Origin of the sequence: Brevibacillus parabrevis (genome assembly GCF_003710905.1) — a bacterium.
Taxonomy (GTDB): Bacteria; Bacillota; Bacilli; order Brevibacillales; family Brevibacillaceae; genus Brevibacillus; species Brevibacillus parabrevis.
In genome coordinates, this window is sequence record NZ_RHHV01000013.1 from 1 (window position 1) to 115,343 (window position 115,343).

General features: G+C 51.4%; 102 protein-coding genes and 4 CRISPR repeat arrays (1 of these 106 running past the window's edge). Of the genes, 27 read left to right on the forward strand and 75 right to left on the reverse strand.

Translation table 11 applies throughout. The features are described 5' to 3' along the window. Positions 1-15: 15 nt before the first annotated feature. A CRISPR array of direct repeats spans positions 16-645; the repeat unit is 37 nt; unit sequence GTTTCAGTCCCCTCGTTCCTCGGGTCCTCAATGTAAC. Positions 646-990: 345 nt separating this feature from the next. From EDM60_RS19665 to cas1, 10 genes are all read right to left on the reverse strand, one after another. Then, the gene (locus EDM60_RS19665) at positions 991-1,500 is read right to left on the reverse strand and encodes a type I-A CRISPR-associated protein Cas5 (protein WP_141254171.1); all 510 of its coding nucleotides are present in this window, start codon (positions 1,498-1,500) and stop codon (positions 991-993) included. Between the two features lie 184 nt (positions 1,501-1,684). Then, positions 1,685-2,629 (reverse strand): DevR family CRISPR-associated autoregulator, encoded by a 945-nt coding sequence (locus EDM60_RS19670; RefSeq protein ID WP_122965502.1) that lies wholly within the window; start codon positions 2,627-2,629, stop codon positions 1,685-1,687. Further along, positions 2,626-4,374, reverse strand: a complete 1,749-nt coding sequence (locus tag EDM60_RS19675) for a hypothetical protein (protein WP_122965503.1) — start codon at positions 4,372-4,374, stop codon at positions 2,626-2,628. Before EDM60_RS19675 ends, EDM60_RS19670 begins: the two co-directional genes overlap by 4 nt. Beyond that, positions 4,358-6,808: a CRISPR-associated helicase Cas3' gene (gene cas3 / locus EDM60_RS19680; RefSeq protein ID WP_122965504.1), complete on the reverse strand. Its 2,451-nt coding sequence runs from the start codon at positions 6,806-6,808 to the stop codon at positions 4,358-4,360. Before cas3 ends, EDM60_RS19675 begins: the two co-directional genes overlap by 17 nt. A 642-nt stretch (positions 6,809-7,450) precedes the next feature. Next, positions 7,451-8,422: a CRISPR system precrRNA processing endoribonuclease RAMP protein Cas6 gene (gene cas6 / locus EDM60_RS19685; protein ID WP_122965505.1), complete on the reverse strand. Its 972-nt coding sequence runs from the start codon at positions 8,420-8,422 to the stop codon at positions 7,451-7,453. Positions 8,423-8,522: 100 nt separating this feature from the next. Then, entirely contained in the window at positions 8,523-11,807 is a 3,285-nt protein-coding gene (locus tag EDM60_RS19690; RefSeq protein ID WP_122965506.1) for a UvrD-helicase domain-containing protein, read from the reverse strand. Continuing rightward, positions 11,795-14,551 (reverse strand): PD-(D/E)XK nuclease family protein, encoded by a 2,757-nt coding sequence (locus tag EDM60_RS19695; RefSeq protein WP_167470347.1) that lies wholly within the window; start codon positions 14,549-14,551, stop codon positions 11,795-11,797. Before EDM60_RS19695 ends, EDM60_RS19690 begins: the two co-directional genes overlap by 13 nt. Continuing rightward, entirely contained in the window at positions 14,538-15,164 is a 627-nt protein-coding gene (gene cas4 / locus EDM60_RS19700) for a CRISPR-associated protein Cas4 (RefSeq protein WP_122965508.1), read from the reverse strand. Before cas4 ends, EDM60_RS19695 begins: the two co-directional genes overlap by 14 nt. Then, positions 15,142-15,396: a CRISPR-associated endonuclease Cas2 gene (gene cas2 / locus EDM60_RS19705; RefSeq protein ID WP_122965509.1), complete on the reverse strand. Its 255-nt coding sequence runs from the start codon at positions 15,394-15,396 to the stop codon at positions 15,142-15,144. The genes cas4 and cas2 overlap by 23 nt, the downstream gene beginning before the upstream one ends. A gap of 2 nt (positions 15,397-15,398) precedes the next feature. After that, positions 15,399-16,409: a CRISPR-associated endonuclease Cas1 gene (gene cas1 / locus EDM60_RS19710; protein ID WP_208715229.1), complete on the reverse strand. Its 1,011-nt coding sequence runs from the start codon at positions 16,407-16,409 to the stop codon at positions 15,399-15,401. Between the two features lie 540 nt (positions 16,410-16,949). Next, positions 16,950-17,502: direct repeats of the CRISPR family, unit length 37 nt. 718 nt (positions 17,503-18,220) lie between these two features. Further along, positions 18,221-19,221: a CRISPR direct-repeat array (repeat unit 37 nt; unit sequence GTTTCAGTCCCCTAACTTCTCGGGTCTTCAATGTAAC). Between the two features lie 505 nt (positions 19,222-19,726). Between cas1 and EDM60_RS19715 the strand changes: the two genes are divergently transcribed. Then, positions 19,727-20,194 (forward strand): hypothetical protein, encoded by a 468-nt coding sequence (locus tag EDM60_RS19715; protein WP_122965511.1) that lies wholly within the window; start codon positions 19,727-19,729, stop codon positions 20,192-20,194. A gap of 98 nt (positions 20,195-20,292) precedes the next feature. On the opposite strand, the gene EDM60_RS19720 is transcribed toward EDM60_RS19715, so the two are convergent. The 4 genes from EDM60_RS19720 to EDM60_RS19735 form a co-directional block, all read right to left on the reverse strand. After that, positions 20,293-20,724: a hypothetical protein gene (locus EDM60_RS19720; protein ID WP_122965512.1), complete on the reverse strand. Its 432-nt coding sequence runs from the start codon at positions 20,722-20,724 to the stop codon at positions 20,293-20,295. Positions 20,725-20,833: 109 nt separating this feature from the next. Then, positions 20,834-21,022: a helix-turn-helix domain-containing protein gene (locus tag EDM60_RS19725; protein WP_122965513.1), complete on the reverse strand. Its 189-nt coding sequence runs from the start codon at positions 21,020-21,022 to the stop codon at positions 20,834-20,836. Positions 21,023-21,026: 4 nt separating this feature from the next. Beyond that, a complete protein-coding gene (locus EDM60_RS19730; protein ID WP_122965514.1) occupies positions 21,027-21,554 on the reverse strand; it encodes a sigma-70 family RNA polymerase sigma factor in 528 nt (175 codons plus the stop codon). 1,078 nt (positions 21,555-22,632) lie between these two features. Next, positions 22,633-23,040: direct repeats of the CRISPR family, unit length 37 nt; unit sequence GTTTCAGTCCCCTAACTTTTCGGGTCTTCAATGTAAC. 450 nt (positions 23,041-23,490) lie between these two features. Further along, a complete protein-coding gene (locus EDM60_RS19735; RefSeq protein WP_122965515.1) occupies positions 23,491-24,258 on the reverse strand; it encodes a hypothetical protein in 768 nt (255 codons plus the stop codon). 275 nt (positions 24,259-24,533) lie between these two features. Here EDM60_RS19735 and EDM60_RS19740 point away from each other — a divergent pair, with 275 nt between their 5' ends. Continuing rightward, positions 24,534-25,109, forward strand: a complete 576-nt coding sequence (locus tag EDM60_RS19740; RefSeq protein ID WP_122965516.1) for a C39 family peptidase — start codon at positions 24,534-24,536, stop codon at positions 25,107-25,109. 238 nt (positions 25,110-25,347) lie between these two features. On the opposite strand, the gene EDM60_RS19745 is transcribed toward EDM60_RS19740, so the two are convergent. The 4 genes from EDM60_RS19745 to EDM60_RS19760 form a co-directional block, all read right to left on the reverse strand. Continuing rightward, on the reverse strand, positions 25,348-25,992 hold the full coding sequence (locus EDM60_RS19745; protein ID WP_122965517.1) for a hypothetical protein: 645 nt from the start codon (positions 25,990-25,992) through the stop codon (positions 25,348-25,350). Positions 25,993-26,348: 356 nt separating this feature from the next. Next, complete coding sequence (locus tag EDM60_RS19750) at positions 26,349-26,558, reverse strand: hypothetical protein (RefSeq protein WP_122965518.1); 210 nt, start codon at positions 26,556-26,558, stop codon at positions 26,349-26,351. A 269-nt stretch (positions 26,559-26,827) separates the two neighbouring features. Then, positions 26,828-28,312: a 23S rRNA (uracil(1939)-C(5))-methyltransferase RlmD gene (rlmD, locus tag EDM60_RS19755; RefSeq protein ID WP_122965619.1), complete on the reverse strand. Its 1,485-nt coding sequence runs from the start codon at positions 28,310-28,312 to the stop codon at positions 26,828-26,830. A gap of 122 nt (positions 28,313-28,434) precedes the next feature. Continuing rightward, a complete protein-coding gene (locus EDM60_RS19760; protein WP_122965519.1) occupies positions 28,435-29,325 on the reverse strand; it encodes a diacylglycerol kinase in 891 nt (296 codons plus the stop codon). Between the two features lie 141 nt (positions 29,326-29,466). On the opposite strand from EDM60_RS19760, the gene EDM60_RS19765 reads away from it, so the two are divergent. Then, positions 29,467-30,438 (forward strand): ROK family glucokinase, encoded by a 972-nt coding sequence (locus tag EDM60_RS19765; RefSeq protein ID WP_122965520.1) that lies wholly within the window; start codon positions 29,467-29,469, stop codon positions 30,436-30,438. Between the two features lie 99 nt (positions 30,439-30,537). Here EDM60_RS19765 and EDM60_RS19770 read toward each other — a convergent pair whose 3' ends face one another. The 5 genes from EDM60_RS19770 to EDM60_RS19790 all read right to left on the reverse strand — a co-directional run bounded on the left by EDM60_RS19770 (position 30,538) and on the right by EDM60_RS19790 (position 34,443). Next, positions 30,538-31,473 carry a DMT family transporter gene (locus EDM60_RS19770; protein WP_233454104.1) on the reverse strand — a complete coding sequence of 312 codons (936 nt, stop codon included), beginning with the start codon at positions 31,471-31,473 and terminating at the stop codon, positions 30,538-30,540. Positions 31,474-31,517: 44 nt separating this feature from the next. Beyond that, complete coding sequence (locus EDM60_RS19775; RefSeq protein WP_122965521.1) at positions 31,518-32,702, reverse strand: ABC transporter permease; 1,185 nt, start codon at positions 32,700-32,702, stop codon at positions 31,518-31,520. Beyond that, positions 32,702-33,430, reverse strand: a complete 729-nt coding sequence (locus EDM60_RS19780) for an ABC transporter ATP-binding protein (protein ID WP_122965522.1) — start codon at positions 33,428-33,430, stop codon at positions 32,702-32,704. Before EDM60_RS19780 ends, EDM60_RS19775 begins: the two co-directional genes overlap by 1 nt. 34 nt (positions 33,431-33,464) lie before the next feature. Further along, positions 33,465-33,965: a hypothetical protein gene (locus EDM60_RS19785; protein WP_122965523.1), complete on the reverse strand. Its 501-nt coding sequence runs from the start codon at positions 33,963-33,965 to the stop codon at positions 33,465-33,467. 130 nt (positions 33,966-34,095) lie between these two features. Next, complete coding sequence (locus tag EDM60_RS19790) at positions 34,096-34,443, reverse strand: hypothetical protein (protein ID WP_122965524.1); 348 nt, start codon at positions 34,441-34,443, stop codon at positions 34,096-34,098. Positions 34,444-34,583: 140 nt separating this feature from the next. Between EDM60_RS19790 and EDM60_RS19795 the strand changes: the two genes are divergently transcribed. After that, positions 34,584-36,335 carry an RNA polymerase sigma factor gene (locus EDM60_RS19795; protein WP_122965525.1) on the forward strand — a complete coding sequence of 584 codons (1,752 nt, stop codon included), beginning with the start codon at positions 34,584-34,586 and terminating at the stop codon, positions 36,333-36,335. A gap of 114 nt (positions 36,336-36,449) precedes the next feature. Here the strand turns inward: EDM60_RS19795 and EDM60_RS19800 are convergent, their stop codons facing one another. The 4 genes from EDM60_RS19800 to gatC form a co-directional block, all read right to left on the reverse strand. Further along, positions 36,450-38,099, reverse strand: coding sequence for a YcdB/YcdC domain-containing protein (locus EDM60_RS19800; protein ID WP_122965526.1), 1,650 nt, complete (start codon positions 38,097-38,099; stop codon positions 36,450-36,452). 128 nt (positions 38,100-38,227) lie between these two features. Next, positions 38,228-39,664 carry an Asp-tRNA(Asn)/Glu-tRNA(Gln) amidotransferase subunit GatB gene (gatB, locus tag EDM60_RS19805; protein WP_122965527.1) on the reverse strand — a complete coding sequence of 479 codons (1,437 nt, stop codon included), beginning with the start codon at positions 39,662-39,664 and terminating at the stop codon, positions 38,228-38,230. Between the two features lie 5 nt (positions 39,665-39,669). Beyond that, positions 39,670-41,142 carry an Asp-tRNA(Asn)/Glu-tRNA(Gln) amidotransferase subunit GatA gene (gatA, locus tag EDM60_RS19810; protein WP_122965528.1) on the reverse strand — a complete coding sequence of 491 codons (1,473 nt, stop codon included), beginning with the start codon at positions 41,140-41,142 and terminating at the stop codon, positions 39,670-39,672. A gap of 33 nt (positions 41,143-41,175) precedes the next feature. Beyond that, positions 41,176-41,466 carry an Asp-tRNA(Asn)/Glu-tRNA(Gln) amidotransferase subunit GatC gene (gatC, locus tag EDM60_RS19815; RefSeq protein ID WP_122965529.1) on the reverse strand — a complete coding sequence of 97 codons (291 nt, stop codon included), beginning with the start codon at positions 41,464-41,466 and terminating at the stop codon, positions 41,176-41,178. A gap of 262 nt (positions 41,467-41,728) precedes the next feature. Between gatC and EDM60_RS19820 the strand changes: the two genes are divergently transcribed. Genes EDM60_RS19820 through EDM60_RS19830 form a run of 3 tightly spaced genes read left to right on the forward strand, consistent with a single transcriptional unit; the run spans position 41,729 to position 43,340 of the window. After that, positions 41,729-42,313, forward strand: a complete 585-nt coding sequence (locus tag EDM60_RS19820; RefSeq protein ID WP_167470348.1) for a matrixin family metalloprotease — start codon at positions 41,729-41,731, stop codon at positions 42,311-42,313. A gap of 32 nt (positions 42,314-42,345) precedes the next feature. Then, complete coding sequence (locus tag EDM60_RS19825; protein WP_122965531.1) at positions 42,346-43,002, forward strand: hypothetical protein; 657 nt, start codon at positions 42,346-42,348, stop codon at positions 43,000-43,002. Between the two features lie 35 nt (positions 43,003-43,037). Then, positions 43,038-43,340 carry a hypothetical protein gene (locus EDM60_RS19830; RefSeq protein ID WP_122965532.1) on the forward strand — a complete coding sequence of 101 codons (303 nt, stop codon included), beginning with the start codon at positions 43,038-43,040 and terminating at the stop codon, positions 43,338-43,340. 161 nt (positions 43,341-43,501) lie between these two features. Here the strand turns inward: EDM60_RS19830 and asd are convergent, their stop codons facing one another. Beyond that, positions 43,502-44,353 carry an archaetidylserine decarboxylase gene (gene asd, locus EDM60_RS19835; protein ID WP_122965533.1) on the reverse strand — a complete coding sequence of 284 codons (852 nt, stop codon included), beginning with the start codon at positions 44,351-44,353 and terminating at the stop codon, positions 43,502-43,504. A gap of 174 nt (positions 44,354-44,527) precedes the next feature. Between asd and EDM60_RS19840 the strand changes: the two genes are divergently transcribed. Then, entirely contained in the window at positions 44,528-45,451 is a 924-nt protein-coding gene (locus EDM60_RS19840) for a sensor domain-containing diguanylate cyclase (RefSeq protein WP_122965534.1), read from the forward strand. A 100-nt stretch (positions 45,452-45,551) separates the two neighbouring features. Here the strand turns inward: EDM60_RS19840 and EDM60_RS19845 are convergent, their stop codons facing one another. The 7 genes from EDM60_RS19845 to EDM60_RS19875 all read right to left on the reverse strand — a co-directional run bounded on the left by EDM60_RS19845 (position 45,552) and on the right by EDM60_RS19875 (position 55,810). After that, positions 45,552-46,496 carry an MraY family glycosyltransferase gene (locus tag EDM60_RS19845; protein WP_229049814.1) on the reverse strand — a complete coding sequence of 315 codons (945 nt, stop codon included), beginning with the start codon at positions 46,494-46,496 and terminating at the stop codon, positions 45,552-45,554. A gap of 151 nt (positions 46,497-46,647) precedes the next feature. Next, a complete protein-coding gene (gene pruA, locus EDM60_RS19850) occupies positions 46,648-48,195 on the reverse strand; it encodes an L-glutamate gamma-semialdehyde dehydrogenase (RefSeq protein WP_122965535.1) in 1,548 nt (515 codons plus the stop codon). A 274-nt stretch (positions 48,196-48,469) separates the two neighbouring features. Then, positions 48,470-49,537: a CamS family sex pheromone protein gene (locus tag EDM60_RS19855; protein ID WP_122965536.1), complete on the reverse strand. Its 1,068-nt coding sequence runs from the start codon at positions 49,535-49,537 to the stop codon at positions 48,470-48,472. Positions 49,538-49,569: 32 nt separating this feature from the next. Continuing rightward, entirely contained in the window at positions 49,570-50,424 is an 855-nt protein-coding gene (locus EDM60_RS19860) for a WD40/YVTN/BNR-like repeat-containing protein (RefSeq protein WP_233454105.1), read from the reverse strand. An 82-nt stretch (positions 50,425-50,506) separates the two neighbouring features. Continuing rightward, positions 50,507-52,525: an NAD-dependent DNA ligase LigA gene (gene ligA / locus EDM60_RS19865; RefSeq protein ID WP_122965537.1), complete on the reverse strand. Its 2,019-nt coding sequence runs from the start codon at positions 52,523-52,525 to the stop codon at positions 50,507-50,509. A gap of 41 nt (positions 52,526-52,566) precedes the next feature. Further along, the gene (pcrA, locus tag EDM60_RS19870) at positions 52,567-54,909 is read right to left on the reverse strand and encodes a DNA helicase PcrA (RefSeq protein ID WP_122965538.1); all 2,343 of its coding nucleotides are present in this window, start codon (positions 54,907-54,909) and stop codon (positions 52,567-52,569) included. A gap of 100 nt (positions 54,910-55,009) precedes the next feature. Further along, on the reverse strand, positions 55,010-55,810 hold the full coding sequence (locus tag EDM60_RS19875; protein WP_122965539.1) for a VanW family protein: 801 nt from the start codon (positions 55,808-55,810) through the stop codon (positions 55,010-55,012). A 162-nt stretch (positions 55,811-55,972) separates the two neighbouring features. Here EDM60_RS19875 and EDM60_RS19880 point away from each other — a divergent pair, with 162 nt between their 5' ends. After that, entirely contained in the window at positions 55,973-57,070 is a 1,098-nt protein-coding gene (locus EDM60_RS19880; RefSeq protein WP_233454112.1) for a DUF418 domain-containing protein, read from the forward strand. Positions 57,071-57,187: 117 nt separating this feature from the next. On the opposite strand, the gene EDM60_RS19885 is transcribed toward EDM60_RS19880, so the two are convergent. The 5 genes from EDM60_RS19885 to EDM60_RS19905 form a co-directional block, all read right to left on the reverse strand. Further along, positions 57,188-58,426 (reverse strand): PqqD family protein, encoded by a 1,239-nt coding sequence (locus EDM60_RS19885; RefSeq protein WP_122965541.1) that lies wholly within the window; start codon positions 58,424-58,426, stop codon positions 57,188-57,190. 27 nt (positions 58,427-58,453) lie between these two features. Continuing rightward, positions 58,454-59,617 carry a HesA/MoeB/ThiF family protein gene (locus EDM60_RS19890; protein ID WP_122965542.1) on the reverse strand — a complete coding sequence of 388 codons (1,164 nt, stop codon included), beginning with the start codon at positions 59,615-59,617 and terminating at the stop codon, positions 58,454-58,456. Between the two features lie 407 nt (positions 59,618-60,024). Next, positions 60,025-60,717, reverse strand: coding sequence for a heptaprenylglyceryl phosphate synthase (pcrB, locus tag EDM60_RS19895; RefSeq protein WP_122965543.1), 693 nt, complete (start codon positions 60,715-60,717; stop codon positions 60,025-60,027). 17 nt (positions 60,718-60,734) lie between these two features. Continuing rightward, a complete protein-coding gene (locus EDM60_RS19900; protein WP_063229546.1) occupies positions 60,735-61,025 on the reverse strand; it encodes a YerC/YecD family TrpR-related protein in 291 nt (96 codons plus the stop codon). A gap of 118 nt (positions 61,026-61,143) precedes the next feature. Further along, entirely contained in the window at positions 61,144-62,208 is a 1,065-nt protein-coding gene (locus EDM60_RS19905) for a DUF3048 domain-containing protein (RefSeq protein ID WP_122965544.1), read from the reverse strand. Positions 62,209-62,381: 173 nt separating this feature from the next. Between EDM60_RS19905 and EDM60_RS19910 the strand changes: the two genes are divergently transcribed. Together EDM60_RS19910 and EDM60_RS19915 are read left to right on the forward strand one after the other, a co-directional pair. Continuing rightward, on the forward strand, positions 62,382-63,083 hold the full coding sequence (locus tag EDM60_RS19910) for a response regulator transcription factor (protein ID WP_122965622.1): 702 nt from the start codon (positions 62,382-62,384) through the stop codon (positions 63,081-63,083). Further along, the gene (locus EDM60_RS19915) at positions 63,080-64,483 is read left to right on the forward strand and encodes a sensor histidine kinase (protein WP_122965545.1); all 1,404 of its coding nucleotides are present in this window, start codon (positions 63,080-63,082) and stop codon (positions 64,481-64,483) included. Before EDM60_RS19910 ends, EDM60_RS19915 begins: the two co-directional genes overlap by 4 nt. Positions 64,484-64,555: 72 nt before the next feature. On the opposite strand, the gene EDM60_RS19920 is transcribed toward EDM60_RS19915, so the two are convergent. Further along, positions 64,556-65,344, reverse strand: coding sequence for a GNAT family N-acetyltransferase (locus EDM60_RS19920; protein WP_122965546.1), 789 nt, complete (start codon positions 65,342-65,344; stop codon positions 64,556-64,558). Between the two features lie 102 nt (positions 65,345-65,446). On the opposite strand from EDM60_RS19920, the gene EDM60_RS19925 reads away from it, so the two are divergent. After that, positions 65,447-66,946 (forward strand): IMP dehydrogenase, encoded by a 1,500-nt coding sequence (locus tag EDM60_RS19925; RefSeq protein WP_063229548.1) that lies wholly within the window; start codon positions 65,447-65,449, stop codon positions 66,944-66,946. Between the two features lie 61 nt (positions 66,947-67,007). Here the strand turns inward: EDM60_RS19925 and EDM60_RS19930 are convergent, their stop codons facing one another. Next, a complete protein-coding gene (locus tag EDM60_RS19930; RefSeq protein WP_122965547.1) occupies positions 67,008-67,982 on the reverse strand; it encodes an aldo/keto reductase in 975 nt (324 codons plus the stop codon). A 208-nt stretch (positions 67,983-68,190) separates the two neighbouring features. Between EDM60_RS19930 and EDM60_RS19935 the strand changes: the two genes are divergently transcribed. Then, a complete protein-coding gene (locus EDM60_RS19935) occupies positions 68,191-68,649 on the forward strand; it encodes a MerR family transcriptional regulator (protein ID WP_122965548.1) in 459 nt (152 codons plus the stop codon). A gap of 7 nt (positions 68,650-68,656) precedes the next feature. Next, positions 68,657-69,832: an MFS transporter gene (locus tag EDM60_RS19940; protein ID WP_122965549.1), complete on the forward strand. Its 1,176-nt coding sequence runs from the start codon at positions 68,657-68,659 to the stop codon at positions 69,830-69,832. Between the two features lie 80 nt (positions 69,833-69,912). Here EDM60_RS19940 and EDM60_RS19945 read toward each other — a convergent pair whose 3' ends face one another. The 5 genes from EDM60_RS19945 to EDM60_RS19965 are packed head-to-tail and all read right to left on the reverse strand — an operon-like array spanning position 69,913 to position 74,926. Then, positions 69,913-71,049 (reverse strand): M20 family metallopeptidase, encoded by a 1,137-nt coding sequence (locus tag EDM60_RS19945; protein ID WP_122965550.1) that lies wholly within the window; start codon positions 71,047-71,049, stop codon positions 69,913-69,915. Between the two features lie 12 nt (positions 71,050-71,061). Continuing rightward, positions 71,062-71,862, reverse strand: a complete 801-nt coding sequence (locus tag EDM60_RS19950) for an ABC transporter permease (protein ID WP_122965551.1) — start codon at positions 71,860-71,862, stop codon at positions 71,062-71,064. After that, positions 71,859-72,701, reverse strand: a complete 843-nt coding sequence (locus EDM60_RS19955) for an ABC transporter permease (RefSeq protein ID WP_122965552.1) — start codon at positions 72,699-72,701, stop codon at positions 71,859-71,861. Before EDM60_RS19955 ends, EDM60_RS19950 begins: the two co-directional genes overlap by 4 nt. Before the next feature lie 3 nt (positions 72,702-72,704). Then, positions 72,705-73,799, reverse strand: coding sequence for an ABC transporter ATP-binding protein (locus EDM60_RS19960; RefSeq protein WP_122965623.1), 1,095 nt, complete (start codon positions 73,797-73,799; stop codon positions 72,705-72,707). 8 nt (positions 73,800-73,807) lie between these two features. Continuing rightward, positions 73,808-74,926: an ABC transporter substrate-binding protein gene (locus EDM60_RS19965; protein WP_122965624.1), complete on the reverse strand. Its 1,119-nt coding sequence runs from the start codon at positions 74,924-74,926 to the stop codon at positions 73,808-73,810. Between the two features lie 190 nt (positions 74,927-75,116). Between EDM60_RS19965 and EDM60_RS19970 the strand changes: the two genes are divergently transcribed. Further along, the gene (locus tag EDM60_RS19970; protein WP_122965553.1) at positions 75,117-75,878 is read left to right on the forward strand and encodes an IclR family transcriptional regulator; all 762 of its coding nucleotides are present in this window, start codon (positions 75,117-75,119) and stop codon (positions 75,876-75,878) included. A gap of 118 nt (positions 75,879-75,996) precedes the next feature. On the opposite strand, the gene EDM60_RS19975 is transcribed toward EDM60_RS19970, so the two are convergent. From EDM60_RS19975 to EDM60_RS20015, 9 genes are all read right to left on the reverse strand, one after another. Continuing rightward, a complete protein-coding gene (locus tag EDM60_RS19975) occupies positions 75,997-76,317 on the reverse strand; it encodes an AzlD domain-containing protein (RefSeq protein WP_229049812.1) in 321 nt (106 codons plus the stop codon). Further along, entirely contained in the window at positions 76,307-76,984 is a 678-nt protein-coding gene (locus EDM60_RS29230) for an AzlC family ABC transporter permease (RefSeq protein WP_233454106.1), read from the reverse strand. Before EDM60_RS29230 ends, EDM60_RS19975 begins: the two co-directional genes overlap by 11 nt. 52 nt (positions 76,985-77,036) lie before the next feature. Further along, positions 77,037-78,497 carry a MocR-like pyridoxine biosynthesis transcription factor PdxR gene (gene pdxR, locus EDM60_RS19985; protein ID WP_122965554.1) on the reverse strand — a complete coding sequence of 487 codons (1,461 nt, stop codon included), beginning with the start codon at positions 78,495-78,497 and terminating at the stop codon, positions 77,037-77,039. Between the two features lie 179 nt (positions 78,498-78,676). After that, on the reverse strand, positions 78,677-79,384 hold the full coding sequence (locus tag EDM60_RS19990) for an ABC transporter ATP-binding protein (RefSeq protein WP_063229556.1): 708 nt from the start codon (positions 79,382-79,384) through the stop codon (positions 78,677-78,679). A 14-nt stretch (positions 79,385-79,398) separates the two neighbouring features. Next, positions 79,399-80,175, reverse strand: a complete 777-nt coding sequence (locus tag EDM60_RS19995) for an ABC transporter ATP-binding protein (protein ID WP_122965555.1) — start codon at positions 80,173-80,175, stop codon at positions 79,399-79,401. A 21-nt stretch (positions 80,176-80,196) separates the two neighbouring features. Further along, positions 80,197-81,480 (reverse strand): branched-chain amino acid ABC transporter permease, encoded by a 1,284-nt coding sequence (locus tag EDM60_RS20000; RefSeq protein WP_063229622.1) that lies wholly within the window; start codon positions 81,478-81,480, stop codon positions 80,197-80,199. A 9-nt stretch (positions 81,481-81,489) separates the two neighbouring features. Further along, a complete protein-coding gene (locus EDM60_RS20005) occupies positions 81,490-82,452 on the reverse strand; it encodes a branched-chain amino acid ABC transporter permease (protein WP_167470349.1) in 963 nt (320 codons plus the stop codon). Positions 82,453-82,597: 145 nt separating this feature from the next. Then, on the reverse strand, positions 82,598-83,848 hold the full coding sequence (locus EDM60_RS20010; protein WP_122965557.1) for a branched-chain amino acid ABC transporter substrate-binding protein: 1,251 nt from the start codon (positions 83,846-83,848) through the stop codon (positions 82,598-82,600). A 317-nt stretch (positions 83,849-84,165) separates the two neighbouring features. After that, complete coding sequence (locus EDM60_RS20015; RefSeq protein WP_122965558.1) at positions 84,166-85,920, reverse strand: adenine deaminase C-terminal domain-containing protein; 1,755 nt, start codon at positions 85,918-85,920, stop codon at positions 84,166-84,168. Between the two features lie 192 nt (positions 85,921-86,112). Between EDM60_RS20015 and EDM60_RS20020 the strand changes: the two genes are divergently transcribed. The 4 genes from EDM60_RS20020 (at position 86,113) to EDM60_RS20030 (ending at position 88,623) form a co-directional block, all read left to right on the forward strand. Continuing rightward, entirely contained in the window at positions 86,113-86,652 is a 540-nt protein-coding gene (locus EDM60_RS20020) for a YgaP family membrane protein (protein WP_122965559.1), read from the forward strand. 19 nt (positions 86,653-86,671) lie between these two features. Beyond that, positions 86,672-86,806, forward strand: a complete 135-nt coding sequence (locus EDM60_RS29485) for an EYxxD motif small membrane protein (RefSeq protein WP_255679199.1) — start codon at positions 86,672-86,674, stop codon at positions 86,804-86,806. 123 nt (positions 86,807-86,929) lie between these two features. After that, complete coding sequence (locus EDM60_RS20025) at positions 86,930-87,373, forward strand: MarR family winged helix-turn-helix transcriptional regulator (RefSeq protein WP_122965560.1); 444 nt, start codon at positions 86,930-86,932, stop codon at positions 87,371-87,373. An 11-nt stretch (positions 87,374-87,384) separates the two neighbouring features. Then, a complete protein-coding gene (locus EDM60_RS20030) occupies positions 87,385-88,623 on the forward strand; it encodes an MFS transporter (RefSeq protein ID WP_122965561.1) in 1,239 nt (412 codons plus the stop codon). Between the two features lie 123 nt (positions 88,624-88,746). On the opposite strand, the gene purD is transcribed toward EDM60_RS20030, so the two are convergent. The 3 genes from purD to EDM60_RS20045 all read right to left on the reverse strand — a co-directional run bounded on the left by purD (position 88,747) and on the right by EDM60_RS20045 (position 92,182). After that, a complete protein-coding gene (purD, locus tag EDM60_RS20035) occupies positions 88,747-90,024 on the reverse strand; it encodes a phosphoribosylamine--glycine ligase (protein WP_122965562.1) in 1,278 nt (425 codons plus the stop codon). 37 nt (positions 90,025-90,061) lie between these two features. Beyond that, positions 90,062-91,612: a bifunctional phosphoribosylaminoimidazolecarboxamide formyltransferase/IMP cyclohydrolase gene (purH, locus tag EDM60_RS20040; RefSeq protein ID WP_122965563.1), complete on the reverse strand. Its 1,551-nt coding sequence runs from the start codon at positions 91,610-91,612 to the stop codon at positions 90,062-90,064. Positions 91,613-91,807: 195 nt separating this feature from the next. Next, on the reverse strand, positions 91,808-92,182 hold the full coding sequence (locus EDM60_RS20045) for a hypothetical protein (protein ID WP_063229564.1): 375 nt from the start codon (positions 92,180-92,182) through the stop codon (positions 91,808-91,810). 150 nt (positions 92,183-92,332) lie between these two features. On the opposite strand from EDM60_RS20045, the gene EDM60_RS20050 reads away from it, so the two are divergent. Then, complete coding sequence (locus EDM60_RS20050) at positions 92,333-94,510, forward strand: EAL domain-containing protein (protein ID WP_167470350.1); 2,178 nt, start codon at positions 92,333-92,335, stop codon at positions 94,508-94,510. Positions 94,511-94,610: 100 nt separating this feature from the next. On the opposite strand, the gene purN is transcribed toward EDM60_RS20050, so the two are convergent. From purN to purC, 7 genes are read right to left on the reverse strand one after another with little or no spacing between them, the layout of a single operon-like run. After that, complete coding sequence (gene purN / locus EDM60_RS20055; protein ID WP_122965565.1) at positions 94,611-95,222, reverse strand: phosphoribosylglycinamide formyltransferase; 612 nt, start codon at positions 95,220-95,222, stop codon at positions 94,611-94,613. Then, the gene (gene purM, locus EDM60_RS20060; protein ID WP_122965566.1) at positions 95,216-96,256 is read right to left on the reverse strand and encodes a phosphoribosylformylglycinamidine cyclo-ligase; all 1,041 of its coding nucleotides are present in this window, start codon (positions 96,254-96,256) and stop codon (positions 95,216-95,218) included. Before purM ends, purN begins: the two co-directional genes overlap by 7 nt. A gap of 31 nt (positions 96,257-96,287) precedes the next feature. Further along, positions 96,288-97,706 (reverse strand): amidophosphoribosyltransferase, encoded by a 1,419-nt coding sequence (purF, locus tag EDM60_RS20065; RefSeq protein WP_122965567.1) that lies wholly within the window; start codon positions 97,704-97,706, stop codon positions 96,288-96,290. After that, on the reverse strand, positions 97,691-99,934 hold the full coding sequence (gene purL, locus EDM60_RS20070; protein WP_122965568.1) for a phosphoribosylformylglycinamidine synthase subunit PurL: 2,244 nt from the start codon (positions 99,932-99,934) through the stop codon (positions 97,691-97,693). The genes purF and purL overlap by 16 nt, the downstream gene beginning before the upstream one ends. Continuing rightward, on the reverse strand, positions 99,915-100,607 hold the full coding sequence (gene purQ / locus EDM60_RS20075; protein ID WP_122965569.1) for a phosphoribosylformylglycinamidine synthase subunit PurQ: 693 nt from the start codon (positions 100,605-100,607) through the stop codon (positions 99,915-99,917). Before purQ ends, purL begins: the two co-directional genes overlap by 20 nt. 4 nt (positions 100,608-100,611) lie before the next feature. Continuing rightward, entirely contained in the window at positions 100,612-100,860 is a 249-nt protein-coding gene (gene purS, locus EDM60_RS20080; protein WP_122965570.1) for a phosphoribosylformylglycinamidine synthase subunit PurS, read from the reverse strand. Continuing rightward, entirely contained in the window at positions 100,853-101,572 is a 720-nt protein-coding gene (purC, locus tag EDM60_RS20085) for a phosphoribosylaminoimidazolesuccinocarboxamide synthase (protein WP_122965571.1), read from the reverse strand. The genes purS and purC overlap by 8 nt, the downstream gene beginning before the upstream one ends. 265 nt (positions 101,573-101,837) lie before the next feature. Between purC and EDM60_RS20090 the strand changes: the two genes are divergently transcribed. The 6 genes from EDM60_RS20090 (at position 101,838) to EDM60_RS20115 (ending at position 108,421) form a co-directional block, all read left to right on the forward strand. Continuing rightward, complete coding sequence (locus EDM60_RS20090) at positions 101,838-103,553, forward strand: methyl-accepting chemotaxis protein (protein WP_122965572.1); 1,716 nt, start codon at positions 101,838-101,840, stop codon at positions 103,551-103,553. A gap of 103 nt (positions 103,554-103,656) precedes the next feature. Further along, positions 103,657-104,856: an iron-containing alcohol dehydrogenase gene (locus tag EDM60_RS20095; protein ID WP_122965573.1), complete on the forward strand. Its 1,200-nt coding sequence runs from the start codon at positions 103,657-103,659 to the stop codon at positions 104,854-104,856. A gap of 88 nt (positions 104,857-104,944) precedes the next feature. Next, positions 104,945-106,060 carry an aminopeptidase gene (locus EDM60_RS20100; RefSeq protein WP_122965574.1) on the forward strand — a complete coding sequence of 372 codons (1,116 nt, stop codon included), beginning with the start codon at positions 104,945-104,947 and terminating at the stop codon, positions 106,058-106,060. Between the two features lie 202 nt (positions 106,061-106,262). Then, the gene (locus tag EDM60_RS20105; RefSeq protein ID WP_122965575.1) at positions 106,263-106,721 is read left to right on the forward strand and encodes an AraC family transcriptional regulator; all 459 of its coding nucleotides are present in this window, start codon (positions 106,263-106,265) and stop codon (positions 106,719-106,721) included. A 165-nt stretch (positions 106,722-106,886) separates the two neighbouring features. Continuing rightward, positions 106,887-107,834 carry a helix-turn-helix transcriptional regulator gene (locus tag EDM60_RS20110; RefSeq protein WP_122965576.1) on the forward strand — a complete coding sequence of 316 codons (948 nt, stop codon included), beginning with the start codon at positions 106,887-106,889 and terminating at the stop codon, positions 107,832-107,834. A 65-nt stretch (positions 107,835-107,899) separates the two neighbouring features. Further along, on the forward strand, positions 107,900-108,421 hold the full coding sequence (locus tag EDM60_RS20115; RefSeq protein ID WP_122965577.1) for a DinB family protein: 522 nt from the start codon (positions 107,900-107,902) through the stop codon (positions 108,419-108,421). Here the strand turns inward: EDM60_RS20115 and EDM60_RS20120 are convergent. Further along, a complete protein-coding gene (locus EDM60_RS20120; protein WP_122965578.1) occupies positions 108,418-109,209 on the reverse strand; it encodes a DUF169 domain-containing protein in 792 nt (263 codons plus the stop codon). The two genes, EDM60_RS20115 and EDM60_RS20120, sit on opposite strands and share 4 nt — an antisense overlap. Positions 109,210-109,427: 218 nt before the next feature. Here EDM60_RS20120 and EDM60_RS20125 point away from each other — a divergent pair, with 218 nt between their 5' ends. Then, positions 109,428-110,021: a hypothetical protein gene (locus tag EDM60_RS20125; RefSeq protein ID WP_122965579.1), complete on the forward strand. Its 594-nt coding sequence runs from the start codon at positions 109,428-109,430 to the stop codon at positions 110,019-110,021. A 133-nt stretch (positions 110,022-110,154) separates the two neighbouring features. On the opposite strand, the gene EDM60_RS20130 is transcribed toward EDM60_RS20125, so the two are convergent. From EDM60_RS20130 to EDM60_RS20165, 8 genes are all read right to left on the reverse strand, one after another. Then, the gene (locus tag EDM60_RS20130; RefSeq protein WP_122965580.1) at positions 110,155-111,468 is read right to left on the reverse strand and encodes a VWA domain-containing protein; all 1,314 of its coding nucleotides are present in this window, start codon (positions 111,466-111,468) and stop codon (positions 110,155-110,157) included. Between the two features lie 70 nt (positions 111,469-111,538). Then, a complete protein-coding gene (locus tag EDM60_RS20135; RefSeq protein WP_122965581.1) occupies positions 111,539-112,210 on the reverse strand; it encodes a Tad domain-containing protein in 672 nt (223 codons plus the stop codon). After that, positions 112,211-112,702, reverse strand: coding sequence for a TadE/TadG family type IV pilus assembly protein (locus tag EDM60_RS20140; protein WP_233454107.1), 492 nt, complete (start codon positions 112,700-112,702; stop codon positions 112,211-112,213). Beyond that, a complete protein-coding gene (locus tag EDM60_RS20145; RefSeq protein ID WP_233454108.1) occupies positions 112,666-112,890 on the reverse strand; it encodes a hypothetical protein in 225 nt (74 codons plus the stop codon). The genes EDM60_RS20140 and EDM60_RS20145 overlap by 37 nt, the downstream gene beginning before the upstream one ends. A 39-nt stretch (positions 112,891-112,929) precedes the next feature. Next, positions 112,930-113,130 carry a hypothetical protein gene (locus EDM60_RS20150; protein WP_122965583.1) on the reverse strand — a complete coding sequence of 67 codons (201 nt, stop codon included), beginning with the start codon at positions 113,128-113,130 and terminating at the stop codon, positions 112,930-112,932. Beyond that, positions 113,127-113,846, reverse strand: a complete 720-nt coding sequence (locus EDM60_RS20155) for a hypothetical protein (protein WP_122965584.1) — start codon at positions 113,844-113,846, stop codon at positions 113,127-113,129. The genes EDM60_RS20150 and EDM60_RS20155 overlap by 4 nt, the downstream gene beginning before the upstream one ends. A 54-nt stretch (positions 113,847-113,900) precedes the next feature. Further along, positions 113,901-114,800, reverse strand: coding sequence for a hypothetical protein (locus EDM60_RS20160; protein ID WP_233454109.1), 900 nt, complete (start codon positions 114,798-114,800; stop codon positions 113,901-113,903). Between the two features lie 50 nt (positions 114,801-114,850). After that, positions 114,851-115,343: the final stretch of a VWA domain-containing protein gene (locus tag EDM60_RS20165; RefSeq protein ID WP_122965586.1), read on the reverse strand. 917 nt of this gene lie beyond the right edge of the window; the window shows 493 of its 1,410 coding nt (coding positions 918-1,410); the start codon falls outside the window, past its right edge; the stop codon is at positions 114,851-114,853.

The window sequence follows — 115,343 nt, forward strand, 5'->3', positions numbered from 1 at the left end:
TTGATAACAACGGGAGTTTCAGTCCCCTCGTTCCTCGGGTCCTCAATGTAACCCCCATTACGTTCAAAACGTGTCTAAGGGGCTTTTTAGGTTTCAGTCCCCTCGTTCCTCGGGTCCTCAATGTAACATTTCGATTTGTTTTTTTCTTTGTTTACGTGATGAAGTTTCAGTCCCCTCGTTCCTCGGGTCCTCAATGTAACGTGTTCTCAAGCGCGTTTTCCATAGCGCGTTCAAACCTGTTTCAGTCCCCTCGTTCCTCGGGTCCTCAATGTAACCAAGACCTGTTTTACGTCACTGATATTTTGGACGTTAGTTTCAGTCCCCTCGTTCCTCGGGTCCTCAATGTAACCTCCTGCGTCGCCTTGAGGTTCTCCTCCACCTTGCCCTGGTTTCAGTCCCCTCGTTCCTCGGGTCCTCAATGTAACGTTCCAGGCTTCGGTAATTCTGCTGGTGGTTTTACGGTTTCAGTCCCCTCGTTCCTCGGGTCCTCAATGTAACGCCGTTCGCACTGATTCCTGCTGCCATTTATGGGCTGTTTCAGTCCCCTCGTTCCTCGGGTCCTCAATGTAACCAGTAGAACATTTTTCGAGCATGCTGGCTTGAAACATGTTTCAGTCCCCTCGTTCCTCGGGTCCTCAATGTAACCGACCTCGATCGGCACAACTAAACTCAGTAATACCAAGGCTTTACACGCGTTCACAGCCCTAAGCATTCCTCACTTTTTTCGAGGATTGCATTTCTGCCAAAAAACACGCTCGATCCTCGAAAATCCCTTTTTTCGTCTGTATTGCTTTTCCGCTACCCCTAATACCTAGCCTTAGTATTCACTTTCTTCTGCATAACAATGTACTCTCATGTCAATAATAAATCATTTTCCCCATTTTTATAAGACCCTTCCATCTTTTCCTGACAACAACACCACAACCAATCTCTTCACCTAAAAGGGGAGGGGCAGCCTTCTGTCTTCTGCCCCTGCTCCAACCAAACCACTTAACTCTCTTCACGCGTATACCAAGTAAAATCCCTGCTTGCCCGCTTTTGGTGATACGGAATAAACACTGTTTTCATAACTCGGTCTCGTCCCATCTTTGCACTCGTACCATCAAAAGAACTGATGCTTTCAAAGGTTGCCTTGGGTCCCATGTCATCGAGGTATTGCATCACCACGCATTCACTGAATGCGGTTGGTTCTCCAAGCAAGGCACTGAAAGTTTGCCCCAATTTCTCGCATACTTCTTGACCCACCGCTTGCAGAAAGCTTCCTCGTTTCCCCAAATAATGCAAATGGAGCAGCAACTCCTTCAACAAAGACACTTGCTGTTCGGCAAGCTCCCTTGTTTGGATCGCGATGGCAAGCTCTCCCTCAAAGAAAACATACTCGCGAAACCCTACGGAAGAGATGAACGCAGGTCCTGCCTTTTTGTCTTTTGGCTCCGTTTGAATTTTGACGAAACTGTTATTCACAATGGCCTGTTTGGGTGGCTCAAACCGGATATCCAAATCGCGAATCCAGGAAAAGATTTCTCTCCCCTCGATTCCTTTGCGAAAAGCGGCATCAAGCAATGCCATTTTTACACTGTACATGGTTGGTACGAGATTCGTTTTTCCACCCGAGCTTGTCGAAGATGACGTCCTCAAGGAAAACAGAGCGTTGGGCGAGTACGTAGTCACAAGCCACATACATTTACCCTACCTGTTCGATCAAATCGACCATGATTTTTGTAAATTCAGCTTGAGACGAATACTCATAGGTGGTAATCGCCTCTGGGTACAGTCGGTTCAACTGTTCCTGTATGCTCAACAGTTCCTCGGAAAAGTTTTTCTTCAGAGGGCTGACCGTCGGGGCTGGCACAGTAGATGCAGAGACAGAGACAACACCTGTAAAGTTCAAAATGTGCGGAAATTGCGTATTTCTATGTGCACCAAGCGGCTTGATAAAAGTGAGCAAAACGCTTTCCAGCAACGCCTTTACTCTCTCCTTGCGCGCTTCGACCGGAATTTGATGCTCGCGCTCCACATCGTTAAACCCGACCCGGGATAGTTCCGCATTCATGACAACGGCATACTCGCCGGAGCTGGCTGGTCTGTAGAAAATGTTTTGTCCGAGATTGGCGCCAGATTCTCCCCCCGATCCCTGCCCACGATTCGGATCGAATTTTACATGAAAATAAGATTCGGTCCTTGTTTTGTCCGGGAGGCCGATCATCCAGCCAAACTCCACCGTAGATTTCCGTGGAGTAGAGCGCCCGCCCTGGGTAATCAATACGCCTTCGAGATCATCCACGGCGCAATGCTGGAGAACTTTTTTTACCGTTTCTCCGATGGCATTTTTGTCTCCAAGAGTTTGAATAAAGTCACTATCTGCGTTGATCCGGTTTGCATTAAACTTCTGGCAGCCTGCACATAACGGCAAGCCTTTTTCCACCGCAATCCCGTGCAAATGCTCGGCTTGCATGTGTTTCAACATATCGCCGGAAATCGCATTGACAACGGTTGGCTCTCCCTCTCCATCCACGATATGAACCATGCGTGTCTGAAGCTGATTGCCCTCGGCTCCCTCATTGTTCAAAGCATGCATATCGAGAGTCAGCAATCCCGAGATTGACAAAGACTGAAACGGTACGCTCATATTTCTTCCTCCTCACTTGTATATGCCAAGTCTACTTCTTGATCTTCTGTATCTGTATCTGCATCTGTTCCCTTGCCATCCTTGCACGAGGCAAAGGCGATCAACAGCATCGCCATCGCTTCCGTTTCCTTTTGACTCGGAAAACGGTCCATCAGTTCGGCAAACTCTTGTAAATCTTGCATAGAGACCCGTTTGCGCCGACGTCCTGGCGCTTCCCTTAACTGCTCCTCACGTCTCGCGTTTTCATAGTTGAATTGGGAAATAAAATCGCTAATGACCGTCAGCAGCTCCTCGCGAAATTTGGCTTTTCTTTTGATTTCCTGAAACAGCCCGTATTTGACTTCAAAAATTTGTCTGCCCTTCGCTTTTACATACTGCTCGCTGACCGTCGCTTGTCTGATCGCCTTGGCGATGTTTTGAAAGCCGGAGTTATTGATAATATCTACTACAGGCAGCCGAGGTTGGCTCAACGTAAACAACTCCTCCAAATGATTTTTCACAAAAGACCTCATCGGTTTTTTAGCTTCCCTGCGCTTCATGCTCCAGCAACCATAGCTGCCCAGAAATCGGAGAAACGACAGCCAATCATCGCCGGAAAGAAAATCGCGGTACAAATGGAGCAACTCGGCTTCTTCCGTCTTATCCTCATCCAGTAAAAACAACACGTCGCGATGCTCCTTGATGAGCGTTTCCCACCGTGCGATATCCGCTTCATCCCGCACTTTAAACCAATGCGGCAAGCCGATGCTCGCAATATTGGAAATGGGTTTGGCTGAACCTAATGATTTGAAATAAGCGGTCTGAACAGCGGAAAAGATATCCCTGGGCGTCTCGCCGACTTGCATCCGAAAACTCCAAAATGCATCTGTTGAAACATCTACTTTACTCACGAGGAACAAAACCAAGTCAAAAACAGCCAATATGTCTGCCTTCCGCGATGTGCGCACATAGCTGAACTTATGCTCTTCCAACTCGTTCAGATGACGGTAGCTCGCTTTTGCCGGAACCACCACGTTCATTTTGATGTCGTCACCAATCGAGTTTCCAGATAGGACAACATCTGAACCGATAAAACGCAACCATTCCTCAAACCAGTCGACAAACGAAGACGGCAACGGACCACGTGTTGCACCATCTGCTTTTAGGCGATTGATTCCTTTCCCTACGCTCGGATTAAACACTTGCACAGCAGCGACTTTAGGATTGAATTTAGTTGCAGCCTCACTGGTGAGTTGCCCATTTGCAAGAGCTTTCAATTTCGCAATTACCGCCTGTGCCAGCTCTTCCGGTTTCGCGTAGACAATCTCCTCCAGCAATTTGTTCCGGGCACTGATGCCTTGCAGCACATTGACTTTTTGGTAGACATAAAAACGGGGCGATACATTCGGAAGCTCCTCCCGCTCTTCCCCTCCCTTTTTCCGTTTGCGCTCCTCCCGGTAAGCATCTGCGATCGCCTTGTTCGCCACATAATCATAGGGAACGATACCATCAGGAGCATTTTCCCCAGGCTTTGTCACGATAAAAGAGTAGAGCGGCTCCCGTTGCAGGATGGAGACTCTTTCTGCATTCAGCTCGATCGGCTCTGCCAACTCGACACAAAATCGGCTGCTCTGCTCCGTAACGGTTACCAGCGAGCCATCTCCTCCTTGCAAGGCCCGAAGCATTTTCGTCAAACCGACAGCAGCAAGCGTGTCTGCATAGGTCCCTGTTCGCTTTCCCACGAAAAACTCACGATAACCAGTCATCTGTTTCCTCCTTCCCGTCATTCTTCCGGTTTTTTAGCTGTTGAGATGCCCGATCCGCGAGCCGCAATCTGCGTGATAAATACCAGTACATCGCCAGCACATCGTTGTTGCGCAGCCAACTCACAAGCTCGTCCATGCGATGCTGAATCGTTTGCGGCTTTAAAAACGGCTCATAAGGCAAATCTTGCAGACTTTTCAGCACATGCTCTCTGGCTCCCTTGCAAAAGACAATCGTGTCAGACTCCTTGCTGTAAGCGTTGTGATGGCGCATGATCGCAAGCAGGAGCGGAACCGCAACTTTCCTGTCAAATGTCTTTCCACACCATTCCTGCAAAGCAACCGCCCCTTCCACAGCATGATGTGGCGGCCTGTATTTCCCTATCCGATAAGCAGCCAGCTCTTCCGGATTCGTGGCATCAAAATCGGTGTGAGCGAGCAATTCCAGCTCTGCTTTTTGTTTGTACTCCGTCTGCCAGCGACGCATTTTTCGCTGGACTTCCACTCCCAGCTTCCCCACATCGTGCAAGGCTGTCACCAGATCAGCTATTTCCTCCACTTGGACTGGATTCATCCGAAACCTTTTGGAAAGAAAGTTCGTTGCCTGTAAATATTTCGCTCTCTCCTCTCTGTTGATTTTGCGAACGTCTTGTACGTGCTCCAAATACGTTTCTCTCTGGTAGCTAAAACGCTGGGAAGATACCTTTTGTTCATTCTCCGAAAATTCCGACACCCACTCCCCTGCTTCTTCGCAGTTCAACGGCTCTTTTTGAAGCTGCAATCCCACAACCGGATCGTACTTCGCGAGCTTGGGCGATAAAAGCACCGTCATATGAGCGAGGACTTCTTTGGGAGATCGAATCGGCTTCCATACCACACGCGCTGAAATATCCTGATCGTCTGGAAACTGGGGAACAAAAATCAGTTGGTTGTTTTCCCATTTTTCCGCTGTCCACTCCAAGCCGCTCAGAAAAAAGTAAAGCCCTCTGCGCCCGATGGAGACCATTTCCGGCTTCCGATGCAAATCCACCTCTTCAGGCGAGTGATGAATAATGATCGAAACATTATCGATGGCCCGGATCAGCTCGCCCATCTCTGCATCTCCGCGTATCAAAGCCCTGGTAACTTGATCTTCCCGCAAAAACAGATCATGCATGACCAACGCGATTCGTTTCTGGTCAATTGCGCCGTGCACCGTTTCGATCAGCTGCTTTTCCAATTCATGCGTGATGATTGTTCCCGGTTCAAGCTCCTTCAGCGCCCGCTCCGTTCCAAGCATGATTTGGTAATCGTCGTTTTCTTCCTTTTTACGCTGCGAGGAGACATATGGCAGAAAATGTTCTACGCCTCCTTCCCTTAGCGAGTACACCTCCACAGTCCCTTCCTGATTGGCAAAACGTGCACATCTCCCCACCCGCTGCAAAAGCGCATTGGCTGGACACAAATCTGTCAGCAAAAGTGTGGCAGAAATATCTAGCCCGGCTTCTACGACTTGGGTCGCGATCAGGATCGCTTCCTTTTCCGAATCCCGGGAAAAAGCTTGCGTCACCCAAGACTCCACCTCTTCCCGGTGTTTGGGGAACATGCGCGAATGCAATACGCGGACCTCGATTGACCGCCCCTGATTTTCCAGGATGTCCGCCAGCTCGAAGTACAAGCTCTGCGCCCGTTTGACTTCATTGACAATGACCAATGTTCGTCCGCCCTGGTGTCTGTCTGCAATATCCTGGCCGCTCATTCGCTTGTCGCGCCAGTACAGGCTGCGCTTTCTCGTGGACAGCTTGTTCAACTCTGCTGATTGCAATTCCACGCTCATGCCATCGAGATGTGTCACCAGTGCCGACACCACCGGCTCTGGAGAAGTAGCTGTCATCAGCAAAAAGCGCGTATACGGGTGCAGCCGTTTCATCATATCCAGGAATGTCGGCAGCGCTTCCGTGTAGGACAGCAAATGAAATTCATCAATGACCACATACGCACCGATCAAAGCTCCGGCAGGAATGTTGGCCGCTGCCTTTGACGTTCCGAAAGGCAAGCCGATGTAGGCGCTCAGCAATTGATCAATGGTCGTGAAAATGACATCGCCTTGGAACAGCGGATCGTTTGGTTGGTTGCCCATTTGGAGTGTTGTTTTAATATCCAAGACTGATTTGAGGTCGGGTCTTTCAAGTTTTTGCTTTGTTGATTCGTACAAGGAGGAAGCTAATGTGCGCAGTGGCAAGCAATAGATGACTCTGTCCGCAAATTCCAGTTTTTTCTTACGTGCATACAAAAAAGGGAACAGGGCTGCCCATGTCTTGCCTGCTCCGGTGGGGGCAGTTAGGACAAGATTGCGGCCTTCTAATAGGAGGTTTGCGACTTGTAGTTGGTATGGATGAGGTTCAACTGCCACCTCATCTGGTTTGGTTTTGAGAAGTTCGGAAAAAAAGTTTTTCATGAACTCACTCCTTTTGATTATGAAACAACGTTGTCCCCTTTTGTCGGGTCATACGTTTCAAACACTCTCAACATTGTTAAGAATAATAAATTTCAGTCCCCGTGTTTTATTTGGGTCATTTTCTATTTTTTAACGCATATATTCCAGAGAGGTGATCTCGCTCATCACCTCTCTGGGAAGCGTTATTTACGTTTCAATAACGTCTTCTTTGTCTTCTCTGGTCTGATCACGATTAGAACAAACCAAAAACGAAAATTAACCATTTTTTCGCCTCCTCATTCACAGACATACTCAATTCCTATGTGATGAGGAGATATTTTTAGAACAAAATTTTTACTAATTCACTCAAATTGTATTTAAGAATAAGGGATTGCGATTGTACTTCATCAATAAATTCAAAATTATATATTTGGTTATTTTAAATAAAAAATAGGTATGGTTAAAAATGGGATCCCAATTCAAAAGGCTGCTCTGCCTTTTGGATATATTATACATAAAATCCAATTTAACTAAAAGACGCTTGCCTCTTTTACTTCTGCAACATTCGTTTTTCTCCACTTTAAAAGGATTTTTACGTTCGTATCAATGTTCTTATTATATGCTGACTACATTACTGCAACCCTATCATGGTAAAATCCACATCTACCTTAATACTCTCACCCGCCCCAAATCAAACGCAGTATTCTTCCCAACATGGGTATGCTCGGCTGCCTTCAACCACGGTAGAAACTCCGCAATCTCCCCTTCATACACAGCCCATCCCACTACTCCGCCCATCTTCATCTTGACATCCTGTCTCACAGAATACCGATCATAATCAAGCCACTTTACCCGCTTTTCCACAAGTCTCACTCTCTCCGCACGCTCCACCAGTTCACGAATCGGCCACTCTGGCTGAACATCATGATGAAATTGCAGCAAACCTGTCATACGGCGTAAAAAAGTGCGAAACAACACAGAGAACTGCACATCAGTCGTATATTGGCCTTTCCACTTCAACCGCAAAGGCGTTTCAAAAAAAATCATCACTTTCTCCACGCCACCAGCTCCGTCTATCCGAGCACGCTCCCGCTCTATAATCTCTTTACCTGTCAGGACAACTGGTTGGTGCACAATCCCGCTCTCAAGATTCATGTACATGCTTCGATGCTTCCCGTTGTACTCGTCCCTGTTTTCCACATGAATGAGCCGAAACGGTTTTCTGCCTTTGCCGATCCCTTCCCGCCCCAGCTCTTTAAAAGCCGTCACGAACAAAGGAGCGTAATCAATCGCCTTGCCAAACAGCCGCAAATCGAACGTGAGCAAGTCGCCTGCTTCATAGTGCGTCTGCTTATCCTGCGGCACCTCGAACAAATATGGACGAGGGACTTGATCGTATTTCCCCATAAACCCGTCCTCTTGATCCGGTCTGGTTTCGAAAATGTACGGATAGGCGCAGTAAGATAAGGCTGTACAGGAGCTGCAAGCTTGCTCAGGATGCATACAGGACAAGCGTTTGAACACGTGACCAAAAGCTCCGCGAAAAGTCGACGCCTTCCAGGCCGGCAGCTCCAGCCCCTGCTCCCCTGCCTCCAAAGTAAAACGATATTGCGCAATTCTCAGTTCTTCAAACAACGGTTAGCCTCCTTGCCAGTCCCCTTGATCGGGTCTTATCTGGATAAATTCGGGATTGCTTCTAACTTTCCTCCATGCATCAACGGCAAAAAACGCCTCCTCACAAGGAAAAAAGGCGCTTCTCGCTTTCAGGGACAATGGCTGCTTTCGTCCAGATTTCGTGCATTTTTTCGAATAACACTCCTCTTGCTCGCAAATCGCAAGGGACTTCCATGTAACTGCCAGTAGCAGTCATGTACAGACCCGCACGGTCCACTCGCCACCCCAGCAACTGTTCTACCGCATGCGCATACAGTTGAAGCTGAGGTGTGTATGTTTCGACAATTCGTTTGGCCTGTGCCGCATTTTTGTACTTGTGCGTTTTGAAATCCACGATGGTAGCCTTGCCGTCTGGCCTTACCCATACCTTGTCCATGACTCCATTCAGCAACAAGGAGCCTTTGTCCTGATCGTCTCCGAACAATCGGATTGCAAACGGCATTTCACTGTGAAGAGTCTTCGCCCGACGACATTCCTTATGCAGTTCACTCTTCATGTAGGTCGCTACATCATTTTTCACGTGCTCCCAGGCGGTTTCATGCGCCTCCCGACTCGTCAGTCCTATCGAAGCCAGTGCCATTTTCAAAAGATGCTCGCAAGCATAATCCAGGTCATGGTCCCCTTGCAAATGCTCCAATATCCGATGCAAGACATGGCCCCATTCGTATGCCTGCAAACGGTTGCTTTCGTGACGCCAATAGGAGACAGACTCGTTCCTCTTCTGCTTTTTCTGTTCATCTGCCAACAGCTCGACCCATTCTGACACGCTCCATATTCGTTGCGAAAAGCGGTTTTTCCGTGCGGTTACATGCTTCTCACTTGTTGGAGAATCGAGCTTTTCCATCGCAGTGACTTTCTGCGTCGCACGCAAGAATGGCTCATGCGACATCCCCACCCTTACTTGCAAACTCCAGTCCGGTCTTCGTATCACCTGATCGCTTGCCCCTTTCCGCAACTCGGGAACAAGAAACGGGAGCCAATCAAACCAATTGGAGCACTCTTCAATGGAAGGCTTATCCGTAAAAGAGGCGGCAGCCCCAGAGAAAATCAGCTGTTCCTGCGCACGTGTCATGGCAACGTACAGCAATCTCTTTTGTTCGTCAATCACGGCTTTGCGCTCGTCTTCGCAAGCACGAATATAGCCGAGTGTAGGGAGCCACTCTTTGACGTCCTGATGATAATGCTGATTGGCCAAGCCCCAATCGCGACTGAAATGCAGCCTCCCGATTCCTTTTGTGTACCGATGGGAAAGGTCAGGGACAAACACAATCGGAAACTCTAACCCTTTCGCTGCATGAATGGTCATGATTTTGACTTTGCCGTGCGCATTCTCTTTTTGTTGGGTATCCTCCTTATCGTCCCCTTCACGAAGCCGCTGCCACCAGAGTAGCAAATCCGAGAGATGAAACTCCCCTCGCTTCTCCAGCTCATCTGCCAAAGTGATTACTGGGGCAAAATCCGGAAAGCCCAATTGCTCCGCCAGTCCTTCCTCATACAAGAGCATATGGAGCCAATCAGCCAGTCCTGCTACTTTATGAAGGCTTCTTGCTCTCAGCAATATTCTTTTTGCCTCCCGCAAACACTTTCGGTCTTCTGCTGAACAACTGATGTCTTCATTTTCCATGAAGTTCAAAAAGCCTTGCCTCAGTCCAGCTTGCTCTGCCACCCTCCACAAGCCATGCTCAGACAAGCCAACAAGCGGCCCGCGCAGAAAACCGAGCAATGCAATGTCATCCTCCACATTTTCCACCAAGCGAACCAGGTGATAAAGATCGTGGACAGCCTGTCGCTTCCAGTACCCATTTCCTGCATGCACGACATATGGGATCTCCAGTTCCTCCAAAGCTTGCTGATATTTGGCTAGATGAGTCCGCGTCTGTAACAGGATGGCAACATCTCCCCATAATGCAGGACCTAATTCATTGATACGCTGAGCCACTAACCGTGCTTCTGCTTCCCGAGGATCACAGTCCTCCTCCAATGCAGGGATCAATACTTCCACAACTGGTTGATTGGATGAACGGGACTCAGACAACCCTGAGACGATCTCACCGTCCCCGAACAATTGTCTGGTCATTTCTGCAAAAAACGCCACCAAGGAAGGAGCAGAACGAAAATTCTCCCGCATGGAAATGTACGCATCACTGTCTCCCAGCTGTTTGCGCATCTGTTCAAATCCGCTTACATCTGCCCCGCGAAATCGGTAAATGGATTGCCTTGCATCTCCGACCATGAACAAAGATGCTGTACTGTCGCTTCCTGCTTCAAGCTGCTCCAGAATCTGCTGTTGAATCGGGCTGGTATCCTGGTATTCATCAACCAAGACATGCGTATACATCATGCCATATTTTTCGCGCAGTTCTTTATGATCGTGAAGCAACATATACGCTTTTCTCTGCAAATCGGCAAAGTCGCACCAGCCATAAATTTCTTTCAGCATGCGATAAGCTTGATCTGTCCTCTCCATCCAGGCAAACAAGCTTTCACGGAAGCGTGCCGTTTGATCCGTCAAAAGCTCTCTCCAAAGCTGATCCTTTTTCCATACAGACAGTTTCCCAAAACAATCTTTGACTTCCTTAGAAACATTTCTTGTCACTTCACCGAACAAACTGTGCAGGCATTTTTCCGCCTGCAAGCACACCGTTTCCTCTTTTGACGCTCTTGAATGAGGGCGCTGCCAGCCTAATCGGGTATAGACCTGCCAGGCCGCCAAGATTTTTTCCATTCGTGCCAGCGTTCCTGATGCTTTAACTGCACTTCCCTCGGAAATGGTATGGAGTTGCCTCATGATCGTTTGTATTTCCTCCTGGCACTTTCTTACCTCATCGGCCAATCGCGCTTCTGTTTTTGCCTGAAGCGCATCCAGGCTATACGAAGTCTCCCGCCAATGTTCATAAAAAGCGAGAAACAAATCCAGTGCCGTTTTTGGGCCACATTGTTCCACCCAATGGATCAGCTCATCGGAATTGCCGCTGTATAATTCCCGTTCGATCGTTTCACGCAAAAATGAATGGGATGTAGACTCATCCAGCATGGCAAACGCCGGGTCTACATCTGCCAGCAGCGGGTTATCCCTGACAATCCTGCCGCAAAAGCGATGAAAAGTAAGGACCGTTACGTCTGTCTTTCCCAGCTTGCGATCTATTCGCTCTTTCATCTCGTTAGCCGCTTGATCTGAAAACGTCAGGGCCAGTATCCGTTCCGGCGCGATACCAATGTGGTCAATCAGGTGTTGTACGCGTGCAGTCAATACCCGCGTCTTTCCAGCCCCCGCGCCCGCCGAGACAAGAATCCGGGAACCTTTTGCTTCAACCGCCAGTCGCTGTGACTCCGTCAGCTTCTCCATGTCTTCCCTTCATCCCTTCGACAAACGCTTTGAAATGAACATTGTTTGCACTGCAAAATAGAACGCGGGCGCGGCAAGACATCTCCCGAAGCCATCGCTTCCCTCAACTGGAAAAGCTGCTCCACGATACTTGTTTTATAAGCTTCAAATTCCGCTTTCGATGAAAAGACCATGTGCCCACCGCTCCCCTGATCTTTTAAAACAGAAAATCTTCCCTCCACTGATTGAGCCTTTTCAGGATCAATGCTCTCAAAGGCAATCAAGTACAATGCCATTTGCAGATCAGAGCCGCACTCCATCTCCCGGCTGGTTGGACTTTTCGATAGCTTGTAATCAATAATTTTGAATCTATCGCAAGCAAGTTCAATCCTGTCAATAATCCCCGAAAGGCGCAATTCTTTTTGATTTTTGCGAATCAGCAAAGGTTCTCCTGTTGAACGGGGGTCCATTTTTTCCAAATGCACTCGTCCAAATCCCCACTCGGCAAGTTGAACGATTCCCTCTCTGCTTAACAGTTGATCGCCTTCTTTCAAAAGGAACGATTCCAATTCTTTTTTGAGGCTGCTGCACTGCCCTTCCCATTTTGGACCATGGAGACAATACTTTCGTTCATACCTTTGCAGTTCCTCGTCCAAATAAACAGCCGCCTGTTGGATAAGCTCATCGACAGCATTAAGCTGTTCCCCAACCAGCAGTCTAAGAACATGATGGATGATGCTCCCGATATCTGTTGGCAGCAATCTTTCATGACGTACTACTTCTTCTCTTACTGCTAACACACGACTGGCAAAGTAAGCAAATGGACATTTGGCGTAATCATCTATTCCTGTCACACTGATCGGTACACGCTCGTCAAAAAAACGTGGGGCGACCGTGCTTTTTGTTTTGAAACTGTTTTTCTTCGTAATCTTGTTGAATTTTGGCTTATCACTTTTGCCCTCGACGTACTGCCAATCTGCTTCTCCAAAACGTTCTTTCAAATAATCGGCTGGAACTGTCAGACGCCCACGCTCTCCTCGCAAAGGCATGGACAGGATGACCTCCCGTTGACCAGACATCACCGCTAGGTCATACAGCCGATCATTTTCTTGACGTTGCTCACTAGCGGAGGGTAGCTTCACATTCGTGATTGATCGGTCCTGCTCAACTAATTGCCAAATCCAGTGTGGAGTATATGACTGTGGCCAAATGCCATCAGCCAACCCGGCAATATATGTACAAGCAAATTTTGCCCCAGAGATTTGATCCGCCAGAAGGACATGAACTCCTTCCCCCTTCGTATCACAAGGCAGCTGATGAAAGGCCATTCGTTGACGCAGCCATTTCATCACTCGTTCCAGACTGATCAATCTTCCCTGTTCCTCACCGGGAACACTCAGGGCAATTTCCCGACGTGTTCGGAAAATACTCCGAATTGTTTCGTACTCCATACTCTGGATGGCGCTTCGTTTTCCTTTTCTCATCCACTTTTCGTCTTGATCGATCCGCTCTAACATGCTAGTGAGATGATTCTCCCACGTTTCATCATCTGCTAAAGCTCGAAGACGCCGTCTTAACCAGAAAAGAAATTTGACCCACTTTTGAGCATAGCTTTCAGACGCTTGAACAAGCTGGCTCTCTCCGGCTTCTGTCAAATAGTGATTGCGGAGCCGACTTCGTGCTGCTTGCCCCTTGAACAAAGCAAGCCATCGGGAAAACTCCGCAGCAACGCCCGATTCTTTGATGACAGCCCGTCCCCAGGCGACTTCTGCATCCGACATGCCTGCCATCTTGGAACATAAACTGGTACAAATCAGCAGGTGCGTGCGTTTCCAGTCGGTTCTCTTCAGCTCCATTACTGCCAAAAGCCGCTTCGTCACTGACAAATTCAACAAAGAGCTGCTTCCCGCTTCTTTTACCTGCACACCTTTCGCTCGCAGTTCGCGCTTCGCCACTGTAAGGTAACCATCATTTGGGCAAACAACAGCGATTTCCTCTGCCAAAAAGCCTTCGTTAAGCTGCTGAATAATATCTTCGCTTATTTTTTGCATTTCATCATAGACATTCATTCCCACTAAACACCTAAAAGACTTGCTCGTGTTGCTTGCTATATGTGGTGAGGTGAAAATGACTTCCGCGGGCAGTCTGGAGATGGATTCCAACATGCCTGCAATTTCAGGCAACTCGGGAAAATCCCCTTCTACAATGACAAGCTCCGTCGACAAATCAGCTACTGTATATGGCTCTTTCAAGTATTCACTTGCCATGTCCATCAGTTGTCCGGCTTCCTTGTAAGACACGGAACGATTTTCCACGAGTGTAACGTAAGCTTCATAGACAAGACCGAGTTCTGCCAGAACAGGCAGGGCGACGCTTCTCAAGATAGAGCGCCAGTTCTCTTGGGGACGTTTTTCCAAATCCTCCATCCACAAGGCAACAGACTTAACCATTCCTGCATGACGCAAGCTATTCTTTAGCAGAGGAATTTTCCCCTCTTCTTCAAGCCGCAGCATGACTGTCTCTACCAGATCCTCCCGCATTGGCTGGTCGATTCGAACGTACGAATGCCCATTTTGTTGCATAATACGATCCACCAGCTGATGCAGCGTCAGCCACTGGATTCCGATATACCCGCCTGTCGCCTGTAGCAGTTCTTGTTTTCTTTGCTGGATGAATACAGAGTGGCTTCCGATAAAAACGACGCTTTTCCGTTCCCGCACAGCTTTTTCCAGTACAGCAATGCTATTTTGCTCAGTAAATGTCATTGCAATATCTCCGGTACTCACAATCATGACAGCGTGCCCGCGAGGTTGGTTCGGGGAACGCCTCACTCTCCAGCATGCGGCGAATGACGGTCAGGCTGTCCTGGACATGTTTGCGCATAGCATCATTTATTTTCACAGGATGTACCGTTTTCGTAGGAATTTGATAAATAATCGCTTCCTGAACAGGGACTTGAAAATGCTCCTCCAGCAACATGGCATACGCGGTTGCCTGATACTTGGCATTTGTAAAAATACGATTTTCCGTGTATTTAAATTCCACAGGAATATAGTGGGTCATCCCTTTTTTCTGATAAGCAATCGTCAAATCGAGCTTGCCATACAAGCCGAGAGATTCACTCTTCAATTGCAGGTGAAACAATCGCTCTCCTTCTGTCAGCCCATACGAGCGATACCCTCTTCGCTTTTCGAGACGATCCAACTCAATGTGCTCGGCTACACCGTGATTCATTTTGTAGGACACTGGTCGGGGAACTGGCATCACATAAAAATAATAAGGAATGCGCGCGCAATACAAGTGTTGCTTCAAATCAGTGACATTCAACTCCAACCCGTCATGGGAAGTGCGGCTCTCAGAGAAAGTGGACGTTTTCAATTTCTTTCACCTGCTTTATATCTTTTTCGCACATCGGGTACATCTGAATGTTTCCCACGTCTACGCCAAGAATCTTTTTCAAAAGTAAAAACAATTCTTGCATCCGGTTGAGCGAAAGCTCCCCCTTGAAAGCACTGTACTGCACGCGGTATAAGCCATAGTCTTTGCAGGCATTGGCTACTCTGTTCCGGACTTTATCATCTTGCACGTCGTAGATCACAAGTAGATGCATCGCTACCAACTCCAGACAAACGGCCTGTACTCTCGCTCGCCTCTGAAATAAGTAGCCAGATGGTAAGCTTGCCTCTGAATGATCGTCTTTAGTTGATATTTCTTCCCTTCATACCTGTCCTTGCTCTCCAAACGCTCCCGAATTTCTTGCGCAATTACCCGTCGGCTTTCCACATGCAGAGCCTCTTCCTCCATTTTGGGCGCAAATCCTTTGGTAAACATGGAGAGCACCGTTCTATCAACGACGGGTTGGCGAAATTCCTCCATAAAGTCAAGAACAAAGGAAGGTCTGCCAGACCGATCAACATGAAGAAAACCTGCACACTCCTCCAGTCCTGCCAAGAGAACGGCCTTCGAGATTTCGTTTTTCAAACAACCATATCCATAGTTCAAGGCAAGATTCACGGGATCACTCGCTCCCCGATGTTCCCTCCCCTGAAAGCCAAGATCAGGATGTACTAAGCACTTCACAACTTCCCAATAAGCAAATGCAGCACGTCCCTCTACGGACATTAGCGTTCCGCGAACCTCATCAACACTTGCTCCCTTTATTTCCTCCAATTCATCCAGCTTGTGCTCCAAATTGGAGATGGCTGTTTGAAACATCGCTTGCAAATTCTCATTTTTGTCTCTCCGATTTTTCGCCCAATATTTAACGAGACTGGCTTGAGCCCGTATTTTTGCCCGAACAAAATGCTTGCTGACTTTCACACCACGCTCATCATTGTACGCCTGTATTTGTGCCCTTCTTGTAGCCACCGTCGCTTGCAAGAAAGGAGAGACTACTTTGGCAAAAGGTTCCCCTCTGTTGGACAAAAAATGTATATGTATACCGTTTTCAATGCACTTTTCAACCACATCCGACGAAATCGAAACACCTTTGGAAGAGATCACAACATCATCCACTTGAAAAAAGGGAATCTCCTGCACAACTTTCTTTTCCCTGTCCCGAATCACTAGCCGTTCACTGGTCTTACGCAAGGCGTATCCGTATTCATCAATTACTACCTGCACAAACATCCACCCCCATTTAGCATTTAGTAGGATAGATTCAGTCTCGTCCGAAAATTGATGGAGTAAACGGCATCTGAGAAAAACAAAAACTCTCTGCATGAGTAAAGGCAGAGAGTTTAATGTTGGGAGAGTGCTGATAGTTATGAGATGCTGATTTTTTGAGAAGCGATTCATGCATATCGGTTTATACAGATTGCTCAGGTATTGGGGAAGGCGCGATCAAAAGATAAGGGAGTGGTTTTACGGTTTATTGGCGTGCAATTTAGACAATTCCCTCGTTGATCAGCGTAAAGGTCGGGCAAAAACTAAATGTACTTGAGGCAACCGCTCGACTTCGAGTCGGGGTCTCTAGGGTTTCGGGTTTTTCATGCAATCGGAAAAAAGAACTGGTTGGACATATGATCGAGCAGTGCTTCAGTCTCCTCGGCACTTGGCACTCGGCTGCTGCTACGCTTATCAGTCTATCGGTTTTAGTTTTCTTGTTTTTTGGGTCTGTAATGTAACGATACTGCCCACTGCTGCGGCGGATCGAGGAACACGGTTTCAGTCCCCTTGCTTTTCGGGTCTGTAATGTAACCAGTAAATCTAAAATATTTGATAATAAACGATTCAAGTTTCAGTCCCCTTGCTTTTCGGGTCTGTAATGTAACTTCTTACTCGCCATAGTAGCCGAATACCTCCCTAGCTGTTTCAGTCCCCTTGCTTTTCGGGTCTGTAATGTAACAGAACTCCAGTGTTCCCTAGAGTCCTCATCCTCACCGGTTTCAGTCCCCTTGCTTTTCGGGTCTGTAATGTAACCCGTGTACACCGCGCTGAGTTGGACCTCAACTACATGTTTCAGTCCCCTTGCTTTTCGGGTCTGTAATGTAACAATTCCGGCGCGGAGTTTCATCGGTGTCGGCAAGAAAAGTTTCAGTCCCCTTGCTTTTCGGGTCTGTAATGTAACGAGACAGTTCCCCAGTTTGCAGTTGCAATCGGAAAGGTTTCAGTCCCCTTGCTTTTCGGGTCTGTAATGTAACGGCATTTCTCTGATATTGTTAAACTAACCACAGGGGGTTTCAGTCCCCTTGCTTTTCGGGTCTGTAATGTAACCGACCTCGGTTAACGCAAACGAATCAACTTCTACCAAGGGTTGTCTTAATCTCAACACTAACAAGAGATCGTTCTTTTTTCGAGGATTGATTTCCTGTTAAAAAATCCAGCCTATCCTCGAAAGTCTACATTTGAGTACCCCATATCGTCTATTTTCCCCCGCCAGAGGATAACCATTCTCTCTCCTGTCTATAATAAAACATTGCTCTACTTTCAGCTATAGGTTTATGAGGTTCGCTAAGTCGAATTGTCGTCTGTCCAGTAGTAAACGATAGTTTAGTTTGTAAAGTAACTCTGGAGCAAAGCCAGTTACAGTTTCTCTATATTACCTTTAGATACAAGATACATTCGCATTTCCCTAATATTGCTTCTCCACGATGGCGGGATTACCCTCTTTCCAATTTTCGAAATGATTTATACATAAAAAATCAGCTCACAAAACCTTCGGACAAGTACAACGTGAAGCTTGTATCCAAAACCGAAATTCCACGCCGTTTAGAAGCAATTCGTTATTTTGTTTATCTGATGAAAGATCAAAAAATTTAAAATTCTAGAGATGCTCAGTATCTTTCGTTCCATGAAGTCAGCTCATTGTAATGGATACCTGTTTCCCCTCGAACTGATTTGATATTCCCTTCTTTGCAATCCATCTATCTCCTGTTCTTCGGAGCTTGGATCTAACTTGAAACCGTCATCGTAGCGGGTTTGATGATCGCGCTGTTTCAGTCCCCTAGCTTCTCGGGTCTTCAATGTAACGCGCAACCAGGAACTGATCAAAGCAATGCAGGCAAAGGTTTCAGTCCCCTAACTTCTCGGATCTTCAATGTAACGATGAGTAAAGGCATCGATTGCATGATTAAAACAAAGTTTCAGTCCCCTAACTTCTCGGGTCTTCAATGTAACTACCCAAGGCCACGCACCTTGCCATTCTAATGTCTCCGGTTTCAGTCCCCTAACTTCTCGGGTCTTCAATGTAACGAGGAAATGCGGTATTTGTGTGTAAGGACGAGCTGTTTCAGTCCCCTAACTTCTCGGGTCTTCAATGTAACAGTGGTAATTACCATAAACGATTCCAAAGAGTTACCCTGGTTTCAGTCCCCTAACTTCTCGGGTCTTCAATGTAACAAAGTTCCAGCTCCACCAAAAGTGGAGAAAGAAGTGAGTTTCAGTCCCCTAACTTCTCGGGTCTTCAATGTAACTGTCAAAGTCAACTTCTCCACTCATATTCACTTCTACGTTTCAGTCCCCTAACTTCTCGGGTCTTCAATGTAACCTAGATTAGATATTCTCTCCTTTCCTATTGACAACCAGCGTTTCAGTCCCCTAACTTCTCGGGTCTTCAATGTAACGACGAAATCGACTTCTCTTCGCTCCGCTCGATCTTCGAGTTTCAGTCCCCTAACTTCTCGGGTCTTCAATGTAACGGCGTTTCGATCAGCGACTTGCTGAAAGCGGCCCCTGGTTTCAGTCCCCTAACTTCTCGGGTCTTCAATGTAACTAATTATCGTCGTTTGATTGATGCAGGCTTTACACCAAGTTTCAGTCCCCTAACTTCTCGGGTCTTCAATGTAACACAACGGCAATTTACGATTTGTTTGGCGCTTCCTGAGTTTCAGTCCCCTAACTTCTCGGGTCTTCAATGTAACCTTCTTTATTTTCTTTTAACGGTTCGTCGTTCACGCCGTTTCAGTCCCCTAACTTCTCGGGTCTTCAATGTAACCGACTTTGACTAACATGCTTAACCCCAGTCACGACAAGGCTTTCCTCCTACTCAATGCCAACAAGAAGTTGCTCTTTTTTCGAGGATTCATTTTCTGTCAAAAATCGCAGCCTATCCTCGAAAATCAGCTTATTCTCATCTTGTTTATTTTTCCCCGCCAAAGAGTAAGCATTCGCTCTCATGCCTATAATAAAACATTATCCTCCATCTCATCTACCCATTTCTTTGTACGGTCTGGACCAACAAGACTTTTTCATTCACTAACATAAAATTACTCAAACATCTAATATTATCCAACCCTTTCCATAGATCAATTCGATTTATTGTTCAAGTTTTGCCTCTTACATTTGGAGCAAGCCCTTTTGTTGATTTTAGGAAGAAAGTGGTATTTGCAAAACAACTGTAAAATGATACCATTAAGTGGTACTGCAATTAATTTCATTCATTTCCCCCTAAAAAAACCCTGGATTTTCTACGGAGATGCTCTATAAAGGAGATGTAAGCCGTGAAAAAAATTTATATCATTATTTTCTCTCTTCTAGCCATTTTTGCGCTCAGTAACCTCATTTATTTTCCTGGCTTCAAAGTCTGGGCATTTGATGACCTCACCTTATTTGATAAGCAAAAGATAACCTCGCTGACCATTACTAATAATGAAGATAAGGAAAAAGTAGAAATTTCTGACCCAGCGGAAATTCAAAAAGTGCTCAGCGATTTTTCAAAAATGGAGCTACGCAAAATGAAAAGTGAATCTGATGCAAATGATGCTGATACGAACCGTGTAAAAGAAACGAATCATACGTATACCATTGATGTGAAAGAAAACAACAAGGATGTAGGTACAATATATCTCGCTGATACTCGTTACATGAAGTTTTACAGTAAATCTTCAGACGAAATCCCTGTTTATAAAATTGAAAACAATCCTGACTTAGCAATCCACGAAGTGTTCAACTCAGCAAAAAATAAATAATTTGTCACCATACAACTGTTGTTTCTGCAAAAACAGATCGCGTGCAAAGAAAAAAGGAGATATTCGGCTAGCGAACCGAACATCTCCTTTCGTATTCATTACAGGTCTTCCCAACGATCGCCAAGCACTCGAAGAGCTTCTCCCTTACCTGTTATCAGTCGCATGTTTTTATAGTCCATAAAAGGATACTCGATCTTGACCTTGCTGTATCCATTTCGTTTCATGAAACGACGAGTATCATGCATATCTTTGATCGCTTTACGAATATTTCTCTCCAAATCACTTCGCAAATCAGTAGATAAGGATGTAACCAAGCCAATAACCCCTACCACGATGCCCCCGATTCGAGAAAGCTTAAACACAAGCCCTGCCAAAGCAGCGGTAATCGAAATGGTTGCCTCCAATTTGTTATCATCCATTTCAATAATGCCATACTCAAGAATATCCTCCATAGCTTTCGCAAGTTCATCCAGCTCATCTGTTGAAACAATAATTGTATCCGCATATTGTTTTAGTTGTGTACGTGCCATCTTTATCTTCCTCCAAAATTTATTCCAAGTAACTTCCCGCGCGGTTATTAACTTGTTACTAATAAAAGAGAATCTAAAATGAAAAATACAACCTGATTCCGAAAAAAAATTATGCTCTGTTATACGATTTGACTGCTTTAATCAAACGGAAAACAATTTCTTGTCGCATGTCTTCGCGAACAGATGCGTTTGTGAAGCGTAATGATTTGCGAATCTTTGGCTCAAATCTATCTATGATCTCCTGCATTGCAATATTGTCATTGTTTTGTACTCGTTTTACCAGCGTTAACAGACTCATGTATTTAGCTCCTCTCCAGTTGTTTTCTTAGCTTCAATAGTGCTCGTTTCTTTGTTTTGGAAATAGCTTGCTGAGACACTCCAAAAAGACACGCAACTTCCGATTCTTTGATATTCTCAAGAAAAAGAAGGTTAAGTATCGTTTGTTCCTTTTCAGTGAGCTTATGGATAGCATCAAGCAACCTCTTATCCGTTAATACTTCTTTCCAGCACTGTTTTTCCTCTACGATAAGTTCATTTGTGGTGTAAGTTAACCCGTCGACCAACTTTTCAAAATCGTCTACTGGATGATATATCCCGTCTTGTTTCCTCTTGTGCAAAGAAAGCTCGATGGCTGTATAGTGAATGATTGATGAAATATACTTGATCAATCGAATCTCCTTAAGAAATTCTTCAAATCTCCTTTTTAATTCTTCCGTGCATTGTGTATCTTCTGGATAAGTACACAGACATTGGTATAGTTGTTGATTATCTGCCTGAACTAAAAATGCCTTCATCAGCTTTTGGTTCGCTATGTCAGTAAGTTCGCTCATACACTTTCACCCTCATCAAACAAGATACGTTCATTTTTTCAAAAAAATAAACGTACCAGCTTAACACTGGCACGTCTCGAATCACTCACTAATATGATATTGTTACTACAAGCTGCATTCTCAGTAGCTTATTTTCAGACCATTTTGTACAGCTTTCATCGGTTGTCCTCCTTTTTTAACACATGTTTCATCAGCAAAGAACTCCATTGCTGCGTGCTATGAGTTAATATTTTCCTCGGTGAAAAACTGTGGCACTCACTCTCTGCTGCCGAAATTTCTTATGGCCGAGGGCTTAGTTCTTTAGTTATTGATTTCCATTTTATCAAATTATTAAATCCAAATATTTTAATTTCCTATAATGTAAACTTTTGTAATTTAATGTATTGAGAGAGCATTCGAATCTCATGTCTTTTGTTCAATATTGTTTTCTACGTTTGTAAATAGTGTTATCGAGCAAATTAACCACCTTTACTCCACATTCTGAAGGAGTTTTACTTTTGTTTGGATTGCGTTTTTAATGTTTAATCAGTAAATTTACTTTATATCACATGCATAGGAGTGAGGAATGTGATCCATTATCGCCTCACCGCTCCCTCCATGCTTAGCCTGTAACAGCCCAAACATTTCCCTGGGGGCTTTTACAGGCTAAGCTCATCTGCCGGGGGAGCGTGATTTTATATGTTAAAGCCGTACCAATCCAATCGAAATCGAGCTTATTACCGACACCATCGTAAACGAGTTATTAATCGTAGGTTGAGTATCATCAAGCATTATGAGTGGAAAGTAAAAAATGATGATTACGGTCGATTAGCCAAAGGTAAAATTCACTGTTCATGCTGGATGTGTTGTGAAAAAAGTAATCAACTTGGACCCAAAAAATCCGAGAAAGCACATAGCACTTGGCAAATACAACAGCTACACGATTTTGAGATCAAATAGCTCTAAAAATGAAGCATCCTCCAATAGCAGAGGATGCTTCTTGCTGTTTACTGGATGTTATTCGTTGTCGGCAGCTTTGAGGCAGCTTGCTACTACCTCAAGAACAAGGTCGTTCAAAAACTACACATGTTGACTGAGCTTTTCAGGCTCCTAACTTTTCGGGTCTTCAATGTAACCAGGTTGAGTCGTTTTGCGACTCCCACGTTCTTGCCTGTTTCAGTCCCCTAACTTTTCGGGTCTTCAATGTAACCACTGAGAATCAAAAAGCCCACCCCGTCTTCTTGACAGTTTCAGTCCCCTAACTTTTCGGGTCTTCAATGTAACTCTTACTTACTATAAAAAAATAGTCGGTGTCACAAACAGTTTCAGTCCCCTAACTTTTCGGGTCTTCAATGTAACCTCGCCGCACGCGCATTCCCATACGTTATTGGATTTAGTTTCAGTCCCCTAACTTTTCGGGTCTTCAATGTAACCATCGCCGGAGCAGCGCTTGGCTCCGTTGTTGCGCCTGTTTCAGTCCCCTAACTTTTCGGGTCTTCAATGTAACCCGACTTTGACTAACATGCTCAACCCCAGTCACACCAAGGCTTTTTTCATACTCAGTGCCAACAAGAAACCACTCTTTTTTCGAGGATTCATTTTCTGTCAAAAACCACAGCCTATCCTCGAAAATCTGACTTTAACTATCTCTGTCTGTCTATTTTTCCCCGCTAAAGGATAGCCATTCACTCTCATGCCTATAATAAAACATTCCTCCCATTTGATCTATACATTTCTTGGTACTGCCCAATACTAAAAGAGCTATCTAATCGAGAACTAAAGATTGCAATCGCAAAAACAAACAATATCCTCCTGCAACCTGGAAAGCCGGACATTTCAGGACCACTCGCTATCTGGTCCGTTGCAATACAACTGATTATTAAAAGACACGGAAGATCCATTCCGTGTCTTTCTTGTTAACATTCTTTTTTCAATGCCACGGTTGAGAATCAGTGTCTCATGACCTTGATACGTCACCGGACAGCGGTGGAAATCCGGCCCTGCTCCACAACCATAAAGGTGTGTGAACGTCAATCGGAGCCAGCCCGCTACCACGCAGTGCCTTTTCCCATGCTTCCGCAACAAGGTTCCTGTCCTCAGCCGTTCCATCCAGGACGTCCGACGGGCACAGCCCCAATTTTACCGTGGCTTTCATGATGTGCGTGTCGGGAGCAATTGTAATCAGCTCGCGGGATTTCCACTTTACCCCTGTATACGTCTCCATTACGTACAACCAATAATTGAAAATTTTCGGACCGGACAAATACGGAAATTCGCGTTTACGCGTTACTTGCATCATGTCTTTCAAGCTGGCGATGTCAAATTGAACGGATTCTAACATTCCGGCAACGTCACCTTTTAAGGAAGATTGAGTAATTCCGGTTGAGACGCTCTTCCAGATTTCCGGGTGTCGATTAGGCTGCAAGGCTACGCGCTCCTGGAGCAGTGCTTGACGCAGTTCCTCTATGCTACTTTTGGATACTGCATGCGGATTGAATATCCATCTAATCCTTTCATCTTGGTACGCCTGTGCGATTGATTGCCATAGGGTGTATGAGTTTCTTTGGTAGTTTAAGGCCATGCCTAGTGTTAATACGTTGGGCAGATCGTTCTCAGGGACAATGCCGAGGAGCGCATCTTCTGGCATTGTTTCGCCGCCGAGGAGGCCTTGGGAGTGCATTTGGATTAGTAGCTTTACGTTAGCTAGAAAGGATTCGTTTGCCATATTTGCCTCCGTGGAAGGTTCTCACTGATTCATTTTATTTTACTATAGTGGCCTATTTCGGACACGTATCATTACTACGTACACCCACTCAACCTGTGACATGTTTACCAATCACTACTTTAATTTTTTCTGTATTTAATCATGAAGAGTATAAAATAACAAAAAATTCAGCCATAATTAAAATCGGTTGAATATAATTGCATTTTTTGTAATTTGAAGATATTATTATATTAAAAGTAAATTTATTACATAAAAGATAATTAGGAGGAGATTCCATGGCAGTTTCATTGAGATTCAAAAATTTTTTAGCTCTATTTTTGGCCGCTGTTCTTTTGCTTTTACCAAACACTGCTGCATTTGCTGGAAAAAAAGATTACCCAGATCCTCAAATTAAAATCAAACCTGTTTCTCAAGAAAAATCGCAGTGGTGCTGGAGTGCCGTCTCAGTGATGCTTTTGGAGCTCTATGGAAAAAAAATGTCCCAATCAGAATACGCAAAGTTTGTAAATGGAAGCACAGATAACGTTACCATTTTTAAAAGCCAATTCATTGACAAGCTAAATGAAAAAGGTATTTATGGAGACTACAAAGCAACAGCCGCTACTTGGAATGAAATTAAATCATCAATCGACAAAGGCCGACCAGTTGTAGTATTTAAAAAGAAGCAAAAAGGAAATGGACACGTTCTTATCATCAATGGCTATTTCAATAAACCTGGTGATAATACAAACTATGTAATTATGGTCGATCCAAACGGGGGAACTGAAGATTGGTACACGTACGAAGAAGTTGCTAACAATTCGTATAATGTGTGGGAAGCAAGTTGGATTAACGTAAGAAATAAAAAGTAATACATTTTTAAGCAAAGGAGTGAGCGTAATTCATTCCCTTGCTTTTTATTTAAAATTATTTTCTAGCTATTTTCGCTCCTTGTATTAAATCGAAAAAGAAGCGGTACTTTGCCCGCTTCTTTTTCATCCATGCTAATAGTTTTTCCCCACCAACACAGCCGCACTCTCCACATTCGGGAGTGTCGACCCACTTTGTTAATCCGAGCCAATCCCCAAAACCTTTGAAAATCTTCCATCATCAATCATTCAAAGGGCGTAAAAATATTCCCTCTGTGGTACAAATCCTGTGGAGTAGCTGCGTGTATTTTTCATCTTTGGAATACACGGGTAGAGAAAAATCAAAATTTGACCATACACAAATCTTCATATTTTCAAAAATAAACACGGTTGAAACTTTCTCTCTGAGTCCCAGCTCGACTAATATTTCAAAATCATGCAGGTTCGCTAATTTCATACTGTTGCTTCCAGATGCTTTTAGCTGTGAATGAATTTCTTTCGCCCTTATTTTTTGGGTATCACTGTTTATCGTATCTACTACTATCTCCTCGTTTACGCTAGGCAATGCTGTTTCGATCCAAACAGAATTGTACACCCAAAGCTTACGGAGTACCTGCTTAAATTTCTCTTCTTCTCTTAAATATAAAGAAAGCAGGTTTGGATCATCCACAGTCTTGTCGAAAAAAATGTTCACCTTTTCAAAAGCCGATTGATCTTTTATTTGCAATGGGAATCTATCCAGATAAAAGCTATTTTCAGGGAAGCGATCAGCTACAAGATGGCTATGTTCCAGGAGAAAAGTTTCACACATATTATCTGGTTCCAGATCCATAGAAGGAGACCATTTGCTTCCCCATAAACCCTCAACTATCTTAGCAATTTCCACCAAACACCCTCCTTTTTCTTAATCACGAAGGATTTTACCTGTATCATCTAATGTTGCCTTGCGTTTCCCTTTACTATCTCTATGTTTCCATGCACTTCCACCATGCGGTTTATTGCCCCTATCTTTTTGAATTGAATACTCCAACCGTTTTTTTCATTCTCTCTCGTATTTCCATCAACTCTCTTATCAAACTGGCCTAAATCAACACCGTCCCCAGCATCATTTAACAGCCTTTTAGGGATATTAGATAGTCGATTATTCCTTTTGCATACAAATAGTCAAAAGCCTCTACAATTTCGTCAGCCATTGCACTAAATGAAGCTTCAAATGCTGCAACTATTCTATTGAACTTTGGTTCAATATCCTCCCAATAATATTGACAATAGCTCGCCGGCCAGATAGCAGAAGATCGTTGCATCGCGAATAAAGTTTTGATCACCTAAAGCAACTACAAAGTCCAAAATAACGAACGCACCTAGGACGCTAAGCAACACAGGCAAACCACCAAATAAGAATGTACCTGTTGTACTTCCACCTGCAAACGTTACCTTGTAAAATCCCTCCATGTACACCTTCCCCCCCTGCCTCATCAGGCAATAAAAATAGCCCCGAACAGATCGAGGCGCTCAAATTCTTGGTAAAAAAATCCCCCCGGAAATCTCCGGAGGGCTGTTGACGGAACGATCATTTAATTAACCTTTGTGATTTCAAGCTTCACTGCAATATAAAGCGATAATGCAAGCTGTACTAATACCAAATCTGCATTTCGCAAGGTTATCGAATCCCCTGTATTTAGGTTCAATTGAGCAACTATCCTTCGTTTGATTTGATTTCATCAGAAGAATGGATGATTTAATATCGCCCCGAACGTGGTTTCAGCATATCCAAAACCCTTATATACCAACAAAGCCACCGACTCCACATGCCCCGTATGCGGAAACATATCCACCGGCTGCACTTCCCGCACCTCGTACTTCTCCGCCAACACCTTCAAATCCCGTGCCAGCGTGGACGGGTTGCACGACACGTACACCACGCGCTCTGGTTGCATCTCCAAAATCGTCGTCAAAAGCGCCTCGTCGCAGCCCTTGCGTGGCGGGTCGACGACAATTACATCGGCCCGTATTCCTTGCTCTTTCCACGCGGGAATCACGACCTCCGCGGGGCCTGCCTCGAACGTTGCGTTTTCCACACCGTTCAGCTTGGCGTTGCGGTTGGCGTCCTCGATCGCTTCTGGGACGATTTCCACGCCGTAGACATGCTTGGACTTTTGCGCCAAAAAGAGCGAGATCGTTCCGATGCCGCAGTAAGCGTCGATGACCGTTTCGGTTCCTGTCGCTCCGGCGTACTCCAGCGTTTTATTGTACAGCACTTCCGTCTGGGCGGGGTTGACCTGGTAGAACGAGCGCGCCGAGATGGCGAATTTGATCGCTCCGATGTAATCGTAGATGACATCGCTACCCCAGAGCGTTACCGTCTTTTTGCCGAAAATGACGTTGGTCTTGTCCGGGTTGATGTTTTGCACGATGCTCGTTACGCCTGCCACTTCGGTGCGGATCGCTTCCACGAGCTTGTCACGCTGTGGAATCGTCTCCTCGGTCGTCACGAGCACGACCATGACTTCTCCCGTCTTGACCCCGACTTTGACGACCACATGGCGGAGCAAGCCTGAGCCGCGCACTTCGTCGTATGGCTTGATGCCAAGGTCAGTTGCGGCCTTCTTCACCGTTGCGACCGCCTCGTCGTTTTTTTGGTGCTGGATGAGGCATTCGTGCATGTCGATGATGGAGTGGGACTTTTCGGCGTAAAATCCGCCGACCAAGGCGCCGTTTTCCTCACCGATTGGCACTTGGGCCTTGTTGCGGTAACGCCACGGCTCGCTCATGCCGAGTGTCGGATGAACGGTGATTGCTCCGTCTCCCTCCACCTGGAAGCCGCCGATGCGCCGCAGGTTGTCCCGCACGATTTGCTGCTTGTGACGCAGTTGCTCCTCGTATGCCAAGTGCTGCAACGAACAGCCGCCGCAACGGTCGTACAGCGGACAGGGCGGCTGTGAGCGGAATGTGCTCGCTATTGACACTTTGGTCAGTTTGGCGAAGCCGAAGTTCTTTTTGACATGGTCGACGCGCGCATGGACGCGCTCTCCTGCGAGTGCGCCGTCGACGAACAGCGTATATCCTTCAATCCGGCCGACGCCAGCGCCTTCGTGGTTCAGTCCGGTTATCTCCACTTCCACAGTTTGTCCGACACGAACCGGAACGTCCAGCTCTACCTTGGCAGTTTGCTGCGGTCCGCGCCGTCTTTTTGTTGTTTTCGCCACTTTTCTTTTGCTCCTTTTGTCTCGCGCTCTGTCTGCCTCGCCTGTTTTCCGTAGCAAACAGGCAGGGATGCACAGCGAAAGCGGCATCCCTACGGCTTGTTGCTATTCATTTTACTATCTTCCTACGGGACGAACAACTCGATATGACCTGGCAAAGCTTCCACGACACAAGGCAACTGCCCGCCCAGCTCGCCATCCAGGTTGAGCTGGACCACTTCGCCGGATGGCGAGGTCGCTTTGATGTAGTCTGCCTGGAAATACAAAATGTTTGGGTCCCGCAAATGCTCGCCGCGAACCGCCTGTGTAGCGAGGCGAATAAACTCGGCGATGTTCATCTTTTTGACGACGATGACATCCAGCTTGCCGTCTGACAAATCCGCTTCCGGGGCAAGCTTGTCGAAGCCGCCTACCGAGTGGCTGTTGGCAATAAGGAACACCATGATCTCTTCATCCAAAAGCACTTCCTTGCGGCTCTCCAAGCGGACGCGGATCGGGTGCAGGGACGGCAGCTTCTCCAAGCCTTTGACGTAGTACGCCATCTGTCCCATGAGCGTCTTCAGCTTGCTCGGGACTTCGTACGTCAGGTTGGTGAGCGAGCCGCCTCCTGCGATGTTCATGAAGTAGCGATTGTTGATTCGCCCCAGGTCGATGCGCTTTTTCTTGCCCTTGGCGATGATTTCCGTAGCGCGTGTGATCGACTTGGGGATGCCTACCGCTCGGGCAAAATCGTTGCTGGTGCCGCAGGGGATAATTCCAAGGGTTGGGCGAGCTTTTTGCTCTGCCATCCCGTTCACGACTTCGTATATGGTTCCGTCTCCACCAGCAGCCAGGATGACGTCAAAGCCGCGGGCTACCGCTCGGGCAGCCTCTTCGGTCGCGTCATCTTCCCCTCTGGTTGCATGACAGGATGTCTCGTATCCGGCCGACTCCATCAAATCGAGAATATCCGGCAATCGCCGACGCACGATCTCCCGGCCGGAGCTTGGATTATAGATTAATCTGGCTCGTTTCAAGGCAGATCCCTTCTTCCTTCCCTCGCTCGCGGGTGTACTTCCTTCCATCATATCCTGTATAGCCATTTTTGGGAATCGCTATGCGGAATGTAGCGTGATAAGATAGAAAAAGATGGGAAAAAGGAGAGTGGGGGGAAGGTTGTGAAACAAATCATCGTTGGTGTTGATGTGGGCGGAACAGCCATCAAAATGGCGTTGATTACACCGAACGGCGAGCTGGTAGCCAAAATCCAGGAACCGACACCTGTTGCAGAAGGCGAAGACGGCGTTTTGCAAAAAATCGCAGGGATGACCCGCGTCCTTTTGCACGAGCACGGCTATAGCCTGGAACAGGCGAGCGGAATCGGGGTCGGCATCCCCGGACCGATCGACGCGAAAAACGGCATCGTGATGCAGGCGGTCAACTTGCACTGGACCAAGCCGGTTTTGCTGAAACAAAAGCTGGAAGCACTTACAGGGCGTCCCGTCGAAGTTGACAACGATGCCAACGCGGCAGCACTGGGCGAAATGTGGCAAGGGGCCGGGCAAGGCGCACAAGACCTCGTGCTGATTACGATTGGAACGGGCGTCGGCGGCGGTGTCATTTTGAACGGAAATGTAATTCACGGCATGAACGGGGTCGGCGGCGAGATTGGACACATTACGATGGCCCCTACTGGCGGAGCACCTTGCAATTGCGGGAAAACAGGCTGCCTGGAAACGTTCACTTCTGCCACGGCCATTATTCGCGAAGGGCATCTGGCCGCAACGAACGGAACAAGCCCGCGCCTCGCCCGCGTACTTGCCGAGACAGGCAAGATCGGGGCAAAAGACGTATTCGACGCAGCTATAGCAGGCGACGCAGCCTCACTCGCCATCGCCGATCAGGTGGCGCTCTATCTGGGGCTTGCGCTGTCCCACCTGGCTATCGTGCTGAACCCGGTCAAGTTTGTGATTGGGGGCGGCGTAGCGGCAGCAGGAGACTTCCTCTTTTCGCGCATCCGCGATTCGTTTACCCGATTTGTTCCCTTCACCTACGTCGTAGAATCCACACAAATTTTGCCTGCCACTCTTGGCAACGACGCTGGCGTGTACGGCGCTGGCTGGCTGATCCGCTCCCGGATGGAAGCCTAGTTTGTTTGTTACCTTTCCCTAAAAAAGAACAGCGCTCCTGTCCGCAGCGTATGTGCCGCGCAGGAGCGCTGTTTTATTTTTGGAGGCAGGCAAGCGGCTTTACGTATTCACGCCTTCCTGGACCTGCTGAACCTGACTGGACTTCGCATCATTCCCCGCCACGATCAGGGCCGCTCCCGCCAGCACAGCACCTCCGCCGAGCAGTTGCAGCATGCTGAACGCCTCGCCGAACAACAGAGCCGAAAAGAAAAAGGTCACGACCGGCTCAAATGTGCTGAGCACGGAAGCTTTTGTCGAACTGATCAGTTGAAGGCCGCGGAAGAAAAAGCTGATCGCCATCACCGTAGAAAAAACGACGATGCCGCCCAAAGCCCACCAGCCAGTTGGCGCAAAAGCCAGATCGACGCCGCCATCCTTTTGCGCGATCAAAAAGGTCGACACGGCTGCAAACAACGAGATGTACCCCGAGGTCACATATGGCGACAATCCTTTGACGATCCGATTGCCCACGATGATGTACACCGAGTAGAACAGCGCTGCCGCAAGCGCGAGCAAGACGCCGAGCATTTTAACCCCGCCAAACGATAGCCCAAGCACCAGTCCAAGCCCCACCAGAGACAGCAGCATGGCAAAAACGGTCTTGCGCGTCAGCGGCTCTTTATCCACAAAATAACTCAATACAGCTACAAACACGGGGAACGTATAAAGCAACAGCGCTGCCATCGAGGTCGGGATGTGCTGAACCGCCGAGAAAAAACTGAGCGATTGCAGCGTATACAACACCCCGCCCAAACAAAACAGGGCAAGCACCTGGCGCCGATTCAGCCGCAGCGACTCTTTACGCAAGGCAAGCAAGCCAAAAAACAGCCCTGCGGCGAACAAAAAGCGCAAAAACAAAAGCGTGGAAACCGAAACTCCGGCTCCGTAGGCGTAGACGGCAAAAATGGACATCACGCCAAACCCCGCAGCCGAGGCCAAAATATACAGCACTCCCAGATACAGCGGCTTCACAACCATTTCACCAGCTTTCTTCAAATGGCAGCGACACATGAAAAAAACAGACAGTCAGTATCCTCCGATCAGTTTTTTAATCCCGCTCCCTCTCTGCGAAACAGCCGTGATGCGAAAGCAATCGTAATCGCTACGTACACAAGCGAAGAACCGATGCCAAGCAGGGCATGCAGCGGATCGACCTTGCCGTAAAACACTTCCTTGCAAAGCGCCACGCCGTTGAAGACGGGCAACACGTAATAATGCTCGGCGATGTCCACCGGACTTTGCGGCATCAGCATGTACGACGGCACCATCGCCAGAAAGATCACGGCGCTCATATACGTCTGCCCTTCTTTGAACGACTTGGCAATCGTGCTGAGCATCAGCTCCAGTCCGGCAAAAGTCGCCGCCATAAGCAAAATCACCACGATCAGCACCAACAGAGTGGCTGGCGACAAAAACGCGAAGGAAAAGGCAGCATTGTCTCCCCCACCGAGCGGCCCCATGCTGAACACGAGCGATACGGAAATGAGTGAAGCAATCGCGCTCAACATGCTCATCATCATTACAGCCACAAGCTTTGCCGTGAGAATATGGTTGGCCGCGATTGGCGCAGTCAGGAGCGATTCCATTGTCCCGCGCTCTTTTTCGCCCGCAACGAGGTCGTTAGCCGCAGCGATCCCTCCCGAAGCGAGAGAAACCACGAGCATTAACGGGATAAAGCCTGCCAGCATCCCGCCCGACTTTCTTTCTTCTGTCGCGACGTTCTGGAAATCAGCGGCGATCGGCTGAATCGCTGCTTCGGACATGCCTGCTTGCTGCAAACGCTTCGCCACGATTTCTTTGCTGTATGCCTCCACCGTTTGCTTGATCAGATCGCGTGCGTAGACCGACTTCGTATTGGTCGAGTCAAAAGCGACGAGCAGCTTGGCGGTGTTCCCTGCCTTGATTTCCTCGTCGAACCGCTCCGGGATCGTGATGATCGCGCGGAGCTGTCCCGCTTGCAGCGCTTGCTCGGGATCAGCAGACTCGATCAGGCGCACGCCCGGATTTTTTGCCAGCATGTCAATCAGCGGGGAGGAGCCGTGAATCGCCAGCGGCACGTACTCGCGCGCTTCTTTTTCTACATTGCTGTAGGAATTGCCCAGCAGAAAAAACACAAACGGGATGATGACCAGCGGCACAAGAAAAGTCCCGATCCACGCTTTTCTGTCCCGAAACAAATCCAGCAGCTCTTTTTTCAAGACAGTCCAGATGATTTGCCAGCCCATCACAGCTCGCCCCCTTCCACGACTGCCATGAAGATATCGTCCAAATCGTCCGTTCCGTACTGCTTGCGCAATGCGGCCAAATCCCCGGAGAAGCGCAGCTTGCCTTTGTGCATCAACGCGATCCGTTTGCACAGCTTGCTGATCTCGCCCATGTTGTGGCTGGAAAAGAGGATCGTTTTTCCTTCCTCTTGCAGCCTGGTCACCATCCGGCGAAAAATCGTGGCGGCTGTCACGTCAAGCCCGGTTGTCGGTTCATCCAGCAAAATGACGTCCGGATCGTGGACAAGCGTGCGGGCAATCGCCACTTTTTGCTTCATTCCCCGGGAAAAGGCCCCGACACGCCTGTCGATGAACGTTTCCATGTCCAGCATGCGGCTTAAATTGTCAATCCTCTCTTGCACCCGTGAGGAAGTCAGTCCGTATAAATTGCCGAAGTAAGCGATATTTTCCCGCGCCGTCAAACGACTGTACAGCCCGACTTCTCCGCCAAACAAAATGCCGATCCTGCGGCGCACCTCCAGTGGTTGTTCCCGCACCGAGAAGCCGCTGATCTCGATATCTCCGGTGGTCGGCGTGAGAATGGTCGCCATCATGCGCATCGTCGTCGTCTTGCCGGCTCCGTTCTCGCCCAACAGCCCGTACACTTCGCCCTCTTCCACGCGAAACGTCAGATCGCGGACCGCTGTGACCGTCCCAAACTGTTTGCTTGCGCCTTTTACCTCTATCAAGGGCAGTCCTCCTCTCCCTCGCTTTTCTTTGTTGTCAAAATTGTACCTTGAGCAAATAGGCAGCTCTTTTTTCCCCGGCAAATGTCACCTGTACGACTCCCGTACGACCTTGGAGCACCCGCGGTATTTTCGCGGCGATATGGAATTTGCGTTGCTTCGCATCAACGCGGGCTGTAGACACTGTGCCCGGCGGCAAGTATATGCGGTCACCGTCCAGCGAATAAAACATGAGCGTGACTTCCCCCGAGTCGCCGTGCGCCTCTCCGGAAAATACAATCGTCTGGACGTCTCCCGCGCCTCCCGATACGCGCGTCAGATCAAACAGCGGATGACGCAACGAAGCCAGCTCTTGACCGCCGCGCCAGTTCTGCAAAAAGGCGTCGAACTCCTGGACGGCAGTAGCTGCAGACCATGCTCCTGCTTGCGGCATTTGCGCTACTGGCAAATCGGGCAAACCGGGCAGACCAGAGAAATCGGACAAACCGGACGAATGGGCAGAAACCATAAGAACAAGCGTCATCCAAAAAGAAAACATGCTAATCAGCTCCAATAAATGGTTGTCCTTAGCATGCCCTCTCAAAAGTTTGGCATATGTGCCGATTATCCGATCTGAATGTTTCGACTTTTAGGCGTTTGGCCCTCAATCCGCCAGAGACTGCCGACACTCAGTTCAAAGCACTCGCGTAGCGATCTTTCCAAGCCGCCAAGGAAAAGCCTGCAAACAAGGAAACAAAGCTCTCGGTATCGTTGATGTAGTGGCGGGTTTCTCTTTGCTCAGGGTTCTTTTCCACAAAAAGCGGCGCTACCAGATGCATGACTGGCACGCCTTCCGTCTCCTCGTCGTAAATCCCCCGCTCGGCCAGCACTTTGCCGAAATAGCGACAGTATGTAACGGTTACGGTTTTTTGCTGGTTATTGGCTTCCCATGTCGCAATCGAACGGTCAAATGTATCGGATGGCGAACCGCCTTTGCCGGGCGCCACGCTTTCTCCCGTGACAGAAATCAGCTTCATGTCCTTTTCTTCCCCCTTTTGCTTCGTGTATGTTCATTATAGGATAGAGAGGAATTTCTTACAAATCCGCCACCTTTGTCAGAAAACCCGGCGCTCGGGAGTCTATACGGTAAGTCAACTAACAACGAGGAGAAATTGGGATGGATCATTTGGTTATCAAGCCTGCCAGTCAAGCGGAAGAGCAACAGGAACAGGACGAGATTTTGGTGGAAAGGGCAAAAGCCGGGGATCAGGAAGCGTTTGGCGAGCTGGTGAGGCGGCATCGGGCAAAAGTATACGGCTATGCCCGCTCGTATACCCAGGAAGCTTTTCTTGCCGAAGACATCGTCCAGGACGCGCTGATTCGCGCCTTTCTTCATCTGGGTACGCTGGTCGACAGCCGCCGTTTTCTGCCCTGGCTGCACCGGATTGTGCGCAATCAAGCGTACACGCGCCTGAAAAAAGGGCCGCAGACAAAAGAGCAGGTCTTTTCCGGCCTGACGAGACAGCCGAGCGAGCTTGAAGCTACTGATTGGGAAGATCTCGACAGTATTTTGCACAGGCTTGGCCGCAACTGGTCAGCCTCGGTCGAAAACAACGGCAACCCCGAAGAGCTATTGGTGCGCCGTGAACTGTTTGAGACGATCAAAAGCTTGCTGCACTGCCTCAATCCGCGGGAGCGCCGAATTGTCGAATCGCACTTTTTTGACCATCTCGCGCCCCACGAGATCGCGCATCTGTTCGAAATGACGCAGGCCAATGTCTACCAAGTGCTGTCCCGTTCTCGCAAAAAGCTCATGCAGGAAAGGATTCGTGTCGTGGTTGACCAATACGTGAAGACGCGAAAGGATGCGGGAATCATGAAACAAGCTGTATTGAGAAAACCGGAGGCAATGAAGCAGCCGACCTGGATTACATGTGGAGCGGCGTTGTACGGATTAGTGGAGTTTACGGAGCGCAAGCTGTCTTTGCCAGCCGTTATCGGATTAAGCGGCCACGCTTTTCGCCTGACTGTCGTTCCAAAAAACATTCATATTGCGGGACCGACCATGTTTGATTTTCAATCCGTACTGGAAGAAGGGCTGCGCAACATGGGCTTTGTGCCACGCTCCGTCTGCCAGGGACAACTGGACGGTACGCCGGGGCCGAACGCCACTTTCGTGAATCCGACATTGCTCAGCTCAGCGGCACGAGAAAAGCGGCAACTTCCCGCTCTTTTGCCGCAAGCAATCGAGTTGATTCACAGCTCGCTTGACAAAGGCTGCCCCGTGCTCGCCTGGGACTTGTTCATGCCGGAGTTTGCGCTGATTTACGGCTACGAGGATGCAAGCAAACTGCTGCATGCTGGCGACAACTGCAACAATGACGCCAAGATCCCATATGAGCATCTGGGACGCGGACTGATTGAGGAGCTGTTTGTGCTCGCAATCGAGAGCACGCTTCCGATCGACCAGCGCACCATGCTGGCAAACGCCATCGCAACGGCGCTCAAGCATTACCGCACTCAGGAAGGGCCAAGTGATCGCTACGTGAACGGCTTGGCTGCCTATCCGGTTTGGAAGGAAGCTTTTGAAAAAGGAAGCGTGGAACCAAACGGAAACGCCTACACCTTGGCTGTCGTACACGATGCACGAAACAACGCCTCCCGCTTCTTTGCGGAAGTTGCCGATGCATGGACAGACGAATCGCTGGATGGGGTGCGCCCGCAGCTTAAAGAAGCGGCAGCGCTCTATCGGACAATTGCCGAAGACTTTAACAAGCTTGTCCAGCTGTTCCCTTTCCCGAGTGGCGGTGAACCAAATGAGCCAGCAACGGCACAGCAAGCGATTCAGCTTTTGTCGGTCATTGAAAGCAATGAGGGTCTGGCCGTCAGCTTGCTGGAAAAAATCCACGCGGCGCTCACTGCGAATTAAGAGAGCTGCGAGTATCTGTGCAGTTTGCTTGCTCCATAGTTGAGTTGCATTGCGCAAAATAAAAAACGCGGGCATGTAAAATGTCCGCGTCTTTCTTTTGAACAAAATCGGCTGTTATTCCTCGTCTTCGATCCACTCGATCGAGCCTTTGGCCGCATCTACATATGGCCAGCCTTTGCTGTTGTCAACCGTGTAGACGAGAGACAGGGATGGAGCCGGGATGCCGTAGAAGTTGGTCCACAAATAAGATTGCTTTAGCGGCAGTTGTTTCGCGATGATTTCAGCCGCCTGCTGTTCGCTCACCGCTGGCTTTTCATCCGGAAAATCGACCTTTTTCATCGGCAGCGTAGTGGAGTATTGGGCAACCTTGCCATCCTCGCTGTTCACCAAAATCCAATGGTAGCGATCCAGGATCGGCAAGCCTTTGTGCATTTCACTGAACAAGAAGGCGTAATACAGACCTGGCTCCGGCTCCGGTTCTTCTCCATCCAGCAGTTCCAGCATCCAGTCCGCCAAAGGTGCCTCTTTGTATGGTTCGAGTATCTCAACCTGCAAGGAAGCTGAGCTTTCCGGCGCTACCTGCTCCAGGAAGCCAACCGCTTTTGTCAGCGCCTCTTCCTTTTTCAAAGGAGCCGGCTTTTGCTCCGACCATGCAAAAAACTGGCTGGCAATCAAAATGCCCGTCTCATTTTCAAACGTTACGGACGCGTAATCTTGATCTTCATTAAACCACGTATACGTATGATCGTAATCCCCCGCGACTTCCTCTGGGTAGATGTACTCTTTTTTCGTATCGATTCCGAACAGGCTGATTACTGCCTTTTCTGCTTCGGCCTTGCTTTTGGCCGTGAGCGATTTGGCCGGAAGCGCAAGTGTGATGTTTTTGATCGTTGCCTTGCTGCGCTTGCCTTGGTCGATTGTAGTTCCACGCGTCGGATCAATCTGTGTTCCCGTTGTCGCGTCAATCATCGGCGAAACTCGCAATGTGTATTGCAGGCCGGGCTTGCCGTCTTTCCCTTCCTGCATGTATCCGAGATCCAATCGGTCAGGGATGAAATATTGCTTTTTGACCGCCTCTGGCGTCAGCGCGGATTTCGGATCGGGAACTTTAATCCCCGTCAAATCCAGACGGTACACATTCAGTGCTACAAGATGGCCCGCTTCATCCGTATTGACTTCGATTCCGTATTTGCCTTCGTTTACTTGCAACCCGTTCACCAGAAACGGATAGAAGACTCTGTTCCGCGTGCCTCCCGCTTCCACTTGCTCCGCTTCCTCACTATCAGGCACTAACACGGACAACACCGGAGAGCCAAGCCCTTTCAACTTTTCTTCTCCCAGCAGGGTGACTAGCGACGTCATCGCTTTTTGCAAAATTTCCTTGTCAGACGGCACGGCGCTGTCTTTTTCCGTTTTCGCTGTCACCGAAGATTCAAAGCTGATCAATTCACCTGTCTTGCTGTCAAAAGTCAGGCTGGCACTGACGTTCGTATTTTTCGGATCGTACATGTCCAAATACACATAGCCTTGATCGGCATCAAGCACATCGATTTCGCGCTCGGTCATGGCCTTCACCCACGGCTCCAGCTGCTCCAAAGCCGTTACTATTTTTTGCGCTTGCGCAGGCAGCTTTGCTTCGACTTTCGCAGCAGTCGCGCTTGCTGAGCTAGACCCGGGACTTGCCGCCAATGCCGTTCCTCCCATTCCTGCAAACACCATCGTTGCAGACAAAGCAACAGCTGCTCCTTGCCATTTCCGTTTCATCGATGCTCCCCCATCCTATCATCTACTTACCATCTATATTACCTTGTATGGGACATTTTGGAATGCGACTTTTTACATAGAAAAAGCAGCACGCTCCCTTTTTCGGGTTCGTGCTGCTGCTTTTATCCTTAGAGGCTGCTCAATACTTCCTGGATCAGCTTGTTGACCATCGGCGGGTTCGCTTTGCCTTTGGTTTGCTTCATCACTTGACCCACGAAGAACGCTGCCGCTTTTTCGTTTCCGGCCTTGTAGTCGGCCACGGCTTGCGGATTGGAGTTGACGGCATCGACGACGATTTGACGCAGGGCGCCCTCGTCACTGATTTGCACCAGTCCTTTTTCCTCGACGATCTTCTTGGGCTCTTTGCCTGTCTCCACCATCTCTTTGAAGACGGTTTTGGCGATTTTCGAAGAGATGGTTCCGTCTGCAATCAGCTTGATCATGTCGCCCAAGCCTTGCGCTGTCATTTTCACGTCGGCAAACGCCAGGTTGTTCGCATTGAGATGTGCCAGCAAATCAACCATCAGCCAGTTGGCTACAGCTTTGGCGTCCGCTCCTGTTTTCACAGTTTCGTCGAAGAAATCCGCTGTCTCCTTGGAGATCGTGATGACTTCCGCGTCCGCTTGCGACAGGCCGTATTCGTTCACATAGCGAGCCTTGCGGGCATCCGGCAATTCCGGAATGGTCGCGCGCACGGCCTCGATCCACTCTTCGGAAATTTGCATGCGCACCAAATCAGGGTCCGGGAAGTAACGGTAGTCGTGCGCTTCCTCTTTGGAACGCATCGTAATCGTCTTTTTATTCGCCTCATCCCAACGGCGTGTCTCCTGCACGATCGTGCCGCCGGAAGAAACAACCTCCGTCTGACGCAGCACCTCGTACTCCAGACCCATCTGCACGTTGCGGAAAGAGTTCATGTTTTTCAGTTCTGTCTTCGTTCCGAACGCTTCTTGCCCGTACGGACGAATCGAGACGTTGGCATCGCAACGCAGCGAGCCTTGCTCCATGCGCACATCGGACACTTCTGTGTACTGGATGATCGCTTTCAGCTTCTCCAGGTAGGCGCGAGCTTCTTCCGGCGTGCGAATGTCCGGCTCGGAGACGATCTCCACGAGCGGAACACCTACGCGGTTGAAGTCGACCAGCGATTCTCCCCCGAAGTCACTGTGCGTCAGCTTGCCCGCGTCTTCCTCCAGATGGAGGCGCGTGATGCCGATGCGCTTCGTTTCTCCGTTGACCTCGATGTCGATCCAGCCATTGTAGCCGATCGGCTGGTCGTACTGGGAGATTTGGTACGCTTTTGGAGAATCCGGGTAAAAGTAGTTTTTCCGGTCGAACTTCGTCTCGCGGGAAATCTCGCAGTTGAGCGCAAGCGCCGCTTTCATCGCGAACTCCACCGCTTGCTTGTTCGTTACGGGAAGAACGCCCGGATGTCCCAAACAAATCGGGCATGTATGTGTATTCGGCGGCGCGCCGAACTCAGTCGGGCAGCCGCAAAAAATTTTACTGTTGGTCGACAGCTCGGCGTGGACTTCCAGGCCGATGACGGTTTCGTACTTGCTCATGCCTTTTACCCCCTCACCCATTCCGGCTTGCGCTGGCTGTAGCCTGCTGCCTGCTCATAAGCATGTGCTACGCGCAAGACAGTGGATTCGTCAAACGCACGACCCACGATCTGCAAGCCGATCGGCAGACCGTTTTGGGAAAAGCCGCACGGTACGCTGATCGCTGGCAGTCCAGCCAGGTTGACAGGTACGGTGCAAATGTCTTCCAGGTACATTTTGACCGGATCGTTGGCGTTTTCGCCGATTTTGAAAGCCGTGGACGGCGTCGTCGGATGCAAAATCACATCGAAATCGGCAAAAATGTTGGTAAAGTCCTGGATGATCAGCGTGCGAACTTGCTGCGCTTTTTTGTAGTACGCGTCATAGTAGCCGGACGAAAGCGCATAAGTACCGAGCATGATGCGGCGTTTTACTTCCGGACCGAATCCTTGGCTGCGGGATTCTTTGTACAGCTCAATCAAGTTGGACGCATTGTCTGCGCGCACACCGTAGCGTACGCCGTCAAAACGGGCCAGGTTGGACGATGCCTCCGAAGAGGACAGCAAGTAATAGGCTGGAACCGCGTATTCGGTATGCGGCATGGAAACTTCGCTCCATGTTGCGCCCAAGCTTTCCAACTGTTTCAGAGCAGCAAGCACAGCCTCGCGCACCTCTGTGTCGATGCCTTCCCCGATCAGCTCTTTTGGCACCCCGATGCGCAAACCTTTTACATCGCCAGTGAGCGCGGAGAGATAGTTCGGCACTTCTACATTTGCAGAAGTGGAGTCGAACTCATCGTGTCCGGCAATCGCTTGCAGCACGTATGCCGCATCCTCCACGTTTTTCGTAACCGGGCCGATCTGGTCGAGCGAAGACGCAAATGCGACCAAACCGAAGCGGGATACGCGCCCGTAAGTAGGCTTCAAGCCGACAACGCCGCAAAAAGCAGCCGGCTGGCGAATCGAGCCGCCCGTATCCGATCCGAGCGTAAAGTAGAAGTGACGGGCAGCCATCGCCGCAGCAGAACCGCCGGACGAGCCGCCTGGCACGTAATCGGTGTTCCACGGGTTTTTCGCCGGGAAGAAGCCGGAGTTTTCATTGGAGCCGCCCATGGCGAACTCGTCCATGTTCAGCTTCGCCACGATCACAGCATCCGCTTCCTTCACTTTTTTGGAAGCCGTTCCGTCATGCACAGGATCGTAGTTCGCCAAAAATTTGCTGGCGCAAGTGGTGCGGATGTCTTTGGTGATCAGGTTGTCTTTCAGACCCGCCGGCATCCCGAAAAGCAGGCCCAACTCCTCCTTTTCCTTCACCAGACGCTCGTCCAGCTGGCGAGCATGGGCAAGCGCTCCCTCCTCATCCACATGCAGGACGGATTTGATCTTGTCATCGTGCTCCTTGATGCTTGCGATGGAAGCCTGCACCAGATCCGTTACCGAAAGCTCTTTTGCGCGCAGAGCGCTATGTATTTCCGACAATCGCTTGTCAAACAGCGACACAGTGGGTTCCTCCCTTCTCGTTCTCCTGACCCGTTATTCGAATACAGCAGGCACCTTGAACTGCCCGTCTTCGTGGTCCGGTGCGTTTTTCAGCACTTCTTCGCGCGGCAGGGACGGTCTGTTGACGTCCTCGCGCATCACGTTTTTCACGTCTGTAGCGTGGCTGGTCGGCTCGACATTGGATGTATCCAGTTCGTTGAGCTTCGCCGCAAACTCCAAAATCGCGTTCAGGTCTTTTGTGTATTGCAGAGCCTCGTCTTCCGTCAGCTGCAAACGGGCCAGATTGGCAACATGCTCTACTTCTTTGCGAGTGATGGCACTCATCTCTTCCACCTCCGAATCGTATCACATAACTTTGATCTTACTTGAAAACAGCGGGTTCAGTCAATTTTCGCGGGGATTGGGCTTTGGAGAAATATTTTTTGTCGAAAAATTAAAATATAGAAGACTGACCTTTAAAACCTTATTATTTGGTCGGAATCAATCAATAAATTTGCGTTCATCAAATTTAACTTCAATTGACAAAATCCTATATATTAATATATTTTACAAATATAACCATAAACTCAGGAGGATTAATAAATCAATGGTAAGAAAATCCAAACTGTTAGGAATGTTTATAGGCAGCTTACTAATTGGTTACTCATCAGTATCGTTCGCGTACAATCTTGACCCTTATGGAGGTCACTGGGAAAAAGGAGTAGATTATACCTACTCGATTGCAAGTTCAATTTCAGATGAAGGTGTTGACTCAATCGTTTTGGCTTCTGATCAGTGGGATACGATTCGGAAAAAGAAGTTTTCCTTAGAATATAGTGGCGATAGAAATAAACAAAATAATCCGATGGAAAACATTAATGGAGAAAATGAAGTTTTTAAAATTGATATGGGAACTTCTCAAGCACCTGCAAATGCAAGGTGGAAATATTCAGGGGATATAATCACTGAAGGAGACATTATTTTAAACAGTTCACGCAATCTAAGTAATTCTTCCAAACCTTCTAAAACTGCATATCATGTACCGTCTATTATGGTACATGAATTTGGACATATCATCGGCTTAGATCATTCAGATAATAAAGATGCTGTCATGTATGTTTCTCCCGCGGGAACAGTCAAGTACCAGCTAGGAAAAGATGATATTAACGGATATAACGCAATTGACTGGTAGGCCGCTATAAAATCTAACATTCGGAGGAGAAAATGCTTATTTCTCGATTGAAACAAAAAGGAATTGTTCTAGGGACTCTTGTGATATTAACGGGTTTAACTACAGGTTCTGCTATGGCGCTTAACCTACAGAACAACTCACCTACTGAAAGGATACACATCGCTTCTTATTTGGATACTTTCACCAATCAGGAATTAGCTTCTGGCGCCTCTCTAATTTTGGAAGGAACCGTTTTAGAAATTCACCCTGCAACGTGGAATACCCCGAGTGGAAGAATGCCAAAAGATATAAAATTAAACGATATTGTATACACTGATGTGAGTATTAAAATAGATACGATTTTAAAAGGAACTCCTAAATCAAATGACATTGTTACAGTACGAGTATACAAAGGCGAAATACCCGGAGAATTTGCATTTAGTTCTGACACAGAAGCTGACTTCTCTAATAATGAAAAAGTACTTCTTTTCTTAATGGAAGATGACAGTATCTATAATAAAGACAAATCACAAAATCATTACGTTATTATGGGGCAATATCAAGGAAAGTACACTGTCGAACAAAAGAAAGTATCCAATTTTAAAAGTACATTGGACACAAAGTCCATTTATGAAGTCATTGAAAAACATAAAGACGACCCCACCCCTGAAATTTTAGTCAAGCAAGAAGGGGCCGAACTCGAAAAGTAATTTTATTCATAACTTGAATCAAAAGGAGGACGCATTTGAAAACAACACTTGTACTGCTACTGGCTATCATGATTTCTCTGCCACAAACTATTCCTTTGCCCAATCTTTTGTTCCCGAATCAGCATGAACAAATGCTGACACCAGAACAAGCCAAGCAAATTTTAACAACCCAGTTGACGAAAAACCCGGCGCTCGGACCAATTAAAATCACTGCTGTAACCTACTCCAATGGACAATACCATATTAGCTATACCCGTGAGTCCAACTGCGAAAGTGGTACACACATTATTAATGCCTATACGGGAGAAACCGTGGGTGGTACTCGGAACCAGTGCTAATTCAATATGGCGAGCTAGAAACAGTCTTTGATTAAAAAAGGAGCCCCTTATAAAAAGGGACTCCTTTTTCTCTTTTGTAAAACCAGCTTGATGTTTCCATGAGAGTAGGACTGACTGCTATGCTCAACAAAACGGCCATGCTCCCAGTTGAAGAGTCACAACTATTCCTTCTCCGTCTCTATCGTCGCCAACACTTGCCCCATCAAGAGCGACTGGCCTTTTTCCACACGGTCTGCCCATTCCAGTTGGCTGGACTCCACGAGCAAAATGACCGTTGAACCAAACTCGAACCAGCCTAGCTCGCTGCCTTTTTCGTAATGCGGGGTGCCGATGATTGGTTCGTCCGTTTGTCGGCCGTGCTTGATGTTCGTCGTGGCTGTATTGTACGAGACTTTGACGCTTCCGACGAACAGCGCTCCGACCTTGACCAAAGCCATGCTGCCCAAACCATCTGTTTCGATGTAGGTCACGAGCCGCTCGTTGCGGGCAAACAGTCGCTCCACGTTTTCAATTCCGAGCTGATTGACCGGGTAGAGACGTCCAGGCAAGTAGCTGTACTTCACCAGATTCCCCGCCACTGGCATATGTATGCGGTGATAGTCGCGCGGGCTTAAATAGATTGTAATGAACTTTCCGCCGTAATAACGTTTCGCCTCTTGCTCCGAACCGCCGAGCAGTTCAGTCACTGTGAAATCTTTTCCTTTTGCCTGAATCAGCGTGCCTTCGCAGATGTCGCCGAGCTGGGAAACAGTCCCATCCACCGGGCTTACGACAACATCGTGTCCAGGGGCGATCGGTCTTGCTTCCGGTTTCAGGCGGCGCGTAAAAAATTCCTTGAGAGTCCGGTATTCCGATACGGGCTTTTCTATGATGGAAAAATCGATTTTATAGTGACGGATGTATCGCTGAATGGCTAATCGACTGAAGCGAGAAGCAGTAATTTTTCCCATGGTCCTCGACATCGCGTTTTGCGGCAGGCGATGGATCAGACCGGGCAGCAGCTTTTTGCGCATAAGTGGAACTCCTTAATCATTTTCGATTAGACAGCTAGTGAGAGAATACCCTTACTTTACCACTTCCACTTGCAGCCAGTAAACCCCGCACTATTACCAACGTCTCATCATTTTCTTGGCCTGCCTTGCTATACTATAATATAGGGACAAGCCTACAATCAGGAGACCACAGATATGGCGAAGCTTGATATTACAACACTCATCAGTCAGCACAGCGACATCTTGACCAGTTTGTTTCATCACATGTCGGATATGTTTTTCCTTATGGCTGTGGAAAAAAACGCCGGCGGGGCTTACCAGTTCCGGTATGTCTTGATGAATCCTGCCGCCATGAAAGGATCAGGTCTTACCGAGGATTGCTACGGGAAGCTGATTGAAGAAGTTTACCCGCAGGAAAAGGCTGACTTGCTCAACAGCATGTACAGCCAAACCGTTGAAGGCGCCAGTCCCACTCATTTCACAACGAACGGCCACATGGTCGGTGAATCCATCCTCTCGCCTGTCTTCAACAACGAAGGGCTATGCACACACGTCTTTTCTGTTACCCGCGACATTACCGAACGCAAAAAACTGGAGTGGCAGCTTGAGCACATGGCTTACCACGATATGCTCACAGGCTTGCCTAACAGACGCCTTCTTTACAACAACCTCCAGGAAGCGCTGGAACGCGCCGAGGCGTCTGGAGAGATGGTAGCAGCGCTGTACATCGACTGTGACCATTTTAAACAGATCAACGATACATGGGGTCACGATATTGGCGACGTTTTTTTGCAAATGCTGGCCAAGCGTCTCAAATCGTGCGTTCGCGATCAGGATACCGTCGCCCGCTTGGGGGGAGACGAGTTTGTCGTCATTCTCACAGCCATCGACAGCGAACGTCAGGCCGAAAAAGTGGCGACGCGCATCCTGCGTTCGCTCCAGCAGCCGTGGAGCTACGAGGACAAGACGTTTCACTTTACCTCCAGTATCGGAATTGCTCTTTTCCCTGCCTCTGCGAAAGAAGCGGACCAGTTGCTGAGCAACGCCGACAAGGCTTTGTATAAAGCAAAAGCAACAGGCCGCAACCAGTTCTTTTTCTTCGATCCTGCCGAAGACTAGAGATCGAATGTCCATTCCTTTTGTCTTGGCTGCGCCATCCTTTTTGGCGGGCACTCTCTTGCTCAATTGCTTTATCCAAATAAAGCAATGCTGCGCTGCTCTATCCGTACAAAAACAGGAACACCGCAAGTCCCGAGAACAGCAGGCTGACCAAATACAGGACGACAACCGTTTGCTTGGCTGTCAGGCCAAACGACATCAAGCGATGGTGAACATGTCTCCGATCAGCCTGATACATAGGCGACCCCGCCAACAACCGACTGATCATTACCTGCATCGTATCCATCACAGGCAAGCCGAGTGCCAGAACCGTCACGACCAGCGAAATGAGCGTGGCCCCTTTCATCGTTCCTTCCAGCGATATTACCGCCAGCGCGAAGCCCAGAAACATCGATCCGGCGTCTCCCATGAATATTTTGGCCGGATAAAAATTGAAGCGCAAAAAAGCGAGCGCTGCCCCTGCCAACGCAACGGCCAGCAATGCCGTGACTTCCTGCCCCTTGAACATCGACAAAAAAAACAAGGTGATGGCTGAAAAGGCTGTCGCTCCCGCCGCAAGCCCGTCCACTCCGTCCAAAAAATTTACCATATTGATCAGTCCAACAATCCACAGCACCGTTGCCAACAAAGACAAAAACACAGGGAACGAGACATAAGAACCATCTTCAGCCCCAAGCCAGGTCAGGCTGATCCCGCGAAACCGGATATCGAGCAAAAAGGCGAGGACAGCGACCGCTACTTGAACGAGCAACTTCGGCAGCGCAGGAAAATCTTTTTGCTGCGCTTTGTACATATCGTCCACCCAGCCAATCGCCACCAGCAGAACGCCGCCGACTGCCAAAACTGCCACCGTTTTTTGCGCCCCTGCAAAAAAACTTGTCACCAGCAGCAGTCCGACAAACATCGCCAGCCCGCCAGATAGCGGCATTGGCTTGCTGTGCCCTTTTCTTCCCCTGGGCATGTCCAGCAGCTTTGTTTTCCACGCCAGCCGATACGCAAGCGGCATCAGCAAGTACACGAGAAAAAACGTCGAGAGCCCTGACACAATGTAAGTAAACAGCTACCCTCACCTGCCCGCACATCATTTCTTACCTCTTAGTGTGGACAAAATGAGCGTGAGAAAACTTGGTTTCCTCAATCTTTTTGCGACAAAAAAAGCCGCCCCCGTGTGGAGGCAGCTTTGGTATTGCGTTTTCTTACATTTTTTCGGAAACCATTTTCGCTTGGGTGAAGAGCAACAGGTAGTCTGGTCCGCCCGCTTTGGAGTCAGTACCGGACATGTTGAATCCGCCGAACGGATGCACGCCAACCAAAGCGCCTGTGCACTTGCGGTTGAAGTACAGGTTGCCCACGTGGAACTCTTCGCGAGCGCGCTCCAGGTGTGCACGGTTGCGGCTGATTACAGCGCCAGTCAAGCCGTACTCGGTGTTGTTCGCGATTTCCAGAGCATGGTCGAAATCGTTGGCTTTGCAGAATGCTACTACTGGACCAAAGATTTCTTCTTGCATCACGCGAGCTTGCGGATCTACGTCAGCAAATACGGTTGGCTTGATGAAGTAGCCTGTTTCCGGGCCTTTTTCGCCACCCGCAACCAGTTTGCCTTCTGTTTTTCCGATCTCGATGTATTCGAGAATTTTGTTGTAAGCTTTCTCGTCGACAACTGGACCTGTGTAGAACTCGTTTGTTCTTACGTCGCCTACAGTCAGTTGGTTAGTCAGCTCAACTACGCGACCCAGCACTTGATCGTACACGTCTTGGTGAACGATTGCGCGGGAGCAAGCAGAACATTTTTGACCGGAGAAGCCGAATGCGGAAGCTACGATGGATTGTGCAGCCAACTCGATATCGCAGTCGTTGTCTACCACGATGGAGTCTTTACCGCCCATTTCCGCTACCAGACGCTTCATCCATTTTTGACCTGGACGATGTTTCGCAGCCAGTTCGTTGATGCGCAGACCTACGTCGCGGGAACCAGTGAAGCTGATGAAGCGAGTCAGCGTGTGTTCTACGAGGAAGTCGCCGATTTCGCTGCCGGAACCTGGCACGAAGTTCACTACGCCTGCTGGTACGCCAGCGTCTTCGAGGATTTCCATGAATTTCGCTGCGATTACTGGTGTAGTGGAAGCAGGTTTCAGTACAACTGTGTTACCAGCTACGAGAGCTGCTGTTGTCATCCCAGCCATGATCGCCAGAGGGAAGTTCCATGGCGGGATTACTACGCCAACACCGAGTGGAATGTAGTACAGTTCGTTGTCTTCATCCGGGATGCGTGGCAGGTCATGGCGTTGGGACAGCTTATCCATTTGACGGCCGTAGTATTCCATGAAGTCGATTGCTTCTGCTGTGTCAGCGTCAGCTTCTGCCCAGCTTTTACCTGCTTCTTTTACCAGCCAAGCGGAGAACTCATGCTTGCGGCGACGCAGGATTGCTGCTGCTTTATAGAGGTAACGGGAACGCGCACCGGCAGGAACCTTTTTCCATGTTTCGAAAGTGCTGGCTGCTGTTTGGATCGCTTTTTCAGCCAGCGCCTGGTCTGCCTGGGACACAACGCCCACGACTTGTTCTTTATTGGAAGGGTTGAAGGAGCTGGATTTTTTCTCGGTTGTGATGCGCTCTCCACCAATGATGAGAGGGTACTCGCGGCCAAGCTCGCTTTCTACTTTGGCGAGTGCTTCTTCAAATGCCTTTTTATTTTCTGGCAGGCCAAAATTAGTAAACGCCTCGTTTTTGAATTCAACTTGCATTTGGTGACGCCTCCTTATCGTTTTCTTCCTAAGATCACTTATAAAACATATGCAAGGATCATACCAACTACTACTGAGAAGCCCGACCCCGATAGTGTTTGCATTTTTCCGCGAAAAACAACAGCCAACTTCAGAAAACGGGACCTTACACTTTTGTTCACACTTTGTTCAACCGTATACACTTATGTGCAATCTCCTCTGGCTTCTGCACAAAAACCCCGATCCACACCTGGAGAGGTGCACATCGGGGCCGCTTCCTACTATTGGCTACTGTCTACTGGCGATACAGATGCATGTACGGTTCGCCAGATGTCGGTCGAATATAAATGGCCAGCGGCTTGTTCATCGATTGGACGTACAAGTTGACGTGGACGCTTTTGTCGAACAACTGATTGATGCTTCCGGCTGCGTACTGCGTGAACTGCAAAACTTCTGTCCGCGAGTCATACTCCGCCGTCGCCGTAATCGTCAGCTCCGTCAGTCTGCCGTCCATGAATCGGCCAACGCCTGTCATGCCGACATACTCTCCGAAATACGCCTGTGCTTGCCTCATCAGCTTATCGTACTGCAACGACTGCTGCGGATATTTTTTCTCTACATCCGCGCTCGGGAACAGGAAAAACTCCTCTTCAATCGGCTGCCACTTCGATACGGCCGATTCGCTCGCTCCCACTGTACCCGACATGATGAAATGCCCTGGCACAAGCGAAGAGTTCGCTTCGGGAACCTGATACAGCAAAATCAGCATCGGCACATTCGGAGTGCTCACCCGCAGCGTCGCGACGATACTGGCGGCAAGCTGCTGCCCTTTTGCTTGCAGCTCCTGCTGTGTGTACACCATTTCCTTGCCAGTTGCATCCTGGTAGTTCGGCGATACAGACAAGCCGAGCACCATGCCTGCCAATTGCTTGTCTTTTTTGTTCAAGTAATCATGCTCCAGGACGTGAACCAAAATGCCGTTTTTCTGCTGGCCTTTCGTTCCACTCGCCTTTTCCTGGGCAATCCACTGCGTCACCTGTTCTTTTTTGACGACTTGACCTTCCTGAAAATAATACTGGGAGGTCGGAAACGTATCGCGGGCAAACTCCATCAAGCCAAGCTCCAGATGGCTGAAATCGATGCGGTATCGCGCACTGCTCAGCATGCCGCGCGTCTGGTTAGGCTTGTATGGAGTGATGCTGCCATAGTAATCCTCAGATACTTCCACTACTTCAGACAAGGACGGCGCGGTAGGCTCAGGCGACTTGTCCTTGCCCCCTGGCAGCAACGAACAACCAGAGACGGCAATCGCAAGCAAAAACGCGGCTGCGTACCTGCATCCTGTCAAAAACTTCGCTTTCATACGCTACTCCTTTTGTCCTGAAAAAAATGGGATCAGTTCCATTTGGTCCAGCGATTGCCGTTGAGCTTGTAAATCAACGCCGATTCGCCAATCCCTACCCATTTTGTATCGCCACCACCCGAGGCAATGACGATCAATTTTTCCGGCGAGCGAGCTTCGAGCAGATGCCACTCACCATCGTTTTTTTCATAGACACCTTTTTCGGTTGCGACAGCGAGAACGCCAGTATTTCTGTTGAGGGATAGCGAGTAAATCTGTTCTGCATCCGGAATCGCCTCTGTCTTCCACTGCCCTTCCTCATTATAGAGCAAGCTGAACTGTGCCGCTACATAGAGACGGTTCTCATTCGAGTCAAAATCCATGGCATATACTTCCTGATCCATCGGCTGCCAGAGCGTCCATGTATCGCCTTTGTCTGTGGATTGGTAGATGCCCTCGCCTGTTACAAACGCGAACAGACGAACTTTTTCCCCTTGGCGAACCCCAGTAAAGCTGCGGATATTTGCAGGCTCAGGCAAGCCTTTGCTGGAAGAAGTCCAGCTTTTCCCGCCATCTGCGGTGCGTAGGACTCCTTCACTGCCACCGACGTACATGTGGTGGGCGTCGCTCGGATCGACAAACCAGCCTACGACATCAATCTGCGCCAGCTCTGGCGACAGCAATCCCCACAAGGAACCCCCTGCGGAGCTGTACAGTCCGGCATGTGTGCCTACCCATACTTGTGCAGCGTCTGACGTCATCGCCAGATTATGAATGGTTTCTCCCTTTTCCAAAACATCCTGATAGGTCAAGTCACCCTTCAGAGCAGATGCAATAACCGAAGAGGTGGCGGGCTTCTCCTGAACGACGCCGCCATCGCTACAGCCGCTCAAGATCAGCATCGTCATTGCTCCAATTCCCCATCGCCTAAAGCCATTCATGCTCTTCACGTCCCTTCCCTTGCTCATCTGTCTGTCGCCACCGTTTTCTTTACGGTGTTGCTGTTTGAAGAACTTCCAGGAATCCGGCTTCATCCATAACAGCCACACCCAATTTTTCTGCTTTCTCCAGCTTGGAGCCAGCTTTTTCTCCTGCAATTACCAGATCGGTTTTCTTGCTGACGCTGCTCGTTACTTTGCCACCCAATCGGGCAATCGCTTCCTCTGCTTCCTGGCGGGACATTTGGGTCAATGTTCCGGTCAGGACAATCGTTTTTCCGGAGAACGGCAAGTCGGCGCCACTCTCGACGCGAATGCCTTTGTACTCCATGTTCACTCCCGCTGCCTTCAATCTTTCGATGACAGCTTGTGCTTGCGGTTGAGCGAAATAGTTGATGAGACTCGCAGCCATTTTCGGGCCGATCTCGTTAATTTGCGTCAGTTCTTCTTCTGTCGCCTGCATGATGGCATCGATATGGCCAAAATGCTCGGCAAGCACCTTCGCCGCCTTTGCTCCGACCAGGCGGATGCCTAACCCGAACAGGACGCGTTCCAGCGAGTTTTCCTTGCTCGCTTCGATCGCTGCCAGCAAATTGTCTACCGACTTTTCGCCCATGCGCTCCATCCCCAGCAGCACATCGCGCTGCTGGTGCAAATAATACAGGTCAGCGACGCTGTGAATGATGTCGTCGCGGTACAGCTGAGCCACCACTTTTTCGCCCAGCCCGTCAATGTTCATCGCTGTGCGGGAAACAAAGTGGATCATGCCTTCACGGATCAATGCCGGACACATCGGGTTGATACAGCGCAAGGCCACTTCTTCCTCCAAGCGCACCAGCTCGCTGCCACACTCCGGACAATGCGTCGGCATGGCAAAAGGCACTTCGCTGCCCGTTCTGCGCTCCGGCAGCACCGCTATAATTTCCGGGATGATATCGCCTGCCTTTTTGACGACGACATGATCGCCAATCAGCAAGCCTTTTTCCCGGATGATGTCTTCGTTGTGCAAAGAAGCACGCTTTACTGTCGTGCCCGCCAAACTGACTGGCTTCAAAAGGGCCGTCGGTGTCACGCTTCCCGTTCTGCCTACGGACACTTCGATGCCTTCAAGCACCGTGACCGCTTCTTCCGCCGGAAACTTGTACGCGACCGCCCAGCGCGGGCTTTTTGCCGTAAAGCCCAGCTCTTCCTGCTGCGAATAGCTGTCCACTTTAATGACCATGCCGTCGATTTCATATGGCAAGGTCGGGCGCTTTTCTGTCCAGTTTTCAATGAAGGCGAGCAGCTCCTCGACGTCTTCGAATACGCGGCGCTCTTTGTTCACCTTGAAGCCTAGAGATTCGAGCAGGTCAAGCCCTTCGCTGTGGGACTCGACTGTCTCGCCCTGCAAGTCGCCAATCCCGTAAATAAAAGTGTCGAGCTGACGGGATGCAGCGATTTTCGGATCGAGCTGCCGAAGCGAGCCGGCTGCCGAGTTGCGCGGATTGGCAAACAGCGCTTCCCCGCGCTCTTCCCGCTCCCGGTTCAGCTTGTCGAAAGCAGCTTTTGGCATGTACGCCTCGCCTCGCACCTCCAAGGTCAGCGGCTTGGTCAGCTTGAGCGGAATCGAGCGGATCGTCTTCAAGTTTTGGGTGATGTCCTCGCCTGTGCTCCCGTCTCCACGAGTCGCTCCGCGCACAAACATACCGTTTTCGTAGTGCAAGGACACAGCAAGCCCATCGATTTTCAGCTCAGCCACATAGCGAACGGCCTGGCTCCCCACGGCCTGGCGGACACGGCGGTCAAAATCTCTGATGTCTGCTTCCCCAAAAGCGTTGCCAAGACTGAGCATCGGCGTCTTGTGTACGACTTTTTCAAAGAATGGCAAAGGCTCCCCCCCAACGCGCTGGGTGGGAGAATCCGGAGAAGCCAGTTCTGGAAACTGGTTTTCCAGTTCAGTAAGCTCCCGCATCAATTGATCGTATTCCTGATCGGAAATCTCAGGTCGATCCTGTTCATAGTAAAGACGGTTGTGCCGCTCAATTCGTTTCACCAATTCTTTGATTTTTGTTTCCGCCGTCAATCGATCCATCTCGTTCATCCTTTACTTTAGCGATAGTCTGCGCATTAGCATTACGCCCGCTGTATCGGCGCGAATTTCGCGAGCAGCTTCTTGATGCCAGTCGGGCTAGGGAATGCGATATCAAGCTCCATATCGTCACCCGCTCCTTTTACTTTCACGACAGTACCCATGCCCCACGTGCCGTGCTGCACCCTGTCTCCGACTTTCCAATCCACTCCTGCTCCCTGACCGTGTCCAGGCAGCTTGTCGCCAGCCTGCAACCCTGGACGAGTGAACGTTGCCGAGCCTCCTGTCGATCGTTGCGCCATTCCTGGCTTGGCGGAACCGAAGCCCCCTCCTGCTTGCGGGGAGGTCGAGCCGAACGATCTTGCCCCCATCTCGCGCTGACCAAATGCTCCGCCGCGGCCACCACCGCCAAAGCTTCGCTCTGCTGCGGCAGGGTTGCCTTCCAACAGCTCGGGCGGAATTTCCTGCAAAAATCGCGACGGCACACTTACGTTGGTTCGTCCAAACAGCGTCCGCATCCGCGCGCACGTCATGTACAGGCGCTCTTCTGCCCGGGTAATGCCTACGTACGCCAGACGACGCTCTTCTTCCATCTCGGTGTCGTCAAAAAGGGAGCGGCTGTGCGGGAACACGCCTTCCTCCAGCCCGACGAGAAACACTACCGGAAACTCCAGCCCTTTGGCGCTATGCAGCGTCATCAGCACAACTTGCCCGTCTGCGGCTACTACCTCTTCTTCCCCATCTTCGCCAAGCGAATCAATATCAGCGACAAGCGCCAAATCGGTCAAAAAGGCGAGCAGACTCTTGTCTTCATTTTTGCGCTCGAACTCCTGCGTAACAGACAGAAACTCCTCGATGTTCTCCAGACGCGCCTGCGCTTCCAGCGTCTTGTCTTCTTTCAGCGATTCACGATAGCCGGATCGCTTCAATACTTCCTCTACCAGCTCGGTCACGCTCAAATAGTCCGTCATCTGCATCAAATTGGTAATCAGATCGTTAAACGACAAAATCGCATTCGTCGTGCGGGACGGCAGGCCCATGTAAGCCGTCTCCTGAATGGCCTGGTACAGCGACTGGCCGTTTGCATTGGCGTACGCTTGCAGCTTGTCGACGGTCGTGTCACCGATGTTGCGCTTCGGCACATTGATAATGCGCTGCAAGCTGATATCGTCGTCCGGATTGGAAATCAGGCGCAAGTAGGCGAGAATGTCCTTGATCTCTTTGCGATCGTAGAACTTCGTGCCGCCGACGATGGTGTACGGAATGTTCGATTTGATGAACACATCCTCGACCACACGGGACTGGGCATTGGTCCGGTACAGAACGGCAAACTTGTCGTAGCGCTTGTACTTCGCCATCTGCTTGCGAATCGTATCGACGATAAAATACGCCTCGTCATGCTCGGAATCACCCTGGAAGCACATGATTTTTTCTCCGCCGGGGTTTTCCGTCCACAGTTTCTTTTCCTTGCGCAGCTTGTTGTTGGCGATGACCTGGTTCGCTGCTTGCAGGATCGTCTTGGTCGAGCGATAGTTTTGCTCCAGCTTGATCAGCTTTGCTTCCGGGTAGTCTTTTTCAAAGTTCAGGATGATGGAGATGTCCGCTCCCCGCCACTTGTAAATACTTTGGTCGGCATCCCCCACGCAGCAGACGTTGCGGAACTTGTCGGCCAGCATGGAAATCAAAAGATACTGGGCGCGGTTCGTATCCTGATACTCGTCGACGTGTATGTAGCGGAATTTTTTCTGGTAAAATTCCAGCACTTCCGGCACTTCCTTGAACAGGCGAACCGTCGTCATGATCAAGTCGTCGAAGTCCAGCGACTGGTTGCTTTTCAGCTTTTTCTGGTACGCTTCGTACACCTTGGCAGCCACCTGGGAAAACGGATCGCCCGCCAGTCTGGCAAAAGTCGCCGGGTCTGTCAGTTCGTTCTTCGCTCCGCTGATGGCAGCCAGGATGGACCGCGGCTCATATTGCTTCGGATCGATGTTCAGTTCCTTCAGGCACTGCTTGACGACAGACAACTGGTCGCCAGCGTCGAGAATGCTGAAGCTGCGGTTGATGCCAAGCCGGTCAATATCCCTGCGCAAAATTCGCACGCACAAGGAGTGAAACGTCGAAAGCCACGTATCCTGAGCCGCTGCACCGCCAATGATCGCCGCTACGCGGTTCTGCATCTCGCGCGCAGCCTTGTTGGTGAACGTAATCGCGAGAATGCTCCATGGCGCAACTTGCTTCACGCTGATGAGATAAGCAATCCGCTGTGTCAGCACCTTGGTCTTGCCGCTGCCCGCTCCGGCCAGAATCAGGACAGGACCTTCCGTGGTAAGTACGGCTTCCCGCTGTTCCGGGTTCAAGCCTGACGTAATTCGTTCTACTGAAGACATATGTATAAATCCACCTTTCCACGTTCCTATACGAGTGCATATGTTCCTATTTTCGCACAGATTGCACCTGAGTTCCAGTTCGTATACGGGAGAGGAAAGATCATCCTTTTGGCAAAAGCGGCTCGTACATGAGATAGGCGCGATTTTCCGTCAGCCACTGCTGTTCCAGCCACTCCCCGTCCTGGGCATACACATTGCGCCACAGTTGGTTGCTCCGCTCGTATCCGCCCCAGATCGAAGGGGTGATGGCATGCTCTTTCTCAATCATTTCATAGCTTCGTGTCGGCGGCATGTCAGCTCTCCATTCCCCCACCAGATGCGTGTCCGTCAGCCAGACACAAAGCTGGAAAGTTTGGTTCGTCCGGTTTTCAATCTGCAAATCGAGGTAGTTGTAAAAGCAAGTGGCGCCGCTTCCGAACGGCTGGGTTCTGTTCGCGTCGGGAAACACATCGTAGCTGTGGCGATGGCGTTCGGTCACGGTCAAAGGCGTGTGCAGTGCCATCCAGTACAGCAAGTTGGATAGCTGGCACAAACCGCCGCCAATCCCGGCTGTGACGCGACCATGCGAGAGCAGCATCCCCTCTACGTAGCCTTTTCTTTTTGTCGGCTTGCCAATCAGCTTCCAGTAGGAAAAAGTTTCGCCCGGCCGAATGATCACTCCGTGCAAACAGGCGGTCGCGAGGCGCAAATTTTTCACCTTGTTGTGCTGCATCCACATTTCTACATGCTGCAATTGGCGCAACAAAATAGTCTGATGGGAAAAATGGACATAAGGAAGCGGCTGGCTGCTTTTTTCCCGCGCCAATCTCGTTCGCCCAAACAGCCACTGCGCATGCCGCCTGCCGCGATAATAGGCAACTCCTGCGGCAAGCCGCCACTTTCCCCGGAGAATCGGCTTCATTTTCGCGCCTCCTTTCCTTCCTGATTTATACAAATAGACGAGGTGAGCAATCAGATAGTTGCGCTGGGAGCGAGCCTCTTACATTTTTGTAAGCAGAGCGTAATGCAAATCTCTTTCTCCCTTCCTCGCTGTGCGTTAGGATGAAGAGACGTCTGATTGGACATAAATCAAGGTACAAAGGAAGTGATCATTTTGACAGCGCTCGCTCCTACCGGGACACAGAGGATCGACACACTGGATACTGTACGCGGCTTCGCTTTGCTCGGAATCATCCTGGTCAACATTTTGCCGCTGCTTGACGTAAAGACTCCAACCCCTGGCAGCTTGGACGCCTGGCTGTTTCAGTTTTTCAATTTTGCTGTAGAATCGCGCTTTTTCGTGATTTTTTCGTTTCTGTTCGGAGTAGGCTTCCATCTGTTTGTCAGCCGGGCGAAAGCAAAAGGCGCCAACAGTACGGTTCTGTTTGTCCGCCGTCTGCTTGCGCTTCTGGCCTTCGGTTTTGTCCACAAAATGTTCCATCCGGGCGAAGCCCTGTTTATTTACGCGATCTTCGGCTTTATGCTCATGCCTTTTTACCGCTTGAAGGCGAGAACAAACCTGATTGTCGGGCTGATCCTCGCCATGTTCGTTTGCTCCACGGGCTTCAAGCCGATGTTGGTGCTGCCGCTGTTCATTCTCGGCCTGTCTGTCGGGCAATTCGGGGTATTCCAGGACATTCCCCGCTTTCTGCCTGCGATCAAAAAGGTTCAAGGCATCGCCTTTGTCCTTATGCTGGTCGGTCTGTACGCCCAGTATCATTTCCTTCCGGCTGACCCGTTTATGACAGCCAACATGATCGTTGTGGACGACATGTCCGAGGAACAATTGCTTGCGCTCACGTACTACACGATCGCCTTGACTTCGACCGGCTTTGTCATGTCAGCTTTTTACGTGACGACGCTAATCCGGCTTTTGCAGCACAGCGGTGTCCAAAAAGCATTGGCTCCGCTCACCAGCTACGGACGGATGGCCCTCACCAACTACGTGGGGCAAACGGTGCTGATCTTGGTCGGCGGCTACCTGTTCGGCTGGTATGGTACGCTCACCTACTGGCAGTCCACGCTCTTTTGCCTCGGGATCTATGTCGGGCAAATGGCTTTCAGCATGCTGTGGCTGTCCGCCTTCCGCATGGGCCCGCTTGAGTGGATATGGCGCGTGTTCACTTATTTGCAAGTCACGCCGCTTCGCAAGGACAGCAACGGGAAACGCTCTTTAGCTTGATGTTCGATGACCGCTGCCTGCCAAAACAAAAAAGCGTAAAGAAACATCGCGTTTCTTTACACTCCTGTCAAAAGCGAATGTGTGGAGCAGGCCCCTTGCCGAAGGAGAGACGTTTGTTTACGCCTCCTGCAAGGATTTGGCCCGCTCCCGTTCGCTTTTTCTTTGTCGATAGGCGCGAAGCCACGACCAGCCTACGATGAAGAATGGAACCAACACGAGCATAATCAACAGGATGCCGTCCCAAAACTGCCACGAAGCGACGGAAGCGTGACGCATCTCATCGGCGATCTTCGCAATAAAATCAATCGCCATGCGCAACTGATACTGGACAAAAAACCAGATCGCCCAGACGGAACCGATCAAATACACCCAACTGTACCAACGGATGACCTGTTTTTCATGCAAGGAGACATACTCCCATTCCTCTTGCTCTTCCTGCGTCAACGACCGGATTTTGCTTTTCAGAAAAAGTCGCGTATTCATCAGCAGATTGGCGCAGCGAAAACGGGTGGCGAGCATGTAGTACACATCCGTTTGCATGAACACCATGAACTGAAACGCCAGCGCCATGAGCAAAATCACGTTAACCATGCGGATAAATGCCTGGATAAAAGGCAAGAGACTCACCCAGCCAGCGTCATGGGCGAAAAGCAGGATCACGCCGATCCCCCAAAATGTCGCGTCCCACGCCATTCCGGCCACAAACGCTTTGTAACGACGCCCCGGCTCCACGAGAACGATATTGGACATGTTCGTCTCCGCTACGGCAAAGACAAGCCGATGCCCCAGCCCGATGCGACTGCCGATGGAAAGCGACCGCGCCGCCAGCAAATGCGCCAGCTCATGAAAGAACAAAAACATCCAGATCGTCACAAACGAAGCCAGCACAGAAACGGTCACAGAAGTAGAGACAAAAATGTCGGAGTAGACCGGAATGTACTTGCCTGTGAAGGCGCACAGCAACACCCCTGCCAGAAATACACAGCCATACAGGCAAAAAGCTACACGGTTAAAGAAAAACTGTCCCGTCGCTTCCTTGATCCACGAAAAGTGGTCGACAACAGCAACCGGCTCGTTTACCACCTCGCCGTCTACCGTATGGACAAACTGGTAGGAAGCTGCGAGATCGTTGGCAAAGTCAAGCACGTCCACAGGCTCGCCCAGCCGTTCTTCCATGATCGTAGCGACTTCGTTTACGGTTTTGCCTTCATCAAGCAAATCGATGATTTCCACGCCAATAACCGGGAGTACAATAAAATTGCTGATATCGGTTCGCCCGATCAGCATCTCCTCTTCGTTTTCCGCCCGGCGCGCAAGCGGATGCATTTTGAGGACACTGTCGCCTGTCATCTTCACGCCAAAATCCCCTCCCTCTCTTCCGGATCAATGCCTCGCATTCACGTACACTTCGTTTGCCCTGACCTGAAAAATCGGCTCCTCGCCGTTGCCTTTTCCGCAAGTCGGACACGCTTGCTCGTTGCGCTCCCATTCGACGAACACTTTCTTTTCCAATGTGTTGAAATCAAACAACAGCAATTTTCCTGCCGATTGCACAGGCGCGATTCCCGTCAAAAACCGGACGGCATCCGAAGCCATCATGGCGGTAATCATCATCGTATTCGGCGCGATCGTAGCAGTAGGCGGCCTGAACTCGGTGTTGAGCAAGTTTTCAATCAGCCGCACGTAATCTTCCACCTGTTCGGAGCGGTGCAAATGCATGCAGTCCAGGCATCCCGTTTTCCCTGGATCGACCAAGAAAAACTGCCCTTCGATCAAATTAAAGCCCCCGGCAATATACGGGATGCCCAGATTGACGCAAGCCCGGTTCACCCATCTTGGCAAGACGAAAAATGGCTGATCGGCTGCCAGTACGACGAGATCGCTCCCGGCGATGACCTGCTCCACATCTGCACTGGACCCGATTTGCATCGTCTCGGTTTCGATTGCCACCCCTGAATGCAGTCTGGCGATGAAATCCCGCGCTGCCTCCACCTTTAGGCGTCCGACGTCTGCTTCATTGAACAACATCTGGCGGTTCAGGTTGTTCAGCTCTACCCTGTCAAAATCAACAAGTTTGATCTGCTCGATTCCCACTCCGACCAGATTGGCGAGCACAGTTGAGCCGAAAGCGCCCATGCCGAGGATGGTCACTTTTTTTCCGCTCAGTTGCTCCTGTACGTAACTCGGACTTTGTTCCAGGTTGGTAAACAGCGAGAAAAAGCGGATGTTCGCCTTGTATCGCTCTTTTTGCGCCAGCGTCAGGCCAGAAGCTTCCTCCGCCTCCTGATCCATAATAAAGCCCAGGCCTCCGAGGTCTTCTACAGCTTCCGCTATCTCCTCGCGAGTAAGCTCAGGATATTCGCCAAGCAAAGCGCTATGTATATCTTCAATCGTGCGCGTTCCGTCCATCAGCTTGACCATCTTGCGTATCGCTTTGTTCTCGTCATCCAGCTCGACGGAATACCCGGGAGCATCTCCCATGCGAATCGTCTGTTCTGTCACTTCATAGACAGGATGCACCGGTTTGAACAAAGGTCGACGTACCATATAAAAACACCTCCGGGATAAGGGCGCTTAATTAAGTAAGATGAAAAAAGGGAATAGCCCGAGTGCTATCCCCCCAATGCATTGTGATTAAGCTGCTACTGCAGTTGTGCGAACGCTCTCTACCTTTTTCGCTTGGATTTTCATAATTCAGTTCCTCCTCTCTATGTAAGAAAATACTGACAATTAGATTATATTTTGAAGAGTTAGAAAAATCTATAAGTTTTTTAAAATTTTATCCTATTTTGGTAATTTATTACTATACTTCAAAATTTCAATAGCCTGCCACTTCCATTTTATAGAAATAGACACAAAAAATGAATCCCCCAAGACGCTGCCGAACAGCATAAGCGGAGGGATTCATTTTACCAAACAAAAAAGAGAGCCTTCTGCTTCGGCTCTCTCATTTCCTATTTTTCCCCTTTTACAGCCCCAACCGTAGCCAAAGCAGCCTGCAAGTCATCGTAGATTACGTTGCCAACGACGACTGTATCGGCGATTGCCGCCATTTCAGCGGCTTGCTGCGGGGTGCGGATGCCGCCGCCGTAGAAGACGTGCGCTTCGTCGGCCCCTGCCTTGCAAGCTTTGACGATGGAAGGATCGCCGTATGTACCGCTGTACTCCAGATAGACGATGGGCAAGCGGCAGATTTTGGTCGCGACTTGCGCATACGCTTTGGCTTCTGCTGCGTCTGTGATCGGCAGGGCAGAAGTCAGCTCGGCGACGCCGGCTTGCGGATTGGCGATCAGGTAGCCTTCCGTAATAATCTCATCCCAATGAATGTAGGCTCCGTACGTTTTGAGTCCCGAAACGTGCGGGGCGAACATCCAGTTTGGATCGCCTGCATTCAGCACGAGCGGGATCAGATAGGAATCGAATCCGGGAACAACCGCGTCGAGCGACGAAATTTCCAGCACGGCCGGTACTGCGTAGCGGCGAATGCGGGACATCAGCTCAAGCGTATTGTCAAAAGTCACCCCATACGTGCCTCCAACGATAATCGCATCCGTGCCTGACTCGCAGATCAACTCTAGCGAATCGTCATCGATTGTTTTATCCGGGTCCAGTTTAAACGTATGGCGCCAACTGCGATAGTCAATCAACGTTGCCTGCCTCCTAGTTATTTTCCGATGCGCTCCAGCGCCATCTCGTATCCGTCGTTGCCGTAGTTCAGGCAACGCTTCACACGGGAAATAGTTGCTGTGCTGGCCCCTGTCTCAGCTTCAATCTGATTGTAGGTAAAGCCTTTTCTGAGCATGCGCGCCACTTCCAGGCGCTGCGCGAGCGACTGCATTTCGTTTACGGTGCACAGATCGTCAAAAAATTGATAGCATTCTTCCATGGTTTCCAGAGACAGAACCGCTTCAAACAGCTGCTCGATCCCTTTCCCCTTCAGTTTTTCCAGTTGCATTTTCGTCACCCCGTTATGGTATCCGTCTTCCGAACGGTTTCTCACTGTACAATTTTTAAGCACTAAAGCCCTACAATTAATCTTAGAAGAAACCGCCTTCATCCGCAAGCCCCAATCCCTAGTGGAACTTCAAGGATTGCGACAGACCCGGGGTATTCGGAAGAATTTCCACCCATGTATTTCCTGGCAAAAGCGGCGCTTCTTCCGTCAAAGCCGCATCCTCGTAGGCGCGAATCACGCCGTTGCTGCGCTTCCACTTGATTTTGCGCGCCTTGCCCTGCTGGAACAAATAACCGTCTCCAGGGCCGATCACATCGACCTGTCGGCGACCTTCGCTGTCCAATACACGATGCTTGGTCGAAATGACCAGCAAATTGGTCGTGGAAAGCTGCTTGTTGTCGCTCAAATCGACGTGCGGTTTGCCAGCTGTGAACCGCATGTACTTCTTCTGCTCGGCATCGTATGTAAAAGCAGCCTTGTTCAGCGCGTGAAAAGTCAGATCAATTTGCGTCGCAGGCTCGCCTTCCTTGATCTCGGCGTCATCCGCCAAGAAAGTGAAATGCGGCACTTCTGCGGTTGTCCGCATTTTTTTGTCTGCCATAGCCTGCTCGATCAGCTCTGGCTTGGTGTAAAGGTTATGCGGCATTTTGCGGAAGCTCTCCCGCCAGAAATAGCGCCCGTTCGGGATTTCATCCAGATGGCTGTAGTCGGACCGCGCCAATGTCTCCAGCGCCTCCTGACTGCCGCCAGCATGGACAAGCACAGCGTCGAAGCCGATGCCCAATTGAATGAAATAAGGGCGAATGCTGCGCACTGGCCCGACGACCTCCGGCTTTTGACTCTGGTATACCGTCAGAAAACGCGTCATCTCGCCTTCTGCCAGCACTTCGTAAATAATGTCCGCCTTGTTCAGTCCCGTCTGTGGCCGGGCTGGCGGCGCGTTGTTCACCATGACCATGACCGGGCGCTTGCTGTCCAGTCGTTCCTGGCTGCCAAGTCCCGTCAACGGCGCTTTATACGGGTACTGGATCGGTTGATTCGTCTCCGGTGGATTTTGCACGATAGGAGCGGTCGGCTGTTCTGGAGCCGGTGTCGGCTGTGTGTCAACCGGCTGCGGGCTGCACGCCGTAACGAATAGCAGCAGGGATAGTAGCATGAGTGACGTCTTCGTATGTCGTTTCACAAAATCGCTCCTTTCCATCTGTTGATGCCTTTTTTTCCCTACTTCTTTTTCGTGAGAGCGGAGGGGATTCCTGCTTCCACACGTTTTCCACGATTCTCATACGGACATGCCACACATCGCGTTTTTGGCTATGCTACAATAATGGAAAACAGATGCAAAGCGAGGGCGAAACCATGAATACCCCCTACCTTGTCTATCTGGTGGACGATGAAACCAACCTCCTGGATTTGCTGCAATCGTACTTGCAAAGCGCCGGATTGCAGGTCAAGGCGTTTTCCAGCGGTGCCGAAGTGCTGCCGTTGCTAGATGAAGAAACACAGCCGCATCTATGGATTTTGGACATCATGATGCCAGATATCGACGGCTACGAGCTGCTGCGACTCATTCGGGAAAAATCGAATGTACCGATCATTTTCATTTCCGCCCGCGACCAAGATGTCGATAAAATCATTGGACTGGAGCTGGGCAGCGACGATTATCTCGCCAAGCCGTTTTTGCCCCGCGAGCTGGTCATCCGCGCGAAAAAGCTTTTGCAGCGTACGTATGAAAAGCCTGGTGCTGCCGCAGCTTCCGCGCAAACTTTCCAGGATTGGGTAACGGTTGGCCCTTATATGATCTCAGAAAAAGGCCGGCAAGTAAAAGAAGGAGACGAATTGATCGATCTGACGACCAAAGAATTTGAGCTGATCATCTACCTTTTGCACAATCAGGGGCTGGCTCTGAACCGCGAGCAAATCCTGACCTCCATCTGGGGCGAGGACTACATCGGCTCCGACCGCGCTGTAGATGATCTCGTGAAGCGCATACGCAAAAAGATGGCGAAATTCCCGCTGGAAACCGTCTATGGCTTCGGTTACCGGATGACGCGCATATGAGCAAATTTCGCCTGAAAAACTTGCCGCTCTCCCGGCAGATTCTCATTTTGTTCATGCTGCTGACAAGCGTGCTGGGCGTCGGTCTCGGGATCGGCTATCCTTTGGCGGTCAAGCAATACCTCGTTTCCAATACGTACGCCTTGCTGGAGGACGAGTTCAACACGCTGTCCAAGCATATTTCCTTCAATGAAGACAACGAACTGCTGCCTGTTCCGGCTGCAGCCCCTTACTTTTTGCAACTGCTCCTCTCCCGCTACGAATACTCGTTTGACATGATCGTCTACGCAGAAAACGGGCGGGAGCTGGGCAGCCGCAGCAGCAGTGGGCGGATTCCGTATGAGGAAGCGCGCGAATTGTTTATCAAGGCAGCCGCGCATCCGAACGACCAGTTGCAGCACGGCACGTTGAGTCGCGGCGACGAAAACTACCTGTTCGTCAGCAAGCGCATGGACTACCACGGCTTTCCTTACTACATGGTGCTGTTCTCCAAGGAACAGGAGCTGAATCAGATCAATGCGATTCTCACCCGCCAGTTTTTGCTCGTGTTCAGCCTGCTTCTGCTCGTTAGCTGGCTGCTCGCCGTCTGGTTCAGCGGCTACTTGAGCAAACCGCTGCGCAGCCTGGACGAGCTGTGCAACAAGATTGCCCGCCGCCAGTTTGACATTCCGCTCGTGATGGACCGCGGAGACGAGATCGGCCAGTTGGCCCGCTCTTTTGACACGATGAAAAATCAATTGAAGGAATACGACGAATCGCAACGTCATTTTGTGCAAAACATCTCCCATGAGCTGAAAACGCCGATTATGGCGATCCAGGGCTACACCCAGGGCTTGATTGAAGGGGTCTTTCAGGGGCCGCAAGCGGAAAAAGGGCTGGCGATCATCATGGAAGAGAGCAAGCGGCTGGAAAAGGTCGTCGGACAACTGCTCTATTTGACCAAGATTGAATCTGTGGCGCAAATGATGCAGGTGGGACAAGTCGATCTGTCGGAAATGATGCACCTGCTGCGGCAACGGCTTGCCGTCCTGAATCCGCAAGTCGAATGGGAAGTCAATGTACCGTCTGATTTGATTGTGGAAGGCGACGGCGAGCAATTGAGCACGGCGTTCGTCAACATCATGGAAAACCAGCTCCGCTACGCGAAAAACCGTCTGACCATTACCGGACGCCAGCTAGGGCAAAACGTAGTGATCAGCATTTCCAATGATGGTCCACCCATCGAAGAATCGCTGCTCCCTCATCTGTTCCAGCGCTTCCGCAAAGGCAAATCCGGCAAGCACGGCCTCGGACTGGCTATCGCCCGCGCCGTTTTTGAAGCGCACAAAGGGACGATTATCGCTCGCAATGATGCAGGCGGTCCTTGCTTCACCATGACTGTTCCCGTTTCGTTCAAAGGCTGACTACTTCCACGTCAACAAGAGCGGCTTGCCCGATCCTCACGATCGCGGTCGAGCCGCTCCTTTTCACTTCGTTTACCAGGCAAATTCAAATTCAATAAAGGCGTAGCGGGACACCGTCTCATAGCCCAGCTTTTCATAGACGCGAATCGCAGCGGGATTATCCGCAAACACCATCAAGTAGACGTTTGGCGACTTTTCCAGCCCCATTCGGCTAATGTCTGAGGCGATCTGTGTCCCCAAGCCTTTTTTCCGATGCTTTTCGCTGGTGCCGATGTTCCCGATCTCCACAAAAGCATCGTCGTAGACGTGAAAGCCAGCCAAAGCCATTGGCTCGTCCTGTTCGGAAAAAAGCGCGATATGCGGCATTTCTTCCACTTCCTCGGCACGAAAGCTGATCATGCCAACCTGCCCGGCCAGCGCGACAGCAAGCTGCCCCTCTGAAGGAGCAAGCAAACGGGAACTTCCCGGCGCAAGCAGCCTGTCAGGCGCGACCAGCTTCATTAGCTGCAACGTCCTTTGCGCCCGGATGCCGGGAATTTTCACCCGCTCAAAAGCCGCTTGCGGCAAGCCAAACACGCCCGTCTGTCCTTCCGGCATATCGACAGACGGCTGCTGGCGAAAATAGTTCAGCATGTCAGTCGCATCGTACTCCCCCTCTGCGGCCAAAAGCTGCAAGGAAAAAGCATGGAAGGGCATCCCCTGCAAGTAAGCGCCAACTGCCCGCACCTCACCATCCTCCACGTCCGCTGCAAACACGCTGCGCTCCGGGCGAAGATACACATTTCCATAAAAAATATACGATTGTTCCAATGTAATTGGCGTAAGCGAACTTATTTGTTCATATTTCAGCGGCAAAATCACTGCGAAAACACCCCTTCTTTCGATTCCCTATTGACGTTCTAACGCCTGGCGGTTACCATGATAAAAATTTCTCTTATAAAGATCATACAGGAGGAGAGAATTGTGGCTTTTTATTACACAGAACCATCTCGGACGTTTAACGAGTTTTTGCTGCTTCCGAATCTCACCACGAAAGAATGCACACCAAACAATGTGGACTTATCCACTCCGATTACCAAGTTTAAAAAAGGTGAAAAGCCAGCTATCACACTCAACATACCGTTCTCATCCGCAGTCATGCAAGCAGTTTCCGACCATCATATGGCGGTCGCATTGGCTAGATGTGGCGGTATTTCCTTTATTTTTGGCTCCCAATCGATCGAAAGCCAAGCGACCATGGTTCGCAAAGCGAAAAACCACAAGGCAGGCTTCGTTGTCAGCCGCTCCAATCTGACGCCAGAACATACATTAAAAGATATTTTGGCGCTGAAAGAACAGACAGGCCACTCCACCGTTGCGGTTACCGAAGATGGCTCCGCCAAAGGCAAGCTGCTCGGAATCGTCACCGGACGCGACTACCGTGTCAGCCGCGACTCGCAGGACAAGCTTGTGCGCGATATCATGACGCCGTTCTCCTCCCTGATCTACGGCAAATCCGGAATCACGCTGTCGGAAGCAAACGACCTGATCTGGGAGCACAAGCTCAACTGCCTCCCAATCGTGGATGAAAACCAAAACCTGGACTTCCTCGTATTCCGCAAAGACTACGATTCCCGCAAAAACAACCCGCTGTCGCTGCTCGATGCCAACAAAAGCTATATCGTAGGCGCGGGTATCAACACCAAAGACTATCAGGAGCGCGTTCCTGCGCTGGTAGAAGCGGGCGTTGACATTCTCGTCATCGACTCTTCGGACGGCTTCAGCGAATGGCAGCGCGATACTGTGCAATTTGTAAAAGAAAACTTCAACGTGCCAATCGGCGCCGGAAACGTTGTCGACAAGGAAGGTTTCCGCTACCTCGTCGAAGCAGGCGCAGACTTCGTCAAAGTAGGGATTGGCGGCGGCTCCATCTGCATCACGCGCGAGCAAAAAGGAATCGGGCGCGGCCAGGCTTCTGCTGTAATCGAAGTAGCGGCAGCCCGCGATGAATACTTCAAGGAAACAGGCATTTACGTACCGATCTGCTCGGACGGCGGCATCGTGCACGACTACCATATGACACTTGCTCTGGCAATGGGCGCAGACTTTGTCATGCTGGGCCGTTACTTCGCCCGCTTCGACGAAAGCCCGACCAAAAAAGTGAAAATCGGCAACAACTTCGTAAAAGAGTATTGGGGAGAAGGCTCCAACCGCGCACGCAACTGGCAGCGTTATGACACGGGCGGCAAAAGCGCGCTCGTGTTCGAGGAAGGCGTAGATTCGTACGTTCCTTACGCGGGAAGCCTGCGTGAAAACATGGACCGCACCCTGAGCAAAATCAAGTCGACCATGTGCAACTGCGGCTCCCTCTCCATCCCTGAGCTGCAACAAAAAGCGCGCATCACGCTCATTTCCGCTACCAGCCTGGTCGAAGGCGGAGCGCATGACGTCATTTTGAAAGAAAGCACAATGGCGGCTGAGTAACAGCATTGCAGTCAAAGCAGAAAAACGACGCGAAGATCGGTTCGCGTCGTTTTCTTATTTTTCACCCCAACCGATACACCGCAAACGGCTCCCCATGACGGTACGGCTCGCTTAGCTGGTCGAGCTTTTGCATCGTTGCCTCGTCCAGCGCAAGCGTTGCGCTTTGCAAGTTGTCCGTGAGCTGTTCCACGCGAGTCGCGCCCACAATGACCGTCGAGACAGCAGGCTTGTGCATCAGCCAGGCAAGCGACAGGACGCTGGATGATACGCCCAGCTCAGCCGCAGCCTTGCCCACCTGCTGCCCGAACTCCAGGTTTTGTTCACTGAGCTTTTGGACGAAGCGCGGCTCTTTGTCAGCGCGTGAACCGGCAGGCGCCTTGTCCACGCTTGTATATTTTCCGGTCAAAATGCCCCCGGCAAGCGGGAAGTACGGGATGATGCCGACTCCTTGATCCAGACACATCGGCACCAGCTCCCGCTCCGGCGTACGATCCGCGAGCGAGTAGCTGACTTGCGTCGATACGTAGCGGTTCAAGCCTGCTTTCTCGCTGATCCCGATCGCTTTCATCAGCTCCCACGCCGCGTAGTTCGATGCCCCGATGTAGCGCACTTTTCCGGAGCGAACCATGTCGTCGAGCGCCCGCAGCGTCTCTTCCAACGGCGTCTCGGGATCAAACGTGTGAATCTGGTACAAGTCGACGTAATCGGTGCGCAGCCGCTTCAAGCTGTCTTCCAGCTCCCGCATCAGATGATAGCGCGACGAGCCGCGCTGATTCGGCCCTTCGCCTTTTACAAGCCCCGCCTTGGTCGCCAAAACAACCTCGTGCCGCTTCCCTTCCAGCGCCAGTCCGATAATGCGCTCCGATTCGGTTTGCGTGTAAATATTCGCCGTATCGATGAACGTAATCCCGTTCTCGATGGCGCTATGAATGATTTCCACGGATGTTCGTTCATCAGCACGCCCTCCAAATGAATTGGTTCCCAGTCCCAGGGCTGAAACGTTCAGCCCGCTTTTTCCCAAACGGTAATATTTCATGGTGGTCGACCTCGCTTCCCATAATTGAAATGGCTTGTGCAAGACTCTTTCATTATCGCGCATTTGCCGCTCGATTTCATGTTTTTCCCTCTATCGCCAAACAATAAGAGCACACTTGCACATTGCAAAACCATAACGTTTACGTTAAGGTTATAGTTGTGACGAAACGACTCGTGAAAATCATCTTGTTTCGGAAAGGGATGGACTGATGTACCGAATTGAAGAGGTTGCGAAAAAAACGAATTTGACCAAGCGAGCCTTGCGCTATTACGAGGAGCTTGGCCTGGTGTCTCCTTCCGGCAGAACGGAGAGCGGCTATCGCATGTACACGGAAGCGGACGTCGAACAAATTGTCCACGTAAAAGACATCCGCGACTTGCTCGGCGCCTCGTTGTCCGAGATTAAAGAAATGATGGAGCTGGGACGCAAATACGAGGAGCAGCGCGAGTTTTACCACCAGCACTACATGGGCCGCGAGCTGGAAGGCGAGGAGCTGCACAGGCGAATCGAGACGCTGAGAACTTTGGAAGAAACGCTCGGCAACCAACGGGACATTTTGCACGGGAAACTGACCAGAATGCAAGAGCTGCTGGAATCTTACGATGAGAAGCTTGCGCGGATCGTCACAAAACGCAATGAGCTGGAAGCAATAGCAACAGGGAGGTAACACATTTATGTCTGCTGACGCACATTCTTTACGCACGATCTTGAAACAGCCCAAATCGGCCTACGCCGTGGCATTCGCCTGTGTCGTAGCCTTCATGGGGATCGGCCTGGTAGACCCGATTTTGCCTGCGATCGCTGCCAAGCTGCAAGCAACGCCAAGTCAGGTGTCTTTGTTGTTTACGAGTTACATGTTGATGACCGGGGTGACCATGCTCGTCACCGGATGGCTGTCCAGCCGCATCGGTCCGAAACGCACCATGCTGTTTGGTTTGCTCGCTATTATCATCTTTGCTTTTTTGGGCGGCATGGAAAATTCAATCGACGGGATCGTCTGGTTCCGCGCTGGCTGGGGACTGGGAAACGCATTCTTTATTTCGACCGCGCTTGCCGTCATCGTCAGCGTGGCCAGCGGGGGCACAGCTTCTGCGATTGTTTTGTATGAGGCAGCCATCGGACTCGGGATGTCGGTAGGCCCGCTTCTCGGCGGCTTGCTGGGAGGCATTAGCTGGCGCGGTCCGTTTTTTGGCGTTTCGATGTTGATGGCGATCGCTTTTCTCGCTGTCTTCGTCCTCCTGAACGAAATACCGAAGCCGAAAAAACGCACTTCGCTGCTCGATCCGTTTCGCGCCCTGCGCTACCCTGGACTGTTCACCATGGCAGTAACTGCCTTGCTCTACAACTTCGGATTTTTTACCCTGCTCGCCTATTCGCCGTTTGTGCTGCATATGGATGAGCACAGCTTGGGATTGGTCTTCTTTTTCTGGGGAGTTTTGCTCGCCATTACGTCCGTGATCGTCGCTCCCAAGCTGACCGATCGTTTTGGCTCTGTCCCGACCTTGTACACCATGCTGTTGTTGCTCGCCCTTGATTTGGCTTACATGGGCTTCGCCGTCTCCTCGCAGACCGGGCTGGTCGTCGCGATCGCAGTCGCCGGGGCGATTTTGGGGATCATCAATACCGTTTTGACTACGGTTGTCATGGACGTCGCTCCGGTGGAACGCGCGGTTGCCTCGTCTGCGTACAGCTTCGTCCGCTTTGTAGGCGGCGCCATCGCCCCTTGGCTTGCCGGAAAGCTCGCCGAATGGTACTCGTCTCAGGTGCCGTTCTACGTCGGAGCCATCGTCGTACTGATCAGCATTGTCGCTCTGTCGGCAGGACGCCGCCATTTGGCAAACGTCCACTAACCAACCAATCAGGCATAACAAAGGCACCTGTACGGCTGCAAAAGGAATGCAGCTGTCAGGTGCCTCTTTTTCTTTTCTATTTATACTTCTTCGATCAGTCGCGCCAGCAGTGTAGCGCGAGTCGATATTTCACCCAGTTCGATCCATTCCTTCGGCGAATGAGCCAATCCACCTTTTGTACCAAGTCCATCCAACGTGGGAACTCCGCAAGCCGCCGCAAAATTGCCATCGCTGACGCCGCCGGTGCCTGATTCCTCTAGATGCATCCCTAGTTCATTGATACTGATGGATTGGGCCAGCGAAAACAACGCTCCCGTTTCCTCGGTACGCTCCATCGGCGGACGGCGAATGCCGCCTGACACGTGGATGCTCGTACCCGCAAGCATTGGCTCTCGTCCCTGCATGACTTTTTCAATCCGTTGCGCCTCGTCCATGGACACCACCCGGATATCTACCTCTGCCTCGGCGTAATCCGCCACGACATTTGCGCCGATTCCGCCTTTGACGATCCCGACATTGACCGTTGTGCCTTTTTCATAGTCGGTCAGTGAGTGCAGAAATTGCACCTGACGGGCCAGCTCTTCAATCGCCGATACGCCTTTTTGGTGGTCGACGCCAGCGTGAGCCGATTTTCCGTGGATAGCCAACGTGTAGTGCGCACTTCCCTTGCGCCATGTTTTCAGCGCTCCGCCAGGCTCTGTCGGCGGCTCCAGCACGAAGCTCGCAACCGAGCGGGAAGCTTCCTCCTCCACGAGCCAGCGGGAAGTCGGACTGCCGATTTCTTCGTCGCTGTTGAGCAGCAGCACGATTTTTTTGTCTTTTGGCAAGCGATCCAGCTTCACGAGCGCACGCAGCGCAAACATCGCCTGCAACACGCCTGCTTTCATATCGTAGACACCCGGCCCGTACGCTTTGCCATCTTGCATGGAAAACGGCCTGCGCGCTGCTTCTCCTTCCAGCCACACGGTATCGTAGTGACCGATAATGAGAATTTGCTTTTCCCCGTCGCCCAACGTGCAGCGCACCTGATCCCCGTAAGTCGCATTCGGAATCAGTTCCGCCCTGCCGCCTGTCAGCCTTTGAAATTGCAGCGCGAACCAGCCCGCCATCCGGTCGCCCAGCTGCTTGTCGCGGGAAGGCGAGTCCATGTTGACCGCTTCCTCAAGCAGTTGCAAAAAGTGATTCAAATTGTGTTGCAAATAAGTCTGGATTGACATAGTGCCTCTTCCTTAATGAGATTGTGAATTGAGTCCGAACAGGCGCTCTAGTCCGTATACTTTTTCCAACAATACGATAAAGACCAGACTCAGCAGGATGACGACCGCGGAGATTGAAGCCACCAGCGGATCGAGCGTTTCCTGCATGTAGGTGAAGATCGCAAGCGGAAGCGTGGTCGTATCTGGCGCTACCAAGAACAAGGAAACCGTCACATTGTCAAACGACGTCAGGAACGAGAAAATCATTCCCGACACAATGGCTGGGCGCAGCAAAGGCAGCGTGATGTCCCAAAAGACGCGCAGCGGGTGTGCACCCAGCATGTACCCTGCCTTTTCCAGCGTATAGTCAAATGTACTAAGTCCTGTGAGCACCAGACGCACAACATACGGGATGGAAATCAGGATGTGCGCCAGGAGCAGCCCTGTAAACGTTCCTGCAATACCGATCCGTGTAAAAAACAGCAAAGCGGAAATCCCGATGATCAGCGAAGGCACGGTAAGCGGGGAGAGCATCAGCGCGTTGATGACGCCGCTCCCGCGGAATTTGTACTTGGACAGCGCGAATGCTGCCAAGGTGCCGAGCACGGTCGCCAGAACAGCGGTAACCGTCGCCAGTTTGAGACTCGTCCAGAGCGATTCGACAAACTCCGGCCGATCCAGAATCATCGTGTACCATTGAAAAGAGAAGCCTTCCGGCGGAAACGCCAAGTATCCAGCCGCCGTAAACGAGCTTGGAATGATGACCAGAAACGGCAGATTGACCAGCAGCAGCACGAAGAACGTGATGAGTCCGAACGTATTTATCTTTTTCATGACGCAAACACCTCTTTATACCGCTTCGTTTCGATCAACTTCGTATACAGTGTCACCAGCAAAATCGTGCTGCCCAAAAGCAGGAACGCAAGCGCAGCGCCAAGCGGCCAGTTCAAGGTCGCCATGATCTGCTCGTACGCAATGACCGGCATGACTTTTACCGAAGTTCCGCCCATCAGCGCCGGAGTGACAAACGCGCTCATCGACAAGCTGAAAACCAGAGTCGTTCCCGCGATGATCCCCGGCAAGCAGAGCGGCAAAGTCACCGTAAAGAACGTGCGAATGCGCGAAGCTCCCAAAATCGAAGCTGCCTTGGACAAGGACGGATCGATGGCGTACAGGCTGGTCGCAATCGCCAGCACCATGTAGGCAATAAACGAATCGGTCAGACCGATGACGACGCCAAGCTCGTTGTACAAAAGCCGCAACGGCTGCTCAATCAAGCCGAGCTTCATCAGCATTTCGTTAATCCAGCCCTTCTCTCCCAGCACGACTACCCAACCGAAGTTGCGGATGACCACGCTAATGAGATGCGGAGCCAAAATGAGCATCGTCACGATTCCGCGCATTTTTCCTGTCGCCTGCGCCATGTACATCGCCACCGGAAAGCCCAGCAGCAAGGTGGCGAGCACGGTCCACAGACTGACGCGAATCGTCCGCCAAAGAATTTCCACATAAAACGAATCTTGAACAAACAAGGTGTAGTTTTGCAGCGTGAAAGCCTGGTTTTCATCCTGGAAGCTGAGCATAAGCATGAGCAGCATCGGCAAAATAAACACCCCGAGCAAAACAATCATCGCAGGTGCCGTCAGCAGTGTGATCGAAAGACGCTTGTTCATCCGTCATCCCCTCTCCACGGGCATGACCAGCACGTCTTCCGCATTCCACTGACAGTAAACCGTTTTGCCTGCTTCTTGTTCAGCCGATTTGTCGCTCATCTGAACTTTGACTGACAGTGTATGCGCTCCGGTCGCCACCTCGCACTCCGTGTAGGAGCCGAGGAAAGAAGCGAGCTGGAGATGGCCTTTTACCCGATTCGGCTGTGCCGTATCCGCTGCGTCGGACAGCTTGATCTTCTCTGGCCGGACGAAAATGACCACTTTTTGCTGGAGAGCAAACGCACGCTGCTGCCCTGTCGCCTGCACAAGCAAACCGCCTGTCGTACGCAAGGTCAGCGTGTCGCCGTCGATCGCGATGACCTCGCCTTCCATCCGGTTTGTTTTGCCGATGAACGTATGCACGAACTCGGAAGCCGGCTGGTTGTAGATTTCGAGCGGAGTCCCGATCTGCTCCACAAAGCCGTGATTCAGGACAACAATACGGTCGGAGAGTGCCAGCGCCTCCTCCTGATCGTGCGTAACGAAAATGGTAGTTACGCCAATCTCCTGATGCAGACGCTTCAACTCGTCGCGCAGTTCCTCGCGCAGCTTCGCATCGAGGTTGCTCAACGGCTCGTCCAGCAGCAAAAGCGAAGGCTCAATCACCAGAGCGCGGGCAATCGCAATGCGCTGACGCTGACCGCCAGACAGCTGCTTTGGATAGCGGTCAGCCACATTCGGCAGCTTGACCAGCTCAAGTACGCGTTTCACGCGATCTTGCATCTCTTGCTTGCCTATCTTGCGCAGCTTCAAGCCGTAGGCGATGTTTTCCGCTACGGTCATATGCGGGAACAGCGAGTACGTCTGGAAAACCATCCCCAGCTCGCGTTTGTACGGCGGTACTCCGTTCATCCGCTGACCTTTGATCAGCAAGTCTCCGCCGTCCGGGTCCAAAAATCCGGCGATCATGTTCAAGGTCGTCGTTTTGCCGCAACCGGATGGACCCAAAAACGAGATAAATTCGCCTTGCTCCACCTGAAGGTTGAAATCCTGAACCACGACATTGTTTTGAAATTTTTTCATGATGCCGCGCAGTTCGACGTCAATCACCTTTGTCACTTCCATACCTACTTTCCTGTTTTAGGTGCGATTTCTTTGTTAAAGCGATCCAGCCAAGCGGATGTTTCCTTGCTGATGATGTCGTAGTCAAAGTTCACGACTTTTGAACGGTCAAATTCCAGTGTCTTCGCTACATCGTCCGGCAGCTTTACGCTCGTGGCAGGATTGTAGTACAGCTTGGTCGCGTACATCGTTTGCACTTCGTCTGTCAGCAAAAAGTCGACAAATGCTTTTGCTGCTTGCGGGTGCTTCGCTCCTTTGACCAAAGTAGCGATGTTTGGCACGATATTTCCTCCCTCTTCAGGGAAAACAAATTCCAGCGGCACGCCCGCTTCTTTTTGCGTCAGGCTGCGCGCCATCGTCCAGGTGGTATAGGCTGCGCTCTTGTTTTGCAGATTTTGCTGCAATTGCGCCGCGCTCTTGGCAAAAGTAGGCATGTATCCTGCAAGCGTTGCCAATTTCTCGAAGCCCGGCTCGATGCTCTTCTCTGATCCGCCATTCGCGTAGGCCAGCATGATCATCGTGGAGCGTCCGAAGTTGCTCGCCACATCTGTCATCGTGATGTTGCCCTTCACTTCCGGCTTGGTCAGATCGTTCCACGATTTCGGCACAGGCAGCGATTTCTCTTTGACCAGTTCGCTGTTGTACGAAATCCCCATCGGCGTGAAGTTGACGACTACGCCGCTGTCATCTGTCACCTTCAAATCTTGCGGCACGTTTTTCACATTCGGAATCTCAGTGCCCGAGATCGTTTCCCACAAGCCTTCCTGGCGTCCTTTTTCCTGTTCCCCGCCTTCGATGATCGTCAAGTCAATTTGCGGAGCGTTTTTCTGTGCTTTGACTTTCGCTACAATCTCCGTGGAAACTCCGGATACATACGTCAGCTTCACATTCGGATACTTCTCGTTGAACTTTTTGAAAATCTCGTCTTTCATCAGCTTCTCTACAGTAGCTCCGTTCCCCGCTACCACCAGCGTATCTTCCAGTTGTACTTGTGCTTGTGTACCTCCTGAATTGCCCGTGGTCGGAGCTGGTGTAGCTGTTTGCGGCGTGGAGGAGCCACATCCAGCCAACAAAGAACCAGTCAAAGCAAAAATGGACAGAACAGATAATGCCTTTTTCTTCAAGTTCGTCAACCCCCGATTTACCTTTATTGTTCACGAATAGAGAACAGTGTTTGCTATTCGAGAACGATAGTGTTATCCTATCATAAAGATACTGACTATTCAATGTAGTCATACAAAAACAACCATTATCGCAATTCGCAACCCTACCTGTGGTAAAATAGGGCTAATGCACATAAAGGAGACGTTTTTCATGGACCAAGTATTGTCTTCTGTACGAAACGGCTGCCGACTCTTGAAAATGTTCCTTGATTCTCCCAAAGAGCTTGGCGTGACAGAACTGAGCAAAAAACTGCAACTGTCAAAAGGGGCCGTACACAAGCTGCTATCCACGCTGGAGTCCGAAGGCTTCATTCGCCAAAATGAAAAAACCAAGCAATACACGCTCGGTTATACTTTGCTGGAGTTGGGCACGAAGGTGCTCACCAACCACGATATCGTCGATTTTTCCAAACCGTATTTGACCGGACTCGTCTCCCGGGTCAACGAGCTTGCCGTCCTCTGCGTCCAGGATGCAAAAGACGCCATATACGTAGCGAAGGAAGACTCGCTTCACCCGATCCGCTTTACCGTAGAGTCCTTCCGCCGCTTTCCGCTGTACTCGACATCGGCTGCCCGGGTGTTGCTCGCTTTTCAACCGGAGTCTTTCCAGGACGAAATATTGGCGGAACATCCGTTGAAAACGTACACTACTCATTCCTACACATCGGTGGCGGACATCAAGGACAATCTGCGCACGATCCGCGAACGCGGCTACGAGATCAGCTCCAATCGCCGCAACGCGGGCGTCACGGGAATTGCTGCGCCGATTTTCGATTCAACCGGACATGTGACAGCCTCCGTCAGTGTGATCGGCCCGTCTGATCGCGTCTTGCCGAGACAGGAAGAGATTTTGGCAGACACGCTTGCGACTGTGCGCGAGATGTCCGCCCACTTGGGCTATCGCTTGGGCTGACCAACACATAATAAACACAAAAAGACCTTTTCCCCCGCACGATCACACTTTCCGTTGGGGAGAAGGTCTTTGTCTTTTCTCATGCGCCCAGCACTCGGCCCGGCATGCCTGAAATGTCCTAAAACGCGAACACTTGCCGCCACAGCGCCACGATAACCACTCCAGCGAGCAACGCCCAGACGATCTGTTTTTTCCAAAGCCCTACCGCCAGCGCCACAGTGCCCGCCACCAAATACTCCGGGCTCCACGCCCCTTTTGGCGCGTGAAACAAGATGGGCGGAATCGTCATGGATGTGAACACGCCGACTGGCACCATCGCCAAACCCCGTCCGAGCCAGGCCGGAATCTGCCACCTGGAACTGATCAACAGCATCGGAAATCGCGTCAAATACGTAATGATCGCCATTAAAACGATATACAGCAAAATTTTATCGTTCACCGCTCAACGCCCCCATCACTACGGCCATCACTGTCCCGGCGATCACGGCAACCGTCGCTCCTCCGAGCCAAAAGCCGAGACAGGCGACAACCGCGGCACAACCAGCCACTTTGAGATGATACGATGAAACCAGATTAACGGCCAGAAACCCGAGAAACGTCGCGATAAAAGCAAAATCCAGCCCCCAGCTTTCCGTCTGGGTAAATACCGTTCCGAAAATGGCTCCCGCCAGCGTGCTGGCATTCCAGATCACGTAATCAGCCGTACTCGCTCCGGCGAAATAAGCAAGGCTCGGTTTTTCCCCGGCGGCCAAATAGGTCGCCTTGAGCGCATACGTCTCGTCGTTGAGCGTCCCGGCCATCAGCGACAGCTTCCATGGCGCCGTCTCGCGGAACTTCGGCCCCAGAGCCAGTCCGTACAACAGATGACGAGCGTTCAAAAGCAGCGTCGAAACCAGGATCGGCCAACCGACAATCCCCTGGGAAATCAAACCGACAGCCGCAAACTGCGACGAGCCTGCATTGACCAGCAAGGAAAACAGCATCGCTTCCGTCACTCCCAGCCCTGCCTGCCTCGCCAAAATGCCAAACACCATTCCATCCACAATTCCGGCGGCTGCCACCGGAATGATTTGCTTCATTCCTTTTACAAACAACGACTGCGACACCTTGATGTGCTCTCCCTTCTGCGCTTCCCCTCTGTCTGATGCAATTGTTGCTTCAATGTCTCTGCAAATACGGCGCCCACGCCTTTTTCAACAGGCGAATGCCCTCGCCCATCTCTTCCAGGCTCAAACCGCCGAAGCCGAACTGGAAAGCAGGCAGTCCTTTTTGCGCTGGCTCCATCCACTTGTGGGAAGTCGGGTAGACGCGAATCCCTTCCGCAGCCGCGATTTGCGCAAGCTCTATGGCTGTACGTTCACTCGCTACCTCAATCGTCACGGACAGCCCGGCGTCCTGGCCTTTGAGCAAAATGTGCGCCCCAAGCTGCTCCTGCAAAAGTTGAAGCATCGCATCGTGCTTTTTGCGATAAATCGTCCGCATTTTGCGAATGTGCCGCTCCCAGTCGCCATGCTTCATGAACAAGGCCAGCGTCTCCTGATGGATGCGCGAAGCAGACTGGTCAAAATCAATCAACTCCTTGTGATAAATCTTGAGCAGCTCGTGAGGCAGCACCATGTAGCTAATCCGAATCGATGGCAAAAGCGCCTTGGAAAAAGTCCCGACATAGATCACCCGCCCGTTGGTATCCAGCCCCTGGAGGGAAGGAATCGGTCGGCCGTGATAGCGAAACTCTCCGTCGTAGTCATCCTCGATGATGTACCCGTTTGCCTGATTGGCCCAGTGCAGCAGCTTCAAGCGCTTGGCGTACGGCATGACGATTCCGGACGGGTCCTGGTGAGACGGGGTAATATAGACGTACCTGGCCCCGCTTTTGCTGAGCGCCTCCACATCGATCCCGTCGTCCTCCAGCCGAATCGGCCGAACCTCAAAGCCGAGATGGGAAAAAACGGATCGAACGCCGTTATAGCCCGGCTCCTCCATAGCGACAGCCTGTCCCTGCGCACCGAACATGAAGCCGAGCAAACTGATCATAATCTGCGTTCCCGCACCGATTACGATTTGCTCAGGCGTAGCCTGCACGCCGCGCGCTCGCCCCAGATAGCGGGCCAACTCTTCCCGCAAAAGCGGCTCTCCTTGCCTGTCCCCGTAGTAGAGCACGCTCTTGTTCTCTTTTTGCATGCACTGATTCGTGTATTTGCGCCAGCGTTCATACGGAAAATGCTCGGCGTCTACTTTTGCCTGGTGGAAATCATAGCGGACGGGAGCGGGAAGCACCTCGGTTATCCCATGTACGCGCTCCTTTTCTTTGCGAACGGCGTCAACATCTGGATATTGCTTCTTGCCGGGCATCTTCAAGATCGGTCCATCCCAGTCCACATCCACGACAAAAAACCCGCTGCGCTCCCGACTCTCGATATATCCTTCTGCCAAAAGCTGATGGTACGCGCTTTCCACCGTCGTTTTGCTGACGTGCAAAAATCCGCTCAAAGCGCGTACAGACGGCAGCTTCGTCCCGGACGGCAGTCCGCCTCTTTGAATTTCTTCGCGAAAATATCGATAAAGCTGCAAGTACAAAGCTTCTCCGTCCTCAATCAAATGGGGACTGATATCCAGCATGTTCCTCTTTCTCCTCTCCCGCCAACTGACCCGTTCCGCTTTTTTCTATCTGTACATGTTCAGACGGGTTCAATCGGTCTATGCTAATCATATACGAAATTTTGCAAAATTACTTTTTGTTCGCAAAGAAAAGAAAAACCGACGGAGATGTCTCTCCATCGGCTCCTTGCTACGCGAGGCTATGCGAGATAAGCTTCCCTGACCTGCGGATTTGCCAGCAAGGTCTGCGCATCGTCCTTCAAAATGATTTCTCCGGTCTGAATCACATAGCCGCGATGTGCCACCGAAAGGGCCTGGTTCGCGTTTTGCTCCACCAACAAAATCGTCATGCCTTCTTTGTTCAGCTCAGTGACGATGTCAAAAATCTGCTCCACGAGAATCGGCGCCAGTCCCATTGACGGCTCATCGAGCATCAAAATCTTCGGCTTCATCATCAAGCCGCGTGCAATCGCCAGCATTTGCTGCTCGCCGCCGGACATCGTGCCGCCTTTTTGATCAATCCGCTCTTTCAGGCGGGGAAAATAGGCGAAAGCTCGCTCGATGCCTTCCTCAATCACGCTTTTGTCCGCTACTCCGAAAGCGCCCATCTCCAAATTTTCGCGGACTGTCAGCTTGGGAAAAATACGACGTCCTTCCGGTACGTGAGCGATGCCCGCGCTGGCGATATCGTGAGTGCGCATCTGGGTGATATCTTTGCCATTGAAAATCACTTTGCCTTCCTTGGCGCGGGTCTGTCCGCAGATCGTCTTCAAGGTAGTTGATTTTCCCGCCCCGTTGGAGCCGATCAAAGTGACTACCTCGCCCTCGTTGACGGTAATGCTCAATCCCTTCAATGCGTGGATACCGCCGTAATAGGTATGAACGTTATTCAGCTCTAACAATGCCATTGTGTTTCCTCCTTCTACGACACTTCCGACGCGCTTTTTCCGAGATAGGCTTCAATTACATTCGGGTTGTTGCGGATTTGTTCCGGCGTTCCTTCGGCGATTTTGCGGCCGTAGTCCAGCACGTGAATGTACTCGCTCAGTCCCATGACCAGCTTCATGTCGTGCTCGATCAGGATAATCGTCAGGTCAAGCTCTCGTTTCAGCTTGCGAATAAAGTCGGTCATTTCCACCGTCTCGCGCGGGTTCATGCCCGCAGCAGGTTCATCGAGCAAAATGATTTCCGGATTGGTCGCCATCGCTCTGGCAATTTCCAGGCGCCGTTGCAAACCGTACGGCAAGCTGCCCGCCGCTTCGTTGGCGATATGCGCGATCCCGACATATTCCAGGAGCTGGTACGCTTCCACACGCGCCTTTTCCTCTTCGACGCGCACGCGCTTCGTGTTGAACAAAATGCCGAGCAATCCGGCAGACAAGCGGCTGTGAACGCCTACCATCACGTTTTCCAGCGCCGTCATTTCCTTGAACAGACGGATGTTTTGAAAAGTCCTTGTGATGCCGCGGCTCGCAATCTGGTCGGGACGCAGCCCTTTGATGCTTTTGCCGTTCAACAGGATTTCGCCTTCATCCGGCTCGTAAAATCCAGTGATCATGTTGAAGAAAGTCGTCTTTCCGGCCCCATTCGGCCCGATTACTGCTGTAATGCTGCCTTTTTCTATGGAAATCGAGACGTCCTGGTTCGCCACCAGTCCGCCAAAACGTTTGGTCAAATTTTTCGCTTCCAACAATGCCATGCCCTTTTCCCTCCTCGTCCGCTATGACTGCTTGCCAGAAGCCAATTGGGACAGCTTGCCGAGAATCCCCAGCTTTTCTTTGCCGTAATCGCTCGCTTTGATCGCATCGAGATCGTTCTTTTTCCGCTTGGCCGGAATCAGTCCATTCGGACGATACAAGGCTGCGAGAATCAGCATGATCCCGAAAATAAGGCGTTGGAACTTGGACGGGTCGAGCTGGTTCGGCAGGTTGATGATTCCCGACTGCTGCAAGCTGTGCAAGAAGTTGGAGAACTCTTTCAAGAGCTGCACTTGCAAAATGGTGACGAAAGCAGCTCCGAGCACGACGCCAGGGATGCTTCCGCTGCCGCCGAGAATGACCATCACCAAAATCCCGATCGATTCCATCAGCGTAAACGAAGTCGGATCGATGAACGTCTGCTTGGCTGCAAAAATGACGCCTACCACCCCTGCGAAGGAAGCCCCTGTCGCAAAAGCCGCCAGCTTCGTATTCAACAGCGAGATCCCCATGGACTGCGCAGCCAGTTCATCCTCGCGAACAGCGATCCAGGCGCGGCCCAGACGGGAATGCTCGAAGCGAATATTCGCCAGGACGATGAAAGCGATCACGAACAACACGATAAAGTAAAAGAAAAACGGTGTCCCCATCTTGATGCCGAACAGCTCCGGCGACGGAATCGGGGTAATCCCTTGTGGTCCGTTCGTAATGTTGATCGGTTTGTCCAGGTTATTAAAAATAATCCGAATAATCTCGCCAAACCCGAGCGTAACGATGGCCAAATAGTCGCCTTTTACACGGAGTACGGGTAGCCCGAGCAATACCCCGAAGACGGCGGCGACGATCAATCCGACGATGAGGAACGGCCAGAACCATTCACCCGACAGCGGAAACAGGTTGCCTGCGATAAATTCGTTTGCCTGCGAGGTCGAGAAGATCGCGTATGCGTACGCACCGGCAGCAAAGAAGGCGACGTATCCCAAGTCGAGCAATCCTGCGAAGCCTACTACGATGTTCAAGCCGAGCGCCATCGCCACGTAAATGCCCACCTGCGAGGCCACTTCCATGTAGTAGCGGTTTTCCCCTGCGACCAGCGGAATGACAATCAACAGCACAGCTGCCCCGATGACCATTTTGATCGCTTTCGACGTGTTCGTGTAATAGATGAGCACAATCGAAGAGAGAATGCCGAGAAACGCGATGACTGATTTGTCCATGAAATGCAAAGCAGCCGCGAAGCCTGCGATCCAAACCAACGTGAGCGCGAGCGGTATTCCTTTGAACGTTTTCCATGTCAGATTTGCCATTGGTTTCACCTACACTTTCTCTTTCACAGCTTCGCCAAACAGCCCTTCAGGCTTGAAGAGAAGCACGAGGATTAGAATACTGAATGCAAACACGTCTTTGTACTCGGCACCGAATGCGCCGTTGGTCAACGGTCCCATGAACGCTCCCGACAGCGACTCCAGCAGTCCGAGCAGCACTCCGCCAACCATCGCGCCGCGCAAATTGCCGATTCCGCCGAGAACGGCTGCCGTAAATGCTTTCAATCCGAGAATGAATCCGATATAAGGGTCGATCGTCCCGTAGTTTTGGGCGAACAGCACGCCTGTCGCTCCACCGAGACTGGAACCGATCAAAAACGTCAGCATGATTACTTTGTCTACATTTATGGTCATCAGCGAAGCCGTACTCTGATCCTGCGCTACGGCACGCATGGCGATTCCCCACTTTGTCTTGTTAATGAACAGCGTCAGACTTATCATCATTACGATCGCGAGCACAATTACAATCAAGCCTTTGGTAGGAATCGTGGCAATGCTGCCTAAAGAAATCGAACCAGTAAAAAGAGTTGGACTGTTCAGATAAAATTCATTGCGAGCCAGCGCTTCGGTAAAACGAACAAGGTCTTGCAGCAAAAACGATACGCCGATAGCAGAAATCAGCGGTACGAGACGCGGTGCCCCACGCAGCGGCCGATAAGCCACTCTCTCGATCCCCACTCCAAGCGCCCCCGTTAACACCATGGCGATGATCAGTGTCAAGAATAGTGCGACAAAAGGATTCATGCCTTCCAGCGCCCCCAAGGAATCAGAGATCAGCAATACCTCTGTCCCGACAAACGCCCCCACCATAAAGATTTCTCCATGAGCAAAGTTGATAAATTCCAAAATCCCGTAAACCATTGTGTAGCCCAAGGCTACGACTGCATACATGAATCCAAGTGTTAATCCGTCAACCAACACCTGAGGCAAAATGTTGAGCATCATGCTTCCCATCCCTCACTTCTCAATAAACTTGTAGAAATTTTCTGCATTCATTCACATGGCTGGACGTGAGTTTCCGTAGAAAAGGGCGAACACCAACGTGCCGCCCCTTTACCGGTATGAGGCATGAAAGAGTGTACGGTGATGTTGGCTGCGATTACTCGGCCTTGCCTACAAAAGTTGACTTGTCCTTGTCATACTTGTAAATGAATACATCTGCGTTTGTGTTGTCACCTTTTTCATCAAAGGTAACTTTTGTGAATTGCCCCTGAAAGTCTTTTGTTTTGTGAACTGCTTCGAGGACTTGCTCGCGTGTTGGTTTTTTGCCACCGTTCGCTTTGATTGCTTCCATGACGCCGTTAAGGATGACGTTCATGGAATCGAAACCGTAGACGGAGTAGGTTTCTAGAGGTTTGTTCGTGGTTTTCTTGTACTCTTCAGCCCACTTCTTGCCCTCTTCGGTTTGCGTCACGTCACCTGCTACTGACGTAAACACAACGCCTTCGACAGCATCGCCGGCTATTTTAATCATATCAGAAGAGTCCAAGCCGTCGCCACCCATAAAATATCCCTTGTATCCTTTTTCCCGGGCTTGTTTGACCAGGATTCCGCCTTCCGGATAAAGCCCGCCGAAAAAGATGATGTCAGGGTTCTTTGCCGATACCTGATTCAGTACGGCGCTGTAATCTTTTTCGCCTTGCGTGATGCCTTCATACCCGAGCAGCTGCACGCCGTCCTTTTCGAACTGCAACTTCACCTGGTCGCTCAAGCCTTGGCCGTATGCGGTCTTATCATGAATAATAAAAGCTGTTTTCACGCCGAGCGTATTTTTCGCATACATGGCCGCTTTTGGTCCCTGGGCGTCATCGCGAGCACAAATCCGGTGTACGGTTTTCTTCCCTTCCTCGGTCAGCTTCACGGCTGTGTTGGCAGGGGAGACCATGACCAGCTTGCCTTCCTCGTACTTCACGGATGAAGGAATCGCCACACCGGAGTTCAGGTGTCCGACTACCCCGTACACATCAGGATTGGAGATCAGCATTTCCGCATTGGATACCCCGATTTTCGGGTCCGCCTGGTCATCCTGCGGGAAGAGCTGGATGTCGAAGCCGAGCTTTTTAAATTCTTCCTTGCGTTGATTCAGTGCGTATTCCGCACCTGTCTTGATCGCGTCTCCGAGAGAGGACTGGTTCCCGGAGAGGGGGGTTTGTGTTGCGATCTTGATGACACCACCGTCTGTTGCTGCGCCACCGCCGCTGCCAGACGTGCTTGGCTGATTTTGCGCTGGCTGACCACCTCCGCCCGTGTTGCTTCCCCCTGATGAGTTGCTGGTTCCTGCGCAACCTGTGAGTGCCACACTCGTCGCCAATACCGCAGATAAAATACTGATGTGAGAGAGTTTTTTCATGCGGAATTGAATCCCCCTTTAATTATTCTTTATTTTTGTCCTCGCCAGTCGATCTACCCTAGCTACCAGGTTGCGACTATGTAAGCTTGTTTTCTGATGGAACAGAAGATAGATGTGGCTTGGCTATTATTTATTGTAAAATAAATCTGAAAATTTACAAGAGGAAAAATATATTTTCCAAGCATATACCAGATGCTTACATACTCAGCATTTCATTGCGATCAATTGAAATCAAACAGTTATATCTTTACTTTCACACAATAAAGCTTTAATGTTATCCATTACATTTGCGGATGAAAAAAACAAGCACTCCCTCTCTACAGAGGGAGTGCCGGAACGACGATTTGTCCTGTTTTTACATCTGCGATCCCTTCCGCGGTGAGCCTTGCGTAGGGCAGGTGCGTGGCCGTAAAAAACAGCAGCGAGTAGATCGGATCAAGATGAACATGCCCTTTGGCGCGCAGTCTGGCCGTCAAATTCTCGGCCATGGAAATCACTTCGCTCATCGGGGCCGGGGAAAATTTCCCGCCAAGCGGCAGCGGGCATTCGCAGGCAATCTGCCCATCCTCGATCAAAACGACTCCCCCGCCGATTTCCCTGACTCGTTCAAGCGCAGCCGCCATCGCCTGCGGATCGCGGCCAATGACAAGCCAGTCGCCAGAAGCCGTATACGAGCTTGCCAGCCCGTGCAAATGCTCACCGTAACCGCGCAGCACGGCAGCCGTGCGCTTTTTGCCTGCCGGATCGATGCTGACGATCACAGCGAGCTGCGGGTCATGCGCCAGTGAAATGCAGCCTTGCTCGTCTACAGGCAAAGCTTCCAGCGTCATCCGCGTAATGACTGCGTTGACCATGTTCAGTACCGGAGCTTTTCCTTCCGCGTCAGGCCGCAGGCAAAACCAGTCCGCTCGTGCTCGCTCTGCCAACGGATCGGCTGCTTCAAACGAGTAGTCGGCCCAGCGTGGCTCGACTGTCGGGACAAGCAGCCTGCCGCTCTCTGCCGCCTGTTCGCCGTTGCAAAAGACAGCGAGCGGCGCAGGATCGTCTTTGGCGGCAAGAAGGACCATGTCCGCGATCCGTCCAGGCGCAATTCCGCCCAGTTCAGCGTCCAGACCGTAGTAGACAGCCGGATTCAACGTCGCCATGACATATGCCTCCTCGGGCGGCATGCCAGCTTCTATCGCTACGCGAAGCGTGTAGTCCATGAAGCCGTTTCGGTGCATCGGAGGCGTACAGCCATCTGATGTAAGCATCATCCGCGAAGACCACGGCAGACCGAGCGCAAGCCAGCCTTTTACCAGTTCTGGCAAGTCAGGCCGAATCGAGGAGTGGCGGAGTGTCGCGTACATCCCCAAACGCAGCCGCGCGAGCAAATCTTCGGCGGTAATCCCTTCGTGGCAAGCGGTGATGCCTGCTGCGCTGGCGATGTTCAGCGTTTCCCAGGATGCTCCCGGATGATGCCCCTCCATTCTTTTGCCCAAATCGCGCGTATGCTTCAAGCCAAACAGCAAGGTGTCGTCCTCTTGGAGCACGCCGCCCCAGTTCGTCAGTTCCCCCCCTTGCACGACCAGCGGATGCTCCAGCATGCGTCGCAGGCCGTCTTTTGTGAATTGCGGATGTTCTTTGCCCGTTTGCGGATCGAGTCTGCCCCAGAAATATTGCTTCACCGGATGCGCGGCGAGCGATTCCATCAGCGCAGAAATTTGCTCCGACGGCAAATTCATCAGCATCAGCGTATCGGACACAAGTGTCGTCGTGCCCCGCTCCAAGGCGAAGTCTGCCAGCGTAAACGGGTTGTACCATTGAAAAGGATGCGCGTGCGGCTCGATATAGCCGGGAACCAAATACTTTCCGCTCGCGTCGATGATCTCGGTATGTTCATCAACGAGCGGCTCCTTTTCTCCTACATAAGCGATTCGCTCTCCCGCCACAACGACGTGATGCTCGTGCCATTCCTTTGTATACACGTTCAGTACGCTGGCTCCCTTGATCCACAAGCTTGCCGGAGCCTGCCTTTTGCTGACACGAATCAGATTCAGGTACGCTTCTTCCGATAAAGCGCGAACTCGCATGCCACTTCTCTCCTCTCGGTGTCCAATCATGCAAATCGACTGAATAGTCGTTCATTTCATTCTTTACTGCTTCGCCACTTGCGAATGCTTCCCCTGCTTCGCCCAGCACATCGTCCTAACAATTTCCACGGGTTGCCTGGACGGATTTATCACAGACTACCTCGTAGAAGATGCAACAGGAGGCGAAAGCAAATGCAAAAGAACGTTGGTACTACAGATGCGATCATTCGTATGACAGGCGGTCTGTTGGGCTTGGCCTACGGCATTGGAAAAATGAGTCGTCGTCCGCACAATGCCCCCTGGCTGCTGATGGCCTTTTCTGCGATGAAGGTAGCGGAAGGCGCGACCCGTTTCTGCCCGATGTACAAAGCGCTTGGCATCAATACGATCAAAGCGAACGGCATGTCCGGGATGATGGATCAAATGAAGCAAAAAGGGATACAAACCGTCATGAATCAAGTCACAGGCGCAATCAGCGGTGCTTCCTCCCACTCTTCCCAAGAGCAGAAGCATGAAAAGGCGTCCGCTTCGGCAAACTCGCAGACGCATACGGACAAGCCGCAAGCTGCCAGCACGCAATCGGCAAAAGCGGAGAACAAAGCACAAGACGACGCGCCAAAAGGCGAGCTGACTCCCGAAGACCAATTGATGGAACAAGCAGCCCGCGAGTTCATCTCGTACCGTTCCCAGGAAAAGGACGACAGCAGCACACGTTACCCTACTTACTCGTAGAAAAGAGGAGACGCTGTCCATGATCGTCGGAACGCCACTCTATGAATGGATGTCACACAATTTCTTTGTCATGGCCATGATTCTTGGTGTCATCGGCGTTGTCGGCTATTACGCCTTTTACAGCTCCCGAAGAAAAGGGCGCTATCGCCAATAATCAAAAGTGATTTTCCACAGATGCGACCGCCTTGAGGGAAAGGCGGTTTTTCCATTTACAAAATTAGTTGCTAGGCATATAATTGTCAAAGCAAGTATTTTAGTGCAAAGGAATGACCTTGTCATGATCGATCATTGGCAAAATGAACCGCTTGGATTTTTGATCGGCAACACGTACCGCCGCATGATTCACTACGTCTCGCTGTTCTTGCGTGAATTTGATTTGACGACGGAGCAATTTGCCGTCTTGTACCGCCTGCGGGAAGAGGACGGGATCAACCAGAAAGAGCTTGCCCTGCGCTCGGCAAAAGACCAGCCCACGATGACGCGGATTCTCGACAACCTGGTGAAAAAAGGCTGGATTGAAAAAAAGCTGAGCGACCAGGATCGCCGTGCCTATATCGTGACGCTCACCGCAAACGGCCGGGAGTGGATTGAAAAGGCGATTCCGACAGAGGCCAAAGCCGTCGCGGACATTTTTGCGGGCTTGCCGCCGGAGAAACTGGCTTTTTTGCGGGAAATTCTGCTTGAAATCAACGAGAACATAGACCGCCATACAACCGAATAGGAGTGAAACCGTTGGGAGAGAGTAGAGAGAAACTGTGGACGAAGGATTTCGTCCTTTTAACTGTGTGCAACTTGTTGTTATTTCTTACGATCCAAATGCAGACGCCTACGTTCCCTGCGTACGTCAAACAGACGTATCAGGCAAACGATTTTGTCGTCAGTCTCGTCATCAGCCTGTTTTCTTTGGCCGCCGTCGTCGCGCGCGTATTCACAGGCGAAGCGCTCCGAACGAAAAACAGCAAAGCGATTGCCGTTATGGCCCTGTGCACTGTCGGCATCTTCAGTGCGGGATACTTCTGGGCTGGGAACATCGCCCTGTTTTTGCTGTTGCGCGTTTTCGTCGGGATCGGCTTCGGCATGGGCAGCACGACGTTTCCAACCATCGTGACCAATGTCATTCCCATCCGCAAGCTCGGGGAAGGAATGGGCTATTTCGGCCTGTCCACGAGCCTGGCAATGGCGCTCGGTCCAGTGATCGGACTCGGCATTCTCCAATCATTCGGATTCGGCTATATGCTTTTCGCCCTTGTCGTGCTGGTGGCTGCCATCTTCCCTTTAATGCACATGATTCGCGCGTACAACCTTCGCCCGGCTGCAACAACCACATCTCCATCAGCATCAGCCGTTAACAGTGCCCCGATCAAAGGGGTTGGCCGCTTTTTCGACAAAAAACTGCTCTTGCCTGTGAGTCTGAATTTTTGTTTGTCGATTACGTACGGAGGCATCTTGAGCTTTTTGGCACTGTACGGAAAAGAAACCCACTTCGCAAACGTCGGCTGGTTTTTCCTCGCCAACGCATTCGCCATGGTACTCATTCGTCCTTTTTCCGGCAAGCTGTACGATCGCAAAGGTCACGTCGCCGTTCTGCCGCCTGGCGCGATTTTTGTAGGCATCAGCCTGCTGATCTTGTCCGTCACGACGAGCGAAGCGCTGCTTTTGACTTCGGCCTTTTTCTACGGCTTGGGGTACGGCATGATTCAACCGTCTATTCAAGCGTGGATGGTCAGAGTCGTCACGCCGGAACAGCGCGGCATGGCAAACGGACTGTTTTTCAACTCGATCGACCTCGGCATCGCGGCAGGCTCCATGCTGCTCGGCGTGCTCGCTACCCATTCCAGCTACTCCGTCATGTACCGCTGGTCTGCCGTCTGCATGCTGTTGTTCCTCTTCGTCTATGTGGTGTCGCAAGTTATGGCAGCCAAAGCAAAAGCGAAGAATGCACCTCTGGCTGGGGAACAAATCGGGCTGTAACCAAGCGGTGATGAGAGCAGTCGTGCAACTCTTTTAAAAAAATGTCGCGGCATTTTTTACAACAAAAAGGCAGCCTTCGTTCGTACCTCAGCGACGAACGAGACTGCCTTTTTCTTTCCCCTGTTAGTTCTTCTGTTGATATTTCATCGCTTTCGCTGCAATGTCGGTGCGATACTGTGCCCCTTCAAACGAAATCGACTGCACGGCTGCATAAGCTGCCTCACGCGCTTTTTCGAGGTTGGCTCCGGTGCCTACTACGCCAAGCACACGGCCGCCGCTTGTCACGATGCCTTCCTCGGTTTGCTTCGTTCCGGCATGAAAAACGGTTACTGTCTCTTTCGTTTGCGCAAGTCCGTCGATCCGCTTTCCTTTCGGGTATTCCCCAGGATAGCCAGGAGCCGCCATCACCACGCATACGGCGCTGCCCTCTTTCCAGGTGACATCCACCGCATCCAGCTCTCCGTTCACGGTCGCCACAAAAATATCGAGCAAATCCGTTTCCAAGAGCGGCAAGATCACTTGCGTCTCGGGATCGCCAAAACGGGCGTTGAACTCAACCACTTTTGGTCCTTGCTCGGTAATCATCAGTCCGGTGTAGAGGATGCCTTTGAACGGGATTCCGTCTTTGGCCATGCCTGCTGCCATCGGCTCGACGATAGTCTTCACAATCGTCTCGACCAGCTCTGGCGACATTTGCGGCACAGGAGCGTAAGTGCCCATGCCGCCTGTATTCGGGCCGCGATCGTCGTTGAAAATGCGTTTGTGGTCCTGCGAGGTGATCATTGGCTTCACGGTTTCGCCGTCGACAAAAGAGAGCAGAGACAGCTCTTCCCCGAACATGCACTCCTCGATGACGACACGCGCTCCCGCTTCTCCAAAGACGCTTTCCTGCATGATTTGCCGCAGCGCTTCTTCCGCTTCCTCGATAGTCTCGGCCACTACGACGCCTTTGCCTGCGGCCAGACCGTCTGCTTTTACCACGATTGGCGCGCCTTGCTGACGCACGTAGGCGCTCGCTGACTCGTAATCGAGGAACGACTCGTAAGCAGAAGTCGGGATGTTATAGCGCTTCATCAAGCTTTTGGCAAACGATTTGCTGCCTTCGATCATCGCCGCCTTACTGTTCGGCCCGAAAATAGGCAGGTTGCGTTCCTCGAAGAAATCGACGATCCCGCCCAAAAGCGGATCTTCCGGGCCTACCACAGTCAGATCGATTCCCTCGTCTTTGGCAAACTGGGCCATAGCGGCAAAGTCATTGACGCCAATCGGGACGTTTTGCGCAATCTCAGCCGTTCCTCCGTTGCCGGGAGCGCAGTATACTTTCTGTACTTTGGAGCTTTGCAAAAGCTTCCAGATAATGGCGTGCTCGCGGCCGCCGCCGCCTACTACCAATACTTTCATATGGATATCCTCCTGTTACTGAAGGGATCTGTACAGATTAGTGCTTGAAGTGGCGCGTGCCAGTGAACACCATGGCGATTCCTGCGCGGTTGCAAGCGTCGATGGACTCCTGATCGCGAATCGAGCCGCCTGGCTGAATGATCGCCGTAATGCCTGCGGCAGCAGCTGCTTCTACAGTGTCTCCCATCGGGAAAAACGCATCGGAAGCCAAAACGGAGCCTTTTGCCAGCTCGCCCGCTTGCTCGATGGCGATTTTCGCAGCGCCGACACGGTTCATTTGACCTGCGCCGACGCCGATCGTCATGTTGTCTTTTGCCAGCAAAATAGCGTTGGACTTCACGTGCTTGACAACCTTCCAGGCGAATTGCAGTTGGGCCATTTCTTCCGCTGTCGGTTGACGGTCGGTTACAACCTGGATTTCACTTTCTTCCAGCTGTTTGTAATCGAAGTCCTGAATCAATGCGCCGCCCGCTACCGGAGCCACGCGGAACAGATTGTCCGCTTTTTTCGCAGACTCATTCAATGCCGGGATGCGCAAGAGACGCAAGTTCTTTTTCTCGGCGAGAACCGCTTTCGCTTCTTCCGTAAAATCAGGAGCAATGATAATCTCCAGGAAAATTTCTTTCATCGCCAAGGCCGTATCTTTGTCAATCGCCTGGTTCGCCGCTACGATACCGCCGAAAATGGAGACAGGATCAGCCTCGTACGCCTTTTGGTACGCTTGGCGAATATCTGCGCCGATGCCCACGCCACAAGGGTTGGAATGCTTGATCGCCACAACTGCCGGCTGGGTAAATTCACGCACAATCGCCAGCGCCGCGTCCGCATCGTTGATGTTGTTGTAGGAAAGCTCTTTGCCTTGCAGTTGCTCTGCGTAGCCGATGCTCAGCTGGCTGGACAGCGGTTCGCGGTAAAAAGCAGCGCGTTGGTGCGGATTTTCGCCGTAGCGCAAGTCTTGCGCTTTTTCGTACGTCACCGTGTAGCTCTCTGGCAGCAGCTCGCCCACTTGCTCGCTCAAATAACGGGAGATCAGGGCATCGTAGGCAGCTGTGTGACGGAATACTTTCGCAGCCAGACGACGGCGCGTTTCCAGCGTAGTATCGCCGTTTGCCTCGATTTCCTCGGCTACCTTTTCATAATCGGCGGAATCGACCACGACGCTCACGAACGCATGGTTTTTCGCCGCAGAACGCAGCATCGTCGGCCCACCAATATCAATATTCTCAATCGCATCTTCGTATGTCACGTCCGGTTTGGCAATCGTTTCCTTGAATGGATACAAGTTTACCACAACCAGATCGATCGTTTCGATGTTCAGGTCTTTCAGTTGCTTTTGATGTGCCTCGTTGTCACGCACAGCCAAGAGGCCGCTGTGGATATTCGGATGCAGCGTTTTGACGCGCCCGTCCAAAATCTCGGGAAATCCGGTTACTTCGGAAATGCCAATGACGGGAACACCCTCTGCTTTCAAGAGAGAAGCCGTACCTCCGGTGGAAATGATCTCTACTCCGGCAGCTGCCAAACGACGGGCAAACGGAATCAATCCTGTCTTGTCAGAAACGCTGATCAACGCTTTTTTCACACTCACGGATAGAACCTCCTGACTATTAGTAAGAAAACATGGCTAAAAGCTTTTTTGCAATACTAAAACACGAACATTCCTTTCATATTAAAACATAATTGTACGTTTTTATCAAGAGTTTCCTCAGCGAAAACAAACGCAGCCGCCCATGCCTGTTCGGCACTCGCGACTGCACATTCCCGCTTTTTTCCGGCAGCAGGCTTACCGCTTCTTTTTGTTTCCACCGGACAGCTTTTTCACCCGCTCGGCAAGGGACAGATGCTTGCTCTTCCCAGCCGCTCTCGACGGCTTTTTGGGCTTGCTGCTTTTGGCCTTGACCTCTTTCGCTTTCGGGACCATGCTGCCCAGTTCTTCCATGGAAATGGACTTGCCGTTTTTCATCCTGTCCTTGACGCGTTCCTTCGTCTCCTCGGGAACATCAAGTCCCATGTCGGACAGTTCTTCCATCAGCTCGTCGATATTGCCCCCGCCTTTGGGAAATTTTTGTGCGAGCTTCATAATATCGTTCAGCGTCCATTCCCGCCCTGTTCGCTTGCTTAGCTTGCCCAGCAAATCGGCAACAAAATCTCCGCTCAAATCGGCTCCTCCTCTTCAGCTGCTTCTTTTTACAATATGTCGGCAGGGCGGATTTGGTTTGCTTTCAGACGTACGAATCGTTTGTTGACAATGATTCTCAGTTTCATTAACATAAATGGTACTATTACATGCATCAGCCCGGAGGCTTACATGAAGTCAACTCGCCATCAGCTGCTTTTTCCACCAGTTGACGATTCTTTGGGTGCCATGCCTTCCTCAGCCTTGCATGAAACTTTGCTACAGCCCATTCTGGAGCACATGGAGGCCGGAGTGACTGTGTACGGGTTGGATGGGCGCATCCTTTTTTTCAATGAAGCGGCCAAGCGCTTCGGCATGTCCGAGCCTATAGACTTGCATGAACATACGTACGGCTCTTATTCCTTTTACCATCCTGACGGCAGCACTCCTGTAGCTTTTGCGGAGTTGCCGTCTGTCCGCGTGTTGCGCAACGAACAAGTCTACAACCAGGAGATTTGGGTACAGCCTCTCGGAAAAGCTGTTTCCATCCTGGTCGCCAACGGCAAGCTGCTGTCCTCGCCCACCGGAGAACCTGTCGGCGCCTTGATCGTCACTCACGATATTACGGAGCGAAAATGGGCGCAGCAACGTCTGGAAGTGAGCGAGCAGCGCTACAAATCTTTGTTTGAGCATAATCCGAATATCGTCTGCTGGCTCGACTTGTCCGGAAGATTCCTGAACGTCAATCCCGCTTTTGAGTGCGTGACCGGATACACCCTGGACGATGTGCGCAATCAGTCTTACCGGGCGCTGCTGAATCAGGAAGGGATTCGCCGCGTGCTTTTGATGTCCCGGAACGCCCAGCAAGGAAGCTCGGACAATTACGATATTTCCACTTTTCATAAAGACGGGACGCAAATCGAACTGAATGTCACCGTCGTCCCGATCGTGGTGACGAATACGGTCGTAGGCTATTTCGCCATCGCCACGGATATTACGAAACGAAAGCAAACCGAAGCCATGATTCACTATCTCGCCTATCACGACACGTTGACGGGCTTGCCGAACCGCTCCCTTTTCCAAAGCAGGCTCGATGCCGCTCTCGAACAGGCCGCCTGCGAGCAAAGCCAGCTCGCTGTCCTGTTTCTCGACCTGGATCGGTTCAAATACATCAATGACACACTCGGACATTCCACGGGAGACGGCCTGCTTGCGCAAATCGCCCGGCGACTGCAAGAGACTGCACGTCCTAACGATACGGTCTGCCGCTTGGGTGGCGACGAATTTACGATCATCCTGCCCCGGATGTCCCATACGGAAGCAAAAAGGTTCGCAGAAGCCGTTTTGCAAAGGCTGAGCATGCCGATCACGGTTGGTGACCAAAGCTTTGTGGTCACAATCAGCATCGGAATCAGCCTTTTTCCACAGGACGGCACGGACGCGGAAGCTTTGGTCAAAAATGCGGACGCAGCCATGTATCAGGCGAAGGAACACGGCCGCAACAACATCCAGTTTTTCCAACCGGAGATGAACGACGCCTTCGTCAAAAAAATGACGTTGGAAGCCGGACTGCGCACTGCGCTGGAGAACGAGGAATTTCAGTTGTACTATCAGCCCCAGTACGACAGCAAGCACGAGCATATTGTCGGCCTGGAGGCGTTGATCCGCTGGCAGCATCCGGTGTATGGCATCGTCTCTCCGCTTGATTTCATTCCGCTCGCCGAAGAGACGGGACTGATCATTCCCATCGGTCGCTGGGTGTTGCAGACAGCTTGCCAGCAGTTCGTCAAGTGGCAGCAGCAAGCTTTGCCTCCTGTGCGGCTTGCCGTCAATTTGTCGATGCGCCAGTTGCAGGACAAGCATCTGGTGACGATGGTCCAAGACATTTTGCAACAAACGGGGCTACACCCAAGCTACTTGGAGCTGGAAATAACCGAAAGTATCGCCATGCACAGGCTTGACGCTGTCATTCCCCGCCTGCAAAAGCTGCAAGCCATGGGCATCCAGATATCAATTGATGACTTCGGCACCGGGTACAGCTCGCTTAGCTGCTTGCAGCTTTTGCCGATCAATTCGTTGAAAATCGATCAGTCGTTTATGCGCAACATGTCGGACTCTTCTTCTCACTTGCCGATCGTCACCGCAATCGCAGCCATGGCTCACAGCCTGAAGCTGTCTCTCGTAGCAGAAGGCGTCGAAACGAAGGAACAGCTATCGTTTTTGCGATCGCTTGGCTGCCTGACGGTGCAGGGCTATTTTTTCAGCAAACCCGTTCCGGCGGATGAATGTGAAAAGCTGCTGGCCAAAAGCGCTGCCCGTTCGGATAAGCGGATTTTTCCCGGGACTGGTTGCACAAGCTCAGTTGAATAAACCGTATCTCGGACCGTGCGCGAGAGAAAGATTTTGGCGCTCACGCTGCCAGCACGAAAAAGACCGACACGATTGAGCTGTGTCGGTCTTTTGTTGCCTGTTATGATCTCACCTGAACTTGACGTCCTGCAACCTGCACCCGGCCTTCCGCCAGCATGCCGATGACTTCCACCAGCAGTCCGTGCTCCACGGCGTGGATGCGCGCTGCCAGCGTTTCCGCCGTATCCTGCTCCTGCACTGCTACCGGGACCTGAGCGATGATCGGCCCCGTATCGAGACCGGCATCTACCAGATGTACCGTTACCCCCGTTATCTTTACCCCGTAAGCAAGTGCCTGGCCGATCGCGTCTTTGCCTGGAAAAGCTGGCAACAGCGACGGATGCAGATTGATGATGCTTCCTTCGTAGGCAGCCAAAAGCGTTTCGCCCACCAGCCGCATATAGCCTGCCAGCACGACCAGCGAAATCTCCCGCTTTTGCAGCTCTTGCACGACTTCTGCTTCAAAAGCTGCCTTGTTGGCGTAATCTTTTGGCTGAAACACGAATGCTTCAATGCCCAGACGTTCCGCGCGTTCCAGCACCTTCGCCTGCGGCTTGTCGCATACGAGCAAAGCGACTTCCACACCGGGAAGTCGGCCTGCCTGGACAGCCTGCACGATCGCTTCGAAGTTGGAGCCGCTTCCTGAGGCGAAAATGGCCAGCTTTCTCACCATTCCACCCCGTTGTATACGACTTTGCGCTCACCCTCCTGAATGTTGCCAATCAGGTACGGCTGCTCGCCAAGCTCTTGCAGTTTTTCCATGACGCTCGCTGCGTCTGCTTCTTTCACGACCAGCATCATGCCGATGCCCATGTTGAACGTTTTGTACATGTCGGGATACGAAATGTTTCCTGCTTCCTGTACAAGTGTGAAAATCGGCAGAACAGGCCAGGAGCCTACGTTAATGGCCGCTTGCGTGTTTTCCGGCAACACGCGCGGGATATTTTCCGTGAAGCCGCCGCCTGTGATGTGGGCCAAAGCTTTTACTTCAAACGATTCGAGCACAGCCAGCACTTGCTTCACGTAAATGCGAGTCGGGGTCAGCAGCTCTTCGCCGAGCTTTTTGCCCAATGCGTCTACATGGTCGTGCAAGGACATGCCCTTGTCTGCCAAGAGCACTTTGCGCACGAGCGAGAAGCCGTTGCTGTGCACGCCGCTGGAGGCAAGCCCGATCAAAACGTCACCTGCTGCCACATTCGCACCCGTGATCATTTTGCTTTCGTCGACAACCCCTACGGTAAATCCAGCGATGTCGTATTCGCCCTCGGCGTACATGCCTGGCATTTCTGCCGTCTCGCCGCCAATGAGCGAGCAGCCGGACTGGGAGCAGCCCTCGGCGATCCCGCTGACAATCGCCTCGATTTTTTCCGGAACGACTTTGTCTACCGCCAAATAGTCGAGGAAAAAGAGCGGCTCCGCGCCTTGCACCACGACGTCATTGACGCACATGGCAACGGCGTCGATCCCGATCGTATCGTGTTTGTCCATGGCAAAAGCCAGCTTCAGCTTGGTGCCCACCCCGTCGGTACCAGATACGAGAATCGGCTTTTCGTATTTTTTCGTGTCCAGACGGAACAGTGCTCCGAAGCCGCCCAAATCGGTCAGCACTTCGGGACGGAATGTCCGCTTCACGTGTTTTTTCATGCGTTCGACTGCTTCGTTACCCGCATCGATGTCTACGCCCGCTTGTTTGTATGCTTCACTCATCGTTTCTCCCCCTTGCAAGAGGTTGCTTGTATTAGCACTTGGTCGCTGGTAGCGCCTCTTCAAATTCAATCTCGGTCGGATACTCCCCTGTAAAGCAGGCGAGGCAGTGTCCTTTGTTTGGAGCCGAATCCTGGCGGCCGATGGCATTGATCATGCCCTCGACGGACAAGAAGGACAAGGAATCGGCTTCAATGATTTGACGAATTTCCTCTACCGACTTGGTCGACGCAATCAGCTCGTCGCGCGTAGAGGTATCGATTCCGTAGAAACAAGAGTTCATGACAGGCGGAGAGCTGATGCGGACATGAACTTCCTTGGCGCCAGCTTCGCGCAGCATGCGGACAATCCGGTTGCTTGTCGTACCGCGCACGATCGAATCGTCGATCATGACGACCCGTTTGCCTTCCACGACTTTGCGAACGGCAGACAGCTTGAGATAAACAGCCCGCTCGCGCAGCTCCTGGCTCGGCTGGATAAAAGTACGGCCGACGTAGCGGTTTTTGATCAGACCGATCTCGTACGGAATACCTGTCGCTTCCGCAAAACCGATCGCCGCCGAAATACTCGAATCCGGCACCCCTGTAACCACATCAGCGTCGATAGCCGATTCCAGGGCAAGCTGCTTGCCGAGGCGCTTTCTCGCCATGTGGACGTTGATCCCGTCGATGTCGCTGTCAGGACGGGCGAAATAAATGTATTCAAACGTGCAAATCGAGCGCTGCGTTGTCTCGGTATGCTTGGTTTCGATGATGCCATCCTGATCGACGACGATCATTTCTCCCGGCTGAACATCGCGCCAGTACTGCGCCCCGATAATATCGAACGCACAGGTCTCGGAAGCCACAGTGATCGCATCCCCCAGTCGGCCGAGAGACAGCGGACGGAGTCCATTCGGATCAAGAGCGATGACCAACTGCTTCTCGTTCATGACCAACAGCGCATACGCGCCCTTGATGTGCTGGAGAGCATCTTTTACTGCTCCTGGCAAATCGCGGCTCTCGGAGCGTGCGATCAGGTGGGCAATAACCTCGGTGTCGCTTGTCGTTTGAAAAATGGAGCCTTTCGCTTCCAGCTCTTTTCTCAGGACAGCGGCATTGACGAGGTTGCCGTTATGAGCAACAGCCATGCTGCCTTGCGCGTAGCGGAAAAACAGCGGCTGGGCATTTTCGATTTTGCTGGAGCCAGCGGTCGTATAACGGGTATGACCGATGGCGATATGGCCACGGAATTTTTCCAGGTCGCCTTTGCCGAATGCTTCGGAGACGAGTCCCATTCCCCGGTGCTTATACCACTTCTCGCCGTCGGAGGCGCAGATACCTGCGCTCTCCTGACCGCGATGCTGAAGGGCATGCAGACCCAGATAGGTCAATTGGGATGCTTCCTTGTGGTTGTAAATGCCAAAGACGCCGCATTCTTCATTCAGTTTGTCCCAGATTACCCGATCAAACATGGAATCGCATCCTTCCAGGCTGCTTTCACCTCTTGAGTGGAAGCGTTGATTGCTTCCGTACCGTTCACTGTTACTACCAGACGCTCGCCGCCAATCGTACCGATTTTTGCAGCTGGTACGCCGTGCTCACCTGCCAATGCCACAATCGCTTCCGCCTGCTCTTTGCTTGCGCTGAGCAAGATGCGGGATTGGGATTCGCTGAACAACAGCACGTCTGTGCGCAAGTCGGATGTAAGCTCGACTTGTGCGCCGATGTTTTTGCCGAAGCAAGATTCCGCCAGCGCTACACCCAGACCGCCTTCGGACAAGTCGTGCGCGGAATTGACCAAGCCTTGGCGAATCGCTGTGAGCACGAGCTTTTGCACAGCGGCTTCCTTGGTCAGGTCCAGTTGCGGCGGACGACCGGAGATTGCGCCTGTCACGAGCTTTTGATACTCGCTGCCGCCCAGCTCCGCGAACGTGTCGCCGAGCAGGATGATGACGTCGCCCTCGTTTTTAAAGTCTTGCGTCGTAATATGGTCAACATCGGTGATCAGACCGACCATGCCGACAGTTGGAGTCGGGTAGATCGCATCGCCGCTGCGTTCATTGTAAAAAGATACGTTACCGCCGATAACAGGCGAGTCGAGGGCCACGCACGCTTCGCTCATGCCTTCGCACGCTTTCTCGAACTGCCAGAATACTTCCGGCTTTTCCGGGCTGCCGAAGTTGAGGCAGTCGGTGATCGCAAGTGGCTCGGCACCGGAGCACACGACGTTGCGCGCGGATTCCGCTACCGCGATGGCGCCGCCCACTTTTGGATCGAGATACACATAGCGTCCGTTGCAATCGGTTGTCATGGCAAGAGCCTTGCGCGTGCCGCGCACCATGACGACTGCTGCGTCAGAACCAGGCTTCACTGCTGTATTCGCGCGTACGATATGGTCGTATTGCTCGTACACCCATGCCTTGTTGGCAACAGTCGGCTGCGCCAAGAGACTTTTCAGCGTCTCGTTCAGATCTTTTGGCTCCTCGATGGCAGCCAGCACATCCACTTTTCCGTTTGCTTCATAGTAAGCAGGCACTGCGGAAGGACGGTGGTAAACCGGAGCGTCATCTGCCAGGCTGTTTGCTGGCACTTCTGCTACGACCTCGCCTTTGTGCAACAGGCGCAGCTTGCTGTCATCCGTTACTTTGCCCACGACAGCGGAAGCCAAGCCCCATTTGTCAAAAATCGCGATCGCTTCCGCTTCCTTGCCTTTTTCCACAACGACAAGCATGCGCTCTTGCGATTCGGACAGCATCATTTCGTAAGCAGACATGCCTGCTTCGCGCTGCGGCACGAGATCCAGGTTCATCTCGATTCCGTTGCCCGCTTTGGATGCCATCTCCGAGCTGGAGCTGGTCAAACCAGCCGCACCCATGTCCTGAATCCCTACGACGATTCCTGTGTCGATCAGTTCCAGGCACGCTTCCAGCAGCAATTTTTCCATGAACGGGTCGCCCACTTGTACAGCCGGGCGCTTTTTCTCCGATTCCTCGGTCAGCTCTTCGGAGGCAAAAGTCGCGCCGTGAATACCGTCGCGTCCTGTGCTCGCCCCGACGTAAATGACCGGGTTGCCGATACCGGAGGCTACGCCTTTTTGAATTTTCTCGTGGTCGATCAGACCCACGCACATAGCATTAACGAGCGGATTGCCTTCATACGTAGGATCGAAGTTCACTTCTCCGCCAACGGTAGGAATCCCGATGCAGTTACCGTAGCCGGCAATTCCCGCAACCACATGTTCAAACAAATATTTGACGCGTGGCGTGGTCAGCTCGCCAAAGCGCAGCGAGTTGAGCAATGCGATCGGGCGTGCACCCATGGAGAATACATCGCGGATGATCCCGCCCACGCCTGTAGCTGCTCCCTGATACGGCTCGATAGCAGAAGGGTGGTTGTGGCTCTCGATTTTGAATACAACAGCCTGGTTGTCGCCGATGTCCACGATCCCGGCCCCTTCACCTGGTCCTTGCAGAACGCGAGGGCCTTTTGTCGGGAACTTGCGCAGGACAGGCTTGGAGTTTTTGTAGGAGCAGTGCTCAGACCACATAACGCTGTACAATCCGGTTTCTGTCCAGTTTGGCTGGCGTCCCATAATCGTTACTACACGTTGGTATTCTTCGTCAGTCAGCCCGATCTCACGGTAGAGCTTCTGATCGGCAATTTGCTGGGCGGTCGGTTCTTTATGCGTGAGTTGTGACACTGTTTTGTTCCCTCCACGTCTTCAGGATCGAGGTAAACATGCGGCGGCCGTCATCGGATGTCATCCACTTGTGGACAGCGCGCTCCGGGTGAGGCATCATGCCGAGTACGTTGCCGCGCTCGTTGCAAATGCCTGCGATATCATCAAGAGAACCATTCGGGTTCTCGCCATTGTAGCGGAAAACGATCTGTTTGTTCGCTTTAAGCTTCGCGAGCGTTTCTTCATCACAGTAGTAGTTTCCTTCGCCATGCGCGATCGGGATTTGGATTTCTTCCCCAGCCGCATAGTCGAGGGTAAATGGTGTTTCGTTGTTGTCGACGCGAAGCCCGGACAGCTTGCAGGCGAATTTGAGGGAACGGTTGCGCAAGAGAGCGCCTGGCAACAGCCCTACCTCTGTGAGGATTTGGAAGCCGTTACAGATTCCCATTACCAGCTTGCCTGCTTCTGCTGCCTTCACCACTTGCTCCATCACGGGCGAAAAGCGAGCGACCGCGCCACAGCGCAAATAGTCTCCATAAGAGAATCCGCCCGGCAAAAGGATTGCGTCATAACCGGACAAATCTGTTTCGGAATGCCATACGTAGTCAACAGGCACTCCCATGACATCTTCAACTGCGTTGTACAAATCTACATCAGCATTCGAGCCTGGAAAAACGATAACGGCTACTCGCATATCCTTAGCCCTCCACGATCTCAAAGCGATAGTCTTCAACCACCGTGTTAGCCAGGAGCTTTTCGCACATTTCACGTACACGCTCTTCTGCCTGCGCACGATCTGCCGTGTTCAGTTCCAGTTCCATGTACTTTCCGATACGCGCATTGTTTACTTCGTCAAAACCTAGAGTGTGCAAAGCCCCTTTTACTGCATGGCCTTGCGGGTCCAGAACGCTCTCGCGCAGGGTTACATAAACAACAGCTTTAAACATGTACGTCTCCTCCCAGTCTCTTCAGCATTTCTTGATACGCTTCTTCTACATTGCCCAAATCGCGACGGAAGCGGTCTTTGTCCAGCTTCTCTTTTGTGACAGAGTCCCAGAAACGGCATGTGTCCGGGGATATTTCATCGGCGAGGAGAATCTCCCCGTCCGGCGTTTTTCCAAATTCGAGTTTGAAATCGACCAGCGTAATATTGCGCTCGGCCAGATAAGGTACGAGAACCTCATTGACAGCAAGTCCCATGCGCTCAAGCGTCGTCTGGTCACTTTCGCTCGCAATTCCCAACACTTTGATATGGGAGGCGTTTACCAACGGATCGCCCAGTGCGTCATCCTTGTAGTAAAACTCAACAACTGGCTGCGGGAGAACAGTTCCCTCTTCCATGCCAAGACGTTTGGCAAGTGAACCTGCCGCGATATTGCGGACAACGACCTCCAAAGGGATGATCTCCACTTTGCGGACTACTTGCTCTGTTGCAGACAGCAGCCGGACAAAATGGTTGTCGATGCCTTTTTCCTTTAGCATGGTGAAAAAGATAGCGGTAATACGGTTGTTCAGCTCACCTTTTCCGGTGATTTGCGCCCGCTTCTCTCCGTTGAATGCTGTAGCGTCGTCTTTGTACTCTACCCAGTATTGATCAGGCACAGATGTCCGATAAATACGCTTCGCCTTACCTTCGTAGAGTTGTTCCTGTTTTTCCACTGTAGGAGCCACCTTCCCAGATAAAAAGGTTGAGTTACGATTAATTCACGAACGATTCAACTACATTAAAACACAATCATACGCATTTATCAACGAAAAATGCGTGAATACGATTCGACAAACGTTCGGAAATTGTTGCATAATCGTTGTTAAGTTTTCGTTAACATTCGTTTACACGTTATCCATACTGGCTTTACATCCGCTCTTTACAATAGTCCTTAGTCACAGGACTCCACGACTATCCATATAATCAGGGGGACATCGGATGAAGACGCACCTTATCTTTGGCAAACTACTAGCCCCATTTACGCACTGGCACAGACGCGCACGGCTCCATACGAAGCTGACCGTGCCGCTGTTCTGCCTTTTGCTCCTCTCTTTCGCAGCGATCGGCGGGACTTTTTACACGCAGGCCAAAAAAATCATGATCGCCCAAATGGAAGCCAGACTCGATTCGGAGACGGACAAGACGACGGAAAAAATTTCCCTGTTGAAGTTCGCCTTTGTCACCGACGAGGAAACTTATCTGAAAAGGCTGGAGTTCGAGCTGTTGCAGCAAAAAAATTCTTTGGCCCAGGAAGGCCTCGATGTTCAGCAATACGTCGTGCGCAGCGGCGCGTTTCAGCCGATTCCCAACGTGACGAAGCAGGGAGCGATCCCCGTTCCGCCTGAGTACGCGCATCAGTTGGAAGCCGAACGCTACGGCGTCATCCACATCCCGATTGACGGGACGATACATACTTTGGCCTTTACTCATTCACCTGAAGAAAATTTCGTCTACGTCATCGACGTGCCGCAAGAGCAATATTTAGTCCATCTGCACGAAACGACCAGACTGATCCTTTTTGCCATTGCAGGAAGTCTCGTCCTCTCTGTTTTACTATGCTTGTTTATTGTGCGAGGTATTACGAATCCGTTCCAAACATTGATCCAGGCCATCCAAAAGGTCAGCGCCGGCGATCTGACACAGCGCTCCGCTCTGGAAAAGGAAGGGCCGGAAATCCGAGCGATCTCGCATCACTTCGATTATATGGTCGAGCAGATGCACCTCATCATCTCCGAGTTCCAGTCGATGATTCAGGAGTTGAATCGCGGCGGCATCGAGATCAGGCAGACCGCTGACGAGGCAGGGGAGCGCTCGTCGATGCTTTCCATCCGCCTGGACACGGTGAATAAAGGCGTAGAGCAAACAGCCGCTTCGACCGAACAGGCAAGTGCTTCTTTTCAACGGATGCGTGCTTCCATCGACATGCTGTTTGCACGAATCGCGGGTGTGATCGAAGCAGGCGGCCAGATGGAATCGGTCACGCACAGCGGCCAAAGCAGAATCGACGAGTTGACGGTCATCTTCCAGCGCTTTTTCCAAACGTACAAGCAACTGGACACCCGTATGGCAAACATGCAAGAGCAGTCGGCGTCGATCGGGCACGCGGTTTCGTTGATCGAAAACTTGGCGAAGCAAACCAAGCTGCTCGCCCTGAATGCCAGCATTGAGGCGGCACGGGCCGGCGAGTACGGACGCGGCTTTGCCGTAGTAGCGAGCGAAGTCGCCAAGCTCGCACACGAATCGGAAAAGGCAGCGCTTGAAATCAACCGCCTGATGGCTTCGGTTCAGACTGAGACGCTTTCCATCTCACGCGAAACTTCCCAAGCTTCCACCCAGCTCCAGGAGAGCGTGCAAAAGCTGGAAGAAGCGGAAGCCGCCTTCCTCCATCTGCGCCAGGCCGTCGACCGGACGACCGGGGAGCTGCGCGCAGCCACAGAAGGGCTGTCCGACATTACCCAAGGCATGCAGGATGTCGACCACACGCTGGTTACGTTCCTCGCGATCTCGCAGGAAACGAAAAGCAGCACAGAAGAGATGCTTGACGCCTCCAAGGAACAGCTTTCATCCGTAGCCAAGTCGCGCCATCTGGCCTCCGAGCTGCTCGCTTTGTCCACGCGGCTGCATGAAATCAGCGAGAGATTTCGTGTGGCTTGATCCAAATGCCAAGAGCCTTCTTCGCTTTTGCAAGAAGGCTCTTTTTTTGTCTTTATGTTACACTGTCTTTGGTACAACCTACACGTGAAAGAAGGAATATCAGATGTTTCCCTTTGAAGTATCTTTTCCTACCCATATCTACTTCGGCATGGGCGAACTTGCGCGTTTGGGCCAGGCAGCGAAAACTCTCGGTAACAAAGCGCTTCTCGTCACAGGTGGCAGCGCAGCCAAGCGCACAGGTCTGCTTAGCCGCGCCATTACGCTCCTGCAAGAAGCGCAAGTAGCCTATACTCTTTTTGACAAAATTGAACCGAATCCGCGCACAGCGACCGTCGATGCCGGAGCAGCGCTTGCCCGCGAAGAGCAATGCGACTTCGTGCTGGCCTTGGGCGGAGGCTCTGTTATGGATGCAGCCAAAGCCATTGCCGCCGCAGCCGTTTCCGGGCGGCCCATCTACGACTACATGCGCGGCAACCCGAGCGGCTCAGGCAAATGGCTGGTGCCCGTGCAGGAAGCGCTCCCGCTTCTCACCGTGCCCACTGTGGCTGCAACCGGATCGGAAGCAAACAATATCAGCGTCCTGACCCACTGGGACACACACGAGAAATCTTCCATAAACGGCCCGGCCCTCTATCCGAAAATCGCGATTCTCGATCCATCGATCACATTTACCGTTCCCGCACGCGTCACGGCAGAGTCATGCGCAGATATTTTCTCGCATCTGTTTGAAACATACTTGATCAGCGCAGACAAAACGAATGTGCAGGACGGGATCACGGAAACGCTCATTCGGCTCGTTGCGGAGCACTCCGTTACCGCCATTCGCCAACCGGATCACGAAGAGGCACGTTCCACTTTGCTCTGGGCAAGCACGCTTGGCATCAGTCCTTTTGCCAATGCAGGGCGCGGCGCCGGAATGCCTCTGCACGGAATCGAACACCCGTTGAGCGGCATTTACGACATGGCACACGGGCGTGGACTGGCGATTCTTTCGCTTCCTTATTTCGAGCAGGTCATTTTGCCGGAGCGTCCAGAGAGACTGGCGCGCATGGGCCGACACTGCTTCGGAGTTACCGAGGAAGACGAGCAAGCCGCAGCGCGCGCAACCATCGTGGCTGTTGCCCGCTGGTATGAAAGCATGGGCATCACCGAGCGGCTTTCTGACTTTGGTGTAACGCAGGACGCGCTGCCAAAAATGGCCGAAGAAGCGATTACGATTGGCGGACGCGGTGCCGGACATCTGCCGAGCGCCAGAAAACTGCATGCGGAAGATGTCGTCGCGATCTACCAGGCTTGCCTGTAAATGCTGCACGAACATACTGGCAGGCACGCGCTTTCCTGTGCGATAATGAGATTAATAAAAATTTTTTTACTATATGGAGGTCGTACATATGGCAGATCCACGCATCAATGAACTGGCTAGCCGCCTCGTCCGCTACTCTCTCAATTTGCAAAAAGGGGAAAAAGTCCTGATCGAAAACACAGGGCTGCAACCTGAGCTTGTACGTGCGCTCGTTCGCGAATCGTTCGCTGTCGGCGCTCTGCCATTGGTAACGTTGAAAGACCAGGAAGTGCTGCGCGCGCTCTACCAAGGAACGAGCGAAGAGCATATGGCATTGATGGCCAAATACGAATACGAGCGCATGAAAGACATGGACGCGTACATCGCGATCCGCGCTTACGACAACATCAACGAATTTGCCGATGTTCCGGAAGACAAGATGGGCATCTACTCCCGTGTCCTGTATCAGCCAGTGCACACAAACGAACGCGTGCCAAACAAACGCTGGGTCGTTTTGCGCTACCCGAACAAATCAATGGCGCAACTGTCCAATATGAGTCTGGAAGGCTTCGAGGACTTCTACTTCTCCGTCTGCAACCTGGACTACGCGAAAATGTCCAGAGCGATGACACCGCTGAAAGAACTGATGGAGCGCACCGACCGTGTCCGCATCGTCGGGCCAAAAACCGACCTGCGCTTCTCCATCAAAGGCATCAACGCTGTCAAATGCGACGGCAAGCGCAACATCCCGGACGGCGAAGTGTACACAGCGCCTGTTCGCGATTCTGTAGAAGGCACCATTTTCTACAACGCCGCTTCCAACTACCACGGCATTTCCTTCACCGATGTGCAATTCACTTTTAAAGAAGGAAAAATCGTCGAAGCGACCAGCTCCAATACAAAAGCGCTGAATGACATTCTCGACACCGACGAAGGCGCTCGCTATATCGGGGAATTTGCCATTGGCTTCAACCCGCACATCCTGCATCCGATGCTGGACATCCTGTTCGACGAAAAAATCGCCGGAAGCTTCCACTTCACACCTGGCAACGCCTACACAGTAGCGGACAACGGAAACCGCTCCTCTGTTCACTGGGATCTGGTGCAAATCCAGCGTCCGGAATACGGCGGAGGCGAAATCTGGTTTGACGACGTGCTGATCAGAAAAGACGGCCGCTTCGTGCTGCCAGAGCTGGAAGGCTTGAACCCGGAAAATCTGGTGTAGGGCATACCGTATAGCACGTCTAGCACTAACAATGGATAGGCTTCAGAGAACATCTGAACCCTATCCATTTTTTCATGCTGATGTTCCGTGAAAATCATCATTTTAAAATTTACAAAAAATTCTAAAAAATTAACGCAAATATTTTTTATAACATGCTACAGTCAATACGCAACCAAATCCACGAAGAAAGGAAGTACCATCCATGAAATGCAAAGTCGAAACTATCCCCCCCTATCGCATTGCGTATATGCGGCGAGTCGGTCCATACGGTCCTGCCAATGTGGAAGTAATGGAGGAGCTAAAAAAATGGGCGAAGGAGAAACAGCTTCTGGAATCAGCTATCCTGTTTGCCGTTCCACAAGATAACCCACAGACAACCGCTCCTGAAAGCTGCCGATTTGATGCTTGCATTGTGCTCTCCGCAAATTATCAGTTGGACGATGCCGATTCCATTTGCGAAGGCGAGCTTGCGGGCGGGAATTACCTCGTTTTCGAAGTCAAGCATACAGCAGAGGACATCCAGCGGGCGTATGCTGAAATTTTTCCTGCTCTCCACAGCAAAGGCTATACGCTGGACAGCAAGCCCATTTTGGAAAAATATACGGGCGATATCACAACCAATCCTTATTGCGAAATATGTGTGCCAGTAACAACATTATAGATTAGTCTTATGGCATGGCAATACTTGCAGCGATAGCGTTGGCGGCGCGACACGACATGGCGCGGCGTGACGACCGTCCGGCAGAAAGTTCATCTCTGGCTTTTGTTCGCTCGACGCAAAAACTACAATGGGGATGAGAAACGTTTTGGGAAATGGGGTCTATGCATGAACAAATCAGACCGCCTGCTGGCCATTGTGCTGGAGCTTCAGCGCAAGCGCACCTTGCGCGCGGAAGATTTGGCCGCGACATTCGAGACGAGCGTGCGAACCATCTACCGGGATATGCAGGCGTTGAGCGAAGCAGGGGTCCCTGTCGTCGGCTCGCCAGGGCAAGGCTACTCGCTGATGGAAGGCTTTTTTCTGCCGCCCGTTCGCTTTACGGTGGAGGAAGCCGTCGCGCTGCTGATCGGCGCAGACCTGGTCGAGCAGGCGTTTGGCAAAAATTACGGCCACAGCGCCCGCGGTGTCCAACGCAAAGTCGAAGCGCTTCTGTCGCAGGAATTTATCCGAGAAGTAGAGGGGATTCGCTCGACCTTTCGCCTGCTCGATATCGGAGAAGCCAACCAGCGCGAGCGGGAAAAACAATATGCCGAGCTGCTCCACGAAGCCATCCTGCATCGCCGCAAAGTCCGCTTCCGCTATCGCAAAACGATCCCCGAGACAGACGGCAACCGCGAGAGCGTGCGCGATGCGGCTCCCTACGGGCTTGTGCTGGCGCGGGGCGTGTGGACTTTGCTCGCCTTTTGCGATTTGCGCCAGGACATCCGCAGGTTCCGCCTGTCCCGCATGAGCGGGCTGACCATGCTCGAAGACAGCTTTGACCTCCCGGAGCATTTTTCCTTTGACGATTACAAGCCTCCCGACAACCGCACACTCGAAGTCCGCCTGCTCGTCCAGCCAGCGATAGCCGATCAGGTGCTGGAAGCAAAGTCCTTTTATATAGAAGAGATGGCCGATCATCCGGACGGAGTGCTGGTCACGCTGCGCGTCCGGCAACTGGAGGAAATCTCGGACTGGGTTCTGGGGCTGGGGGCAAATGCGCTCGTTCTCGAACCGCCATCCCTCCGCGAAAAAATTCGCGAGGAAGCGGAAAAATTGCTAAAACGCTACTGACATACAGTTGTCAGTAGCGTTTTTGTATGCTTGTGACAAAGAATGAAAGAGGAGCTGACCACAAGATGAATCCAACCGAAATCATGCACAGCATGCAACAAGTAACCGATCTGTACATCCAGGAACTCGAAGCATTTGACATGGACCGTCTGCTGCAAAAGCCAAGCGAAGAGGAATGGTCCATCGGCCAGATGTACCAGCATCTGATCCAATCGGCCCTCTATATGCAACTCGCCAACATCGAAGCGTGTAGAAAAGGCGCGCCCGAAGTCATCCAGCCGGACGCCCAAATGTCTGAGGATGGGCAAGCGATCTTTGCCCAAGGCTCCTTACCGCCTATCCGCATCCACGTTCCTGCTTCGCCCCAATATACACCCAAGCAGCCAGAGAACAAAGAGCAGCTGCACGACGGCTTGCGCACTGTCCTGCGCCTGATGCAAGAATTGGAGCCGACCTTGCAGGATATTCCGACACACCACAAAGTCGCACACCCTCGCTTCGGGCCTTTGAATGCGCAGGAGTGGTTTGCGCTTGTAGAGATGCACTATCGCCACCATCTGCACCAATTGAACAGGCTAAAAGGCTAGTTTTTTTCTCCGAACAGACCAGCGAGCTTTTGGTAGGTCGGCGGAAACTCTGCCTGATAGCGCAGGAAGGACGGGATCGGGTAGCGTATCCCGCCTTTTTGCGTGGCTGCCAGCCCTTCCACCAGCTCGGCTGCATCGCGGAAATGAAAGCTGAACGCCATCTCGTGGTCCTGCGTCTGGGCAAACAGCCGATCCCCGTAACAGGGGACGATCACTTGCGGTTGTCCGGTCTGGATCGGCTTGATCGCAATATCGGCGCAGTCCGCCCGGCTGGAAAAAGTGGACGGAATCGAGCCGCCGCGCTTGTAGAGCATTCCCGCCACCAGCCGCATCACCTGTGCCGCGTTTCCGTAAATGACAACCACGTCCGGCTCGACCTGCGCCCGCTCCAGTGGGTATGACACGTAGTAGCCGCTTTCCTCCGCCGAAAATTTCGGGACATCCGCCTCGCTTTTCGCTCCCGTTTCCAGCGAGTCTGTGTACATCCCGCAAGCGAGATGGCCCTCGGTGTAAAACGCAGGTTGTTCCTCGTAGCCGAACGCCACCTGCGCGATCGGACAGGACAGATCTGCGCCGTTCATGGCAATGCTCCAGCCATAACGTCGCGAAAAGCCGACCGCCTGGCAAATCGTGATCGGGTACCCCAAGTCTTGCTGCGGTCGCTTTGCCTTTGTCGGCAATGCCGCTTCCTCGCGAATGATCGAAATGCCCACAGGGAACGTTTCCGTCCGCACATACGTTTGAATGGCCTCATTCAACTCCAGGGCAGTAATGGTACTCGTGCTCATAGCGCTTCTCCTCCTCGATTCAACAAAATTGCTCTCGCTCACCAAAACACCCGTACACTGAATTTTTCGTCTTTTCAACCCTCATGTCCTGTCTGTCCGCCCTATTTCTTTGCAAACTTACAACATCGTAAGGTAGTGGAAAGGAAAATCGATATCTCCTGGCCCCGTTTCCTGTTAGGATAAGAAAAGATTACGCAACAGGCACGGAGGCTTGACCCATGAAAAAACTGGCAACCTTTTTACTCGCGACGACCATCCTGGCGTTGTTTATCATAGGCTGTTCCAAGCCCAATACACCTGAACAGGTGCAGGGGCTGGGAAAAGAAGAAGCGGCGCAAATCGCTGCGGGCGCTGTTCGTCAATATTATCATCTGACGGTAGATACCGCCGATCGGGAAATTACACTTGAAGACCCTGCCAAACTGATCGATGCCGCCACTGGCGAGCCGATCTACAAAGGAGTGCCCGTTCACGCCCTGCTTCGCGGCGAGCCGAAAAGCGGAGATATATCCGGCTACCACGCGATCATCGAGCCAAAGACAAAGCAGCTTCTCTCGCTCTCGATTGACGTGATTGGCAAAGACGGCGAGAAAGCGACGAAAACGATCGCTGAAGCCGATCTGGAAAAAGCCGCAGCCGACTTCGTGCGCTCGCAAAACTTGCTGGCCACGGCTGACTTTCAGCTCGTTCGGACTTCCGAGGCCACAGACAACGATCTCAAGCGCTACTTTTACTATTCAGACGGCCACAACGCAATCGCCATCGGGGTCGATACTGCCTTGAAGCAGGTCGTCACCTTCACCTATGACTGATGTAGCCGACTACCGACTGCATGCAGCGAAAGCGAAACACCGTGCGATTGCTCCGGCAGAAACGCCCCAGACTGCTTTTCGTGCAAAAAAGTCCCGTTGCCAGACACACCGTCTCAGGCAGCGGGACTTTCTATTAGCTTCCACTGTATTTTTCCTCGATTTCCTCTTTCATTTCCTGATAAGTCTTGTTGGTAAGGTTCACCAAATAATCGGTAAGCTCTTCTTTCGCCTGCGAGGCTAACGCTTCCCTGTCCTGTCTCTGCTTCGTAAAATACGCTTTGGCCTGGCTGCCGATCTTGCCGCTTGCCGCCAAATACTCGATCGCGCTTCCGATGTTCAAGCTCTCCCGCCAGCTTTTCTCGTACCAGTCCCGGTTGTAGGCGTCGATCCACTTGCGGCGGTCGATCAGCACCTCGCCTACTTCCGTCAGGGCGTCCCGCTTCCACTGCTCCCACTTTTGAGCGATTTCTTTTGCCCGCTCCAGCTCTCTTTTGAATTGCTCGCGGTTCGTCACGTTGGCATACAAGCCTTCCGATGCCTGGGCAATCGCCTTCAATTGCTTCTGCCCTTCGGCGTTCATGTCAAAGCCGATCACGTTTACGAGCGGCATGATTTGCGACTGGGACAGCTCTTTGGCTACAGCCACCGGATCGCCGCCGCAAGTCTCGATGCCGTCGCTGACGAGGTAGATGACGTTCGTGTTTTTATCCGCCGAAAACGCGGCCAAATCTTGCTGGGCAAGCTTGAGAGAATGGGCGATTGACGTCCAGCCAGTCGGCTCAAACAGTGCAAGCGCCTGGTCCAGCCGCTTCGGCTCGTACGATTGCAGCGGATAGACAAGATCGCTGCTGGAGCAGGAGAGCTGTTTGTCTCCATCGGCATTGCTCCCTTTATGTCCATAGACGCGCAGCGAAATGTTTGCTTCCTCCGGGAGTGATTCGGCAAATTCCTTGATCGCTTCCTTGGCCAGTTGCATCTTGGTTTTGTCTCCCATTTTCCCGGCCATGCTGCCGCTCGCGTCCAAAATGATTTCGACGTTAAAATTTTCCCGAAACTGAAACCGCGCATCCTCGATGCCGGGATCTCCAAACGAAGCCAATTTCCAGCGATCCACAACCATCTGCGGACTGAGGTAGTCTTCGGAGAACAAAACGAGCAGCTGATTCCAGTACAGTTGCAAATACGCTTCGTTCATCCCATCCACCACAGTAGGCATTTTGTCGAGAATGGCAGCAATAGCCGGCCGATGCGGATGCTGGGCGAGGTAAAAATGCGTGCCCGCCAACTGTCCGGGCTGCTCCGCAATCAACTCCTGCGTGTTTTGCGGCCATTTCACCTCGCCCACTCGCGGCCCTGCTCCAGATGCGCCAAGGGTGCAGCCGCACAGCAGCAGTGCCGTCATCAAGCTGTTCACCAGGCCGAGCATTCGCCTGTACTTACCGTGCATTCGGTCATAGCCTCCTTGTCGTGTGTATGTTCTGCATCATCGGATATGACGAGATGAACCGTGCTTTCCTTTACAGCGTGATAGAACTGAGAAAAAACCCTCCTGCCGCATGGAGAAAGCCAATCTGTCTGCTCGATCCCGTCTGGTACACTTCCTCCTCGTGCTTCGGGTCAGGCATGAAGGAAAAGTCAAACGTAGTGGAGCGGAAGCGGACAGAAGTCTGTACCTGGATGCGCTCATCCGCGGTGACGACAATTTGCGAACCGGGCACTGTGGCGTGATTGGCGTCGAGGATCGTGACGACGACATCCCGCAGCTTCGGGGCCGCTTCTGCAAGACCCGCCTGCACATACAGCAGCAGCTCCACGTTTGCTGGCAGCCAGCTTCCCAGCACCTGGTCAATCGCTTCGTACCGCACCTCGCTCCTGGCCCAATCCGGATGGCTCGCGCGGATAGCGGCTTCCGCCTGATCCACGAACGGCTTGATGTATGTCTCGTCCTTCAGGCGCATGGGAGATCGATCGTAGCGAACGAGTGCCTTTTCCATCTCGTCGTAGATCGGCTTGACCGCCGCCAGCGCCGCTTGCTGCGCACTGTCTGACGCTTGCTCCTTGACGACGAAGACTGTCGAGAGGTTAAACAGCGCCATGAACAAGATGAGCATGATGAGCATAAAGATCGTAAGCGTAAAGATTGTGACATTGCCTCGTTCATTCCGCAAACACGCCAGCCAGTCTCTCATCTAGTGAACCACCCTGCTCGTGATCTCGCGCTGGAACGAAATCCTTTTGTCCGCCTCATCCATGTTCTGTGTCAAAATATCCGGCAAAAAGGCGATTTCCAGGTTCGCGCCGACCATGACTTTGAAGTACCCGTCACTTGTCGTCTCGATGTACGACTCTCCCCTGTCGAAGCCGATACCGCCACCCGCTCCGGCTAACACTTTTTCAGCGGCGTTCAGTGCACTGGCCTCGCTCCCGGTGATGGCGAATACTTTTGCCGCCTCATTGGCAGCCGATTGCGCGGCGATCACCCCGTACACGCCGATCAAAAACTGCCAGCAAACGAGCATGATGAGAAAAAGCAGCGGCAAAATCCCGAGAAACTCAATCGTGACCGAGCCTTTTTCCCCGGACAGCAGACGCGACAGCTTTCCTGCGTTCCTCGCGTTCGCGCGGCCCTGTCTTGCGCCCGGCATCACCCACTGCCTGGGCGTACGGTTAAACAGACGCATGTTTCTTCCGGAGAAAAGCCAGATGATTTTTTTTTCATAAACGGCAGCCCGATCGCCAAAATGACCAGCTGGATCGGAAAGTCTCCCCGGTAAATGGCGCCGATGATCGCCGCAGGCACAATCAGGGCGTAAAAATAAAGCAGCATGAACTTCCAGAAACGCTGCCAGTTTTTCTCCTGCTTGGACATGTCGTTTCCCCCTCCATGATTATTCGCTTGGCGTCGTCTCTACCACTTCACTTCTTTGCGGCGTGCGTACTCCATGCCAGACTGTTCGATATAGGGCAGCGCAAACCAGACAAGCAGCAGCGGATACGGAATCGTCTCCCCCACTACCATGAGCAGGCAGCAGAGCGGCAGGAGCACGCCGTACAAAACAATCGCGATCCCGTTCCAAAACCGCTGCCTTTTCGCTTCTTTTGTCGTCAAGCCGTATCCCTCCTCCCGGTATCCACGCTCTCCGCAGTCGCTGGCTCACTCATCCATCTGTGCGTATACATCGTCAGCATCACCGCCATCAGCGGAAAGAAAATGACATTCAGCAAAATCTGCGTAAAGAAAACCGCGCCAAAGCTGGTCGTAATGTACGTGACGGTAAACAGCCCGATCACACTGATGCCCCACTCGATGGCGCTAATCAGCAAAATCACGCCGAGAATAGAGAAAAAATGCTTTTTCCCCAGCGCAAACGCCTTTTTCCAGCTCTGCTGCACCGGCTGTTTTTTCATGACCGTCAAATAAGGAGTCAAGTAAAACAGCACGAGGATGACAATCCCCGGCACAAAAAACAGCATCATGCCAAAAGACACGGCCAGGACGTAGACGATCCCGAAGACAAACACGGCAAAGCCTTGGTCCAAAAACGTGCGCAATGCCTGGCGAATCGGCCGTTCCTCTCCCGCAAGCTCGCTTTGCACATACTGGGCAAACGGAAGCTGCACGACTGTCAAAAACACGAGCAGCAAAAACAGGTTGAAAAAGGCGGAAACCACCTGCCCGCCCGTCAAGGCAGCGATAAAGTGGATATAGTTGACGGTAAAATTGTGAATGAGCAAAAAAGGCAGAACGACGACCGCTGACAAGAGCAGCATGGACTCGATATTGCGTGTATAAAACAGGAAGCTTTCTTTGATCGGATGCTTCACTCTGACTCATTCCCATCTAACGTTTTGGCGGCCAGTCACGACCAGTATCAGACGCTAGGCGAACCGTTTGAACAGCTTGCGTCCCCATTTCGCCAGCTTGCTGCCTACCCACAGAACGCCGCCGACTGAGACAAGCACGACAGCGGCCGTCTGCCCTCCGGGAATCATGGCGGCGATGACCCCGGCATCCATGAGCGTGCTGCCGAAGCTGCCTGTTCCGTCGATCGCATAGTCGATGCGCTCAGACTGGCTGTTGCCTGAATCAAAGGCATCCTGAAAGTTCGTGAAGGTGTCGATGCTGTCAAACACCAGACTGATTCCCGCTGTCGCGACGTTCAAGCCTTTGACCAGTCCTGTCACTTGCAGGCTGCTTGCCGTGTCTTTGATGAACTTGAAATTCATCCAGGCGGAAGCAGCGTCGAAGCCGTCGACAGGCAAGCCGCTCACCCAGTCGAAGGAAGTGTCTTTCAGATGAATGTCGATCGCCTTGACGCCCAGCTCGACCAAAAACAGGCTGCGCATGCTGGCAAAGGTAGCCGGGTCTACATTCCCTTCCGCCATGTCGGCCACCATGCTGAGACTGCCGCCGAACGCACTGTTGATCGACCAGTTTACATAGTCGTAGGCTTTGGAATCGCCCTTGCCGGAAAGGCTGCCCGGTGTGACGCTCCCTGGCTGAACATTGCCAGGACGGGTGTTTCCTACATCCAGACTCCCCGGCTGTATCTCACCGGGCGAAATCTCTCCTGTTTCCCATTGAAAACTACCAGGCTGTATGTCATTTGGCGAAATATTTCCCGGCCTGATCTCTCCCGGCTGGACTGCGCCTGGACGCACGTCGCCAGGCGCCACAGACTCTGCATGCACAAAAGCTGCAAAGGGGAAAAGATTGATCACCAGTATGAACAGGGCAACGATGGCAGCCCAATTCGTCCGTCTTGCTAGACGCTTCACAGCATTCACCCCGATTTCCTTAATCCCTGGCAAACCACTGATTGGCGGCGCTAGTTTCCGCCTGCATTGATGCCGTACTGCTCAGAAATGGCTTCAATGGTTTCCTTGTATGATTTTTTGGCCAGAGAATCGAGCATGTCTTCCAGTTCGTCCGCCCGTTTATCCACGTTTCGCTTATGTTCATCCTGCAATCGGGCCAACCCTTCGGCGAGCTGCTGCGGGAACCGTTTATCCCGTTTGATCTGCCGAATCATCCAGTCGACGTTTCGCTTCTCATCGTCGGCCAAAAACTTCCACTCCAGCTTGTAGTGCGTATTGTTTACGAGCAGATTGACTTTTCGGGAGTACGCTTCACTGGATTCCTTGCGCCTCCATTTGTACCACTCGTCCGCAATTTCTTTTGCTTTGGAAAATTCGTCCTGCAACCCTTTTTTGTCGCGGATCGATACATAGCGGCCGCGCGCTGCTTCTGCGACTGCCTTTAGCTGCTTTTGTCCCTCTCCGTCCACGTCAAAGCCGATGACATTCAAGACAGGCGTGATG

What these genes read in the sequence shown, in the direction of transcription:
- EDM60_RS19855 (WP_122965536.1), bottom strand. Translation starts at nt 49,537, where the DNA reads ATGAAAGCGAAGTTTTTGACAGGATGCAGGTACGCAGCCGCGTTTTTG.
- purS (WP_122965570.1), bottom strand. Translation starts at nt 100,860, where the DNA reads ATGTTTAAAGCTGTTGTTTATGTAACCCTGCGCGAGAGCGTTCTGGAC.
- EDM60_RS20140 (WP_233454107.1), bottom strand. Translation starts at nt 112,702, where the DNA reads ATGCGTCTGTTTAACCGTACGCCCAGGCAGTGGGTGATGCCGGGCGCA.
- EDM60_RS19930 (WP_122965547.1), bottom strand. Translation starts at nt 67,982, where the DNA reads ATGAAATATTACCGTTTGGGAAAAAGCGGGCTGAACGTTTCAGCCCTG.
- EDM60_RS20125 (WP_122965579.1), top strand. Translation starts at nt 109,428, where the DNA reads ATGAAAAAACTGGCAACCTTTTTACTCGCGACGACCATCCTGGCGTTG.
- EDM60_RS19735 (WP_122965515.1), bottom strand. Translation starts at nt 24,258, where the DNA reads ATGGCAAACGAATCCTTTCTAGCTAACGTAAAGCTACTAATCCAAATG.
- pcrA (WP_122965538.1), bottom strand. Translation starts at nt 54,909, where the DNA reads ATGTCTTCAGTAGAACGAATTACGTCAGGCTTGAACCCGGAACAGCGG.
- EDM60_RS19915 (WP_122965545.1), top strand. Translation starts at nt 63,080, where the DNA reads ATGAGCAAATTTCGCCTGAAAAACTTGCCGCTCTCCCGGCAGATTCTC.
- EDM60_RS20110 (WP_122965576.1), top strand. Translation starts at nt 106,887, where the DNA reads ATGAACAAATCAGACCGCCTGCTGGCCATTGTGCTGGAGCTTCAGCGC.
- EDM60_RS19670 (WP_122965502.1), bottom strand. Translation starts at nt 2,629, where the DNA reads ATGAGCGTACCGTTTCAGTCTTTGTCAATCTCGGGATTGCTGACTCTC.
- purN (WP_122965565.1), bottom strand. Translation starts at nt 95,222, where the DNA reads ATGGTGAGAAAGCTGGCCATTTTCGCCTCAGGAAGCGGCTCCAACTTC.
- cas3 (WP_122965504.1), bottom strand. Translation starts at nt 6,808, where the DNA reads ATGAAAAACTTTTTTTCCGAACTTCTCAAAACCAAACCAGATGAGGTG.
- EDM60_RS19940 (WP_122965549.1), top strand. Translation starts at nt 68,657, where the DNA reads ATGTCTGCTGACGCACATTCTTTACGCACGATCTTGAAACAGCCCAAA.
- EDM60_RS20025 (WP_122965560.1), top strand. Translation starts at nt 86,930, where the DNA reads ATGATCGATCATTGGCAAAATGAACCGCTTGGATTTTTGATCGGCAAC.
- EDM60_RS19955 (WP_122965552.1), bottom strand. Translation starts at nt 72,701, where the DNA reads ATGAACAAGCGTCTTTCGATCACACTGCTGACGGCACCTGCGATGATT.
- EDM60_RS19800 (WP_122965526.1), bottom strand. Translation starts at nt 38,099, where the DNA reads ATGAAACGGAAATGGCAAGGAGCAGCTGTTGCTTTGTCTGCAACGATG.
- purQ (WP_122965569.1), bottom strand. Translation starts at nt 100,607, where the DNA reads ATGCGAGTAGCCGTTATCGTTTTTCCAGGCTCGAATGCTGATGTAGAT.
- EDM60_RS19775 (WP_122965521.1), bottom strand. Translation starts at nt 32,702, where the DNA reads ATGGGCTGGCAAATCATCTGGACTGTCTTGAAAAAAGAGCTGCTGGAT.
- EDM60_RS29485 (WP_255679199.1), top strand. Translation starts at nt 86,672, where the DNA reads ATGATCGTCGGAACGCCACTCTATGAATGGATGTCACACAATTTCTTT.
- EDM60_RS20015 (WP_122965558.1), bottom strand. Translation starts at nt 85,920, where the DNA reads ATGCGAGTTCGCGCTTTATCGGAAGAAGCGTACCTGAATCTGATTCGT.
- EDM60_RS19790 (WP_122965524.1), bottom strand. Translation starts at nt 34,443, where the DNA reads ATGAAGCTGATTTCTGTCACGGGAGAAAGCGTGGCGCCCGGCAAAGGC.
- EDM60_RS19820 (WP_167470348.1), top strand. Translation starts at nt 41,729, where the DNA reads ATGGTAAGAAAATCCAAACTGTTAGGAATGTTTATAGGCAGCTTACTA.
- EDM60_RS20130 (WP_122965580.1), bottom strand. Translation starts at nt 111,468, where the DNA reads ATGCACGGTAAGTACAGGCGAATGCTCGGCCTGGTGAACAGCTTGATG.
- EDM60_RS19990 (WP_063229556.1), bottom strand. Translation starts at nt 79,384, where the DNA reads ATGGCATTGTTAGAGCTGAATAACGTTCATACCTATTACGGCGGTATC.
- EDM60_RS19730 (WP_122965514.1), bottom strand. Translation starts at nt 21,554, where the DNA reads ATGAGCGAACTTACTGACATAGCGAACCAAAAGCTGATGAAGGCATTT.
- EDM60_RS19875 (WP_122965539.1), bottom strand. Translation starts at nt 55,810, where the DNA reads ATGAAGCCGATTCTCCGGGGAAAGTGGCGGCTTGCCGCAGGAGTTGCC.
- EDM60_RS19690 (WP_122965506.1), bottom strand. Translation starts at nt 11,807, where the DNA reads ATGGAGAAGCTGACGGAGTCACAGCGACTGGCGGTTGAAGCAAAAGGT.
- EDM60_RS19720 (WP_122965512.1), bottom strand. Translation starts at nt 20,724, where the DNA reads ATGGCACGTACACAACTAAAACAATATGCGGATACAATTATTGTTTCA.
- purF (WP_122965567.1), bottom strand. Translation starts at nt 97,706, where the DNA reads ATGTTTGATCGGGTAATCTGGGACAAACTGAATGAAGAATGCGGCGTC.
- EDM60_RS19935 (WP_122965548.1), top strand. Translation starts at nt 68,191, where the DNA reads ATGTACCGAATTGAAGAGGTTGCGAAAAAAACGAATTTGACCAAGCGA.
- gatC (WP_122965529.1), bottom strand. Translation starts at nt 41,466, where the DNA reads ATGAGTGCCATCACTCGCAAAGAAGTAGAGCATGTTGCCAATCTGGCC.
- EDM60_RS19675 (WP_122965503.1), bottom strand. Translation starts at nt 4,374, where the DNA reads ATGACTGGTTATCGTGAGTTTTTCGTGGGAAAGCGAACAGGGACCTAT.
- EDM60_RS20095 (WP_122965573.1), top strand. Translation starts at nt 103,657, where the DNA reads ATGTTTCCCTTTGAAGTATCTTTTCCTACCCATATCTACTTCGGCATG.
- EDM60_RS19725 (WP_122965513.1), bottom strand. Translation starts at nt 21,022, where the DNA reads ATGAGTCTGTTAACGCTGGTAAAACGAGTACAAAACAATGACAATATT.
- gatB (WP_122965527.1), bottom strand. Translation starts at nt 39,664, where the DNA reads ATGAGCAAGTACGAAACCGTCATCGGCCTGGAAGTCCACGCCGAGCTG.
- purM (WP_122965566.1), bottom strand. Translation starts at nt 96,256, where the DNA reads ATGAGTGAAGCATACAAACAAGCGGGCGTAGACATCGATGCGGGTAAC.
- EDM60_RS20010 (WP_122965557.1), bottom strand. Translation starts at nt 83,848, where the DNA reads ATGAAAAAACTCTCTCACATCAGTATTTTATCTGCGGTATTGGCGACG.
- EDM60_RS20145 (WP_233454108.1), bottom strand. Translation starts at nt 112,890, where the DNA reads ATGTCCAAGCAGGAGAAAAACTGGCAGCGTTTCTGGAAGTTCATGCTG.
- EDM60_RS19740 (WP_122965516.1), top strand. Translation starts at nt 24,534, where the DNA reads ATGGCAGTTTCATTGAGATTCAAAAATTTTTTAGCTCTATTTTTGGCC.
- EDM60_RS19910 (WP_122965622.1), top strand. Translation starts at nt 62,382, where the DNA reads ATGAATACCCCCTACCTTGTCTATCTGGTGGACGATGAAACCAACCTC.
- EDM60_RS19890 (WP_122965542.1), bottom strand. Translation starts at nt 59,617, where the DNA reads ATGGTACGTCGACCTTTGTTCAAACCGGTGCATCCTGTCTATGAAGTG.
- EDM60_RS19785 (WP_122965523.1), bottom strand. Translation starts at nt 33,965, where the DNA reads ATGTTTTCTTTTTGGATGACGCTTGTTCTTATGGTTTCTGCCCATTCG.
- EDM60_RS19995 (WP_122965555.1), bottom strand. Translation starts at nt 80,175, where the DNA reads ATGGCATTGTTGGAAGCGAAAAATTTGACCAAACGTTTTGGCGGACTG.
- EDM60_RS19950 (WP_122965551.1), bottom strand. Translation starts at nt 71,862, where the DNA reads ATGAAAAAGATAAATACGTTCGGACTCATCACGTTCTTCGTGCTGCTG.
- EDM60_RS19840 (WP_122965534.1), top strand. Translation starts at nt 44,528, where the DNA reads ATGGCGAAGCTTGATATTACAACACTCATCAGTCAGCACAGCGACATC.
- EDM60_RS19825 (WP_122965531.1), top strand. Translation starts at nt 42,346, where the DNA reads ATGCTTATTTCTCGATTGAAACAAAAAGGAATTGTTCTAGGGACTCTT.
- EDM60_RS19900 (WP_063229546.1), bottom strand. Translation starts at nt 61,025, where the DNA reads ATGCAACTGGAAAAACTGAAGGGGAAAGGGATCGAGCAGCTGTTTGAA.
- asd (WP_122965533.1), bottom strand. Translation starts at nt 44,353, where the DNA reads ATGCGCAAAAAGCTGCTGCCCGGTCTGATCCATCGCCTGCCGCAAAAC.
- cas2 (WP_122965509.1), bottom strand. Translation starts at nt 15,396, where the DNA reads ATGCATCTACTTGTGATCTACGACGTGCAAGATGATAAAGTCCGGAAC.
- EDM60_RS20115 (WP_122965577.1), top strand. Translation starts at nt 107,900, where the DNA reads ATGAATCCAACCGAAATCATGCACAGCATGCAACAAGTAACCGATCTG.
- EDM60_RS20000 (WP_063229622.1), bottom strand. Translation starts at nt 81,480, where the DNA reads ATGGCAAATCTGACATGGAAAACGTTCAAAGGAATACCGCTCGCGCTC.
- EDM60_RS19695 (WP_167470347.1), bottom strand. Translation starts at nt 14,551, where the DNA reads ATGACATTTACTGAGCAAAATAGCATTGCTGTACTGGAAAAAGCTGTG.
- EDM60_RS20100 (WP_122965574.1), top strand. Translation starts at nt 104,945, where the DNA reads ATGGCAGATCCACGCATCAATGAACTGGCTAGCCGCCTCGTCCGCTAC.
- ligA (WP_122965537.1), bottom strand. Translation starts at nt 52,525, where the DNA reads ATGGATCGATTGACGGCGGAAACAAAAATCAAAGAATTGGTGAAACGA.
- EDM60_RS19795 (WP_122965525.1), top strand. Translation starts at nt 34,584, where the DNA reads ATGGATCATTTGGTTATCAAGCCTGCCAGTCAAGCGGAAGAGCAACAG.
- EDM60_RS19945 (WP_122965550.1), bottom strand. Translation starts at nt 71,049, where the DNA reads ATGTCAATCCAGACTTATTTGCAACACAATTTGAATCACTTTTTGCAA.
- EDM60_RS20105 (WP_122965575.1), top strand. Translation starts at nt 106,263, where the DNA reads ATGAAATGCAAAGTCGAAACTATCCCCCCCTATCGCATTGCGTATATG.
- pruA (WP_122965535.1), bottom strand. Translation starts at nt 48,195, where the DNA reads ATGCAAGTTGAATTCAAAAACGAGGCGTTTACTAATTTTGGCCTGCCA.
- EDM60_RS20090 (WP_122965572.1), top strand. Translation starts at nt 101,838, where the DNA reads ATGAAGACGCACCTTATCTTTGGCAAACTACTAGCCCCATTTACGCAC.
- EDM60_RS20005 (WP_167470349.1), bottom strand. Translation starts at nt 82,452, where the DNA reads ATGGGAAGCATGATGCTCAACATTTTGCCTCAGGTGTTGGTTGACGGA.
- EDM60_RS19750 (WP_122965518.1), bottom strand. Translation starts at nt 26,558, where the DNA reads ATGGAGGGATTTTACAAGGTAACGTTTGCAGGTGGAAGTACAACAGGT.
- EDM60_RS20120 (WP_122965578.1), bottom strand. Translation starts at nt 109,209, where the DNA reads ATGAGCACGAGTACCATTACTGCCCTGGAGTTGAATGAGGCCATTCAA.
- EDM60_RS20050 (WP_167470350.1), top strand. Translation starts at nt 92,333, where the DNA reads ATGAAGTCAACTCGCCATCAGCTGCTTTTTCCACCAGTTGACGATTCT.
- pdxR (WP_122965554.1), bottom strand. Translation starts at nt 78,497, where the DNA reads ATGCTGGATATCAGTCCCCATTTGATTGAGGACGGAGAAGCTTTGTAC.
- EDM60_RS20135 (WP_122965581.1), bottom strand. Translation starts at nt 112,210, where the DNA reads ATGAGAGACTGGCTGGCGTGTTTGCGGAATGAACGAGGCAATGTCACA.
- EDM60_RS19970 (WP_122965553.1), top strand. Translation starts at nt 75,117, where the DNA reads ATGGACCAAGTATTGTCTTCTGTACGAAACGGCTGCCGACTCTTGAAA.
- EDM60_RS19860 (WP_233454105.1), bottom strand. Translation starts at nt 50,424, where the DNA reads ATGACGATGCTGATCTTGAGCGGCTGTAGCGATGGCGGCGTCGTTCAG.
- purD (WP_122965562.1), bottom strand. Translation starts at nt 90,024, where the DNA reads ATGAAAGTATTGGTAGTAGGCGGCGGCGGCCGCGAGCACGCCATTATC.
- EDM60_RS20020 (WP_122965559.1), top strand. Translation starts at nt 86,113, where the DNA reads ATGCAAAAGAACGTTGGTACTACAGATGCGATCATTCGTATGACAGGC.